The organism is Curtobacterium sp. MCJR17_055, assembly GCF_003224335.1.
Classification (GTDB): domain Bacteria; phylum Actinomycetota; class Actinomycetes; order Actinomycetales; family Microbacteriaceae; genus Curtobacterium.
In genome coordinates this window covers 622,310-723,178 of record NZ_QKLF01000002.1, presented here as the reverse complement: position 1 = coordinate 723,178, position 100,869 = coordinate 622,310, and the positions used below count along the sequence as shown (strand labels likewise).

General features: G+C 72.2%; 101 protein-coding genes (1 of these 101 running past the window's edge). 41 read left to right on the top strand and 60 right to left on the bottom strand.

All coding sequences use genetic code 11. The features are described 5' to 3' along the window. Positions 1-142 precede the first annotated feature (142 nt). The 5 genes from DEJ16_RS07510 (at position 143) to DEJ16_RS15745 (ending at position 5,154) form a co-directional block, all read left to right on the top strand. The gene (locus DEJ16_RS07510; RefSeq protein ID WP_110825537.1) at positions 143-2,617 is read left to right on the top strand and encodes a phosphoketolase; all 2,475 of its coding nucleotides are present in this window, start codon (positions 143-145) and stop codon (positions 2,615-2,617) included. A 66-nt stretch (positions 2,618-2,683) separates the two neighbouring features. Then, the gene (locus tag DEJ16_RS07505; protein ID WP_220032730.1) at positions 2,684-3,151 is read left to right on the top strand and encodes a GtrA family protein; all 468 of its coding nucleotides are present in this window, start codon (positions 2,684-2,686) and stop codon (positions 3,149-3,151) included. Further along, positions 3,148-3,831, top strand: a complete 684-nt coding sequence (locus DEJ16_RS07500) for a fumarylacetoacetate hydrolase family protein (protein ID WP_110825538.1) — start codon at positions 3,148-3,150, stop codon at positions 3,829-3,831. Before DEJ16_RS07505 ends, DEJ16_RS07500 begins: the two co-directional genes overlap by 4 nt. Before the next feature lie 170 nt (positions 3,832-4,001). Beyond that, positions 4,002-4,964 (top strand): sugar phosphate isomerase/epimerase, encoded by a 963-nt coding sequence (locus DEJ16_RS15540; protein ID WP_181419511.1) that lies wholly within the window; start codon positions 4,002-4,004, stop codon positions 4,962-4,964. A gap of 10 nt (positions 4,965-4,974) precedes the next feature. Beyond that, positions 4,975-5,154, top strand: coding sequence for a hypothetical protein (locus DEJ16_RS15745; RefSeq protein ID WP_146234194.1), 180 nt, complete (start codon positions 4,975-4,977; stop codon positions 5,152-5,154). Positions 5,155-5,239: 85 nt separating this feature from the next. Here the strand turns inward: DEJ16_RS15745 and DEJ16_RS07490 are convergent, their stop codons facing one another. From DEJ16_RS07490 to DEJ16_RS07480, 3 genes are all read right to left on the bottom strand, one after another. Beyond that, positions 5,240-5,440: a hypothetical protein gene (locus DEJ16_RS07490; RefSeq protein ID WP_110825540.1), complete on the bottom strand. Its 201-nt coding sequence runs from the start codon at positions 5,438-5,440 to the stop codon at positions 5,240-5,242. Between the two features lie 149 nt (positions 5,441-5,589). After that, positions 5,590-8,127, bottom strand: a complete 2,538-nt coding sequence (locus DEJ16_RS07485) for an ATP-dependent DNA ligase (RefSeq protein WP_110825541.1) — start codon at positions 8,125-8,127, stop codon at positions 5,590-5,592. After that, positions 8,124-9,014 carry an SDR family oxidoreductase gene (locus DEJ16_RS07480; protein WP_110825542.1) on the bottom strand — a complete coding sequence of 297 codons (891 nt, stop codon included), beginning with the start codon at positions 9,012-9,014 and terminating at the stop codon, positions 8,124-8,126. The genes DEJ16_RS07485 and DEJ16_RS07480 overlap by 4 nt, the downstream gene beginning before the upstream one ends. A gap of 166 nt (positions 9,015-9,180) precedes the next feature. Here DEJ16_RS07480 and DEJ16_RS07475 point away from each other — a divergent pair, with 166 nt between their 5' ends. Beyond that, on the top strand, positions 9,181-10,269 hold the full coding sequence (locus DEJ16_RS07475) for a Ku protein (RefSeq protein ID WP_110825543.1): 1,089 nt from the start codon (positions 9,181-9,183) through the stop codon (positions 10,267-10,269). 13 nt (positions 10,270-10,282) lie between these two features. On the opposite strand, the gene DEJ16_RS07470 is transcribed toward DEJ16_RS07475, so the two are convergent. The 3 genes from DEJ16_RS07470 to DEJ16_RS07460 form a co-directional block, all read right to left on the bottom strand. Next, positions 10,283-10,789, bottom strand: coding sequence for a DUF6328 family protein (locus DEJ16_RS07470; protein ID WP_110825544.1), 507 nt, complete (start codon positions 10,787-10,789; stop codon positions 10,283-10,285). Positions 10,790-10,871: 82 nt separating this feature from the next. Next, on the bottom strand, positions 10,872-11,366 hold the full coding sequence (locus DEJ16_RS07465; protein WP_110825545.1) for a hypothetical protein: 495 nt from the start codon (positions 11,364-11,366) through the stop codon (positions 10,872-10,874). Positions 11,367-11,420: 54 nt separating this feature from the next. Beyond that, positions 11,421-11,609: a hypothetical protein gene (locus tag DEJ16_RS07460; protein ID WP_110825546.1), complete on the bottom strand. Its 189-nt coding sequence runs from the start codon at positions 11,607-11,609 to the stop codon at positions 11,421-11,423. A 280-nt stretch (positions 11,610-11,889) separates the two neighbouring features. Between DEJ16_RS07460 and DEJ16_RS07455 the strand changes: the two genes are divergently transcribed. After that, positions 11,890-15,846, top strand: a complete 3,957-nt coding sequence (locus DEJ16_RS07455; RefSeq protein ID WP_146232843.1) for a glycoside hydrolase family 3 N-terminal domain-containing protein — start codon at positions 11,890-11,892, stop codon at positions 15,844-15,846. A gap of 100 nt (positions 15,847-15,946) precedes the next feature. Then, positions 15,947-16,552: an antibiotic biosynthesis monooxygenase gene (locus DEJ16_RS07450; protein ID WP_110825548.1), complete on the top strand. Its 606-nt coding sequence runs from the start codon at positions 15,947-15,949 to the stop codon at positions 16,550-16,552. Between the two features lie 25 nt (positions 16,553-16,577). On the opposite strand, the gene DEJ16_RS07445 is transcribed toward DEJ16_RS07450, so the two are convergent. The 6 genes from DEJ16_RS07445 to DEJ16_RS07420 form a co-directional block, all read right to left on the bottom strand. After that, positions 16,578-17,513, bottom strand: coding sequence for a Ppx/GppA phosphatase family protein (locus tag DEJ16_RS07445; protein ID WP_110825549.1), 936 nt, complete (start codon positions 17,511-17,513; stop codon positions 16,578-16,580). Positions 17,514-17,740: 227 nt separating this feature from the next. Beyond that, entirely contained in the window at positions 17,741-18,223 is a 483-nt protein-coding gene (locus DEJ16_RS07440) for a GNAT family N-acetyltransferase (RefSeq protein WP_258365860.1), read from the bottom strand. A gap of 55 nt (positions 18,224-18,278) precedes the next feature. Then, positions 18,279-18,962, bottom strand: a complete 684-nt coding sequence (locus DEJ16_RS07435) for an HAD family hydrolase (protein WP_110825550.1) — start codon at positions 18,960-18,962, stop codon at positions 18,279-18,281. 137 nt (positions 18,963-19,099) lie between these two features. Beyond that, the gene (locus tag DEJ16_RS07430; RefSeq protein WP_309146397.1) at positions 19,100-19,705 is read right to left on the bottom strand and encodes a DUF3618 domain-containing protein; all 606 of its coding nucleotides are present in this window, start codon (positions 19,703-19,705) and stop codon (positions 19,100-19,102) included. Continuing rightward, positions 19,705-20,154: a phage holin family protein gene (locus DEJ16_RS07425; protein WP_110825551.1), complete on the bottom strand. Its 450-nt coding sequence runs from the start codon at positions 20,152-20,154 to the stop codon at positions 19,705-19,707. The genes DEJ16_RS07430 and DEJ16_RS07425 overlap by 1 nt, the downstream gene beginning before the upstream one ends. Beyond that, the gene (locus DEJ16_RS07420) at positions 20,151-21,056 is read right to left on the bottom strand and encodes a hypothetical protein (RefSeq protein WP_110825552.1); all 906 of its coding nucleotides are present in this window, start codon (positions 21,054-21,056) and stop codon (positions 20,151-20,153) included. The genes DEJ16_RS07425 and DEJ16_RS07420 overlap by 4 nt, the downstream gene beginning before the upstream one ends. A 193-nt stretch (positions 21,057-21,249) precedes the next feature. Here DEJ16_RS07420 and DEJ16_RS07415 point away from each other — a divergent pair, with 193 nt between their 5' ends. Beyond that, positions 21,250-22,011, top strand: coding sequence for a glycosyltransferase family 2 protein (locus DEJ16_RS07415; RefSeq protein WP_110825553.1), 762 nt, complete (start codon positions 21,250-21,252; stop codon positions 22,009-22,011). A gap of 77 nt (positions 22,012-22,088) precedes the next feature. Here the strand turns inward: DEJ16_RS07415 and DEJ16_RS07410 are convergent, their stop codons facing one another. Continuing rightward, entirely contained in the window at positions 22,089-23,018 is a 930-nt protein-coding gene (locus tag DEJ16_RS07410; protein WP_110825554.1) for an NADP-dependent oxidoreductase, read from the bottom strand. Between the two features lie 83 nt (positions 23,019-23,101). On the opposite strand from DEJ16_RS07410, the gene DEJ16_RS07405 reads away from it, so the two are divergent. Next, positions 23,102-23,611, top strand: coding sequence for a MarR family winged helix-turn-helix transcriptional regulator (locus tag DEJ16_RS07405; protein WP_110825555.1), 510 nt, complete (start codon positions 23,102-23,104; stop codon positions 23,609-23,611). A gap of 283 nt (positions 23,612-23,894) precedes the next feature. Here DEJ16_RS07405 and DEJ16_RS07400 read toward each other — a convergent pair whose 3' ends face one another. The 6 genes from DEJ16_RS07400 to DEJ16_RS07375 form a co-directional block, all read right to left on the bottom strand. Further along, a complete protein-coding gene (locus tag DEJ16_RS07400; RefSeq protein ID WP_110825556.1) occupies positions 23,895-25,082 on the bottom strand; it encodes an ROK family transcriptional regulator in 1,188 nt (395 codons plus the stop codon). 134 nt (positions 25,083-25,216) lie between these two features. Further along, positions 25,217-27,472 (bottom strand): alpha-xylosidase, encoded by a 2,256-nt coding sequence (gene yicI / locus DEJ16_RS07395; RefSeq protein ID WP_110825557.1) that lies wholly within the window; start codon positions 27,470-27,472, stop codon positions 25,217-25,219. Next, entirely contained in the window at positions 27,472-28,395 is a 924-nt protein-coding gene (locus DEJ16_RS07390) for a carbohydrate ABC transporter permease (RefSeq protein WP_110825558.1), read from the bottom strand. The genes yicI and DEJ16_RS07390 overlap by 1 nt, the downstream gene beginning before the upstream one ends. Continuing rightward, positions 28,392-29,294: a carbohydrate ABC transporter permease gene (locus DEJ16_RS07385; protein ID WP_110891462.1), complete on the bottom strand. Its 903-nt coding sequence runs from the start codon at positions 29,292-29,294 to the stop codon at positions 28,392-28,394. The genes DEJ16_RS07390 and DEJ16_RS07385 overlap by 4 nt, the downstream gene beginning before the upstream one ends. Positions 29,295-29,504: 210 nt before the next feature. Then, positions 29,505-30,809: an extracellular solute-binding protein gene (locus tag DEJ16_RS07380; RefSeq protein WP_110825560.1), complete on the bottom strand. Its 1,305-nt coding sequence runs from the start codon at positions 30,807-30,809 to the stop codon at positions 29,505-29,507. A gap of 90 nt (positions 30,810-30,899) precedes the next feature. Beyond that, on the bottom strand, positions 30,900-31,907 hold the full coding sequence (locus DEJ16_RS07375) for a LacI family DNA-binding transcriptional regulator (RefSeq protein ID WP_110825561.1): 1,008 nt from the start codon (positions 31,905-31,907) through the stop codon (positions 30,900-30,902). Positions 31,908-31,962: 55 nt separating this feature from the next. Here DEJ16_RS07375 and DEJ16_RS15530 point away from each other — a divergent pair, with 55 nt between their 5' ends. Next, positions 31,963-32,199 (top strand): hypothetical protein, encoded by a 237-nt coding sequence (locus tag DEJ16_RS15530; RefSeq protein WP_146232842.1) that lies wholly within the window; start codon positions 31,963-31,965, stop codon positions 32,197-32,199. Further along, entirely contained in the window at positions 32,196-34,097 is a 1,902-nt protein-coding gene (locus DEJ16_RS07370; protein ID WP_110825562.1) for an ABC transporter ATP-binding protein, read from the top strand. Before DEJ16_RS15530 ends, DEJ16_RS07370 begins: the two co-directional genes overlap by 4 nt. 19 nt (positions 34,098-34,116) lie before the next feature. Here DEJ16_RS07370 and DEJ16_RS07365 read toward each other — a convergent pair whose 3' ends face one another. The 3 genes from DEJ16_RS07365 to DEJ16_RS07355 form a co-directional block, all read right to left on the bottom strand. Further along, positions 34,117-35,199, bottom strand: coding sequence for a Gfo/Idh/MocA family protein (locus tag DEJ16_RS07365; RefSeq protein WP_110825792.1), 1,083 nt, complete (start codon positions 35,197-35,199; stop codon positions 34,117-34,119). Next, a complete protein-coding gene (locus DEJ16_RS07360) occupies positions 35,196-35,843 on the bottom strand; it encodes a ThuA domain-containing protein (RefSeq protein WP_258365866.1) in 648 nt (215 codons plus the stop codon). Before DEJ16_RS07360 ends, DEJ16_RS07365 begins: the two co-directional genes overlap by 4 nt. Before the next feature lie 98 nt (positions 35,844-35,941). Beyond that, positions 35,942-37,135, bottom strand: coding sequence for a Gfo/Idh/MocA family protein (locus tag DEJ16_RS07355; protein WP_110825563.1), 1,194 nt, complete (start codon positions 37,133-37,135; stop codon positions 35,942-35,944). 215 nt (positions 37,136-37,350) lie between these two features. Between DEJ16_RS07355 and DEJ16_RS07350 the strand changes: the two genes are divergently transcribed. After that, positions 37,351-37,779 (top strand): hypothetical protein, encoded by a 429-nt coding sequence (locus DEJ16_RS07350; protein WP_110825564.1) that lies wholly within the window; start codon positions 37,351-37,353, stop codon positions 37,777-37,779. An 80-nt stretch (positions 37,780-37,859) separates the two neighbouring features. Then, on the top strand, positions 37,860-39,212 hold the full coding sequence (locus tag DEJ16_RS07345) for an ABC transporter permease (RefSeq protein WP_181419510.1): 1,353 nt from the start codon (positions 37,860-37,862) through the stop codon (positions 39,210-39,212). A 34-nt stretch (positions 39,213-39,246) separates the two neighbouring features. Here DEJ16_RS07345 and DEJ16_RS07340 read toward each other — a convergent pair whose 3' ends face one another. Beyond that, a complete protein-coding gene (locus DEJ16_RS07340; protein ID WP_110825566.1) occupies positions 39,247-40,095 on the bottom strand; it encodes a bifunctional 2-polyprenyl-6-hydroxyphenol methylase/3-demethylubiquinol 3-O-methyltransferase UbiG in 849 nt (282 codons plus the stop codon). Positions 40,096-40,233: 138 nt separating this feature from the next. On the opposite strand from DEJ16_RS07340, the gene DEJ16_RS15740 reads away from it, so the two are divergent. Next, the gene (locus tag DEJ16_RS15740; RefSeq protein ID WP_181419509.1) at positions 40,234-40,395 is read left to right on the top strand and encodes a hypothetical protein; all 162 of its coding nucleotides are present in this window, start codon (positions 40,234-40,236) and stop codon (positions 40,393-40,395) included. Between the two features lie 67 nt (positions 40,396-40,462). Here the strand turns inward: DEJ16_RS15740 and DEJ16_RS07335 are convergent, their stop codons facing one another. Further along, positions 40,463-41,584 carry a LacI family DNA-binding transcriptional regulator gene (locus DEJ16_RS07335; RefSeq protein WP_110825567.1) on the bottom strand — a complete coding sequence of 374 codons (1,122 nt, stop codon included), beginning with the start codon at positions 41,582-41,584 and terminating at the stop codon, positions 40,463-40,465. A gap of 131 nt (positions 41,585-41,715) precedes the next feature. On the opposite strand from DEJ16_RS07335, the gene DEJ16_RS07330 reads away from it, so the two are divergent. The 3 genes from DEJ16_RS07330 to xylB all read left to right on the top strand — a co-directional run bounded on the left by DEJ16_RS07330 (position 41,716) and on the right by xylB (position 45,210). Continuing rightward, positions 41,716-42,393: a TetR/AcrR family transcriptional regulator gene (locus DEJ16_RS07330; protein WP_110825568.1), complete on the top strand. Its 678-nt coding sequence runs from the start codon at positions 41,716-41,718 to the stop codon at positions 42,391-42,393. A 128-nt stretch (positions 42,394-42,521) separates the two neighbouring features. Then, a complete protein-coding gene (gene xylA, locus DEJ16_RS07325; RefSeq protein WP_110825569.1) occupies positions 42,522-43,715 on the top strand; it encodes a xylose isomerase in 1,194 nt (397 codons plus the stop codon). Continuing rightward, positions 43,708-45,210 carry a xylulokinase gene (gene xylB / locus DEJ16_RS07320; protein WP_110825570.1) on the top strand — a complete coding sequence of 501 codons (1,503 nt, stop codon included), beginning with the start codon at positions 43,708-43,710 and terminating at the stop codon, positions 45,208-45,210. Before xylA ends, xylB begins: the two co-directional genes overlap by 8 nt. An 81-nt stretch (positions 45,211-45,291) precedes the next feature. Here xylB and DEJ16_RS07315 read toward each other — a convergent pair whose 3' ends face one another. Beyond that, positions 45,292-45,903: a helix-turn-helix domain-containing protein gene (locus tag DEJ16_RS07315; RefSeq protein ID WP_110825571.1), complete on the bottom strand. Its 612-nt coding sequence runs from the start codon at positions 45,901-45,903 to the stop codon at positions 45,292-45,294. Positions 45,904-45,970: 67 nt separating this feature from the next. Here DEJ16_RS07315 and DEJ16_RS07310 point away from each other — a divergent pair, with 67 nt between their 5' ends. Next, positions 45,971-46,930 (top strand): NAD(P)/FAD-dependent oxidoreductase, encoded by a 960-nt coding sequence (locus DEJ16_RS07310; protein ID WP_110825572.1) that lies wholly within the window; start codon positions 45,971-45,973, stop codon positions 46,928-46,930. A 42-nt stretch (positions 46,931-46,972) separates the two neighbouring features. Here DEJ16_RS07310 and DEJ16_RS07305 read toward each other — a convergent pair whose 3' ends face one another. The 3 genes from DEJ16_RS07305 to DEJ16_RS07295 form a co-directional block, all read right to left on the bottom strand. Beyond that, entirely contained in the window at positions 46,973-47,410 is a 438-nt protein-coding gene (locus tag DEJ16_RS07305; protein WP_110825573.1) for a DUF6314 family protein, read from the bottom strand. Next, positions 47,407-48,072, bottom strand: coding sequence for a pentapeptide repeat-containing protein (locus tag DEJ16_RS07300; protein WP_181419508.1), 666 nt, complete (start codon positions 48,070-48,072; stop codon positions 47,407-47,409). Before DEJ16_RS07300 ends, DEJ16_RS07305 begins: the two co-directional genes overlap by 4 nt. 94 nt (positions 48,073-48,166) lie before the next feature. Continuing rightward, entirely contained in the window at positions 48,167-48,649 is a 483-nt protein-coding gene (locus DEJ16_RS07295; protein WP_258365856.1) for a MarR family winged helix-turn-helix transcriptional regulator, read from the bottom strand. 115 nt (positions 48,650-48,764) lie between these two features. Here DEJ16_RS07295 and DEJ16_RS07290 point away from each other — a divergent pair, with 115 nt between their 5' ends. Next, on the top strand, positions 48,765-49,367 hold the full coding sequence (locus tag DEJ16_RS07290; protein WP_110825575.1) for a hypothetical protein: 603 nt from the start codon (positions 48,765-48,767) through the stop codon (positions 49,365-49,367). Between the two features lie 42 nt (positions 49,368-49,409). Then, on the top strand, positions 49,410-50,414 hold the full coding sequence (locus DEJ16_RS07285) for a signal peptidase I (RefSeq protein ID WP_110825576.1): 1,005 nt from the start codon (positions 49,410-49,412) through the stop codon (positions 50,412-50,414). A 57-nt stretch (positions 50,415-50,471) separates the two neighbouring features. On the opposite strand, the gene DEJ16_RS07280 is transcribed toward DEJ16_RS07285, so the two are convergent. The 3 genes from DEJ16_RS07280 to DEJ16_RS07270 form a co-directional block, all read right to left on the bottom strand. Continuing rightward, the gene (locus DEJ16_RS07280) at positions 50,472-51,332 is read right to left on the bottom strand and encodes a LamG domain-containing protein (protein ID WP_110825577.1); all 861 of its coding nucleotides are present in this window, start codon (positions 51,330-51,332) and stop codon (positions 50,472-50,474) included. Next, positions 51,329-52,213, bottom strand: coding sequence for a S26 family signal peptidase (locus DEJ16_RS07275; protein ID WP_110825578.1), 885 nt, complete (start codon positions 52,211-52,213; stop codon positions 51,329-51,331). Before DEJ16_RS07275 ends, DEJ16_RS07280 begins: the two co-directional genes overlap by 4 nt. Before the next feature lie 94 nt (positions 52,214-52,307). Then, positions 52,308-52,955 carry a hypothetical protein gene (locus DEJ16_RS07270; RefSeq protein ID WP_110825579.1) on the bottom strand — a complete coding sequence of 216 codons (648 nt, stop codon included), beginning with the start codon at positions 52,953-52,955 and terminating at the stop codon, positions 52,308-52,310. A gap of 212 nt (positions 52,956-53,167) precedes the next feature. Here DEJ16_RS07270 and DEJ16_RS07265 point away from each other — a divergent pair, with 212 nt between their 5' ends. After that, on the top strand, positions 53,168-53,641 hold the full coding sequence (locus DEJ16_RS07265) for a MarR family transcriptional regulator (protein WP_309146407.1): 474 nt from the start codon (positions 53,168-53,170) through the stop codon (positions 53,639-53,641). 103 nt (positions 53,642-53,744) lie between these two features. Here DEJ16_RS07265 and DEJ16_RS07260 read toward each other — a convergent pair whose 3' ends face one another. The 6 genes from DEJ16_RS07260 to DEJ16_RS07235 form a co-directional block, all read right to left on the bottom strand. Further along, positions 53,745-54,473, bottom strand: a complete 729-nt coding sequence (locus DEJ16_RS07260) for a trypsin-like serine protease (protein WP_110825580.1) — start codon at positions 54,471-54,473, stop codon at positions 53,745-53,747. Between the two features lie 102 nt (positions 54,474-54,575). Continuing rightward, positions 54,576-55,601 carry an NAD-dependent epimerase/dehydratase family protein gene (locus DEJ16_RS07255; protein ID WP_110825581.1) on the bottom strand — a complete coding sequence of 342 codons (1,026 nt, stop codon included), beginning with the start codon at positions 55,599-55,601 and terminating at the stop codon, positions 54,576-54,578. Continuing rightward, positions 55,598-56,803 carry a zinc-dependent alcohol dehydrogenase gene (locus DEJ16_RS07250; protein ID WP_110825582.1) on the bottom strand — a complete coding sequence of 402 codons (1,206 nt, stop codon included), beginning with the start codon at positions 56,801-56,803 and terminating at the stop codon, positions 55,598-55,600. Before DEJ16_RS07250 ends, DEJ16_RS07255 begins: the two co-directional genes overlap by 4 nt. Before the next feature lie 120 nt (positions 56,804-56,923). Beyond that, positions 56,924-57,766, bottom strand: coding sequence for a cytochrome c oxidase assembly protein (locus tag DEJ16_RS07245; RefSeq protein ID WP_146232841.1), 843 nt, complete (start codon positions 57,764-57,766; stop codon positions 56,924-56,926). Between the two features lie 91 nt (positions 57,767-57,857). Beyond that, positions 57,858-58,481, bottom strand: coding sequence for a DNA alkylation repair protein (locus DEJ16_RS07240; protein WP_110858043.1), 624 nt, complete (start codon positions 58,479-58,481; stop codon positions 57,858-57,860). 65 nt (positions 58,482-58,546) lie between these two features. Next, entirely contained in the window at positions 58,547-59,704 is a 1,158-nt protein-coding gene (locus tag DEJ16_RS07235) for a peptidoglycan DD-metalloendopeptidase family protein (protein WP_110825585.1), read from the bottom strand. A 194-nt stretch (positions 59,705-59,898) separates the two neighbouring features. Between DEJ16_RS07235 and DEJ16_RS07230 the strand changes: the two genes are divergently transcribed. Continuing rightward, positions 59,899-61,791: a gamma-glutamyltransferase family protein gene (locus DEJ16_RS07230; protein ID WP_110825586.1), complete on the top strand. Its 1,893-nt coding sequence runs from the start codon at positions 59,899-59,901 to the stop codon at positions 61,789-61,791. 79 nt (positions 61,792-61,870) lie between these two features. Here the strand turns inward: DEJ16_RS07230 and DEJ16_RS07225 are convergent, their stop codons facing one another. After that, a complete protein-coding gene (locus tag DEJ16_RS07225; protein ID WP_110825587.1) occupies positions 61,871-62,914 on the bottom strand; it encodes an NAD(P)-dependent alcohol dehydrogenase in 1,044 nt (347 codons plus the stop codon). 172 nt (positions 62,915-63,086) lie between these two features. Between DEJ16_RS07225 and DEJ16_RS07220 the strand changes: the two genes are divergently transcribed. The 3 genes from DEJ16_RS07220 (at position 63,087) to DEJ16_RS07210 (ending at position 65,122) form a co-directional block, all read left to right on the top strand. Next, positions 63,087-63,527 (top strand): OsmC family peroxiredoxin, encoded by a 441-nt coding sequence (locus tag DEJ16_RS07220; RefSeq protein ID WP_110825588.1) that lies wholly within the window; start codon positions 63,087-63,089, stop codon positions 63,525-63,527. A gap of 92 nt (positions 63,528-63,619) precedes the next feature. Further along, complete coding sequence (locus tag DEJ16_RS07215) at positions 63,620-64,594, top strand: threonine/serine exporter ThrE family protein (protein WP_110825589.1); 975 nt, start codon at positions 63,620-63,622, stop codon at positions 64,592-64,594. 18 nt (positions 64,595-64,612) lie between these two features. Further along, positions 64,613-65,122, top strand: a complete 510-nt coding sequence (locus tag DEJ16_RS07210) for a threonine/serine exporter family protein (protein ID WP_181419507.1) — start codon at positions 64,613-64,615, stop codon at positions 65,120-65,122. A 131-nt stretch (positions 65,123-65,253) separates the two neighbouring features. Here DEJ16_RS07210 and DEJ16_RS07205 read toward each other — a convergent pair whose 3' ends face one another. Both DEJ16_RS07205 and DEJ16_RS07200 read right to left on the bottom strand, forming a co-directional pair. After that, positions 65,254-65,448 (bottom strand): DUF2795 domain-containing protein, encoded by a 195-nt coding sequence (locus DEJ16_RS07205; RefSeq protein WP_110825591.1) that lies wholly within the window; start codon positions 65,446-65,448, stop codon positions 65,254-65,256. 116 nt (positions 65,449-65,564) lie between these two features. Continuing rightward, positions 65,565-66,257 (bottom strand): TetR/AcrR family transcriptional regulator, encoded by a 693-nt coding sequence (locus DEJ16_RS07200; RefSeq protein WP_146232840.1) that lies wholly within the window; start codon positions 66,255-66,257, stop codon positions 65,565-65,567. A gap of 208 nt (positions 66,258-66,465) precedes the next feature. Here DEJ16_RS07200 and DEJ16_RS07195 point away from each other — a divergent pair, with 208 nt between their 5' ends. Next, entirely contained in the window at positions 66,466-66,786 is a 321-nt protein-coding gene (locus tag DEJ16_RS07195; protein ID WP_110825593.1) for a hypothetical protein, read from the top strand. An 83-nt stretch (positions 66,787-66,869) separates the two neighbouring features. Here DEJ16_RS07195 and DEJ16_RS07190 read toward each other — a convergent pair whose 3' ends face one another. Together DEJ16_RS07190 and DEJ16_RS07185 are read right to left on the bottom strand one after the other, a co-directional pair. Further along, positions 66,870-67,781, bottom strand: a complete 912-nt coding sequence (locus tag DEJ16_RS07190; RefSeq protein ID WP_110825594.1) for an SDR family oxidoreductase — start codon at positions 67,779-67,781, stop codon at positions 66,870-66,872. A 95-nt stretch (positions 67,782-67,876) separates the two neighbouring features. Further along, the gene (locus DEJ16_RS07185; protein WP_110825595.1) at positions 67,877-68,083 is read right to left on the bottom strand and encodes a hypothetical protein; all 207 of its coding nucleotides are present in this window, start codon (positions 68,081-68,083) and stop codon (positions 67,877-67,879) included. A 144-nt stretch (positions 68,084-68,227) separates the two neighbouring features. On the opposite strand from DEJ16_RS07185, the gene DEJ16_RS07180 reads away from it, so the two are divergent. Further along, positions 68,228-68,956 (top strand): hypothetical protein, encoded by a 729-nt coding sequence (locus tag DEJ16_RS07180; RefSeq protein WP_146232839.1) that lies wholly within the window; start codon positions 68,228-68,230, stop codon positions 68,954-68,956. 22 nt (positions 68,957-68,978) lie between these two features. Here DEJ16_RS07180 and DEJ16_RS07175 read toward each other — a convergent pair whose 3' ends face one another. After that, on the bottom strand, positions 68,979-69,761 hold the full coding sequence (locus DEJ16_RS07175; RefSeq protein ID WP_110825597.1) for an endonuclease/exonuclease/phosphatase family protein: 783 nt from the start codon (positions 69,759-69,761) through the stop codon (positions 68,979-68,981). A gap of 61 nt (positions 69,762-69,822) precedes the next feature. Next, positions 69,823-71,328, bottom strand: coding sequence for an LCP family protein (locus tag DEJ16_RS07170; RefSeq protein ID WP_258365855.1), 1,506 nt, complete (start codon positions 71,326-71,328; stop codon positions 69,823-69,825). A 136-nt stretch (positions 71,329-71,464) separates the two neighbouring features. On the opposite strand from DEJ16_RS07170, the gene DEJ16_RS07165 reads away from it, so the two are divergent. Next, the gene (locus DEJ16_RS07165) at positions 71,465-72,301 is read left to right on the top strand and encodes a YdcF family protein (protein WP_181419505.1); all 837 of its coding nucleotides are present in this window, start codon (positions 71,465-71,467) and stop codon (positions 72,299-72,301) included. Positions 72,302-72,313: 12 nt separating this feature from the next. On the opposite strand, the gene DEJ16_RS07160 is transcribed toward DEJ16_RS07165, so the two are convergent. Further along, positions 72,314-72,964 (bottom strand): GntR family transcriptional regulator, encoded by a 651-nt coding sequence (locus tag DEJ16_RS07160; RefSeq protein WP_110825599.1) that lies wholly within the window; start codon positions 72,962-72,964, stop codon positions 72,314-72,316. Between the two features lie 92 nt (positions 72,965-73,056). On the opposite strand from DEJ16_RS07160, the gene DEJ16_RS07155 reads away from it, so the two are divergent. Both DEJ16_RS07155 and DEJ16_RS07150 read left to right on the top strand, forming a co-directional pair. Then, entirely contained in the window at positions 73,057-73,470 is a 414-nt protein-coding gene (locus DEJ16_RS07155; RefSeq protein ID WP_110825600.1) for a MarR family winged helix-turn-helix transcriptional regulator, read from the top strand. 81 nt (positions 73,471-73,551) lie between these two features. Further along, positions 73,552-74,580, top strand: coding sequence for an LCP family protein (locus tag DEJ16_RS07150; RefSeq protein WP_110825601.1), 1,029 nt, complete (start codon positions 73,552-73,554; stop codon positions 74,578-74,580). Positions 74,581-74,677: 97 nt separating this feature from the next. Here the strand turns inward: DEJ16_RS07150 and DEJ16_RS07145 are convergent, their stop codons facing one another. The 4 genes from DEJ16_RS07145 to DEJ16_RS07130 form a co-directional block, all read right to left on the bottom strand. After that, positions 74,678-75,373 (bottom strand): transglycosylase family protein, encoded by a 696-nt coding sequence (locus tag DEJ16_RS07145; protein ID WP_110825602.1) that lies wholly within the window; start codon positions 75,371-75,373, stop codon positions 74,678-74,680. 338 nt (positions 75,374-75,711) lie between these two features. After that, positions 75,712-76,863, bottom strand: a complete 1,152-nt coding sequence (gene rlmC, locus DEJ16_RS07140) for a 23S rRNA (uracil(747)-C(5))-methyltransferase RlmC (RefSeq protein ID WP_110825603.1) — start codon at positions 76,861-76,863, stop codon at positions 75,712-75,714. Positions 76,864-76,880: 17 nt separating this feature from the next. Beyond that, complete coding sequence (locus DEJ16_RS07135) at positions 76,881-77,786, bottom strand: SMP-30/gluconolactonase/LRE family protein (RefSeq protein WP_258365854.1); 906 nt, start codon at positions 77,784-77,786, stop codon at positions 76,881-76,883. Positions 77,787-77,880: 94 nt separating this feature from the next. Next, positions 77,881-78,501: a DedA family protein gene (locus DEJ16_RS07130; protein WP_181419504.1), complete on the bottom strand. Its 621-nt coding sequence runs from the start codon at positions 78,499-78,501 to the stop codon at positions 77,881-77,883. Between the two features lie 216 nt (positions 78,502-78,717). On the opposite strand from DEJ16_RS07130, the gene DEJ16_RS07125 reads away from it, so the two are divergent. From DEJ16_RS07125 to mnhG, 6 genes are read left to right on the top strand one after another with little or no spacing between them, the layout of a single operon-like run. Continuing rightward, a complete protein-coding gene (locus DEJ16_RS07125; protein WP_110825605.1) occupies positions 78,718-81,591 on the top strand; it encodes a Na+/H+ antiporter subunit A in 2,874 nt (957 codons plus the stop codon). Next, positions 81,588-82,073, top strand: a complete 486-nt coding sequence (locus DEJ16_RS07120; RefSeq protein ID WP_110825606.1) for a Na(+)/H(+) antiporter subunit C — start codon at positions 81,588-81,590, stop codon at positions 82,071-82,073. Before DEJ16_RS07125 ends, DEJ16_RS07120 begins: the two co-directional genes overlap by 4 nt. Further along, entirely contained in the window at positions 82,070-83,803 is a 1,734-nt protein-coding gene (locus tag DEJ16_RS07115; protein ID WP_110825607.1) for a Na+/H+ antiporter subunit D, read from the top strand. Before DEJ16_RS07120 ends, DEJ16_RS07115 begins: the two co-directional genes overlap by 4 nt. Next, entirely contained in the window at positions 83,800-84,381 is a 582-nt protein-coding gene (locus DEJ16_RS07110) for a Na+/H+ antiporter subunit E (protein WP_110825608.1), read from the top strand. The genes DEJ16_RS07115 and DEJ16_RS07110 overlap by 4 nt, the downstream gene beginning before the upstream one ends. Beyond that, positions 84,378-84,791 carry a hypothetical protein gene (locus DEJ16_RS07105; RefSeq protein WP_110825609.1) on the top strand — a complete coding sequence of 138 codons (414 nt, stop codon included), beginning with the start codon at positions 84,378-84,380 and terminating at the stop codon, positions 84,789-84,791. Before DEJ16_RS07110 ends, DEJ16_RS07105 begins: the two co-directional genes overlap by 4 nt. Next, on the top strand, positions 84,788-85,153 hold the full coding sequence (mnhG, locus tag DEJ16_RS07100) for a monovalent cation/H(+) antiporter subunit G (protein ID WP_110825610.1): 366 nt from the start codon (positions 84,788-84,790) through the stop codon (positions 85,151-85,153). Before DEJ16_RS07105 ends, mnhG begins: the two co-directional genes overlap by 4 nt. Before the next feature lie 126 nt (positions 85,154-85,279). On the opposite strand, the gene DEJ16_RS07095 is transcribed toward mnhG, so the two are convergent. Next, on the bottom strand, positions 85,280-86,368 hold the full coding sequence (locus DEJ16_RS07095; protein ID WP_258365853.1) for a glycoside hydrolase family 26 protein: 1,089 nt from the start codon (positions 86,366-86,368) through the stop codon (positions 85,280-85,282). A 189-nt stretch (positions 86,369-86,557) separates the two neighbouring features. Beyond that, on the bottom strand, positions 86,558-86,866 hold the full coding sequence (locus DEJ16_RS07090; RefSeq protein WP_110825612.1) for a hypothetical protein: 309 nt from the start codon (positions 86,864-86,866) through the stop codon (positions 86,558-86,560). Between the two features lie 595 nt (positions 86,867-87,461). On the opposite strand from DEJ16_RS07090, the gene DEJ16_RS07085 reads away from it, so the two are divergent. Beyond that, complete coding sequence (locus DEJ16_RS07085; protein ID WP_146232838.1) at positions 87,462-87,809, top strand: hypothetical protein; 348 nt, start codon at positions 87,462-87,464, stop codon at positions 87,807-87,809. Positions 87,810-87,837: 28 nt separating this feature from the next. Here the strand turns inward: DEJ16_RS07085 and DEJ16_RS07080 are convergent, their stop codons facing one another. The 3 genes from DEJ16_RS07080 to mgrA form a co-directional block, all read right to left on the bottom strand. Next, a complete protein-coding gene (locus DEJ16_RS07080) occupies positions 87,838-89,061 on the bottom strand; it encodes an MFS transporter (protein ID WP_220032667.1) in 1,224 nt (407 codons plus the stop codon). Between the two features lie 182 nt (positions 89,062-89,243). Beyond that, entirely contained in the window at positions 89,244-90,422 is a 1,179-nt protein-coding gene (locus tag DEJ16_RS07075; RefSeq protein WP_110825615.1) for a Fic family protein, read from the bottom strand. A gap of 110 nt (positions 90,423-90,532) precedes the next feature. Next, positions 90,533-91,576 carry an L-glyceraldehyde 3-phosphate reductase gene (gene mgrA, locus DEJ16_RS07070; protein WP_110825616.1) on the bottom strand — a complete coding sequence of 348 codons (1,044 nt, stop codon included), beginning with the start codon at positions 91,574-91,576 and terminating at the stop codon, positions 90,533-90,535. Between the two features lie 54 nt (positions 91,577-91,630). On the opposite strand from mgrA, the gene DEJ16_RS07065 reads away from it, so the two are divergent. Further along, a complete protein-coding gene (locus tag DEJ16_RS07065) occupies positions 91,631-92,089 on the top strand; it encodes an iron chaperone (RefSeq protein WP_110825617.1) in 459 nt (152 codons plus the stop codon). On the opposite strand, the gene DEJ16_RS07060 is transcribed toward DEJ16_RS07065, so the two are convergent. From DEJ16_RS07060 to DEJ16_RS07035, 6 genes are all read right to left on the bottom strand, one after another. Beyond that, positions 92,070-92,795, bottom strand: coding sequence for a phosphatase PAP2 family protein (locus tag DEJ16_RS07060; RefSeq protein ID WP_110825618.1), 726 nt, complete (start codon positions 92,793-92,795; stop codon positions 92,070-92,072). The genes DEJ16_RS07065 and DEJ16_RS07060 overlap by 20 nt on opposite strands. A 104-nt stretch (positions 92,796-92,899) precedes the next feature. After that, positions 92,900-93,817, bottom strand: coding sequence for an ROK family protein (locus DEJ16_RS07055; protein ID WP_110825619.1), 918 nt, complete (start codon positions 93,815-93,817; stop codon positions 92,900-92,902). Then, positions 93,814-95,559 (bottom strand): ABC transporter ATP-binding protein, encoded by a 1,746-nt coding sequence (locus DEJ16_RS07050; RefSeq protein ID WP_110825620.1) that lies wholly within the window; start codon positions 95,557-95,559, stop codon positions 93,814-93,816. Before DEJ16_RS07050 ends, DEJ16_RS07055 begins: the two co-directional genes overlap by 4 nt. Next, positions 95,556-96,452: an ABC transporter permease gene (locus tag DEJ16_RS07045; RefSeq protein WP_110825621.1), complete on the bottom strand. Its 897-nt coding sequence runs from the start codon at positions 96,450-96,452 to the stop codon at positions 95,556-95,558. Before DEJ16_RS07045 ends, DEJ16_RS07050 begins: the two co-directional genes overlap by 4 nt. Then, positions 96,449-97,408 carry an ABC transporter permease gene (locus DEJ16_RS07040; protein ID WP_110825622.1) on the bottom strand — a complete coding sequence of 320 codons (960 nt, stop codon included), beginning with the start codon at positions 97,406-97,408 and terminating at the stop codon, positions 96,449-96,451. The genes DEJ16_RS07045 and DEJ16_RS07040 overlap by 4 nt, the downstream gene beginning before the upstream one ends. Positions 97,409-97,502: 94 nt before the next feature. Further along, positions 97,503-99,299, bottom strand: coding sequence for a peptide ABC transporter substrate-binding protein (locus DEJ16_RS07035; protein ID WP_110825623.1), 1,797 nt, complete (start codon positions 99,297-99,299; stop codon positions 97,503-97,505). Positions 99,300-99,487: 188 nt separating this feature from the next. Between DEJ16_RS07035 and DEJ16_RS07030 the strand changes: the two genes are divergently transcribed. Both DEJ16_RS07030 and DEJ16_RS07025 read left to right on the top strand, forming a co-directional pair. Next, positions 99,488-100,672, top strand: coding sequence for an ROK family transcriptional regulator (locus DEJ16_RS07030; RefSeq protein WP_110825624.1), 1,185 nt, complete (start codon positions 99,488-99,490; stop codon positions 100,670-100,672). Continuing rightward, positions 100,665-100,869, top strand: partial view of a M81 family metallopeptidase gene (locus DEJ16_RS07025; protein WP_110825625.1) — the beginning only. Its footprint extends 1,334 nt past the window's final position; only the first 205 of its 1,539 coding nucleotides appear in the window; the start codon lies at positions 100,665-100,667; its stop codon lies off the right edge, out of view. Before DEJ16_RS07030 ends, DEJ16_RS07025 begins: the two co-directional genes overlap by 8 nt.

Sequence of the window (100,869 nt, the reverse complement as noted above, 5' to 3'; positions counted from 1 at the left end):
AAGGGGTGGAGAACCAGCGATGTGCGGCTGGTGAGCGCTTGCGGGCCGTTCCCGGCTTGTGACAGTGATTCGGCACCCTGCGCCGATCGGATTGGAGGGTTTTCTGGATTTCCCGGATCGGCTCTCTCGTAGCGTGTGGGGCATGCCCACGTCGCACTCGTCCACCGACCGCATCCGCGCGATCGACGCCTGGTGGCGCGCCGCGAACTACCTCACCGTCGGGCAGATCTACCTGCTCGACGACCCGCTGCTGGAGCGGCCGTTGGAGCCCTCGGACATCAAGCCGCGGCTGCTCGGGCACTGGGGGACGTCGCCGGCGCTGAACCTCGTGTACGCGCACCTCAACGCCGTCATCAGCGAGACCGACCGCGACGTGCTCTACATCTGCGGTCCCGGCCACGGCGGCCCCGCGATGAACGCGAACGCGTGGCTCGACGGCACGTGGAACGAGCTCTACCCCGACATCACGCCCGACACGGCCGGGCTCCAGCGGTTCTTCCGCCAGTTCTCGTTCCCCGGCGGCATCCCCTCGCACGCGGCACCGGAGACCCCGGGGTCGATCAACGAGGGCGGTGAGCTCGGCTACTCCCTCGCGCACGCGTACGGCGCCGCGTTCGACAACCCCGACCTGGTCGTCGCCTGCGTCGTGGGCGACGGTGAGGCCGAGACGGGTCCGCTGTCGGCGTCCTGGCAGGCGCACACGTTCCTCGACCCGGTGTCGGACGGCGCGGTCCTGCCGATCCTGAACCTGAACGGGTACAAGATCGCGAACCCGACCGTCCTCGCGCGGATCCCCGACGAGGACCTGCAGGCGTACTTCCGCGGACTCGGCTACGAGCCGATCGTGGTCGACTCCGGCCGGGTGGACCACGACCCGTTCGCCGTGCACGCCCTGTTCGACGGGGCGCTCCGCCGGGCACTCGCGACGATCGACGACATCCAGGCCGCCGCCCGGGCACAGGCCGCCCGAGCCGCCGCCGGCGAGATGGCCGGCGCCGCGGACCTCCGCCCGCGCTGGCCGATGATCGTGCTCCGGACCCCGAAGGGCTGGACCGGCCCGAAGGTCGTCGACGGCGAGCAGGTCGAGGGCACCTTCCGCGCGCACCAGGTCCCGCTGCCGAACGTCCGCGACGACGAGGGTCACCGCCGGCAGCTCGAGGAGTGGTTGCGCTCCTACCGGCCGGAGGAGCTGTTCGACCAGGACGCCCGGCCGATCGGCATCCTCGAGACGATCCGTCCCGCCGGCGAGACCCGGATGAGCGCCACCCCGCACGCCAACGGCGGCCGGATCCGGACCGCCCTCGACCGCCCGGGCCTCGAGGAGTTCGCCGTGCCCGTCGGCGAGGACGCGTCCGCCACGGGCACCCTCGGGCCGTGGCTCGCCGCCCTCACGCAGCGGAACCCGAACTCGTTCCGGCTGTTCGGCCCGGACGAGACGATCTCGAACAAGCTCGACGCGGTCTTCGACGTCACGAGCCGGGTCTGGCGTGCCCGGCGGGAGGCCGGTGACGAGCACATGGCAGCCCGCGGTCGTGTCATCGAGGTGCTGTCCGAACACCTGCTCGAGGGGATGCTCGAGGGGTACGTGCTGAGCGGGCGCCACGGGGTGTTCAACACGTACGAGGCGTTCGCGCACATCGTCGACTCGATGGTCGGTCAGTACGCCAAGTGGCTCGAGTCCTCGACCGACATCGACTGGCGCGCACCGGTGTCGAACCTGACGATCCTGCTGTCGTCGCACGTGTGGCGGCAGGACCACAACGGGTTCTCGCACCAGGACCCCGGGTTCCTCGACGTCGTGGCGTCCAAGCAGCAGGACCTGGTCCGGATCAAGTTGCCCGCCGACGCGAACACGCTGCTCGCCGTCGCCGCGCACGCGTTCGAGACGACGGACCGCATCGAGGTCATCGTCGCCGGCAAGCACCCCGAGCCGGTGTTCCTGTCCCTCGAGGACGCCGTCGCCCACGCGGCGGCCGGCTTCGGTGTCTGGGACTGGGCCGGCACGGAGCAGACCGTGGGCCACGCCGACGTCGTGCTCGTCAGCGCCGGCGACGTCCCGACCGTCGAGACGATCGCCGCCGCCGACATCATCCGGAAGCACGCGCCCGACGTCGGCGTCCGCGTGGTCAACGTCGTCGACCTGCTGTCGATCGGCGACCCGCGCAAGCACGACCACCCGGCGTCGGACGAGCGCTACGACGAGGTCTTCCTGCCCGGCACGCCCGCGGTCTTCGCCTTCCACGGCTACCCCTCGCTCGTGCACAACCTGACCTACCGCCGGCACGGGCACGACGACCTGCACGTGCACGGCTTCCTCGAGCAGGGCACGACCACCTCGCCCTTCGACATGCTCATGCGGAACGACATGGACCGGTACGCCCTCGCGCACGACGCGCTCACCCGCGTCGCCGACGGGTCCGACCGGTTCGACGACCTGCTGACGGCCCTCACCGACGCACGCGCCGCCGCTCGAGAGTTCGCCTACACGAACGGCGAGGACCACGAGGCGGTCGCCGGATGGGAGTTCACCGGCTGGCCGCAGGACGGGGCCTCGGACGGCGGCACGGGTGGCGACCCGGGACAGGGCGAGACCGAGGGGGCCGCTCCCGGTCGTTGACCGGACGGCCGGTCCGGAACGCGTGCCGGTCGGCGGCCGTCCGGCCGGCCGGTCTAGGGTTGGCCGGTGCAGTCGTTCTCTGTCCGGTCGCTCGTGGAGCACCCCGCGCTCCGGTTCCTGGTCGTCGGTGGTCTCGGTTTCGTCATCACGATGGGCATCAACTACGGGCTGAAGTTCTTCGTCATCCCGCAGCACCCGGTGACGGCCCTGGCGATCGGCATCATCGTCGCGACGGTCGTGTCCTACTTCCTCAACAAGAAGTGGTCCTTCGGTGACCGTGGCGAGCTGCACACCGGCCACGAGGTCCTGCTGTTCGTCATCGTCAGCGTGATCGGCGTCGGCCTCAACTCGGCACCGCTCTGGATCTCCCGCTACGTCCTCGGTCTGGAAGTGCCGAACGTGTCGCTCGCGGGGCAGGAACTCGCCGACTTCATCAGCGGCCCCGTGATCGGCACGCTCATCGCGATGGTCTTCCGCTACTGGGCGATGAACCGCTTCGTGTTCCCGGCGCGGCCTGCCACGCTGGACGCGTGACCGACCTCGTCGTCCCGGCGCCGGGCCTCCCGACCGTTCCCACGAGCACCGGTGGCCGGTTCCCGGTCCGTCGCGTGTACTGCGTCGGACGCAACTACGCAGCGCACGCGCGCGAGATGGGCCACGACCCGGACCGCGAGCCGCCGTTCTTCTTCGGCAAGCCGGCAGACGCGCTCGTGACGGACGGCGCCGACTCCCCGTACCCGACCCTGACCGCCCGACTGGAGTACGAGGTCGAACTCGTCGTCGCCCTCGGTGGGGGTGGCCGGGACGTGTCCGTCGCCGACGCGCTCGGACTCGTCTGGGGGTACGCGGTCGGCATCGACCTCACCCGCCGGGACCTGCAGGCCGAGGCGAAGCGACTCGGGCGTCCGTGGGACCTGGCGAAGGGGTTCGACCACTCCGCACCGATCGGCACGATCGTCCCCGCAGCCGGTGTCGACCCGACGTCCGGGGCCGTCACCCTGCACGTCGACGGGGACCTGCGGCAGTCGGGCGACCTGGCGGAGCAGATCTGGAGCGTCGCCGAGACGATCGCCGCGCTGTCCCGTTCCGTCGCGCTCGCGCCCGGCGACCTGCTCTTCACCGGCACCCCCGAGGGCGTCGGGCCGGTGGCGCGCGGGTCGGTGCTGCGCGGCGCGGTGGACGGTGTCGGGGTCGTCGAGACGCACGTCGTCTGACGCGGCCCTCCCCGGCTCGCTCCGGACGCCGGCCGTCCTGGGAGGACTCCGAGGCGCCCGGCGTACACCGGACCCCGAACGCTGCGAGGGGTACGGCAGCGATCCGCAGACAGGACGTGCAGCAGCTGCAACGGGGCAGCCGAGCGTGTCCGGATCATGGAGGTGGTCCTGTGGAGGAACACGACCTGCTCGCCACGTCGTGGACGTGGGCCGGGCGTGAACCGGTGCGGGAGCGTGTCCGCGCGGTGGCCGACGCCGGCTTCGCGGGGCTCGCTCTCGCGCTCGACGACCTGCACGAGGTCCGCGCCACGACCGGCTTCGCGGACCTGCGCCGGATGCTCGACGACGCCGGCGTGGTCTGGGTCCAGCTCGGCACCCTCGGTGACTGGTGGTCGACACCGGGCCGGGACGACCAGGAGGCCGACCGCGGCGTCCTGCTCGAAGCAGCGGCGACCCTGGCCGCCTGGCAGGTCGTCGTGCGGGCGGACCACTCGGTTCCCGGGGCGTCACCGGCGGTGATGGGTGAAGCGTGGAACCACCTCGCGGTGCAGGCCGAGGGCGTCGGCGCCCGTCTGGTGCTCGAGCCGGAGCCGTGGTCGAACCTGGCGACCGTCGAGCGCGCCTCGCGGTTCGTGGTGGCGGGTCACCCGAACGGCGGGCTGGTGCTCGACGCGATGCACGCGCTGCGCGGTGGGTCGACCCTGGCCTCGATCGCGCAGGGCGTGGCGCCGTCCGCCCTCGCCGCGGTCGAGCTCAGCGACGGACTGCTGCACACCCCGAACGGGATGACGCTCGCCGACGAGTCGCGGGACGGCCGCTACCTGCCCGGTTCCGGTGCCTGGGACCTGCCCGGGTTCGTCCGTACGGTCCGCGGCCTGGGGTTCGCCGAGCCGTGGGGCGTGGAGGTCCGGACCCCGGCGCTCCGGGCGAGGCCCCTGCAGGACGCCCTGCGGATCGCTGCGGCGGCGACCCGTGCCGTGCTCGACGCGGCCGATGCCCAGGGTGCGCCGCCCGCACCGGCGATGCCGACCTCGGTCGCGCCGACCTCGGCCGTCGACTTCGACCAGCCACGGCCGCCGGTCGTGCCGGACGGGGTCCTGCGTCGCCGAACCGGTCCAGCGACGTCCGCGTAGCGTGGCGGACATGACTGATCAGGCACACCCCGGGAACGACGAAGCGCTGCGTGCCTCCCAGGAGGCCATCGACGAGGCGAAGGCCGCCGCGGCGGACGCCGGTGAGGCGGACGAGCGTGCCGCAGCGGAGGAAGACCTGCCGCTGGAGTCGGGGAGCGCCGCCGCGGACGGGCCCGCGCCCGCAGCCTGACGCCGATCGGCTCGGCCTGACGCCGGGCAGCTCCGTCTGACGCGGTCGGCTCGACCGGAGCGTGGGCCGGTCTCGCGCGGTCGGCTCAGTCGTCGACCTGGTCGCCGAGGAAGTCGGCGTAGGTCGCTTCCGGGTCGGTGACGCTGCCCGCGTCCACCATCTGCCGGTCGTCGTGTCGTCCGCCGACGGCCGCGCCACCGGCGGCGTCCTGCTTGCCACGCGGGTCCTGCGTCGCGTCACCGCGCTGTCCCTGCGTGAACGGCGGCAGGTACTTGCTCGCGTCCATGTCGCGTCCTTCCGTCTCGAGGACCGTAACAGCCACGCTCGCGGCAGCAGGCGGTCGTGCCGAGATCGTCCCCCGCTGCCGTGGACAACGGGGGACGGAAGTTCGCCCCCGGCGGACCTCATGCTCGTGCATGCGGATTCCGGACCGGCTCAGTCGGGCACGACCTCCTCGGGGACCTCGCGGACGACGTCCTCCGGGGACTTGTCACTGCGCCAGCCCCGCCACGACGGCTGACGCAGCCGTCCGTCGCCCGTCCACTCCGCGAACTCGACCTCCGCCACCCGCTCGGCGGCGACCCAATGCGCATCGCGCGCGTCCGGCCGGGGCACGTCGACGAACGGCGACGCATCCCGCTCCAGCCCGTCGAGCAGCGCGCCGATCTCGTCGAGGTCCCGGTCACGGAACCCGGTGCCGACCTTGCCCACGTACACCAGGCCGTCGTCGCCGGGGATCCCGAGCAGCAGCGAGCCGATGCCCCCCGCTCGCCGTCCGGCCCCGGGCTTCCAGCCACCGACGACCACCTCCTGCGTGGCGTGGTGCTTCAGCTTCAGCCACGACTCGGACCGCCGCCCCTCGACGTACCGCGAGGAGCGCTTCTTGGCGACGACTCCTTCGAGCCCGCGCTCCCGCGACGCGGACATCGCCGCCGGAAGGTCTCCGTCGAACGCCGGCGGCACCTCGATCGCGCCTCCGGGCTCGACCACGGTCGTCAGCGCCTCGCGCCTGGCGGTGTAGCCGAGCCGGGTGAGCTCGTGGCCGTCCGCCTCGAGCACGTCGAACAGGAACAAGCGCACCGGGGTGCTGGCCTGTGCGGCGGCCACCTCGCGCGGCTTCGTCAGTCCCATCCGGTTCTGCAGCAGCTGGAAGGACGGCCGTCCGTGGTCGTCGAGCGCCACGACCTCGCCGTCGAACACGCCGTCGACCCCAGCCCGCTCCCCGAGTTCCTGCAGCTCCGGGTACTGGTCCGTGAGGTCGTTGCCGTTCCGGCTGAGCAGGCGGACGGCGCCGTCGCGGACGGTCGCCAGCGCCCGGACCCCGTCCCACTTCATCTCGAACGCCCACTGGCGCGGGTCGAGTGCCGGCTCGCCCTTCTGCAGCGACGCCTGCATGGTGCGGCGTTCGGCCGGCTCCGTGGACGCGGACGCCGCCCGGTCGATCCGCTCACGGCCCGCGGCGCTCGACCGGGAGGCCCTCCCGGCGTCCGCCCCGTCCGTCACCGCGCCCTGGTCGGGCTGGTCCTTCGTGCGGTGGATGAGCCAGTTCTTCTCGTCACCACCGCGACCGCGCCCCCGGGTGTGCAGGAGCGCGAGCCGTCGGACGCCGTTCGTCCGTCCGTGCAGCGTGACGATGACCTCCTCGCCCTCGCGCCACTTCTCGAGCTCGTACGTCCCGTCGTCCCAGATCGTGACCGTGCCCCCGCCGTACTCTCCGGCGGGGATGACGCCCTCGAAGCCGCCGTACTCCAGCGGGTGGTCCTCGGTCTGCACGGCCAGGTGGTTCGCGCCCGGGTCGGTCGGCTCCCCCTTCGGGAGCGCCCAGCTCACCAGCACGCCGTCGTGCTCCAGGCGGAAGTCGTGGTGGTTCCGGGTCGCGTGGTGCTCCTGGATGACGAACGTCGGCTTCCCGTCGGTCCGCACGGTCGGCGACGCCTGCGGCACCGGTTCCGGGGTCCTGGACGCGTCCCGCTTAGCCCGGTACGTCGACAGGCGGTCCTGCAGCTCCTGCCGTTCCTGCCGCTCGCGCTCGTTCACCGCCTCCGTGCGCGCGCCGTCCCAGCGCCCGGCATCGGCTCGTCCGACCCCGAGGGACGCCGCGGCGACCGGGTGCAGCAGGTCACCGAGCACCGGCACCCGCTCGAGGACCTCGTCCAGCGTCAGGTGTGCCAGGCCAGGCTCGGTCAACTCCTCCCACGTCCGGGGCGCAGCGACCGTCGGCAGCGACCGGCCGCGCAGGGAGTACGGCGCGATCGTCGTCTTGTTGCCGTTGTTCTGCGACCAGTCCACGAACACCTTGCCGGCCCGCTCCGCGCGGCTCATCGACGACAGGACCAGGTCCGGCATGTCCTGCTCCAGCGCCCGCGCCAGTTCGTGCGCCACGTCCGACACCTGCTGGGCCGTCGCCTTCCCGTCGAGTGCCGCGTACAGGTGGATGCCCTTCGACCCGGAGGTCACCGGGTACGGCTCGAGTCCCATCCCCTGCAGCACCGCCCGGGCGGCCAGCGCCACCTCGACGCACTCCGGCAGCCCGACGCCCTCACCCGGGTCCAGGTCGAGGACGAGCCGGTCCGGGTTCTGGTGCCCGCCGCGCGGACCGAACCGCCACTGCGGCACGTGCAGCTCGAGCGCGGCCTGCTGCGCCGTCCACACCAGCGTCGGCATCTCGTCCACCACCGGGTACTCGACGTCGTGGTGCTCGTGCGAGATCGTGTGGTGCCGGATCCAGTCCGGGGCCGAGTCGGGCAGGTTCTTCTCGAAGAAGACCTTGCCGTCGACGCCGTTCGCCCACCGCTTCCGGGTCATCGGGCGGCCGGTGACGTGCGGGATCATCCACGGCGCGATGCGCTCGTAGTACTCGATGACCCGCCCCTTGGTCGTGCCGGTCTCCGGGTAGAGCACCTTGTCGAGGTTCGTCAGCGCCAGACGACGGTCCCCGACCTGCACCGTCGTCTTCTTCGTCACCGGGCTCACAGGGCGACCCCGGTCGCACCGCCGACCGTGAGCGTCGTGCCCGACGTGTACGACGACTCCGGGCCGGCGAGGTACACGTACGCACTGGCGAGCTCGACCGGTTGTGCGGGCCTGCCGAGCGGGGTGTCCTGTCCGTAGGCCGCGATCTCGTCCCCGGGGTAGCTGATCGGCTGCAGCGGGGTCCACACCGGGCCGGGGACGACCGTGTTCGCCCGGATGCCCTTCGACGCCAGCTGGCGGGCGAGCCCGTTCGTGTACGTGATGATGGCGGCCTTCGTCGCCGCGTAGTCGATCATCCGGTCCTGGGGCAGGTACGCCGACACCGAACTCGTCGTGACGATCGCGCTGCCGGGTGCCATGTGCGGCACCGCAGCCCGGGTCAGCCAGAACAGCGAGTAGAGGTTCACCTTCATCGTCCGGTCGAAGTCCTCGGTGGTCTGCTCCGTGATGTCCTCGTGCACCTTCTGGTGCCCGGCGACGAGCACCAGCGCGTCGAGTCCGCCGAGTAGGTCGACCGCAGTCCGCACGAGTTCGTCGCAGAACGGTTCGTCGGTCAGGTCGCCCGGGAGCATCACCGCCGTGCGACCGAGGTCGGCGATGACGTCCCGCACCTCGGTCAGGTCCTCGATCTCCTCGGGCAGGGCGTTCAGGGCGACGTCCGCCCCCTCCTTCGCCATCGCGATCGCCGCGGCCCGGCCGATGCCCGAGTCCGCCCCGGTCACGAGCACGCGGTACCCGCGCATCCGCCCGGTGCCCTGGTAGCTCGTCTCGCCGTGGTCGGCCGGCGGGTCGAGGTCCGCTGCGCGGCCGGACCCCTGTTGCGTCTGCGCGGGGAACGGCGGACGGGCGTACTGCTCCCGGGGGTCCTGCTTGTCGAGCTGGCTCATGGCCCCATCGTGCTCGCGGAACCGGGCCGGCGACACAGGAGCGGCGACCTCCGTGGAGAACGCGAGCCGCGCCTCCCGGCTGTGGAGGGCGAGCGGCCGCCCGCCGCACCTGCCGATCCGCTCGGAACTGAGCGCCGATCCGCATGCATCCGGGCATCATGAGCGCATGAGGTCGATCTGGAAGGGCTCCATCGCGTTCGGGCTCGTCAACGTGCCGATCAAGGTGTACGCGGCGACCGAGACGCACGACGTCTCGCTGCACCAGATCCACGACGAGGACAAGGCCCGCATCCGGTACAAGCGCGTCTGCGAGCTCGGCCACGAGGTCGAGTACGGCGACATCCAGAAGGCGTACGACGACGGCGAGAAGACCGTGGTCCTCACCTCCGACGACTTCAAGCAGCTGCCGCAGGAGCAGTCGCACGAGATCGAGGTCCTCGAGTTCGTGCCCGTCGACCAGGTCGACCCGATGATGTTCGAGAAGACGTACTACCTCGAGCCGGACTCGCGCTCCCCGAAGGCGTACGTGCTCCTCCGCAAGACCCTCGAGCAGACCGACCGCCTGGCGATCGTGCAGTTCACCCTCCGTCAGAAGACCCGGCTCGGGGTGCTCCGCGTGCACGACGACGTGCTGCTGCTCCAGGGGCTCCTGTGGGGCGACGAGGTCCGTGCGGCGGACTTCACGGCCCTCGACACCTCGGTGAAGGTCAGCGCGAACGAGCTGAAGATGTCGTCCTCGCTCGTCGAGAGCATGTCGACCGACTTCGACCCGGACCGGTACACGGACGAGTACCAGGAGGAGCTGCAGCAGCTCATCGACGCGAAGCTGGAGTCCGGTGACGACGTCGACACCGCGGAGACGTTCGGCAAGGACGCGGCTGACGACGACGACACCGGTGGGGACGTCATCGACCTGATGGCGGCGCTGCGCGCGTCCGTGGACAAGAACCGGTCGGGAGGCTCGGGGGCGCGTCCGGCGGGGCGATCGCGGAAGCAGGGCGGTGGCTCCGGCGAGTCGACGTCAGACGACGATGCGGCCGCTGAGGAGGCGCCTGCGAAGCGGACACCGGCGGCGAAGAGGTCGACGCGCAAGACCCCGGCCGCGAAGGCCTCGGCGGGCGGGTCGTCGACGAGCAAGGCGTCAGCGAGCAAGGCGTCGGCGGACGGAGCGCCGGCAGCGAAGGCCCCTGCCGAGAAGACGTCGACGAAGAAGACCCCGGTCAAGGCACCGGCCGCGAAGCAGAAGGCGAGCTAGCCCCGCCGCGCGCTCACTCCTCGACGTCGCGCGAGGTGCGGCGCAGCACCGTCGGCAGCGTCGTCCACAGCGCGGCGGTCCCCACGAAGACGACGACGCCGGCGACCACGCCCCCGCGGTCCCCGAGCACCACGTCGAACACGAACAGCACCGTGCCGGCGAACAGCAGTGCGCTCGCGATGAGGGCCGTGAGCAGGATGACGTTGCCCACCCGGACCAGGTCGTGCTTCTGCCGCTGCCGGAACACCAGGCGGTGCGTCGCGACCGCGGACAGCGCGACCACGGTGACGACGACGGCGAGCACGACGAGCACGAGGTAGACCGTCTCCTGCAGCGCGGTGAGGGACGCGAAGCGCTGCTGGAACGGCAGCGTCAGCAGGAACCCGGCGAGGATCTGCGTTCCGGTCTGGACGATGCGCAGCTCCTGCTGGATGTCGGACCAGTTGCGGTCCCAGCGCTCTGCGGGGGTCTCGTTCCGTCCCCGCTCGGTGCGGTGGACGTCACGGTCGGTGGTGCTCATGGTCTGGATCGAACCACGTCGCGCCCCGGCTCGACCTCCCGCGGCACAGACCGGCTGCTCCGCCGCGGGAGACGGCGGACGATCAGCGACTGATCTTCTTCATCGTGACCGGGCGACCGAAGATGTTCGTCTCCCCGGGCGCGAGCGTCAGACCCCCTGAGGTCCACTCGAACCGCGAGCGACGGTCGCCGGGCGCCATCTGCGCGATGTTCTTCCAGGTCCCGGTGCGCGTCCCCGCTCCGCTGTAGCCGTAGGGCACGTTCGCAGCGGACCGCATGCAGAGCGACGTCGTGGAGCAGCCCGGCGTGACGGGGTTCAGCGCGCGCCCGAGGGGCGTCTCAGCCGACACGGCCGCGACCACCTCGCTCGTGTCCGGGTCGGTCAGCAGAACGGCGCCGCCCGCAGCACGCACGGCGCTGATGTCCGACGCGGTCTGGGTGCGCCCGATCTGCTCGAGCGCACTGACGACGCCGGCAGACGTGGTGGGAGGTGCCGCCTCGGTGGACGGCACGGCTCCGGACGGGAGCGCAGTCGTGATGAGCAGGAGCGGAACGGTCGCGAGCATGGTGAGGGTCATCGCTCCACTCTACTGATGTTCCAGTACTTCAGTGGACCGGTGTGGAGAGGATGATCAGGCGGGCTGACACGCCGCCGCGAGGTCGAGCGCCCCGACGAGCTCGGAGTCGGACCCGAGCGCTGCCGGCCGGACCTGGACCGCCCGGGCGATCGCCGGCTGCGCCGAGCGGCGGACCCCGGCGAGCTCGGCGAGCGCGGCGAGCTCGGCGAGCTCGGCGCGAGTCGAGCCTCCCCCGGCGCGCACCGCGGCGAGGACCTCGTCCCGCGTGCGGTCGCGGAGCGACGCCCGACACCGTTGACCGTCATGGCCCGATGGTGAAGCGACTCGCCGTCGGCCTTCAGTCTGGAGGCGGCCGAAAAACATGACGGCCCCGCACATTTGTGCATTGACAGTCCCCTCCAAAGCCGAATAGCGTCCGGGATTGTTCCGTCAGACCCCTCGCGTCGGTCGGGACGACCTGAGACGCAGGGACGCGGCGCGGGTCGACGCCGACGCGTCCGACGTTGTCAGGGAGGACAACTCGATGCATGTGGAGAACAGGCGGCCCCTCGTGGTCGCCGCGAAGGCCGCCCTCGCGGCCGGGGTCACGGGGGCGCTCGTCGTCGCCGGGACCGGGCTCGCGCAAGCGGCCACCACCAACCCGAACCCCGGGCCCCTCGAGAAGGCGAACGCCGCGCTGAGCAAGGAAGCGGCGACCCAGGGCATGGTCCTGCTCGAGAACAACGACTCGGCGCTGCCGATGGCGAGCAGCGGGACGGTGGCCGTCTACGGCGTCGGCGCCTACGCGACCGTCAAGGGCGGCACCGGCTCGGGCGCGGTGAACAACCGCTCGTCGGTCTCCGTGCGTCAGGGCCTCGAGAACGCGGGCTACCAGATCACCACCGACCGGGCGTACTCGGACGCGGTGAAGACGGCGTTCGACGCGAAGTACGGCAACACCAGCGGCGGCGGGATCTTCGGCCCCACCATCGACTACTCGTCCGTCGAGCAGCGCCTCACCCGCACCACCGTGCAGCCGACAGCACCGACCGACACCGCGCTCTACGTGCTGTCCCGCAACTCCGGTGAGGGTGCGGACCGGTCGTCCGGCGCCGGCGACTACCAGCTGACCGACCTCGAGAAGGACGACCTCCAACTCATCGGACAGACCTACGGCAAGGTCGTGGTGGTCCTCAACGTCGGCGGGGTCGTCGACACGGCGTTCTTCGACCAGATCAACGCGGCGGCCGTCGACCCGGACGGCGGGAAGCCGCTCGACTCGATGCTCCTCATGAGCCAGGCCGGGCAGGAGGGCGGCACGGCACTGACCGAGGTGCTCAACGGCACCGTCACCCCCTCGGGCAAGCTCACCGACACCTGGGCGTCGAAGTACTCGTACTACCCGGCCTCCGGGTCGTTCGCGAACAACGACGGCAACAGCGCCGAGGAGCAGTACACCGAGGGCATCTACGTCGGGTACCGGTACTTCGACTCGATGTACGGGTCGATCAACCGCGCCGACCCGGCGAGCGTCGTCGACTACCCCTTCGGCTTCGGTCTGTCGTACACGCAGTTCCAGGTGGAGCCGCTCGGCGTCACGGCGGACATGTCGTCCGTGACGGTCAAGGCACGCGTGACGAACGTCGGGACGGAGGCGTCGGGCAAGGACGTCGTCCAGACGTACTTCTCGGCCCCGCAGACCGGACTCGACAAGCCGTACCAGCAGCTCGCGGGCTCGGCGAAGACCGACAGCCTCGCCCCCGGCGCCTCGCAGACCGTCACCATCCGGTACAACACCACCGACATGGCGTCGTACGACCAGGAAAAGGCCACGAACGTGATGGAGGCCGGCGACTACGTGATCCGCGTCGGTGACTCGTCGCGCAACACGACCGTCGCCGCGAAGCTCCGCCTCGGCGCGACCACGACCGTCGAGCAGCTGTCGAACCAGCTCGACGACCAGGCCCCGGCCACCGAGCGCACCAGCGACCCGGCCGACTTCTTCACCTACCCGGACGAGGAGCGCCAGCTCGCCGACGCACCGGTCCTGCCCCTCGACACGACGGGCTTCGCCGCGCCGGACCACTCCTCGAAGGAGGAGCAGGACGTCCCCGTCGGCACCGACTCGCCGTACTACGCGCTCGACCGCGACACGATCGCCTCGGTCACCGCGTACGTCGACGCGGCCAGCACGAACTGGGAGGGCACCGGCGCGCCGTACCAGGCGAAGACCGGAGAGGAGACCGAGGGCGTCACCGTCGTCCCGGGCTCGACCCTGTTCGACGTCAAGACCGGCAAGATCTCGATGGAGCAGTTCGTCGCGGGGCTGAGCGCCACGCAGCTCGCGAACATCGTCGAGGGCGCCAGCGCCGCCGGGACGACCGCGACCGCCGTCGGCGCCGCCGGGTACACGACCGCCAAGTACGAGGACCTCGGCCTGCCGGGCATGACCCTCGCCGACGGTCCCGCCGGTCTGCGCATCACGCAGAAGATCGCCTCCAACCCGGCGACCTACCAGTTCGGGACGGCCTGGCCGATCGGCACGCTGCTCGCGCAGACGTGGGACCCCGAGCTCGTCCAGCGCGTGGGTGAGGCCGTCGGCCAGGAGATGTCGGAGTACGGCGTCTCGCTGTGGCTCGCACCGGGCATGAACATCCACCGCGACCCGCTCAACGGCCGCAACTTCGAGTACTACTCGGAGGACCCGCTGCTCACCGGGCTCATCGCCGCGGCGACCACGAAGGGCGTCCAGAGCATCCCGGGCGTCGGCGTCACGATCAAGCACTTCTACGGGAACAACCAGGAGACCGCTCGCACCACGTCGAACGACGTGATCAGCGAGCGTGCGAGCCGCGAGATCTACCTGCGCGGGTTCGAGATCGCCGTGAAGAGCGCGCAGCCGATGTCGGTGATGACGTCGTACAACAAGGTCAACGGCACGTACGCGTCCGGCAGCTACGACCTGAACACGGACGTGCTCCGCGGCGAATGGGGTTTCGCCGGCACGGTCATGACCGACTGGGGGGCCGGTCCGCGCACCGGCGCGACGGGCGTCATGTACGCGGGCAACGACCTCATCGAGCCGGGCGGCAACCCGAACGAGGTGCTGAACGCCCTGAAGAAGGTCGACCCGACGATCGACGTGTCGGGCCTCCCGGCCTACAACCGGACGGTCACGCCGACCCGCACCTCGTACTCCTGGCAGTTCGGCGGCCTCGTGCCGTCGGCCACCGGGACCGAGACGCTGTCGACGACGGTCGACGCGACGACCGACCTGTCGAAGGCGCCGCTCTCCGGCACCACGACGCGGGATGCGATCAACAACGAGACGTACGCCGGCAACGCGCGCTACGCCTCCGTCCAGGCCGCCTACGCCGACGTGACCGCACTGCTCTCGGGCACCGCGCTCACTGCGGCGCAGAAGGCCGGGATCACCGTGTCCGACGTCCGACGTCAGGACCCGGCCGACCCCGCGTCGCCGGTCGTCGCCTACACGGTGACAATCCGCGGCTCCTACCCCGCCACCGGCTACAACCTGCGCCTGGGTGACCTGCAGCGCAGCGCGAGCCGGATCCTCACGACCGCGTCCCAGACCGCCGGCTTCCAGCAGCTCGCCGGCCAGAAGGGCGTGGCGGGCATCACCGTCGAGCCGTACACGGCGCAGTTCTCCGACCTGACCAGCTACCAGACGGTCACGAAGGGTCGTGTCCTGACGAACCAGACGGGCGACGGGCCGTCGGTCGCGATCACTGCCTCACCGTCGGCGAACGCCGCGGGCTGGACGGACGCACCGGTCGAGGTCCGGGTCACGTCGACGGACGACGACGCGCGGCTCTACCTGTCCGTGGACTCCGGCGAACTCCTGCCGGCGACCGACCCCGTGGCGATCTCCGACGAGGGCGAGCACCAGCTCCGAGCCCTCGCGGTGGGCGCGGACGGGTCGATCTCGACGCTCCTCGAGCAGACGGTGCGCATCGACACGACCGACCCGGTCGCCCGGGTCACCAGCTCCACGACGGGCAAGCTGACCCTGACCGCCACCGACGCGCTCTCCGGCGTCGACGCAATCCAGTACTCGCTCGACGGGACCACCTGGAAGACGTACACGGGACCGGTCGCGATCGCCGACACGCCGAAGGCCGTGCGGTACCGGGCGGTCGACGTGGCGGGCAACACCAGCCCGGCCAAGACGAAGACCGTCACGGCACCGAAGGCCGCTCCGGTCGTCACGAAGCAGCCGGTCGCGAAGGTCTCCGTCACCGTGGGCACGAAGGTCACGCTCACGGCGACCGCCTCCGGTTCGCCGACACCGATCGTCCGGTGGCAGCGCAGCAGCGACGGCGGGAAGAGCTGGACCACGGCCTCGGGTGCCACGAAGACGAGTTGGACGTTCACCGCCGCCGCAGCGACGGACGGGAAGCAGTACCGAGCCGTCTTCACGAACGGGTCCGGCAAGGCGATCAGCTCCGTCACGAAGGTGTCGGTGACCACCCGGAAGTGATCCATCACCAGCCCGTGTGAGCAGCGGGGCACCGTCCGTCGAGGGCGGTGCCCCGCTGCCGTGTCACCTGCGCGGAACACGCGTCCGGGACACTGGTCGGATGACTCCACAAGAGCCAGGGAGCCTCTCCCCGTCGTCACCCGAGACCGCCGGCCCGCCCGTCACCGTGTCCATCACCCGCCTCGTCGAACCCGACCGCATCCCGGAGGTCACCCGCTGGGTGCAGTCCGGCGTGAACCTCGCCAACCGCTACCCGGGGTTCCTCGGCTCGGGATGGGTGCGGTCGACGGCGCAGTCCCGCGAGTGGCACATGCTCTACCGGTTCGCCGACCACGACTCGTTGACGACGTGGGAGAACTCGGACGACCGCCTGCGGTGGCTCGACCTCGGCCGTGACCTGGTGGTCGAGTCGCGGGTCGAGAAGCGCACCGGCATCGAGGGGTGGTTCGACGTGCCGCAGGACGCCCCGGCCTCGACCGCTCCCCCGCGCTGGAAGCAGGCGGTGAGCATCTGGCTCGGGTTCTTCCCGGTGAACCTGGTCTTCACGGTCCTGGTCGGGTGGCTGCTGCCGTCCTTCGCGGGCCTGTCGGCGCTGCCCCGCGTGCTCATCACGACGCTCGTGCTCACGCCGATCATGACGTTCTGGGTGCTGCCGTTCGTGACGAAGCTCATCCGCCCCTGGCTGCTGGCTCCGCCCCGCAGGTGACGCTCCCGCAGCTCGTGGGGAGGGGCTAGCCGAGGACGGACAGCTGGTCGAGCCGTTCGAGGATGACGCCCTCGCGGAGTGCCCACGGGCAGATCTCGAGCGACGCGAGGTCGAAGATGTCCAGGCACGCCTCGGCGACGAGCGCACCGGCGACGACCTGGTGCGCTCGACTCGGGGAGACGCCCGGCAGCGCGGCGAGCTCCTCGACCGTCATCGTCAGCAGCGCGGGCAGCCGCTCGCGCAGCACCGCGCCGTCGAGCACCCGCGGGACGAGGGCGCCCGCGGCCGACGGGGCAGCGCCGCAGATCCGGGCGATCGAGCGGAAGGTCTTCGAGGTCGCGACGGCCCGGTCCGGTGCCCCGGCACGGAGCAGCCGACCGGCGTCACGGGCGATCTCGACGCGGATCTCGTGTCGGATGCGCCGCACGTCGTCGTCCGTGGGCGTCCCCGCGGTGGAGAACGAGCGCGCGAGGCGGGCGGCCCCGATCGGCATCGACCACGCCACGTCAGGGGCCTCGTCGGCACCGCCGGCGATCTCGAGCGACCCACCGCCGATGTCGAACACCGCCAGGCGCCCGGCGGACCAGCCGAACCAGCGCCGGACGGCGAGGAACGTCAGCCGGGCCTCGTCGGACCCGGACAGGACCGCCAGCTCGACGCCGGTCTGCTCCTGGACGTGGGCCAGGACGGCTTCGGAGTTGACCGCGTCACGCACCGCCGATGTCGCGAAGCCGAGCATCTCCTCGCACCCGCGGTCCTCGGCCACGCGGACGGACTGCGACACGAAGTCGGTGAGCGCGTCGATCCCGACCTGTGTCACCGCGCCGCGGTCGTCGAGGTGCTCCGCGAGCCGGAGCGCCTGCTTGAACGACGACGCCGGCAGCGGCGCGGCTCCTCCGTGGGCATCGACGACGAGCAGGTGACCGGTGTTCGAACCGATGTCGAGGACTCCGACGCGCATGCGCCCACGCTAGCGGGAGCGACCGGGCCGGGACGCCGGGAGGCCCGGACCGCGTCCGCAGGGGCGCCTCGCGGTGCGGCTACCGGTCCCGGCTGGCCGTCGGGACCGGCGACATCGGCGAGCCGCATCTGCGGGATGAAGAGCGCGAGCACGAACGCCACGGTGATGAACGGCAGCAGGTTCCAGAACACCGGCGACCGAACAGCGGGGACCCGGATGGGGGAGGGTCAGAGCGCCTTCGCGAAGCAGTACGACCACGGCATGGTCTCGGCGTACGGCTCGTACACGTCGATGCGCTGCCACCCGGTCTTCTCGTACAGCGCCACGGCTTCGGGCTGCTTGTCGCCGGTCTGCAGGATCAGACGCTCGGCCCCCTGCTCTCGCCCGACCCGCGCGCACTCGTCGAGCAGCGCGGTCGCCGCTCCCTTGCCCCGCGCGGCAGCCAACACGATGAGGCGCTTCAACTCGATCTCGTCCCCGAGCCGACGCACCGCGATGTGCCCGAGCACGGAGCCGTCCTCGTCGATCGCGAGCAGGGAGGTGACGACCGTCGTCGGGTCCACGGAGAGCACGCGGTTCCGCTCGGCCGTGACCTCGGGGGCCTCACCGGGGTTCGAGTCGCCGTAGCGCTCGTGCATCTCCTCGTCCATGGTCGCGCGGAGTGCGACTCCGCGCGGGTCTTCCCAGGGCACGCGTTCGATGGTGATCACGATCGTCCATCCTGACACGGTGGCCGGTGCGCCGGAGCACGCTCCGGCACGCGCGTCACGCGTGGCGACCGAGCGAGCCGATCGGGCTGTCGTCCAGGTCCGCCAGCAGCGCGGCCGGGTCGTCGTACACGGCGGCCGCCCCGGCTCCCCGGAGCTCGTCGCCACCGATGCCGCCGGTCATCACCCCGACGCACGTGACCCCCACGCGGCCGGAGGACTCGACGTCCCACATGGCGTCGCCGACCATGACGGCGGACCCGGCGTCGACGCCGACCTTCTCGAGTGCCACCCCGATGATGTCCGGGGCCGGCTTCGCCTGCTCGACGTCCTCACCGCCCGTCACCGCCGTGACCCACTCGTCCGCGTCGAGGAGTTCGAGCAGACGGTCGAGTTCGTTCTGCGGCGCGCTCGTCGCGAGGACCACGGCGTGCCCGCGCGCGGCGACGGCCTCGAGCAGTTCGCGGGACCCGGGCAGCAGGCGGAGTTGCGGCATGTGCTCGGAGTAGAACGCGGTGTGGAACTGCTTAGCCGTGTCACGAACCTCGTCGGAGGCGTCGGGCAGGAGTTCCTCGAGCAACTTCGACGAGTCCATCCCGATCGCCCGGTGGATGCGCCACGCGTCCACCGACTCCCCCGCGGCACGGAAGGCCCGCCACCAGGCGTCGATGTGGGCGTAGTTCGAGTCGGCGAGGGTCCCGTCGATGTCGAAGAGGACGGCGGTGGTGGGTGCATCGGGCATGGTCCCACCCTGCTCTCCGATCGGCGACCGCTGCCACAGGTCCGCGGACGGCGGACGTTCCGTCGCGGAACCACCCCGGGACGGACGGGAGGCCCGGTACCAGCTGGTACCGGGCCTCCCGTCTGGAACTATGTCCGTCAGGCGTTGCGGACGTCGTCCGCGGACGACTGCGCGTTGTCCTTGACGTCGGCCGCGGCGCCCTGCGCCTCGTCCTTGACCGTCTGGGCCGCGTCCTGCGCGGTGCCCTTGAGGTCCTGCGCGTGCTCCTTGGCGGCGTCGACGAGCGGGGCGCTGGCTTCCTTGGCCTGCTCCTTCGCCTTGTCGACGAGCGGCGCTGCCTTGTCCTTCAGCTCACCGGCGAGCTCCTCCTCCTTGGTGGAGGACGGCAGGAGCGACGACGCGAGCCAGCCGACACCGAAGGCGATGAGGCCGACGGCGAGCGGGTTGCCCTTCGCCTTCTCGACGCCGCGCGAGGCGGTGTCCTTGACGGTCCCGGCGGCGTTCGAGCCGGAGCCCGAGACGCTGGAGCGAGCCGAGTCGGCAGCGCCCATCACGGAGTCGCGAGCGCTGCCGGCAGCACCCATGACCGACTCACGGACGTCCTGGAACTTGCCCTTGACCTTCTCGGTCTGGCGGTGGGCGATCTGCGACGGGCTCACCTTGTCGGCGAGCGCGTCGACGTCCGAGCCGAGTGCGCCGCGGGTGCGCTCGATGTCTGCGCGGATCTCGTCTGGGGTGCTCATCAGTTCCTCCCGGTGTTGGGCTTGAGTGTCTCGGGGACTTCCTTGACGGTCTCGACCGTCTGCGGGGCGCCGTTGATCTGCTTGATCTCCTTGCGGCCGCGGGATGCCAGGACCGCCGCGACGATCGCGTAGATGACGGCGATGATCACTGCGGACCATGCGTTGCCGATGAGGTAGCCGAGGCCCCACCACGCGGCGATGGTCAGGAACAGCAGGGCGAAGAGCCCGGCGACGCCTGCGCCGCCGAACATGCCCGCCCCCTTGCCGGCCTTCTTCGCGGAGTCGGTCAGCTCGGCCTTGGCGAGCGCGACCTCCTGCCGGAAGAGGGTCGAGAGGTCACGCGACACTTCGGAGAGGAGCTCGCCGAGGGGTGTCGTCGCGGCGCGCTCCTCGGGCGTCGGCTGCCCGGGCACCGTCCCACCGGTCGCGCCGGGGAAGGCTTCGCTCATACGAGCGGCCCCGTCCCGGTCGTCCCGGTCGTGCCAGTGGTACCGAAGCCGGTCGTGCCCGTGGTCCCGAGCCCGGTGGTGTCGTACCCGGTGGTGCTGGTCGGGGTGGCGTCGTAGCCCGCGGTGCCGGAGGTCAGGTCGGCGCTGCGCGCTTCGGCTTCCTTCTCGTGCTTGATCTCCGTCGTGAGCGCCTTGGTGAGGCGACCAGCGAGGATGCCCGCGCCGGCGGCGATCGCGATGAAGGCACCCGGACGGCGTGCGGCGAAGGACTTCACGTCCTCGACGAGCGTGCCGGGTTCGCGACCCTCGAGGTAGCCGGCGAACGAGCTGGCACGGCTGGAGAGGTCGCGGACGACCTTCGCCGCGAGGCCCTGCTCGTCGTCGTTCTCGGCCATCTTGCCGAGCTGGTCACCGATGGTGCGCAGGCCACCGGCGGCACGCTGCTGCTGGCCGGCCGCCTGGTCCTTCAGGGTGCCGGACGCCTGGCCGAAGAGCTGGCGGGCGTGGTCGAACACCTCGGAGGCGACGTTCGCGGCCTGCTCCTTGGCGGTGCCGGCGACGTTCGCGGCCTTCTCCTTGGCGTCACCAGCGACGTCGGAGGCGGCGCCCTTGGCGGCCTGGGCCTTCGCCTTGCCACCGCTCGAGTCCGAGTCGTCGTGACCCGACGAGGCGGACGGCGTGGCGGTCAGGCTGTCCGCGGCGGAGGTGCCGGCGGTGAGCTGGGTGTCGGCGGGGACGGCGTCGAGCGGCTCGAGGTCGTCGAAGCCGGACGGGCGCTCGACGGGCGTGCCGCTGGCGTAGGACGGAACCGTGACGCCGGGGTGGATCTCGTGCCCCTCGGCAGCAGCCGTGGCGTCGTGGATGGGCGTCCCGGAGTCGTTCCCGGGTGGGTTCGTGGTCATGGTCGGCCTTCCGGTCTTCTTCGTCACCGAGGGCGGTGCACCCACGGCGTGTGGATCCGAACCTGCGCGCCGGACACTGGGACGACCTCCAGGAACGCCGATCCACGCGGATCCCGGACGCGATCCTCCCCAGAACGCCAGACCGCGCCTGGATCGCGGGTTCTTCCCAGTGCCCTCCGGGTTGGCTCGGGCCATGCCCTCCGTCTCGGTCGTGATCCCGGTGCGGAACGACGCCGAGCACCTGCGGCGATGCCTCGCCGCACTGGCCGCCCAGTCCCATCCCGCGGACGAGCTCGTCGTGGTGGACAACGGCAGCTCGGACGACAGTGCGGCGGTGGCACGCGCGGCCGGGGCCGTGGTCCGCAGCGAGCCGGTCCCCGGGATCTCCCGCGCGGCATCAGTCGGCTACGACACGGCGAGCGGCGACGTCATCGTCCGTCTCGACGCCGACTCGGTTCCGCCGCCCGGCTGGATCGCGGCCGCGCTCGGCCTGCTCGAGGACCCGGACGTCGTCGCCGTGACCGGTCCCGGCCGTCCCTCCGACGCCGGGCCCGTCGTGCGTGCGCTCTGGCCGGTCCTCTACATGGGGCCGTACTTCGTGCTCATGCACGGCGCACTCGGCCGCCCGCCGATCTTCGGGTCCGCCACCGCGGTCCGTCGCTCGGCGTGGCTCGCCGTCCGCGACCGTGTGCACCGGGAGGACCCGGACGTGCACGACGACATCGACCTGAGCATGCAGCTCGACCCCGCGTGGCGGGTGCTGGCCGACCGCAGGCTCACGGTGCGGGTCTCCGCGCGGCCGTTCTCGAGCCTGGCGTCCGCCGCACTCCGGACCCGCCGTGCCTTCCACACCTTCCGGGTGAACGGCCGCCGTGCCACGCCGACGCGTCGGTGGGCGCGGCGGGCCCGGGTCGCGTTGCGGGACCGCGACCACGCGTGGTGGCGCGGCCGCTGACCTGACCCGGACCCCGGCCCGCGCCGGAGGCGGAGCCGACCCGCTGACGCTGACGACCACCCCGGGGCTCGTGCGGCTCAGGGCAGGACGACCACCTTGCCGGTGATGCGCCCTGTGCTCGCCTCCGCGTGCAGGGCCGGCAGTGCGTCGAGCGGGATGCGGCGGGTGACCTCGACGTGGAGCGAGCCGTCGTCCACCATCGCGGCCAGTCGCGCCAGGCGGTCGCGGTTCGGCAGCACGAACACGACGGCGGAGCGGACCCCGCGGGTGGCGTCGTCGGGAGCGGCCATCCAGGCGGTGGTGCTCACGACCACGCCACCGTCACGGACGAGGGTGACGAGACGGGTGAACTCCTCGGGCTCGATCGGGGCGAGGTTGAGCAGGACGTCGACCGGTCCGGTGACGGCGTCGGCGAGGTCGGTCGTCGTGTGGTCGACGACCTCGTCCGCGCCCGCTGCCCGGACGGCGTCGGCGCTGCGGGGACTCGCGGTCGCGATGACGTGCACACCCCACTGCTTCGCGAGCTGGACCGCGTACTTCCCGACGACGCCACCGGCTCCGACGACGAGCAGGCGCTGCCCGGCTTCGAGTCCACCGTCGTCGACGAGTGCCTGCCACGCGGTGAGTGCCACGGACGGCAGCGCCGCGGCGTCCTCGAGCGGGATGCTCGTCGGTGCGTGCACCAGGGCCTCGGCGGGTGCGATGACGTACTCGGCAGCGCCGCCGTCGCGCTCCATCGGCAGGAACCCGATGACGGCGTCACCGACGGCGAGCCCGTCGACGCCGGAGCCCAGGGCGTCGACCGTGCCGGAGACGTCGTAGCCGGGGACGTGCGGCAGGACGACCGGGATGGGGAGGAACCCCGCTCGCATGCCGTTGTCGGCGGCGTTGAACGCGGAAGCGGCGACGCGCACGCGCACCTCGCCGGCACCGGGAGTGGGCTGCTCGACGTCGACGGTGCGGAGCACCTCGGGGCCGCCGACTTCGGAGAACTGGATGGCCTTCATGGTCGTTTCCTCTCGTTTTTGCTTCGAGTTCGAAGCACTTGCCAAGAACGTACCACTGCTTCGAACTCGAAGCAACAGGTAGGATGGAGATCGTGCCGGAGACCCCACGCCCACTGACCACCGCGGAGCTGTCCGCCTACCTGTCCTTCACCGAGGTCAGCGCGCTGCTCCGCCCCGCGGTCGAGAAGCAGCTCAAGGACGTCGGAGCGCTCAGCTACGTGCAGTTCCAGCTCCTGGCCCGACTCGGTGACGCCCCGAGCGGGAGCCGGAGCATGACCGACCTCGCCGACGGCGTCGTCTACAGCCGGAGCGGGCTGACGTACCAGGCGCAGTTGCTCGACCAGCGCGGACTCGTGTCGCGGGCTGCCTCCCCCGAGGACGAACGCCGGGTCGTCGTGTCGATCACCGACGCCGGCCGCGACGTCCTCGCCGCCGTGTTCCCCGGGCACATCGCACTCGTGCGGGAGCTCCTCTTCGCGTCACTGTCCGAGGCGGACACCGAGTCGCTCGCCCGCATCCTCGGACAGGTCGGGACGCGACTGCGCGAGGCACCTCCACGCTCCGCTGCCCCGCGGCGCCGCCGGTCCGCCTGACCCCGCGCCCGTCGGTGCCGGACGAGCCGCTCGGCGCACCCTGGGCACGGTCCAGCCGGACGGCGTAGCGTTCCCCGAGTCGCCCAGCCGGAAGGCACACGAGGGACCCTGACCTCGCGGAGCGACGACTCGCGCCTGCCACTCCCGGAGGCACGCGCTGGCCGTGGACGCCCGCCCCTGACCCGAACTGCGGCGGGCGTCCGCGGGTCCACCCGACCACGCGCGGATCGCGGGCGCCGCGCTCGCTCGCGCCGGGACTGCGGTCGCGTGCAGGCCGATCGACTCAGCCGGCCGCCGGGTCGGCGAGCAGTGCCGCGAAGGCCAGCTCGGCCGCTCCGCGGAACAGCACACTGCCGACGAGTTCGGCGGGCACGATCCGGAGGTCCTCCCCCATCGCCGTCATCGTCTGCTCCCGCACGGCGTCCTCGAGGCGGGTCCCGACGTGGCGCAGGAGCGTGCCGAGGAACCCGCCGAGCACGACCACGTCGGGGTTGACCGTGTGCACGACGTTGCGGATCGCGACGGCGAGTGCGGTGACCTGCCGTTCGACGACCGCGCCGAGCTCCGGCCCGGGCCCGTCGGCGAGGACCTCCCCGAGCCGGTCGGCCTCGTCGATCCCGAGCCCCGCGGCGTCGAGCAGTGCCGCCTGGGACGCCTCGGTCTCCAGGCACCCGACAGCACCGCAGTGGCAACGGATGCCGTTGGCCGCGACGAAGGTGTGCCCGAGCTCGCCCGCGTACCCGTCGGTGCCGGTCAGCGGACGGCCGCCGGTGATGATCCCGCCACCGATGCCGCTCGCGCCGCCGTTGACGTAGACGACGTCGGTGGCGCCACGGCCGGCCCCGTACAGGAACTCGGCGGTGACACCGAGGTTCGCGTCGTTCGCAGCCCGGACCGGCAGCCCGGTGCGTTCCGTCAGCGGGGCGGCGAAGGCCTCGTCCCGCCAGGCCAGGTGCGGTGCGTACCGGACCACGCCGTCGTCGACGCGCACGATGCCGGGGACGGAGACGGCGACGCCCACCACCCGGCGGCCGGCGTCCCGTTGCCGTCCCGCAGCACCGGCGACGAGGTCGGTGGCGATGGTCAGCGCCTCGTCCGGGGTGGAGACGGTCGAGGTCCGGACGGTACGACGTTCGTGCTCGGTGCCGTCGAGACCGATCACGGCCAGCGTGACGGCGTCGATCTCGGGGACGATCGCGAGGGCGACGACCTCGGCGGACGCCGACACGGTCGCGCTCGGACGGCCGACGCCGGTCGCGGGCGGCGCGTCCCCCTCGACGACGAGGCCGAGCTCGACGAGTTCCCCGACGAGCGCGGCGACGGTCGACCGGTTCAGGCCGGTCTCACGGGTCAGTGCCGAGCGCGGCATCGGCCCGCCCTCGTGCACGAGCCGGAGGACCCGGGCGAGGTTGCGCCGCCGGACGACGTCCGTGGTGCGCACCGGACGGGAGGCAGTGCTCGCCTCCGTCATGTCCGCTCCGATCCGTCGTGGTCCCGTCAGCGTAGTGCGCCCGTCACCCCGGACCCGCGCTCAGCGACGGTCCTCGCGGCGGTCGCCACGAGGACTGTCGCTGAGCGCGGACGAAGGGTCCAGGCCCGCGCGGGTCAGCCGACGGAGCTGACCGTGCCGTCGGCGGCGTAGGCGACGTCGTACGTCACCGCACGGCCGTCCGGCGCCGTCACCACGACCGACCGGGCGCCGGCACCCGCGGAGCCCGGGAACGCCCGGAACTCGAGCGCCTCGTGGTAGTCGTGGTCCGGCCGGTCGGTGCGCGTGGACAGCGGGAGCACGGCACCCTCGCGGACCCACAGCGGCAGGGTGTCGAAGCCGTGCTGCTCACGCCGCCAGACCCCGCCGGTGACGACCTCGCCGGTGAACCAGTTCGTCCACGACCCCGCGGGCAACCAGTACTCGACCTCGCCCGACGCGCTGAACACCGGCGCGACGAGCAGGTCCGCGCCGAGCATGTACTGCCGGTCGCAGTACGCCGCGGTGGGGTCGTCCGGGAACGCCAGGGGCATCGGACGCATGACGGGGATGCCCCGCGCCGACGCCTCGAGCCCGGCCGCGTACAGGTACGGCATCAGCCGGAGCTTCAGCTCGGTGAAGATCCGCGTGACGTCGACGGCCTCCTCGTCGAACGCCCACGGCACCCGGTACGAGCTGCTGCCGTGGAACCGGCTGTGCGACGACAGGAGTCCGAACTGGACCCAGCGCTTGAACACGGCCGGGTCGGGCGTGCCCTCGAAGCCGCCGATGTCGTGCGACCAGAACCCGAAGCCGGACAGTGCGAGCGAGAGCCCACCGCGGAGCGTCTCGGCCATCGACGGGAACGACGAGGTGTTGTCGCCACCCCAGTGCACCGGCATCTGCTGGCCGCCGGCGGTGGCGGACCGGGCGAACAGGACGGCGTCGCCCTTCCCGCGGGTCTCCTCGAGCACCTCGAACACGGCCTGGTTGTACAGCTGCGTGTAGAGGTTGTGCATGCGCTCGGGGTCGCTGCCGTCGGCGTAGACGACGTCCAGGGGGATGCGCTCACCGAAGTCGGTCTTGAAGCAGTCGACGCCCTGTTCGACGAGCGCGCGGAGCTTCGACTGGTACCAGGCGGTGGCCTCGGGGTTCGTGAAGTCGACGAGGCCCATGCCGGCCTGCCAGAGGTCCCACTGCCAGACGGTGCCGTCGGGGTTCATCACGAGGTAGCCGCCATCGACCGCCTCGTCGAACAGCGCCGACGCCTGGCCGATGTACGGGTTGATCCACACGCAGACCCGCAGGTCCTTGTCGTGCAGGCGTCCGAGCATGCCGGTGGGGTCCGGGAACACCCGGGGGTCCCACTCGAAGTCGCACCAGGTGAACTCGCGCATCCAGAAGCAGTCGAAGTGGAACACCGAGACGGGCAGCTGGCGCGCGGCCATCTCGTCGACGAACGAGCTCACGGTCGCCTCGTCGTAGTCGGTCGTGAACGAGGTCGACAGCCACAGGCCGTACGACCACGCCGGCACGTGCGCCGGCCGGCCGGTGAGCGCGGTGTAGCGCTCGAGGACGGCCGCCGGGCTGCCCCCGCCGATGACGTGGAAGACGAGGGACTCCCCCGGCACCGAGAACTGCACGCGCTCGACGGTCTCGGACCCGACCTCGAACGAGACGTGCCCGGGGTGGTCGACGAGCACGCCGTACCCGCGGTTCGTCAGGTAGAACGGCACGTTCTTGTACGCCTGTTCGCTCGACGTGCCGCCGTCGGCGTTCCAGATGTCGACGGTCTGCCCGTTCTTCACGAGGGGCCCGAAGCGCTCCCCGAGGCCGTAGACGAGCTCCCCGACGCCGAGGTCGAGCTGCGCGTGCACGAACGTGTCCGAGGCGGGGGCGTCCGCGCCCTGGACCCGGGCGTTGCCGACGACCCCGCGCGACACCTCGGCGCCGGGCTCGAGCGTGACGTACCCGAGCGACTTGTGCCCGGAGCCGGTCAGCACCCGCCCCTCGGACAGGAACCGGAGGTCCCACGGGGCTCCGGGCGTGACGACGGCCGACAGGTCGCCGGAGGTGAGGGTCCCGACGCCGTCCTCGACCGTGACGGAGCCGTGCCCCGCCTCCTGGCCGACCAGGTCGAACGACAGCTCGGGTCGGCGACCACGGTGGTGCTCGACGCGGACGGTGACCACGCCCTCCATGGGGCTGGACAGCGAGACGGTGAGGGTCGGACGGTTGAGGGTGTCGCCCCGCGACGCGATGACCTTGGTCGGCGCCGTGACGACCAGGCGGTCGCCCTCCGGCGACTGCCGTGCGTCGATGTCGTACGCCTCGGCGGCGTACACGGGGTGGACTCCGGGCCTGAGCTGCCAGAACCCGTCGGTGAACTTCATTACTTGACCGCTCCTGCCGTGATGCCGCGCGCGAGCGTGCGCTGGAAGATGAGGAAGAACACGAGCGTGGGGATGAGCCCGAGCAGGGCCGAGGCGCTCGTGGTCGTGACGTCCATGAGCCGGTCGCCCTGCAGCAGGGAGATCGCGACGGGGACCGTCTGGTTGTCGTTGCTGACCAGGAAGGTCAGCGGGATGAGGAACTCGTTCCACGTCCAGATGAAGAAGAAGATGAGCAGGACCGACAGGGTCGGGCGGCTGATCGGGACGATGACCCGCCAGAGCACCCGCCAGCGACCCGCGCCGTCGAGCGCCGCGGCCTCGAGGATCTCCTTCGGGAAGGTGCCGTAGACGCTCGACAGCAGGTAGGTGCCGAACGCGGACTGGATCACCGTGAAGACGATGATGACGCTCCACACGTTGTCGTACAGCCCGATGCCCTTGAACATCATGTAGAGCGGGTAGAGCAGCACCTCCTGCGGCAGCATGTTCGCGAGCATGAACAGCACCACGATCCAGGTGCGGTAGCGGACCCGGCCGATGCCGATCGCGAACGCGTTGAGGATCGAGATGAGCACCGCGAGCAGCGCCACCATGCCGCTGATGAACACGCTGTTCCAGAGCTTCAGCGGGAAGTCGACCCGGTTCCAGAACGTCGTGATGCCGTCGAAGGACAGCTGGGACGGCCAGGCGAGCGGCCCGCCGGCGGCGTAGTCCGCGGGCGTCTTGAATGAGTTGAGCAGGATGAGCAGGAACGGCGCGGCGATGAGCACCGCGATGACGACCCCGCCGGCGAGCACGACCCAGTCGGCGGGCCGCTTGACCCCGCCTTCGCCCGGCCGCTTGCGCGGCTTCGTCGTCGGCCGGGAGGCCCGTCCTGCGTCCGCGGTCACGGTCGCCCTGGTGTCGGGTGCGGACACGGTCATCGTGCCTCCTCCTTGCGTTCGGCCCGGTTCTGGGCGGCGATGAACCCGATGGCGACGATGACGATGACGACCGTCAGGGCGGTGGCGATGGTCGCGCCGTAGCCGACCTGCTGCGCCTGGAAGAACTGGCTGTACGAGTAGTAGCTCGGCACGATGGTCGCGTTGCCCGGGCCGCCGCCGGTGAGGGCGTAGACGGGACCGAACACCTTGAGCGCCGCGATCGTGCAGGTGAGCACGACGACGAAGATCTCGGGCCGGATGATGTGGACGGTGATGGAGCGGAAGCGCTGGAACCAGTTCGCGCCGTCGAGTTCCGCGGCTTCGTAGAGCTCGGGGTCGACGCGCTGCAGGGCGGCCATGAACACGACGACCGGGTACCCGATCTGCACCCACACGAGCACGACCGCGACCGAGAGCAGTGCGGTGTCCGGGCTGCCGAGCCAGTTGTGCTGCAGACCGTCGAGTCCGACCGCGCCGAGCACCGCGTTGAGGGCGCCGTTCTCCGGGCGGAGGATCCACCCGATGACGATCGCGGCGATGACGGCCGGCAGGATCTGCGGGAGGTAGTAGGTGGCGCGGAGGAAGCTCGCGAGCTTGCCGCCGAACTTCTTGCCGATGACGTCGAACAGCGCGGCTGCGAGGACGAGGCCGAGGCTGGTCGGCACGATCACCATCGCGAGGATCATCACGATGCTGTTCCGGAACGAGATCCAGAACTGGCCGTCCGCCATGAGCCGGCGCCAGTTGTCGAGGCCGGTGAACTGCGGCGGCAGGATCCCGCGGTAGTTCGTGAACGACAGGTACACGTTCCAGCCGAGCGGCACGAGGATGATCGCCGCCAGGAGCACGAAGCCGGGCAGCAGGTAGAACCAGTAGCTGCCGCGGCCGGAGGCGGGCATGATCGCGCCGTCGTCGCGGCGGCGGGGGCGGGGGACGCGGCCGCGGAGCGGCGCGAGAGGAGGACTGGACGCCATCGTCGGGCTTCCCTTCCGGGGAGGTGGGGGTCGTGCGGGATGAGGGGGCCGGGAGGCGCGGTGCGGGTCGGGCCGGCACCGCGCCTCCAGGCAGGTGGTCACGTCAGCGACCGTGGTGGTCCGAAGACCCGCGGGTCAGCCGGTGACGGCCTTCACGCCGTCGGCGTACTGCTGCCCGAGTTCCTCGTTGACCTGCTTGGGCGAGCTGCTGCCGTTCAGGACGCTCTGCAGACCGGCGTTCAACTGGTCGTAGAAGGTCGAGGTGGGCCAGTCGGGGTAGAACGCCAGACCGTCACGCTCGGTGAGCGTGTTGAAGTTGGCGATGAGTTCCTTGCTCTTCTCGTCCGTGATGTCGGACTCGGTCGCCGCGACCGGGACGCCACCGTTGTTGCCGATGATCGCCTGCATCTCCGGACGGAGCGTGATGTCGATGAACTCCTCGGCGAGCGTCTTGTTCTTCGCCTTGGTCGGGACGACCCAGAGGTTGCCCGACGAGCCGGGCGACATCTCTGCGCCGGGGTAGAGGAACGTGCCCCAGTCCTGCTTCATCTCGGTGCCGAAGCGGCCGTACCACCACGAGCCGGAGAAGAACATCGGGTACTTGCCGCTGATGAAGGCGGTGCCCGCGTCCTCCGCCTTCATGCCGGTGGCGTCGGCGGAGATGTAGCCCTTGTCGGTCCAGTCCTTGATCGTCTTCGTGGCGTAGCTGATCTGCTCGTCCGAGAAGTCGACGGGGTTCTTGTACAGCTGGTAGTCGTCGACCCAGTCCCGGTCGGCCTTGGTCAGCGCGAGCTGGTACCAGAGCTGGCCGAGCGGGTACTCCGCCGCGGACTCGGCGAGCGGCGTGACGCCCTTCGACTCGAAGGTCGCCATGGCCTTCTCGAGGTCGGCCTCGGTCTTCGGGACCTCGACGCCGTACTCCTCGAAGAGCTCCTTGTTGTAGTAGAACTCGACGTACTCGCCGTAGTCGGGCACGCCGTACCAGGAGCCCGAGCCCATCACGCCCTTCTCGTCGTACCGGGCCGTGGTCTGCAACGACTTCGCGAGCTTGTCGTCCCAGCCGTACTTCTCCACGGCGTCGTCGAGCGGGCTGAGCAGGCCCTGGCTGGCGAGCAGGCCAGCCGTGGCGTTGCCCTTGTTGTACTCGATCAGGTCCGGGGCCTGGTCGGAGTTGAGCGACTGGCTGGCCGTCTTCCGGATCTGCTCGAAGCTCTTCTCCTGGAACTCGACCTTGGCGCCGGTCTCCTTCTCGAAGACCTTGATCGACTCCTTCCAGGCCTTGCCCATGGCGGAGTCCTCGGACTCGAAGTGCCAGAGCTTCAGGGTCTTGCCGTCCTCGTTGCTGCGGTCGTCGGCGCTCCCGCCGGCGGAACAGCCGGTGAGGACGACGGCGGTCGCGGCGAGCCCGGCGAGTGCGCCGAGCAGGCGTGACTTCTTCATGTCGCTACTTCCTTGTAGGGGGATGAGGCTGGTTCGGTTGTCGAAGCGCTTCGACGACGGACCGTCGAAAGCGCCTTTGAGCGATGCCGGTCAGTGCACCGGTCGGATGGACCCGCGGTCGATGAACCGCGGTCGGAGGAGCGTGACGCCCGGTTCACGGGCACCGTCGACCTGACGGACGGCGCCCTCCACGGCACCGCGACACATCTCCTCGAGCGGGAGGGGGATGGTGGACAGGGGGACCTCGAGCACGTCGGTGTCGTAGCTCGCGCACGCGGCGAGGACGGACACGTCCTCCGGGACGCGGACGCCCCGGGACACGAGGTGGGCGAGGACGGCCTCGACGACGGGCTCGTTGCAGTGGAACACGAGCGCCGTCATGTCCGGCAGACCGGCGAGCAGCTCGTCCGCCGCACGGCGCTGGTCGGCGCGGTCGAGGGACGGGTAGAGCGCCAGCGTGGCGACGCTGGCGGCGCGGCACTCGTCCTCGAAGGCGTCGGCGAAGCGGCGGATGAAGCCGGTGTGCCGTTCGACGTACGTGGCCGGGTGCCCGATGACCCCGATGCTGCGGTGCCCGGCGGCGGCCAGCTGGCGGACGGATGCCCGTCCGGCCTCGGCGAAGTCCAGGTCGATGCACGTCAGCCCGGTGGTGTCGCCCGGGACACCCACGAACGAGGCCGCGGCACCGGATCGGCGGACGACCTCGGCGCGCTCGTCGTCCGTGGACACCCCGAGCACGACCACGCCGTCCACCAACGAGCTGTCCACCACGCGGCGGATGCCGGTGACCTCGTCGTCGCGGGCGAGCAGGAGCACGTCGTCGTCGTGCGCCCGAGCAGCCTCGACGACCGCTGTGACGAAGCGCATGTGCGTCGGCAGGTGCGCGTCCTCCCGGATCGGGGCGGACAGGGCGAGGATGTTCGTGCGGGCCCCGGCGAGCATCCGGGCGCCGGCGTTCGGACGGTAGTCGAGCTCGGCGACGGCCTGGTCGATGCGTGCCCGGGTCGTGGCGGAGATCGCGCGCTTGCCGGAGAGGGCGTAGGAGACGGTCGAGATCGACACGCCCGCGGCCTTCGCCACCTCGTGGATCGTCACCATCTGCGCACCTCCTCGTGCCGGTCGTCGTCGGGCGCGGGCCGCCGTCAAAGGGCTGGTGAAGCGCTTCGACGAGCTCGCGACGGCGACGCTAACAGCGTCGAAGCGCTTCGCGCAAGCATCCGTCGGCCTCGCGGACGAATGGAGCGCGCCACGGGGCCGCGAACTCATGGGCTGCGTGCTCCTGCCGCCCGCGCCGTATCCTGACTGCGTGCTCGCCGCCGCTGGGGAGGCCCCGAGCTCGGGTGACCCCGACCCGTTCGTCGGCCTGCCGCCACGGAAGGAACTGCGATGAGCATGGAGAGCGCGGCCTGGAGCTCGCTGTACAAGATCTCGACCGCCAAGAACGGCGAACACGGCTTCTCGCGTGAGTCGGTGCGGCGGATCCTGACGTTCGCCGTGCCCTACCGGGCCAAGCTCGTCGTCTTCATCGCCCTCTCCGTCGTGGGAGCCGTGCTCGCCGTGGCGACGCCGGTGCTCGCCGGCCGGGTGGTCGACGTCATCGTCGCCCGGGGCGCGGTCGCCACGATCGTCTGGCTCGCCGTCGTCATCGCGCTCGTGGCGGTGGGCGACGCCGTCGTGTCACTCGTGACGCGCTGGTACTCGGCGCGGATCGGCGAAGGCGTGATCCTGGACCTGAGGACTGCCGTCTTCGACCACGTGCAGAAGATGCCGATCGCGTTCTTCACGCGCACCCGCACCGGCGCCCTCGTGAGTCGCCTGAACAACGACGTGATCGGCGCGCAGCAGGCCTTCAGCGGCACGCTCTCCGGCGTGGTCACGAACCTCGTGGCACTGGTCCTCACCCTGTCCGTCATGCTCAGCACGTCCTGGCTCGTGACGGTGCTCGCGGTGGTCATGCTCCCGGTCTTCCTGATCCCCGCGCGCCGCATGGGCAGCCGCCTGGCCGCGTTGCGCCGGGAGGCCGCCGACCACAACTCCGCGATGAGCACGCAGATGACCGAGCGGTTCTCGGCACCCGGGGCCACGCTCGTCAAGCTGTTCGGCCGCCCCGACGAGGAGTCCGAGGAGTTCCGCGTGCGCGCCGCCCGTGTCCGCGACATCGGGGTCCGGACCGCGATGCTGCAGTTCGTCTTCGTCACCGCGCTGACGCTCGTGTCCGCCCTCGCCCTCGCCCTCGTGTACGGGCTCGGCGGCTTCCTGGCGCTCGCCGGCCAGCTCGACACCGGCGCGGTGGTCACCCTGGCGCTCCTCCTCACCCGTCTGTACGTGCCGCTGACCAGCCTCGCGAACGCTCGGGTCGAGATCATGAGCGCGGTGGTGAGCTTCGAGCGGGTCTTCGAGGTCCTCGACCTCGAACCGCTCATCCGCGAGCAGCCCGACGCGGTCGCCGTCCCCGACGGTCCCGTGGCCGTGGAGTTCGACGACGTCCACTTCGCCTACCCGTCCGCCGACAAGGTGTCCCTCGCCTCCCTCGAGGAGGTCTCCACGCTGGACACCCGTGGCGGCGAGGAGGTGCTGCACGGCGTGTCCTTCCGGATCGAGCCCGGACAGACCGTCGCCCTCGTCGGGACCTCCGGTGCCGGCAAGTCCACGATCGCGCAGCTCCTCGCGCGCCTGTACGATGTCGACAGCGGCGCCGTCCGGCTGGGCGGGACCGACGTCCGCGACGTCACGTTCGCCTCGATGCGGCACACCCTGGGCATGGTGACCCAGGACGGCCACCTCTTCCACGAGACCATCGGCGCCAACCTGCGCCTGGCGCGGCCGGAGGCGTCCGACGACGAGGTGTGGGACGCCGTCCGCCGAGCGCGGCTCGAGCCGCTCATCCGGTCCCTGCCGGACCAGCTGGACACGATGGTGGGCGAGCGTGGGTACCGGCTGTCCGGGGGTGAGCGCCAGCGGATGACCATCGCCAGGCTCCTGCTCGCCCGACCGCGCGTCGTGATCCTCGACGAGGCGACGGCCGCGCTGGACTCCACGTCCGAGGCCGCGGTGCAGGCTGCGCTCAGCGAGGCGCTCGACGGCCGGACGGCGATGGTCATCGCCCACCGCCTCTCCACCATCCGCAGCGCCGACATGATCCTCGTCGTCGAGGACGGCTCCGTCGTGGAGCGCGGGACGCACGAGGAACTGCTGGCGGCGCGTGGGCGGTACGAGGAGCTGCACCGGACCCAGTTCGCGGTGCAGGAGGACATCGCGGCGGAACCTCAGGCGGCGAACCCGACCTGATCGCCGTCCGTCCGCCGCGCTACCTGAGTGGGACCGGTGCCGGCCGGGAGGCACGGCTCGCGACGTCGACGACGGCGTGCGTCCGCCCCGCGGTCGCGATGGACTCCATGACGTCGAGCACGTGGAACGCCAGCGCACCGGAGGCCCGGTGCTCCTCCCCCGACGCGATCGCCCGCGCCATGTCCGCCAGGCCCACACCGCGACCGGCGTCCCGGTGGCCCGCGAGTTCCGGCAGCTCCCGGAACGTCCGGTCCTCGGCCGTGGCGATCCTGGTCGGGTCCGAGAACCGGTTCGGGTCGGCGACCGACAGCGAACCGGCGGTGCCGTGCACCTCGAACAGCGGCGCCTCGGTCGCCCAGACCTCGAACGACACCGTCATCGTGGAGACGACCCCGCCCTCGTGCTCCAGGACCGCGACGACGTGGGTGTCGACGTCGACCGGCAGGACCCGGCCGGCGTCCGGGCCGGTGGCGACCGTGCGCTGCCGGGTCGACCGGGTCGTGCTGCCGCTGACGCGCACCACGGAGCCGAAGAACGTGACGAGGCTCGTCAGGTAGTACGGGCCCATGTCGAGCAGCGGGCCGCCGCCCGGCTGGTAGTAGAAGCCGGGTGCGGGGTGCCAGAGCTCGTGGCCGGGTGCGCTCCACGACACCGCCGCCCCGACCGGTGTGCCGATGTGCCCCTCGTCGAGCGCCGCACGGGCGGTCTGGACGCCGGTGCCGAGGACGGTGTCCGGCGCGCTGCCGACCCGGAGACCCGCGACCTCGGCAGCGGCCAGGACGGGAGCGGCCTCGGCGGTGCTCAGCGCCAGGGGCTTCTCCCCGTAGACGTGCTTGCCCGCGGCGAGCGCCCGGAGCGCTACATCGGCGTGCGCGGCGGGGATCGTCAGGTTGAGGACGACGTCGACGTCATCGGACGCGAGCAGCTCGTCGACCCCGAGCGCCTGCACGCCCTGCTGGGCAGCGACAGCAGCCGCTCGTTCGCTGTCGAGGTCGGCGACCGCGGTGAGCCGGAGGTCGGGCAGCGACGGGAACTGCTCGAGGTACTGCTTGCTGATGGTGCCGACGCCGACCATGCCGACGCGCAGGGGGGCGGCGCTCATCGGGCGGCCCACAGCAGACCGCGCTCGATGATCGTGCGGACCGGCTGCGACTCGACGATCTCGATGCGGTGCCCGGGTGCCGAGACGAAGACCCGCCCCTTCCCCCACTGCCGTGTCCAGATGGCCGGCGAGGTCACCGGACGGTTCCAGGCGTCCCAGCTCCGCGCCTCCTGGGTGGTGGTCGCGAGGACGTCGTCGTACTCGTCGCTGAGCACCCAGTACTGCTCGCTGACCAGGTAGAAGTCGTCGATGCCCTGCGTGATCGGGTGCTCGCGACCGAGGTCGGTCATGTGCACCGTGTACGGGATGTAGTTGTCCGACTGCTCACCCACCCGCTCGGACGGGTGCTTGCCCGCGTGGTGGGCGAACTGGCCGCCGATCATGTGGAGGTAGTCGGCGTTGGCCCGGTACGAGTCCGCGATGCCGCCGTGCCACCCCGCCATCCCGGTGCCGGCGAGGACCGCCCGCTGCAGACCGGCGAACTCCTCGTCGGCGATCGTCGACATCGTGTTCACCTGCACGACCAGGTCGGTGGCGTCCATGACCGCCTGGTCGGCGTACACCGCGGTGCCCTCCTCGACGCGGACGTCGAAGCCGTTGTCGCGGAGGAACGGGATGAAGAGCTCGGTGGTCTCGACGGGCATGTGCCCGTCCCAGCCGCCGCGGACGACGAGTGCCTGGCGTTGCACGGGAGGTGCTCCTTGCGGATCGGGGGAAGGGTCGGTCATCGGGTGGGGGCGGGTCATCGGGCCGTGACGGGGGTCCACGCACTGCCGTCGGCGGCGCTCCGCTGCACGGCATCGAGGACGTCCTGCACGTGCAGCCCGACGGCGAAGGACGGCTCGGGCTGCTGCCCGGTGGTGATCGCGGTCACGAAGTCGACGACCTCGTGCACGAAGGTGTGCTCGTACCCGATCGTGTGTCCGGTCGGCCACCAGTTCGCCATGTACGGGTGCTCGGGCTCGGTGACGAGCACCCGCCGGAAGCCCTGCTCCCCGGCGGGGGCGGTCGCGTCGTACACGCGGAGCTCGTTCATCGCCTCGAGGTCGAACACGATCGCGCCCGTGGACCCGCTGATCTCGATCGTCAGGCCGTTCTTCCGCCCCGTCGCGTACCGGGTGGCCTCGAACGAGGCGACGGTCCCGCCCGGCCGCGCCGCGCCTCCCGTCAGTCGGCCGAGGAACCAGGCGGCGTCGTCGACGGTGACCTGTCCGCGCTCCTCGGAGGCGGTGCCGGACAGTCCGACGCCGTCCGCGAGCAGCGGTCGCTCGTGCACGAAGGTCTCGAGCGTCCCACTCACCGCGCCGAGGGTCGCACCGGTGATGTGTTCGACCAGGTCCACGGCGTGCGCGCCGATGTCCCCGAGCGAGCCGGACCCGGCGAGCGCGGCGTCCAACCGCCACGTCATCGGCCCGTCCGCGTCGGTGAGCCAGTCCTGCAGGTACAGCGCCCGCGCCTGACGGACCTCGCCGATCCGGCCGGCCCGCACGAGCCGGCGGGCGAACGCGAGCGCGGGGACCCGGCGGTAGCTGAAGCCGACCATCGAGCGCACCCCGCGTCCCGCGGCGGACTCCGCGGCGGCGACCATGGCCTCCGCCTCGGCGACGGTGTTGGCGAGGGGCTTCTCGCACAGGACGTGCTTGCCGGCCTCGAGGGCCGCGATCGCGACCTCGACGTGCGACGACCCGGGCGAGCAGACGTCGACGACGTCGATGTCCGGGTCCTCGACCACGCGCCGCCAGTCCGTCTCCGCGCGCTGCCAGCCGAAGCGGGCACGGGCGGCCTCGGTGCGTTCCGGGTCGCGCCCGACGACGACCGTCATCTCGGGCTCGCGGTCGAGCGGGAAGAACCGCGGCGCGACCCGCCACGCCTGCGAGTGCGCGGCCCCCATGAAGCCGTGGCCGATCATCGCGACCCGCAACCGGTCGTCCGTCATCGCATGCTCCCTCGCATCGTGCGTCCGCCGTCGACGCTAGGGACCGGCGGGTGCGCGGGACAAGCCGGACGGGAGGATCGGAAAACTTTCGTGGGCGGGTCACGCGGCACGTGGTCGCGCGGATGTCATCCCGGAGGAGCACGCCGGTCCTCCGCTGCGCCGATCCCGGCGGCCCTCCCCGACCGGTTGGATCGGTGCAACGACGAAGGCACACCGTGTCCCGAACCCCCACCAAGCCCCTCACGATCGCCGCGCTCGCCCTCTGCGTGGTCTCCCTGACCGGGTGTTCCGCTCTGAGCGACACGCTCCACGACGAGGTCACCGGTCATGCGGAGACCCGCGCGGACCTGACGAACGCCCCGGAGTGGATGCCGTCGGACGCGACGGACATCACCTCGGTCACCGGGACGGGCGCGGAGGACGCGTCGGAGGCGCCGAAGACGATCGTGTTCACCAGTCCGGCCGGTGTGGCCGCGGACGGCTGCGACACCGTGCCGAGGAAGTCGGCTCCGGTCATGACCGTCCCCGAGGCCCCGGACGTGTACGCCGCGGACACCGTCGTCCGGTGCGGGGACTGGTCCCTGGCGGCGAAGGGGCACCGCTGGGTCGCCTGGACGCCGAACACGGGCGACGGCGCGTCCTGACCATGTCCCGTCATCGCGGCCGACCGGCTCGTCGTCGGCCCCCCAGCTGGATGCGCGTCCGCGTCGAGAGCCGCTCGACGGTGGCGGTCGCCGCCCTGTCCGCCGGACTCGGAGCCCTCGTGGTGACCGGTTCCGAGGCGGCGCAACGGATCGTCGAACTCGGACGGCGCACCGGCGAGAGCGCGACGGTCGCGGCGATCCTGCCGGTCGTGGCATGGGTGTTCATCGCGATCGCGCTGTACGTCAGCGCCGTCGTCGCGTCGAACACCTGCGCGACGGTGATCGCCGGTCAGACCCGCTCCCTGGCCCTGCAGCGTGTCCTCGGCGCCACCGGCGTCAAGCTCCGGCGGCAGGTCACGGGCGTCGGCCTCACCTGCGGCGTCCTCGGCGCCCTCGTCGGGGTCGTCGCGGGCACGGTCGTCGCCAACGGCGTGCTCGCCCTCGCGGCGGCCACGTCGGTGCTCCCGCCGCTCGGGTGGTTCCTGCCGCCGGCGTCTGGACCGATCGCCGCGCTCGTCGCGGCCATCACGACGATCGCGTTCCGCATCGGCTCCCGCGACGTCCTCACGATCCCACCGCTGCGGGCGCTCGACGCCGCCGTCGAACCCCTGCCCGGCGAGGCACCCACCAGGACCCGGAGTGTCGTGGCGGTCGTGTTCTTCCTGGCCGGTGCCGCGGGCATCGGTGTGGCGTTCGTGCTCGGTGCCACGACCGTCGGTGCGCTCCTGCTCGCGGTGACGAGCGGGGCCCTGTCGTTCACCGGGGTCGTCATCGCGTCCCCGGTGCTCCTGCCGGCCGTCCTCCGCCTCGCCGTGTCGGCGACCGCGCACAGCGTCATCGCGTCGATGGCCGCCCGGAACTCGCTCCGAGCCCCGAGACGCACGGCCCGAGCGACGGTCGGCCTCGTCATCGCGGTGACGCTCATGTCGACCTTCTCGGTCGGGTTCGCCACCTACGCCACCATGCTGCAGCGCCAGGCAGCCGGTGATCCGGTCTACTACCGCGACATCCAGACCCAGTTCGACCAGCTCGCGGTCATGTTCGCGGGACTCGTCGGTGCCGCGGGGATCATCGCGGCCGCCGGGGTGGTCGCCGTGACGGCACTGACGATCGCGCAGCGCAGCCGGGAACTCGGGCTCCTCCGGGTGGTCGGTGCGACGGCGCGACAGATCCGGTCGCTCGTCCTCGTCGAGACCGCCATGACGATCGCCATCGCCGTCGTGCTCGGGGTCGCCCTGGGCACGGCGTACGGGTGGGCCGGCGCCTACACGCTGCTCGGGGCGACGAACGGTGCGGTGCTCGTCGGGCCGACGGTGCCCGCGTGGCTCCTCGTCGTCGTGCTCGCCGGCGCGACCGGCACGGGCCTGGCCGCCGCACTCGGGCCGGCCGCCCGGGCCGTGCGGGGCACGCCGGTCACGGCGCTCCGCGGGTGAGGCACCGCGGCCTGCACCGCTCCCCGTCGCCGGGTCAGTCGCGGGTGGCGACGATCGTGTAGGTGGTCGGGATGCGGTCGCGGTCCTGCTCCGGCCACGTCCACGATCCGTCGCCGGTCTCCTCCATGCGGGAGCTGAAACGCCACGGCAGGGTCCGGCCCTCGTCGAGTCGACGGAGCCGGAGTCCTGCGCCGAGCAGGGCGTTCACGATCTCGGACAGCGGGTGCGGCCACTCGTACGTGCGGGGCTGCGACACGGTCCCGTCGCCGGCGTAGGTGGTCGCGTCCTCCCACTGCTGGGCGGTCCCGTCCGGGAAGTACCGGTGGCGGGTGACGAGCTCGTCGGCGTCCTCGTCCAGGGCGTACAGCGCCGGGTGGCCGTCGCGGATGAAGAACACCCCGCCGGGTCGCAGGAGTGCAGCCACCTGGGCGGCCCACCGGTCCAGGTCGGCCAGCCAGCAGATCGTGCCGATGCTCGTGTAGACGACGTCGAAGTCACCGGTCACCGCGGCGCGGGCGTCGAGGACGTCGGACTCGACCCACGTGACGTCGACCCCGGACCGCTCGGCCAGCACCGCCGCCGACACGAGCGCCGGGTGCGAGAAGTCGACGCCGGTCACGCGCGCTCCCTCCCGCGCGAGCGAGACGGTGTCGGTGCCGATGTGGCACTGCAGGTGGCAGACGTCCAGGCCGTCGAGGGACCGGCCGGGGAGCCAGGGCGTGAGCGCCGGCAGGTCCTCGCGGACGACGACCGACCGGTGGGCCGGGTCGGCGAAGGCGTCGCGCGCGTAGGCGCCCTCGTGGATCGGCACCCGGTCGTCCCAGTTCGCGCGGTTCGTGTCGCGGGCGTGCTCCCAGTCGACGTCGACGTGGTCCATGCTCATGCGCCCGACCCTACCGAGCAGGGCGGTCGCTCTCGACGGACCTCCGGACCGGGTCGGACGCCATCCGTGACGGAACGCCCTCCGAACACGTCATGAGGAGAGAGCCGGGCGACGGACCCGGACGACTGGAGGACATCGATGGCCGACCCGATCCCGACCGAGGACCGCTGCCCGAGCGTGTTCGACCGGTGGCGCTGTGGGCTCCCGCAGGGCCACGGCGGACTGCACGCGTGGACGGACGCACGCGGTCGGACGACCTGGAACGACACCGCTCAGGGCCGCCGGCTGCCGGACCTGTGAGCACCGGACGCGGCTCCCGCGGTGCCGCGTCGACCGGTCACCCCACCTGCGCGGCCCGCGCCGGCCGTCAGCGTCGGACGGGAGGCGCGTCCCGGGTCCCGGGACCGGGTGCGGCCGTGGAGTCGCGCACCACGAGCGCCGTCGCGAGTTCGACCCGGACCGGCCCGTCGTCGAGGTCCCCCACCGGCTCGGTCGCGCCCCCCGCGTGCTGGCGGAGCGCCATCCGTGTCGCCCGCTGGGCCATCTCCTGCAGTGGCTGCCGGATCGTCGTCAACGCCGGACGTGCCCACCGTGCCGGTGCCACGTCGTCGAACCCGACGACCGACAGGTCCTCGGGCACCCGCAGGCCGGACGCCCGAGCGGCGTCGAGCACGCCGAGGGCCTGCAGGTCGTTGCCCGTCACGATCGCGGTCGGTCGGGGCGCCGTCGCGAGGAGCACACGGGCTGCGCGCTCGCCGTCCGCGCGGCTGAAGTCGGCGACGACGACGTGCCCGGCCGCCCCGTCGTCGACCGCAGCCGTCCCGGCGGAGGTGGTCCGGGCCTCCCGTCCGGCCGCGGCGAGCGCCGCGCGGTGACCGGCCAACCGGTCCGCGGCGCAGCGCATGTCGAGGGGCCCGGCGATCGCGGCGATCCTGCGGTGCCCGAGGTCGAGCAGGTGCTGCGTCGCGGCCGCTCCCCCGGCGGTGTTCGTCGCGCCGACCACGGGGACGTCGGCGGGCGGGTCGCCGACGGGGTCGACGACCGTGAACGGGATGCCCCGCGCGCGGAGCTGGTCGCGTCGGCCCGCGGTGAGGGCGGAGAACTGCAGGACGACCGCCACCGGGCGGCGGTGCAGCACGCCGGTGATCCAATCCTCGCCGACGGCGTGGTCGGGGCCGAGCGCGGAGAGGGACAGCGCGTAGCCGTGCTCCCGGGCGACCTGCGCGACACCGCGGACGATCTCGATCGACCACTCGCTGGCCAGGTCCTCGACGACGAGCTCGACGAGGGACCCGGGCTCGGGCGGACGGTCCCGCTGGGCGTAGCCGGAGGCGGCGAGCAGGTGTTCGACGCGCTCCCGGGTCGGACCGGAGACACCGGGGCGGCCGTTCAGGACCTTCGACACGGTGGCGAGCGAGACCGAGGCCCGGCGGGCGATCGTCCCGAGGGTCGGCCGCGAGCCGGACCCGCCCGCAGCGTCGACGCCCATGCAGGGAGTATCGCAGCACGCGCAGTCGCTGCCCCGCCTACTGGGGCAGGCACCACCGCGGGGACCTTCGCCAGACTGATGGTGCACAGCCCCGTCCATCCCTGGGGGCCGAACGACGAACCGAGGCTGCGATGACCACCGATGCCCGCTCCGCCGACAGCGCCACCGGCACGGGGACCGCGGAGGACGAGCGCCTCGAGCAGGCACGCCTCCGCATCCGCATCGCCGAGGCCGCCATCGAACTCATCCGCACCGGCGACAGCCTGCACCTGACCGGTGACGCCGTCGCGGCCCAGGCCCGGATCGCCCCGGAACTGGTGCAGCGCGAGTTCCCGACGTGGGAGAGCCTGCTCGCCGTCGCCGTGATGCGGTGGCACGAGGTCCGCCTGCGGCCGCTGCTGGAGCACGCCACGGGGGACGGAGCCGTCGCGTTCCTGGAACGCCTGATCGCGGCGAACCTCGCCGACCCCCGCATGATGCGCCTGCTGGTCAGCAGCTTGACCGCGGGCGCGGACCCGCTGAACCCGGCGGCGCCGTTCTACCGGAACCAGTACGAGGCCTTCCACCGCACGGTCCGGCAGCTGTTGGACAGCGACGTCGCCACCGGACGGGAAGCGGCGTCGGTCGACACCGGGAGCGCCGCCGTGCAGCTGCTCGCCCTGTACGAGGGACTGCAGCTGCAGGGCATGCTCCGGCAGGGCCTCGACGTCCTGGCGGCGTTCCGGACGGCGACGACGGAGCTGCGCCGTGGCTGGGCCCTGCGCGGGCCGGTCGCCGGCGGTGGACTCGACGGCGTCTACGACCTCTGACGCCCGGCCGGGAGGCGCAGGGCGGGGCGTCGGCGCGCCTGCGGACCGTCGAGGGGTTGCGCTCGAGTCGGTACAGCGCATATGTTCTCGCTGACAACAAATCCGCTCGACGACGATCGGCAGACCCCATGGCAGTGCAGCCCACCCGCGACGACAAGTTCTCCTTCGGTCTCTGGACCGTCGGCTACAACGGCTCGGACCCCTTCGGCGGCCCGACGCGCCCCCAGCTCGACGTGGTCGAGGCGGTCGAGAAGCTCGACGAGCTCGGCGCCTACGGCCTCACCTTCCACGACGACGACCTCTTCGCGTTCGGCTCGACCGACGCCGAGCGTCAGACCCAGATCGACCGCCTCAAGGGCGCGCTCGAGTCGACCGGCCTCGTCGTCCCGATGGTGACCACGAACCTCTTCTCCGCGCCGGTCTTCAAGGACGGCGGCTTCACCTCGAACGACCGCGACGTCCGCCGGTTCGCGCTCCGCAAGGTGCTCCGCAACGTCGACCTCGCCGCCGAGCTCGGTGCCGAGACGTTCGTCATGTGGGGTGGCCGCGAGGGCGCCGAGTACGACGCCGCCAAGGACGTCCAGGCCGCGCTCGAGCGCTACCGCGAGGCCGTCAACCTCCTCGCCCAGTACGTCACCGACAAGGGCTACGGCATCAAGTTCGCCATCGAGCCGAAGCCGAACGAGCCCCGCGGCGACATCCTGCTCCCGACGCTCGGCCACGCGATCGCGTTCATCGACACCCTCGAGCGCCCCGAGCTGTTCGGCGTGAACCCCGAGGTCGGCCACGAGCAGATGGCGGGCCTGAACTTCACCGCCGGCATCGCGCAGGCGCTGTACTCGGGCAAGCTCTTCCACATCGACCTGAACGGGCAGCGCGGCATCAAGTACGACCAGGACCTCGTCTTCGGTCACGGCGACCTGCAGAACGCGTTCTCGCTCGTCGACCTCCTCGAGCACGGTGCACCGCAGGGCGGCCGCGCGTACGACGGCCCGCGTCACTTCGACTACAAGCCGTCCCGCACCGAAGACTTCACCGGCGTCTGGGACTCGGCCGCGGCCAACATGCGCATGTACCTGCTCCTCAAGGAGCGTGCCCAGGCGTTCCGCGCCGACCCCGAGGTGCAGGCAGCCCTCGAGGCGTCGAAGGTCACCGAGCTCGCGCAGCCGACGCTGAACGCGGGAGAGTCGTACGACGACTTCCTCGCCGACACCTCCGCCTACGAGGACTTCGACGCCGACGCGTACTTCGGCGGCAAGGGCTTCGGCTTCGTCAAGCTGCAGCAGCTCGCCGTCGAGCACCTCATGGGCGCTCGTGGCTGATCTCGCCTCCAGCGCGACCGACCCCGGTGACGTCCTCGTCGCCGGGGTCGACTCGTCCACGCAGTCCTGCAAGGTCGTCGTCCGGCGGGCCGCCACCGGCGAGGTCGTCCGCTCCGGCCGCGCGTCCCACCCGGACGGCACCGAGGTCGACCCCACCGCCTGGTGGGACGCCTTCGGCACCGCCGTCGCGGACGCCGGTGGCCTCGACGACGTCGCCGCGATCGGCATCGGCGGGCAGCAGCACGGCATGGTCGTGCTCGACGCCGACGGCCGCGTGATCCGCCCGGCCCTGCTCTGGAACGACGTCCGCAGCGCGGCCGCCGCCGCCGCGATGGTCGAGGAACTCGGCCGGGAGGCGTGGGTCGCCCGCACGGGTCTCGTCCCGGTGGCCTCGTTCACCGCCACGAAGCTGCGCTGGCTCCGCGACGCCGAGCCGGAGCACGCGGCCCGCGTCGCGGCCGTCGCGCTCCCGCACGACTGGCTGTCCTGGCGCCTCCGGGGCTACGGCCCGGCGGACGAGAGCCCGCTCGGTCCCGACCTGGACGCCCTGGCGACCGACGGTTCGGACGCCAGCGGCACGGCTTACTGGGACCCGGCCCGCCGCGAGTACGACCCGGAACTGTTCGAGCTCACCCTGGGCCGTCCGCTGCGCGGGGCCGAGACCGGTGACGACGGCGACGCGGTGATCGTGCCGCGCGTGGTCGCGCCGTCCGAGGCGATGGGCACGCTCGAGCAGGACGTCGACCTGCCGGGCGGTGCGCAGGCCTCCCGCGGGCTCGTCGTCACGGCGGGCGCGGGGGACAACGCCGGCGCCGCGCTGGGCCTCGGCCTGGCGGCGGGCGACGTCGCGGTGTCCCTCGGGACGAGCGGCACGGTGTTCGGCGTGACCGACACCGCGATCGAGGACCCGACGGGCACGGTCGCCGGGTTCGCGGACGCCACGGGTGCCCGCCTGCCGATCGTCACGACGCTCAACGCGGCCCGCGTGCTCGAGGTGGTCGGCGGCCTGCTCGGCGTCGACCACGCCGAGCTCGGGCGGTTGGCACTGCAGGCGCCGGCCGGTGCCGACGGGCTCGTCCTCGTGCCGTACTTCGTCGGTGAGCGCACGCCGAACCGACCGGACGCCACCGCGTCGCTGCTCGGCATGACGCCGGCGACGACGGACCGGGCACACCTGGCCCGGGCGGCGGTCGAGGGCATGCTCTGCGCCCTCGCCGACGGCCTCGCCGCGGTCGAGCGCACGGGTGTGACGGTCGAGCGACTCCTGCTCATCGGCGGTGCCGCACAGAACGAGGCCGTCCGGGTCGTCGCCGCGCAGGTGTTCGGCCGCGAGGTCCTCGTGCCGGAACCGGGCGAGTACGTCGCCGCCGGCGCTGCCCGTCAGGCCGCGTGGGTCGTCACCGGGTCACTGCCCGGCTGGTCGATCCCGACCACGGCGATCCCCGCGGACCCGCACCCCGAGGTGCTCGAGCGCTACCGGGCCGCCGTCGGCTGACCGCGGAGCGCACGTCGGCGGCGGGGCGCAACGCGATGACGTTGCGGCTCGCCGCCGCCGTCGTGTCCGGCTTCCGTGCCCTCAGCCAGCCCGCGGGCTGGACCGGACGTGCGCCCGCTCCCCCTGCGGCCCGTACAGGCAGAGCACCTCGGTGACCTGGTCGGTCACGTTGCCGACCCAGTGCGGGGTGTGGGTGTCGAACTCGACGACCTCGCCCGGGCCGAGGTCGAACACCTCGTCGCCGAGCGCCAGTCGGAGCCGACCGGACAGCACGTAGAGCCACTCGTAGCCCTCGTGGGTCTTCAGCGTCGTGTCCGAGCCGTGGTCGTGCGGCTCGATGAGCTGCTTGAACGAGCGCACGCCCCCGGTCCGCTTCGTCAGGGGGATCACGACACGGCGACCGTGCCGCTCGGGCTTGAGGTGCACCCGGGGGTCCCCGGTCGCCGGTGCCCCGACGAGGTCGTCGAGCGGCACCTGGTACGCGCGGGCGAGCGGCAGCAGCAGTTCGAGCGTCGGCTTCCGCTGGCCGGACTCCAGCCGGGACAGGGTGCTCACCGAGATGCCGGTGCGCTCCGCGAGCGCGGCGAGGGTGGTGCCCCGTCGCGTACGGAGCGCCCGGAGCCGTGGGCCGACCGCGTCCACGACGTCGGCCGTCGTCGGCTCCGTGGGGCGGGCCTCCCGTGCGTGTGCCATGCCCCCATGTTGCCATGCCGGCAACGGAGCTTGCCACCGACGATCCGCTCGGCAGAGGATCCCCCCCATGTCCGAACTCCATGACGTCATCGTCGTCGGCGGCGGTGCCGCCGGCCTGTCCGCAGCGCTCATCCTGGGGCGCTCGCGCCGCTCCGTGCTCGTCGTCGACGCGGGCGAGCCGCGCAACGCCCCCGCCGAGGGCGTCCACAACTACCTGGGCCAGGAGGGCACCGCACCCCTCGACCTCGTCCGCGTCGGCCGAGAGGAGGTGGCCCGCTACGGCGTCACCGTCACGGACGGGAGGATCGTGGCCGCGTCCGCCGCGCCCGTCACCGAGGACGACCCGGTCGGGTTCCGGCTCACCCTGGACAGCGGCGAGGTCGTCGCAGCACGCCGCGTGGTCATCGCCGGCGGTGGCGTCGACCTGCTGCCGGACGTCCCCGGACTGGCCGAGCAGTGGGGCCGCGGGGTCGTGCACTGCCCGTTCTGCCACGGGTGGGAGGTCCGCGACCGACGGATCGGCGTCCTGGTGACGACACCGGCCGGAGCGCACCAGGTGCAGATGTTCCGGGCCCTCAGCGAGGACGTGACGGCCTTCGTGGCCGATCCCGGCACCGTCGACGACACCGTCCTCGCCGGTTTCGCCGCACGGGGGATCACGGTCGTCCACTCCCCCGTCGCGCGAGTGCTGTCCGACGGCGACCGGCTCAGCGGCGTGGAGCTGCCGGACGGGTCCGTCGTCGGACTCGACGCCCTGGCGGCCGCGAGTCGTGTCGAGGCCCGGGTCGACTGGGCCGCGGGGCTCGGACTGGCGCCCGTGGACCAGGAGGCCAACGGGACCCGGTTCGGCCGGGTCCTGGCCGTCGACGCGCTCGGGAAGACCGACGTCCCAGGCGTCTACGCGGCCGGCAACGTGGCGAACGCGATGCTGACGGTCATCGGCTCGGCGGCAGCGGGCACGCAGACCGGGGCCGCGGTGCACGGGGACCTGCTGCAGGCAGACGTGGCGGCGGCACTGCGGCGCTGATCGGTCCGGCCGCGTGGCTGCGGCTGCGGCGGTGCACCGGCGTCACCGCGTCGGCGTCAGCACGCTGTCGAGCACCAGGTCCTTGGCCGGACCACGGGCCTCCCACCGGACCCGCCACCGCTCGGGCGTCCCGGTGAGGAGGCCCGTGTAGTCGTCCGGCGCACAGGCGTGCTCGACGCGGTCACCCCACGCCCAGTCGTGGAACGGCCGGCCGTCGGCGAAGTGCACGTACCACCGGTCACCGGTGCCGCGTCGGACGGACAGGGTGCGCCACACCGGCGTCTCGGTGGCGCCGAAGACCATCGTCCCCGCCTCGTGCCAGCGCACGGACCCGTCGTCCTCGGCCGTCAATTCGGTGGAGCCGGTCACCGTGCCCGTCACCCCGGCGAGGCGGTCGTGCACCGTCCGGTGCAGGTCCCACCACCCGAGCAGGTCGGTGGGCAGCAGCAGTGCCGGGGCGGACGCCTCGGTGGCCGTCACTCGACCCGGTACCCGGCCTGTGCGGCGAGCAGCGGCGCGAGCGTGTACAGCTGCTCGCCGCCGATCGTCGCACCCCGCAGCCCGTCGAGCCGCTCCACCCGGTCGAGGTCGGCGCCGCGGAGGTCCACGTCCTCGATGCGGGTGTCCGCCCCGGCGACCTCCCGGATCGTGCTGCCCGGGAAGGCCACGCGCTGCAGCCGGGCGTCCGCGATGTCGACCTCGTCGATGACGCAGTCGCGGAACACCACGTCGGTGAGGACCGACGCGCGGAGGTTCACGAACCCGAGCTTCATGCCGATGAACTCCACCGCGCTGAAAGAACTGTCGTACAGCTCGGCCGACCCGATCCGCCCGCCGGCGATCCGGACCTCGCGCCACGCGCCGCTCTGAGCGCGGAGCACGGGGGCGTCCAGCACCTCGACCACGGTGTCCCGGATGCGGAGCCCGCGCAGGTCGGCGCCGTCGGCCCGGAGGGTCCCGACGACGCACTCCTCGAGCTCCAGGTCGGGCAGCCGCTCCCCCGCCACGTCGAGCAGGTCGATGCGCTTGCCGTCGATCCGGTCACCGGTCAGCACGTCCCCGGCTCCGGGCGACCACGGCTCGAGGTCCGCCGGTTCGGTCAGGGTGATGCGGGGCGCCGCGACGCCGGTCTTCCGTGCCATGCCCCCAGTCTGCCGCGGACGGACGACCGCGGGGTCGGGCACCGGGATCGAGACGTCGGGATCCTCAGACGTCGTGTCCTCGGACGTCGTTTCCTCAGAGGTCGGTGTCGTCCGAACGGGCGGCTGCTCGCAGAGCGTCGGCCATCCGTCCGGTGAAGTCGATGAACAGCTCGAAGGACTCGGGGGCAACGGCACTCTCGAGCACCTGGCGGTACGCGGCCCGCACGGACCCGAGGACCGCGACCGCGTCGAGCGTGAGCTCGATGCGGACGCTGCGCCGGTCATCGGGGTTCCGGACGCGGTCGAGGAGTCCCTGCCGGGTGAGCCGGTCGAGGAGCGCGGTCACGGCCCCGGTCCCCATCTCGAGGTACCCGCCGAGCTCCTTCGGCGTGCGGTCGTCGTCGACCGCACCGAGGAACTGCAGCGCGCGGAGGTCGACCGGGTTCAGGCCGTGCCGGACGGCGAGGTGCTGCATGAGGTGCGCGTGCTCGACCTGTGCGCCGTAGAGGGTCGCCACGGCCTCGTCGAGGAGACGGTCGAAGTCGGCGGTCGAGGGGCGCCGAGGAGGTGCGGTCACAAGGCGACCCTAGTCGACATCCGTTCATCACGGAGATTGACAAACTCGAAAATCGAGGCGTACAGTCGTAGATGCCTCGAAAATCGAGGTGACACGATCAGGATGGAACCCGGAAATGCGTCGCCCTACCCGCACCCTCGCTCGCTTCGGCACCTTCGCCGTGATCCCCGCCGCGCTGCTCGCCGCCGGCGTCGCCGTCTCCACGGCGAGCTACTCGGCCTTCTCGGCGACCTCGTCCGACGGTGCCGACAACTGGTCGATGGGCACGGTCGCGTTGACGAACGACGCCTCGAACGGCGCGCTGTTCTCCGCGTCGAACCTGAAGCCCGGGTCCACCGGCACGAACTGCATCGCGGTGACCTCGAGCGGCAGCCTGCCGAGCGCCGTCCGCATGTACGCGAAGGACGTCACCCAGACCAAGGCCCTGGCCTCGTCCGTGACCCTGCAGGTCAAGCAGGGCACCGGCGGCGGCTACGGCACCTGCGACGGGTTCACGGCGGCGACCGGGACCGACGGCACTCTCTACGACGGCTCGCTCGCGTCCTTCGTGTCGACCCGGAAGGACTACGCGTCCGGCCTCGGGACGTGGAAGACCGCGGGCACGAAGCCCGAGACGCGGACCTTCCAGATCACGTACACCGTCTCCCCCGACGCACCCGCGACCCTCATGGGCGCCACCGCCAGCCTCGGCTTCACCTGGGAAGCCCAGAACCTCTAGTCCCTGCCCACCACCGCACGCCCACCGGACAGGAGGATCGGCATGCGCTCGTCGTCGTGGCTCCGGTTCACGGTCGTGCTCGCCGCTCGTGGCGTCATCGCGGCACTCGTGGGCGTCGCGTTCTGGGGCATCGCTCCGCTCGCACTCGGGTGGCACACCACCACCGTGATGACGGGCTCCATGCAGCCCACCCTGCTGCCCGGTGACGTCGTCGTGAGCAAGCCGGTCCCGGCCCACGACCTCCGCGCGGGTCAGGTGCTGCTCTTCCCGGACCCCGACCACGCCGGCGTGCTGCGCCTGCACCGCCTCCACGACGTGGACGCCCACGGCGAGCTCGTCACGAAGGGCGACGCGAACCCGGAGGCGGACTCGACCGCCGTCGCGCGGTCCTCGGTCGTCGGGGTCGGCTACCTGCGTGTCCCGTTCGTCGGGCTCCCGGTCGTCTGGGCCGCGGAGCACCGGACCGTGCCCCTCGTCGCACTGGCCGCCGGGATCGTCGTGCTCGCCGGCTTCGCCGTGGTGCCCGCCGTGCGCACCCGCACCGACGCCCCGACCGACCGGCTCCCGCGCCACGGCCGTCACCGTGCCGCACGTCCGCGCCGCCCCCGCGCCCGCGCCCGGGCCGTCGTGGTCGCGGCGACGGTGTGTGCCGTCGTCGGGGTCGCACTGCCCGCACCCGCAGCGGCCGCTGCCTTCGCAGCGACCACGACCACCGAGGCCAGTTCGATCACCACCGCGGTCGCCACCCCGGTGACCGGGCTCACCTGCACGAACGTCGGCAACGCCGCGGTCGACGTGGGATGGACCTACTCCGGGGTCGCACCCGAACACTTCACCGTCCTGGTCGACGGGGCCGCGAGCGGGATCAACACCGCTGCGGGCGAGCGGGACGTCACGCTCGGCGCGTCGGACTTCTTCGTCTGGAAGACGTCGACCATCAGCGTGCGCACCGACCTCACCGACACGTGGACGGCCACGTCGCCGTCCACCGTGCGGATCACCACGATCCGGCTGTTCGGACTCGGCCGCACCTCCTGCGCCCGCTGACGAGCCCGGTCGAACGCCGGTCCACGGCCGACCCCGGCGTCAGCGTCAGCGTCAGCGTCAGCGCCCGGCGGCGTAGTGGCTGCTCACCTGTGCCGCGGTGAGCACGGAGTTGTAGACCGCAGCGAACCGCATGGAACCCGTGAAGTACGGGTTCGCCGGCGCTCCGGGCCAGCCGGAGATCGTGTCGTACCCGATCCGCCAGTACCCGGTGTAGTTCTCCGGCGCCGTGTAGTTCGCGTTCGAGGCGACGAGCGCGCCGTCGACGTACAACCGCATGCCGGTCGTGGCGGACATCGTCGAGACGACGTGGTGCCACGCGCCGTCGTTGTAGGACTTCGGCGAGGTCACCACCTGCGTGGCCCCGTTGTAGGCGCCGAAGACGAGCTGCCCGTTCGTGTTGAGGTAGACCTGCCGGTCGTGCTGGCCGGAGACGGTGACCTGGCTGCCACCGAAGCCGATGAGCAGGCCGCCGGCCACCGAGGTGCGGAACCAGACCTCCTCGCTGAAGGTCACGGGGTTCCGCTGCGCCGCGGGGGTGGAGAGGAAGTCGGACGCTCCGTCGAGGAGCCACGCGGTCCCGGGGTCGCGGGGGCAGGCGATCGGGCTCGGGGTGCTCGCGGTCATCCCGCCCTGGTAGGTGCCGTTCGCGCCCTTGCCGGAGAAGTCGGCCGCGGTCGTCGAGCCGGACGGCTCGGTCAGCTTGTACGCGAAGAGGGCATTGCTGGCGGTGGCGTCGAAGCCGACCGCACCGGTGCAGGTGTTCGACGCCGCGGTGCCGGCGGAGTTCGACCCGTTCGTCACCTTCGCGCTGAAGCCCGAACGGGTCGGGGCGAACTGGTTGACGAGGAGGACGACGGCGAGTGCGACGACCAGCAGGAGCGCGACGACCTTGCCGTCGCGGAGACGACCGGGGTTCACGAGGGCCGCACCGTCTGCACGCGTCCGACCACCAGGCAGAGGACGAGCGGGACCAGGCAGGCCGCGACGAGCAGTGCCCAGCCCGCCGGGTCGAGGTCGATGCTCGACACGAGCTGGTAGTGACCGTGCCGGTTGAGCTCGGTGATGGTGACCCGCCCCACCTCGCCGTCGACGAGGTGCACGGCGTTGCCGCCGACCGCGTCGACGCGGACGGGGAAGATCCCGGAGGAGACGACGGTCGCCTCGACCGAGCCGGGGGACGTGCTGTTCGAGATCGTCGTGACGTTGACGAAGGGCTTGAGCAGGAAGGCCGCGTACGAGACCGTGAGCGAGCCGCCGGCGATGCGCAGGCTGCTCCGGGTGACCCGGTCGGTGAAGGCGCTGGTCAGGCCCCAGATGAGGAGCGTCCCGACCAGGAGGACCGGGGCGGCCTTGAAGAGCCAGCCCAGGTGCGGGACGAGCAGGACCGGGGCGCCGACCAGGTCGTCCTGGGTCAGGGTCCACGGGTCGGCGGCGCCGTTCACGTCGCCCCGGGCGCGGATGCCGCCGTCGGGGTCGATCTCGATGATCCGGTGGGTGTACACGACGTCGGGGTTCGCGGCGACGCTGTACGAGACGATGTCGCCGACGCGGAGCGACGAGGCCTGCACGGGCATGTCGAGCACGAGCGTGCCGACCGGGGCGGTCTCACCCATCGACGGCGTCTCGACGACGAACCAGCGGCCGCCGTTGGTGAGGAACAGCATCGCGGCGGTCAGGAGGACCGCGGCGACGACGGCGACGGACCAGGCCAGGACGGACTCGGAGCGGCTGAACGTCCGCCCGCGCAGGAGCGGCCGCGGCAGTGTCCCGCTGAGCGGGATGGCCGAGGTCTGGCTCATGTGCTGCTCCGTCCTGGTCGGTGTCGGTCACGGGTGATGGCGACGCTCGACCGTAGGGGGGTCGGTCGAGCGTCGCCGGTCTGGGCGGGGCGGATCAGGCCGTGAAGGTCCAGGTCATCGGGACCGAGGCGGCGAGGCCCTGGTAGGTGTTGCCGGCCGAGGAGTCGAGCGTGACGGCGAAGTTGAAGGGGACGCTCGCACCGGCGGCGGGAGCGGTGGGCAGCGAGATCGCGGTGGCGCCCTTGAAGCTTGCGAGGGTGCCGGAGAAGACCGTGGTGGAGCCCGAGGTGATGACGAGGTTCATCTTCGCGCAGAGGTCGGTCGCGGTGCCGTTCGACGTGCCGTTCGCCGTCTGCGTGCAGGTCGCGCCCGGGGTCAGCGTGAAGGTGTTCGCGGCGGCGGTGCCCGTGTTCTTGATGGTGATCGGGGTGTTGACCGTGTTGCCCGGGGTCATCGTCGTGCTGCCACCGAACTTGTTGATGGTCGAACAGGTCGCCGAGTTGGTGGAGACCGAGCCGCCGTCGGTGCTGAGACAGGTGACCGACGCGTTGGCGTTCTGCTCCTGCATGATCAGCGTGCCGCTGGCGGCGGTGTTGCTGCTGTTCGTGATGCTCGCGGCGAACCCGGAGAGGGTGCCGGTGAGCGAGAGGGACAGGAGCACGGCGGCGAAGATGCCCGCGAGGAGCGCAACGGGGGCGAAGCGGAGGCGCTTCAGCGGGGAGGTGCGGAGCGGGTTGGACACGGGGTACCTCGATGTTCGGTGAGTCGGTGTGGGGGTGCAATCTTTCGGAGGAGTGATTGCTTGATGATTAAGATAATGACCGGTTGAGCCAGATGGAAGCCCGAGTTCGCCCCCAGAGCGGGGGCCAGGGCAGGACGGGAGGCGCGACGGCGTCCGGCACGGTCGTGTCGGCCCGGTACTCTTCCGCAACGAGCGAGGGGCGGGACCAGGTGGTGACGGGACAGGACGAGGACGGCGCGACCGACCTGATGGCCGCGTTCGACGCGGTCGTCCGCGCGAACGCGAGCCTCGTCGGGCAGTTGAGCGCCCGTGCCGGCGTGCACGAGAGCGGCCTGCGCGCGCTGGTCCTCGTCAGTGACACCGGGTACTCCACCCCGACCGAGGTCGCCGGGTTCCTGGGCCTGACCTCCGGCGCCGTGACGAACCTGATCGACCGTCTGACGTCCGCCGGTCTGCTCGAACGGACCCCGAACCCGAACGACCGTCGTGGGTCGCTGCTGCGCCTCCGTCCTGCGGGCGAGGAGGTCGTCGGCGACTACCGCCGTCGCTACGTCGCGATGCTCCGCGCCGTCGACACCCGGCACCGCGGTGACCTGCACGCGGTCCTCAACGACCTGGCGACCGGCCTGTACGAGCAGGCGGCGACCGCGGCACCCACACCGGGGACGGACGACGCATCCCGCTGACCGCCGGTCCGTCCTGACCGCACGCTCCCCGCACGACGACGGGCGCCACGGTCGGTGGGGACCGTGACGCCCGTGTGTCCGTGCGGGTCGGAATCCGTGCGGTTCAGACGCCGGCCGTGCTCCGGATCCACGAGGACGCCTGCGCGAGCAGGGCGTAGTTCGACCCGGCGCGCGTGTTCGCCCCCGGGTCGGCGCTGTCACCCGTCGAGCACACGCCGACCACCTTGCCGTTGACGATGAGCGGTCCACCGGAGTCTCCGTGGTTGGACGCTCCCGTGACGCCTGTGACGTGCTGCGCGCGACCGCGGAAGGCGTCGGTGCTCGCCCCGGTCAGGGACACGGTCGCCTGGTACAGCCCGTCGGACTGCACGGCGTCCGCACGCAGGCCGTAGCCCTGGATCGTGCCGGTCCCGCTCGACTTCGCGGTCGCGGTGAGGTCGAGCGGCGTGTACGAGGACAGCGCGTACGCGGTCCGGAGGTGCACCAGCGCGATGTCGCCGGCGGGCGCGGCGGTCACCCGGTCCACGGCCACGGGGGTCCCGCGGTTCACCGTCGAGTTCGAGTGGTACACGTTCATCGCGCCGATGCCGTCGATGCAGTGTCGGGCGGTCAGGACCCACGACGCCGTGATCTGTTCGCCCGTGCACGTGCTGACGTACCCGGCGGGGATGTCGCCGCCCGACGCCTCGAGCTGCACGACCGACGAGGTCGCCGGCGCCCGCTCGCCCCCGACGACCTTCGTCGACGCGGGGAGCGCCGACGCCGGGGCTGCGGTGAACAGTCCCGCGGCGATCACGGTGGCCGCTACCGCGGCGGTGACGGACTTGTGCATGTCGACTCCTTCGTCGATGGGGAACGAGGCAGTTGCACACCGCAACTGCCTCGTATCCTCACCCCCGTCGGAGGGGCATACCAGTCCGCTCTTCAGCGGACCTCAGCCGCGCAGCGGCGGCGTCTCCGGCACCCCGTGCCCGTCGGCGAACCCGGCCACCAGGTCACGCATGGCGTCCTCGGCACTGTGCCGGGCCTCCCAGCCGAGCACCTCACGCGCACGGTCTGTCCGCATGATCGGCACGCCGGCCGCGATGTCCACCCAGCCCGCGTCGGTCGGCTGCAGGCGCAGCCGCCAGCTCAGCGTCACGAACGCGCGCACGAGCCGCAGGGGCACGCGGACCGCGCCGAGCATCCCGAGCACCCGGGCCATCCGCGGCGGAGTGAGCACGGGCGCGGCGGCGACGTTGAACGCGCCGCCGGCCGTCCGGTCGATCGCGCGCCAGAAGGCGTCAGCGAGGTCGTCGGCGTGCACGGCCTGGAACACGAAGGGGTACGGCAGGGGCAGCACGGCGAACCGCAGCAACCGGACGGCGCGCATCGGCACGAGGTGGCCGAGGAACAGCCCGCGGATCTCGGCCGCGGCGTCCCGCTGGAAGACGAGCCCCGGGCGCATCCGCGTGACGACCACGTCCGGGTGCTCGCGCTCGAACACGTCCATCGCGCGCTCGTTCTCGGCCTTGTGGACGGAGTACGTGGCGGTCGGGATGCCGTCGGCGGGCCAGCTCTCGTCCACCGGGGTGCGCTTGCCGGCCACGTCCACACCGCGGTACGCGCCGACGGACGAGGCGACGACGACCTGCGGCACGCCGGCCGCGGCGACGGCGGCGAGCACGTTCGCGGTCCCGGTGACGTCGGTGCGGTGCTGCGCCGGGATGTCGTGCGTCGGCTGCAGCGCCCAGGCGAGGTGCACCACGGCGTCCGCGCCGCGGAAGACGGCGACCAGCCGGTCCACGGCGTCGACCGCGCCGACGTCGACCGTGTGCCAGAGCGCGGCGTCGTAGGGCTCGGCCCGCAGGTCGGGCAGTCGCCGGGCGACCCCGACCAGGTCGGCGCCGGCGTCCCGGAACCGTCGGAGCAGTGCGCTCCCGACGTTCCCGGTCGCGCCGACGATGACGACCCTGGTCATGCCGCGGCCGAGGAACCCGCGGGCAGCGCCGGGTCGAGGACGACCTTGATGCAGCCGTCCTCCTTCTTCTGGAAGACCTCGTACATGTGCGGGGCGTCCTCGAGTGAGACCTTGTGCGTCGTCAGGTCGAGCGTGCCGAGCGGGTCGGAGGAGTCCTCGACGAGCGGCATGAGGTCGTCGACCCAGCGGCGGACGTTGCACTGGCCTTCGCGGATGGTGATCTGCTTGTCGAACAGCGTCATCATCGGCATCGGGTCGGCCATGCCGCCGTAGACACCCGAGAGCGAGACGGTGCCGCCGCGGCGGACCAGGTCGATCGCGGTGTGCACGGCGTCGAGGCGGTCGACACCCGCGGTCTCGATGGCCTTCTGTGCGAGCTTGTCGGGCAGCAGGCCGGCGGCGCGCTGGGCGAACCCGGCGGCGGGGTTGCCGTGTGCCTCCATGCCGACGCCGTCGACGACGGCGTCCGGGCCGCGGCCGTCGGTCAGGTCCACGAGCTCGGCGACGAGGTCCTTGGACAGGTCGAACGTCTCGATGCCGTACTTCGCGGCGAGGTCACGGCGCACCTGCTCCGGCTCGACGGCGAGCACGCGGTAGCCCAGGTGCTTGCCGATGCGGGCGGCGAACTGACCGACCGGACCGAGACCGAGCACCGCGAGCGTGCCGCCCTCGGGGACGTCCGCGTACTGCACGGCCTGCCAGGCGGTCGGGATGATGTCGCTCATGAACAGCCACTGCTCGTCCGCGCCGGTGTGCGGCACCTTGATGGGGCCGTAGTCGGCGTGCGGCACGCGGAGGTACTCGGCCTGGCCGCCGGGGACCTGGCCGTACATCTTCGTGTAGCCGAACAGGGACGCACCGCTGCCGTACTCGGTCACCTGGGTGGTCTCGCACTGCGACTGGAGCCCGCGCTCACACATGTAGCAGTGGCCGCAGGAGATGTTGAAGGGGACGACGACGCGGTCGCCGACCTTCAGGTTCGTGACGGCGGAGCCGACCTCCTCGACGATGCCCATCGGCTCGTGGCCCAGGACGTCGCCCTTGTCGATGTACGGGCCGAGGACGCGGTACAGGTGCAGGTCGGAGCCGCAGATCGCCGTGGAGGTGATCCGCACGATCGCGTCGGTCGGCTCCTGGATGGTCGGGTCGGGAACGGTCTCGACGGACACCTTCTCGGTGCCCTGCCAGGTCAGTGCGCGCATGTGAGCGCTCCTCTCGTCGCGGCGGGGCCGGACGGGAGGCCCGGCACGCTCCGTCCATCGGTACGCCTCCGCCGCGTGGCGCCTCCCAGCGTGGGTCGGTCAGCGCACCGGACGGGCGGGTCAGACCTGCTGACCGGAGCGGACCTGGTCCGTCGACGGCACGGGCCCTGCCGGCCGTGTCCTGCGCGCCGTCAGGACGTCCTGCTCCTCACGGGCGGCACGCTCGTCGCGGCGACGCTCGGTGGCCAGGACCGCGCCGAGCACGAGGGCGTACAGCACCGCGCCTCCGGCGAGCGCGGCAGCGGCCGAGGGCACCTGGTCGGCAGCGATGCCGGGGACCCCGTCGACGGCCATCAGGACCGCCTCGGCTCCGAGGACGGCGGTCGACAGGGCGAGCACGGCGACGCGGAGCCAGCGCGGGCTCCGGCGGATGCCCGCGGACACCCCGACCACCGCGGCGGTGAGGAGCAGCCCGACGAGCAGGAACCCGATCATCACGACGGAGTGCAGCCCCGGGTCGCGGGTGGACTCGGCTGCGGTGGGCCCGGTGTACAGCAGCCACGACGCACCGACGGCGAGGACCGCGGCGACGACCGGGAACGCGAGCGCCTTGGTCAGCGGGTTGCCCGCGAGTCGTCCGAGTCGCTGCAGCGGCACCGGTTCGAGCGTCCGGCGGGCGAGCGTCACGGGGGACCCGAGCACGAGCAGCACGGGCGCGACCATGCCGATGACGACGTGGCCGAGGACGTGCGTGGTGAGGTCGTGGTTCCCGGCGTGCCCGAGTGGTCCGACGAGCACCGCGGCCACGGCCACGAGCCCGGCGATCCAGGCGACCGTCCGGGGGATCGGCCACGCCGGCTGGCCGCGACGCCGCTGTCCGGCCGCGCCGACGACGTACACGGCGCCGGCCAGGGTGAGGGCGATGAGGGTGAAGGTCCCGAGCATGCCGCCGTGAGAGTGCACCAGAGGGCTCCTGTCGTCGTCGGTCCATCCTGTCGGAGACCGGTGCACCGTGTTCGGCGCGGTGCGCTCCTGCGACGGGTACCGGGCCGGTTCAGGCGCGGAGTCGGTCCCGGTCGGCAGCGGCGAGGTGCTCGGTCGCGGTCTCGAGCGCCGCGCGGCTCAGGGCGCGCCCGTGCCGGTCGAGGAACGCCACCAGGGCCTCCTCGGACGCCCGTTTGCCGGTCTCGCGGAGCACCCACCCCAGGGCGGACTGCACCACCTCGCCACGCTCCCGGACGAGTCGCCCGGCCAGCCCGAGCGGGACCTCCGCGTCGCCCTGCTTCACGAACGCCAGGGTGGCCACGACCGCTGCCCGCCGGACGAGCGCCACGTCCGACTTCGCGAGCGCGTACAGCGGCCCGGTGGACCCGCCGAGCAACGGGACGCCGACGAGCTCCTCGGCGGCCAGGTCGACGAGCGCCGGGTCGTCGATGCGTTCCGCCCGGAGCGCCGACAGGAACTCGTCGGTCAGGTCCGCGTCGGCGTGCTGCCGTGCGGCCTGGACGAGCATGACGACCGCGACGGTCCGCCCACCCGGGTCGTCGCTCCACAGCAGTGCCGACCGCTCCCCCGGGTCCAGGTCCGCGAAGCGCCGTGCGATCCGGCGCGCGGCGGCGACGTCACCCGGGGTGCGCGCGAACGCGGCGAGGACGTCCTCGGCGGTGGGATGTGGCATCCCCTCCACCCTACGACCGGGACCCGGCGGGACCGACTCGGCAGGATCGGCCCGACGGGACCGGGTCAGCGGAAGTGCAGCACCGTCAGCGGGTCCTTGAGCGTGCCGTTCACCCGGGTCTCGACGTGCACGTGCGGGCCCGTCGACTGCCCGGTGTTGCCCGACTTCGCGATCTCCTTGCCGACCGAGACCACCTGCCCCTGCGTGACCTCGATCTCGCTGAGGTGCGCCGTCAGCACGGTCGTCAGCCCGTAGGTGACGACGATGTAGTTGCCGTAGCTGGCGTGGTTGCGGACCACCGAGGTGACCGTGCCCCGCCCGGACGAGTACACCGGCGTGCCGACCGGCACGACCGCGTCGGTGCCCTGGTGGTAGCGCGGGACGTGGCCGGCACCGCGGTCGTCGCCGTAGCGGCCGGAGATGCGCGTCGTCTTCACCGGCCAGCGCAGACCCGTCACCGGACGCGACGACCAGATGCGGGTGTCCGCGGAGCCGTAGAGGACGACGTTCGAGTCGACCTGCACGAGCAACTGCGCCGGGCCCTTCCCGGAGGTCCGCGTCGACCAGAGTGCACGACGGCCGTCCGCCGAGTAGACGACGAGGTTGCCGTCGGGCTGCAGCGCCGTGTAGGCGCCCGGGTTGCCGAAGGTCTGCGAGGACCAGACCGCCGTGCCGCTGACGTACTGCACGAGGTTGCCGTCGGCCTGCATCGTGAGCGTGCGGGGCGAGGCGGCGCTCGCACGGAGGGTCGTGCCGGCCGCGAGGGTCCCGCCCGAGGTGATGCGGTTCTGGAAGGTCGCGATGCGCCAGAACATCCCGTTGCCGACCTTCCGCATGCGCAGTTCACCGTCCGCCCGGACGCCGAAGTCCTTGGCGGCACCGCCACCCGATCCCCACTGCGCCACGACCCGACCGTTCCGGACCATCGTCAGGTACCCGTCCTTCTGGACGACGACGGTGGCCCCCGGCTGGTTGGCCGTGTTGGAGGCCCAGAGCACCGCGTTGCCGATGCCGTACTCGACGAGGTTGCCGTCACCCTGCAGGACGAGCCGGAACTGCCCGTTCGTGGAGTTGACGGAGTCGCCGGGCTGCAGTGTGGTCCCGGCCTTGACGGCGCTCGTGTAGGTGGCGGCCTGCGCCGGCGCCGCCACCGCGACGAGTCCCGCGGCCGCGATCGCGACGGCGGTGACGGCCGCGGCGAAGCGTGCTCGTGCCCTGATCATGCGTGGTGTCCCTGCTCGTGGTGCGACCACCGCGGGCGCCGAGCGCCGGCGCGGTGCGTGTCCTGATGTGGCACGTCCCTGTACGCGCCGACGGTCAAGGTTCGCAGCCGGAACCGGTTGCGGGTATCCCCAGGACCGGGGGCGTGCGCGACAGCTGTCGGTGTGCTCGCCCGCCCCGGGACAGGATGGGACGCATGCTCCCCCAGCCGAACCCCGCCTTCGTCCGACCGTCGGCCGACCGGACGCGACCCGACCTGCAGGGCACGTTCGGCATGACCGCGTCGACGCACTGGATCGCCACGGCCACCGCCCAGTCCGTCCTGGAGCGCGGCGGGAACGCGTTCGACGCCGCCGTCGCCGGGGCCTTCGTCCTGCACGTGGTCGAACCGCACCTGAACGGCCCGGGCGGTGACCTGACCGCCGTGTTCGCCACGGCGGCCGATCCCGCGCCCGTGGTCCTCGTCGGCCAGGGACCCGCCCCGGCAGCGGCCACCCCCGAGCACTTCCGCGCCGAGGGACTCGACCTCGTGCCGGGCGCCGGCGCGCTCGCCGCGGCCGTCCCCGGCGCGGTGGACGCCTGGCTCCTGCTGCTGCGGGACCACGGCACGTGGGAACTCGCCGACGTGCTGGCCCCGGCGATCGGGTACGCCCGCGACGGCCACCCGATCAGCGCGGGCGTGGTCCGGACGATCGGCGCGGTCGCCGACCTGTTCCGCGACCACTGGCCGACCTCCGCCGAGCGGTGGCTGCCGGGAGGCGCGCCCCCCGTCACCGGGGACGTCGTGTGCAACGAGCCGCTCGCCGCGGTGTTCGACCGCCTCGTCGACGCGGGGGCCGGCGCGGGCGACGAGGCGGTCGGTGGACGGGCCTCCCGGATCGACGCCGCCCGTCGGGAGTGGGCCGAGGGGTTCGTCGCGACCACGATCGACGCGTTCGTCCGGCAGCCGCACCGGCACTCGTCCGGCACCGACCACGCCGGCGTCATCCGAGCCGGTGACCTCGCCGCGTTCCGGGCGACCACCGAGCCGGCGACGACGGCGACGTTCCGCGGCCACACCATCGCGAAGACCGGGCCGTGGGGGCAGGGTCCGGCGCTCCTGCAGACCCTGCGGATGCTCGAGCCCCTCGACGACGAGCGCCTGGACCCGTCCACCGAGCTCGGTGCCCACACGATCGTCGAGGCACTGAAGCTCGCGATGGCCGACCGCGACGCGTACTACGGGGACGGCACGGTCCCGCTCGACGCCCTGCTCGCCGACGCCGCCGTGGCCGAGCGTCGGGCGCTCATCGGGGACACCGCATCGGACGCGTTCCGTCCCGGCTCCGTGCCGGGCGTCGAGCCGGCCCTGCCGCCGCTCCGGACCTCGTACGTCGTGACCGGTGCGGCCGGGGTCGGCGAGCCCACCGTGCCCGGCGCCCGGCGTGGCCCGGTGGACGAGCGTGCCGAGGTACCGGTGGAGGACCGCGGCGAACCGTTCGTCGCGCCCGACGGTGACACCCGCGGGGACACGTGCCACATCGACGTCGTCGACCGCTGGGGCAACATCGTCAGCGCGACGCCCTCCGGCGGCTGGCTGCAGTCGTCGCCGACCATCCCGGAGCTCGGGTTCTGCCTCGGTACGCGGCTGCAGATGACGTGGCTCGAGGAGGGCACCGCGTCGACCCTGCGCCCCGGCGAGCGGCCCCGCACGACGCTCACGCCGACGCTCGTCCTCCGCGACGGTGTCCCCGTCGCCGCCCTCGGCTCGCCCGGTGGCGACCAGCAGGACCAGTGGCAGCTGCTGTTCCTGTTGCGCTGGATCGTCGGTGGGTACACCCCGCAGCAGGCGATCGACGCGCCCGCCCTGCACACGACGTCGTTCCCCGGCTCGTTCTGGCCGCGGACGTGGGACCCTGCCGGCCTGGTGGTCGAGGACCGGCTCGGCGACGACGTGGTCGCCGGTCTGGAGGCGCGCGGGCACGTCGTCACGCGCGCCGGCGACTGGAGCCTGGGTCGGCTGTGCTGCGTCACCCGGGACCCGTCGACCGGGGTCCTCGGTGCTGCGGCGAACCCCCGCGGGGCGCAGGGGTACGCGGCGGGGCGCTGAGTTCGGTGGTGGGCCAGCCCCGCCGCCGGGCCGACGCCGGCGGCTGCGGTCGGGGAGGCCTCGACCGCAGCGGCTGCGGTCAGAGCGTCGGGACGACCACCGCGCGGCCGGACAGCTCGCCGGCCTCGAGCTTGCGGTACGCCTCGAGCGCGTCGGCGAGGGCGTACCGCTCGACGTCCGGCTCGATCTGCCCCGCGCGGTACATCGCGACGACGTCGTGCAGGTCCTCGATGGTGCCCCAGTAGGTGTTCGTGATCGTCGACTCGTACGGCGTCGAGAAGAAGTTCCACTCGGTGGTGCCGCCGGCGATGCCGACCACGGTGCAGCGCCCGCCGACGGCCATCGACGCCTGCGCGGTCTTGATGGTCGGGGGCGCACCGACGAAGTCGAACGCCGCGTCGACGCCCTTGCCGCCGGTGATCTCACGGATCCGCGCGACCTGGTCGTGACCGCCGGGGACGGTGATCGCGCCGCGCTCGGCAGCGCGCGCCATGGCGTCCTCCTTCATGTCCGTCGCGATGACGGTCGCGCCGGTCAGCGCGGTGAGGATCTGCACGGCGATCTGCCCGAGGCCGCCCAGACCCACGACGAGCGCGTACTTCCCGCCGCCGGCCAGGTTCGGCAGGGAGTTCTTGACGGCGTGGTACGGCGTGAGGGCCGCGTCGCTCAGGGGTGCGGCCGCGACGGGGTCGGCGTCCCCGAGCGGTACGAGGTTGCGGGCGGGGACGGTCACGTACTCCGCCATGCCGCCGTCGCGCCCCAGGCCGATGGCCATGTACGGGTTCGTGGCGGCGTTCTCGCAGTAGGTGTCCTGCCCCTTCGAGCAGTACCGGCAGTGCCCGCAGCCGACCGGCCCGTAGACCAGGTACGCGGCGCCCTCCGCGAAGCCGGTGACGCCCTCCCCGACGGACTCGACCCAGCCGGAGTTCTCGTGTCCGAGGACGAACCCGGGCCGCTGTGCGCCGGGCTGCCCCTCCTGGAACTCGCGGTAGACGGCGACGTCGGAGTGGCACGCACCGGCACCGGCGACCTTGAGGAGCACCTCCCCCGGCCCGGGCGTGGGCTTCTCGACCTCGGTGAGGGAGGGGAACGTCTGGTACTGCTCGAACACGACTGCACGCATGCCGCAAAGCTACACCTGTCGTCCATCTCGGCGGAGCGGGTGCGGGGGCCGTGGGACGAGCAGCGGTGGCATCCTGCGTCCCGCCTGTGCATCGGTTGCGAGAACGGTCGTTCTCCGGTTGACTCGGCCACGAGGGTCGCATCCGGCCCGCACCCCGACGAAAGGAGCGGCCATGCCCACGCGCACCGCACGCACTGCTTGGAACGGCGGCCTGAACGACGGCTCCGGCCAGGTCGAACTCTCCAGCTCGAAGGTCGGCACCTACGACGTGTCCTTCCCGAAGCGCGCCGCTGACGAGGCCGGCGGCACCACCAGCCCCGAGGAGCTCATCGCCGCAGCGCACTCGTCCTGCTACGCGATGCAGTTCTCGGCGATCCTCGGCGAGGCCGGCGGCACCGTCGAGTCCCTCGACGTCAAGGCCGACGTCTCGCTCGGCCCGGACTCGGCCGGCGGCTTCAAGCTCACCGGGATCGTCCTCACCGTCTCCGGCGAGGTCTCCGGCATCGACGAGGCGGCCTTCCTGAAGGCGGCCGACGAGGCGAAGGCGACCTGCCCGGTCAGCAAGGCCCTCACCGGCGTCGACATCGAGCTGCACGCGACGTTCGAGCAGTAAGCGCCGAGCACGCGCCTGACGGGAGGCCCGCCCACCGCTCGGTGGGTGGGCCTCCCGTCCGTCTCCCCACCGACGGGAGGCACAATGGTCCGATGGCCGAACCGCTCCTGCCCGGCCCGCGGCCGGGCCGTCCACCCCGACCGCGATCGAAGGCGCGGAGCGTCGCCCAGCACGACATGCGGGACATCCGCGCACGGCTCCGCGGCACCATCTACGAGCACGTCACGCCGGACACCAGGTCGCTGCGGGAGCAGTACTCCGCCCGCCAGATCGTCGACTTCTGTCTCGACCTGGCCGAGGTGATGCTCGCGTCCGGTGCCGACACCCGGAGCGTCGAGACGGCGGTGATCGCGGTCGCGACGAAGTGGAACCTCGCGCCGCTCGACCTCGACTTCTCCGGCAGCGCGGTGACGATCCAGTACTCCCCCGTGGAGGGTCCGCCACTCGTCAAGGTGCGCAGCACCCGGTCCGACGGCGCGGACCTGGCGCGGCTGGCGTGGGCGAACCAGATCGTCGACGACGTCATCCACGACGACCGCGACATGACCAGCGCCGTGAGTGCCCTCGTCGCGGTGCTCCGGATGCCGCCGCGGTGGCCGACGTGGCTCGCCGACGTCGGGCTCTCCGTGCTCGGCACCTCGATCGCGATGCAGGCCGGTGGTGGCTGGCGGGCGGGTGTCGGGGCCTTCGTCCTCATGCTCGGGATCATCGTGTCCGGCCGGTGGCTGACCGGACGGGGCTACCCGCAGTTCTTCGTCTCCGGTGCCCAGGGTGGCGTCGCCTCGGTGATCGGCACGCTCGCGATCTGGGCGGACGTGCTCACCCCGACCGGCGCGGCGACGATGGTGGCCGCCCTCGTGGTGCTCCTGCTCCCGCACGTGCAACTCGTCACGTGGGCGCAGGACGCGATCTCCGGGTTCCGGGCGATGGCGGTTGCCCGGGCCTTCACGATCGGGATGCTCATCGCGGCGATCGTCGTCGGGGTGCCGGCCGGCATCGCGATGACGCACTGGCTGCGGCTCGAGGTCGACCCGTCCGGCATCGTCACGCAGGCCCTGCCGCTGTGAGCGTCCCTGTCCCTGACCGTGGTCTCGGCCGGGGCGAACTGCTTCGTGCAGCAGGCGAGCGCCCGCGTGATCCCGGTCGCGGTGGTGCTCTCCGTGGCGGCGGGGGCGGCGCTCTGGCAGCTCAAGGCGTTCGGGCTCCCGCTGCTCGGGGCGACCTTCCTGGCGTCGGTGCTGCTCGGCGTGCTCTCGACGTACGCCGCGGTGCGGATGCGGACGGCCGTCGCGGCGATCGCGGTGCCGGCCTTCTGCGGCGCGCTCCTGCCCGGTGTCGCGGTGTCGAACGCCCTGCTCAACGTGATGAGCGGGTCGTCGAGCTCGGTGCTCGACTTCGGGTCGGCGGTGACCGTGGCGCTCGCCATCGGCGCGGGGCTCGTGCTCGGCGGGCTCTTCGCGACGCCGGGGGCACGTCGCGCCCTGCGTCGCGGCCGCCGCATCCATGTGCACTCGGTGCACAGCGACACCACCGCGCTGCCGGTCATCCGCGACTCCGGCTACGACCCCGGGAACGGGTCCGTCCCGCGATGGTGACGCGTCCGACGCCCGCGCCCGCGGCCGCACACACTGCCCGCCGTTCGCACTGAGCGACACCGCACGGGGTCGACCCCACGTGCGCTGTCGCTCAGCGCGGACGCTGCCCCTGCGGGCCCGGCGGTGGCGCGCTAGTTCGCGTCCGAGACGGCCTTGGACACGTCCGTGGGGCCGTCGTACTGACCGTCCGGAATCGCACGGAGCGCCTCGAGCACGTCGTCGGGGGCGCTCTCCTTCTCGGCGGTCGACACGACGTCGTCCTTCGAGGCGGGGTAGTCGATGCCGCTCAGGTACTTCTGGATCTGGATGGGGTTCGGTGCTGCCACGATCGGTTCCTTCCGTTGGACCTCCCGGCGTACCCGGAACTCCCTCGGCACCGACCCAGCGGATGCGGGCAGCGGCCAGCCGGCGCCGTGTCAGCGCCGGACGTCGGCGACGAGCGTCAGGCCGACCAGTTCTCGTCGTCCGACCAGGACACGTCGGACCAGGTCGACAGCCGACGCTGTGCCTGCGCCTCGTACCGCTCCATCCAGCCGCGCTCGAGCCGCGCCACCGCGCGGTCGAAGGCCGCGACGAGGTCGAGCTCGCTGCGCAGGAGCGCCTGCAGCTGCAGCCCCTCGTACAGGGCGATGAGCTGCTCAGCACCGCGGCGGGGGTCCATCGTGTGCGGCGCACGGCCGAGGGCGATGTCGTGCTCCAGGCCGCGCTTCACCTGCGCGAAGAACAGCTGGTAACGCGAGCGGAGGTAGCTCGACATCGGGTGCTCCGGGTTGCCCGCCACGCTGAGCAGGGCGACGAGCAACCGCATGAGCGCGGGGTCCTCGGCGTTCGAGGCGACGATGGCGCGCAGGAGTTCGACGGTGCTGCCGTCACCGACCTCGCGCGTCACCTCGTCCATCCGCGCGCCGTTCCACCGGTCGAGGGCGGCCAGGACGAGGCCGTCCCACGACGGGAAGTGCTGGTGCAGCTCGGACGTGCTGATGTCGAGCCGCTCGGCGACGTGCTCGGGTCGCGCCTCGTGGAAGGGGACGTCACGGAGCAGGTCGACGGTCGCACCGACGATCCTGATCCGCAGGTGCAGGGTCGCCGCGGCCGCAGCTGCGGCCATCGTGTCGGCGCTGGTGTCTTCGAGCATCGTGCCCTCCGTGTCCGGGACGAGCACGGTCAGGTCGTGGCCGAGGCGTCCGGGGGTGCGGACGTCCTGTCCGCACCTCGATCCTCCCGTAGATCGCGGGCGACGAGCATCCCCGGTACGGGGGTCGGCAAGATGGGGGACAACGGAGTACGGGGAGCGGCGGTGTCCGGCACGGGCGTGTCCCGCCCGGATGTGTGACGATGCCGCCATGTCCCCGAACGACTCCACCGCCCACGGACTCGCGACGATGGCCTCCGCGGGCTTCGAGTTCGGCAGCACGCCCGAGCAGGTGGCGCACGACGTCCGCACGATGTGGGAGCACCTCGGCCGTCCCGACGGTGCCTTCGAGGCCGCGGCCGCCGCGATCGCCGTCCTGCCGCAACGCCCCGAGGTGCCCGTCGCGCTGCAGGCCCGGCGCCGCGAGTTCGAGGAGGCCGTCGGCATCAACCCCGTCGAGGTCGAGCTCGCGGCGGCCCTCGCCGCCCGGGAACTCCTCGAGACGATGGCGCGGACCTGCGGGACACACTGATCGTCGGGTGCCCGGACGACGGGAGGCCCGCGGCTGCAGAGCCGAGGGCCTCCCGTCGTGTCGGCGGCGCCGCCGCGCGGTGACTACGGCGTCGGCATGCCGCCGTCGACGTGCAGCGTCTCGCCCACCACGTAGGACGACTCGCCGCTGGCGAGGAACACGAACGCCGGCGCGAGCTCGGCGGGCTGACCCCAGCGGCCGAGGTAGGTCTGCTCACCCGCGGACGGCAGCGCGTCGGACGGCTGGCCACCGGCCGGCTGCAGCGGGGTCCAGATCGGGCCCGGTGCGACGGCGTTCACGCGGATGCCCTTCGGCGCGAGCTGCGCGGCGAGGCCCTTCGCGAGGTTGTTGACGGTCGCCTTGGTGGCGGCGTAGTGCACCAGGTGCGGCGACGGCGCGTAGGCCTGGATCGACGTCGTGTTGATGATCGTCGAGCCCGGCTTGAGGTGCGGCACGGCGGCCTTCGTGATGCGGAAGGTGGCGTACGCGTTCGTCTTGAACGTCTCGTCGAACTCCTCGTCGGAGATCTTCGTGATGTCGTCGACGTTCTGCTGCTTGCCGGCGTTGTTCACGAGGATGTCGAGACCGCCGAGCTGCTCGACGGCGGACGCGACGAGCTGCTCGCAGAACGCCAGGTCCGTGATGTCGCCCGGGAGCGCGACGGCCTTGCGTCCGGCTGCCTCGATGAGGGCGACGATGCGGTCGGCGTCCTCCTGCTCCTCGGGGAGGTAGCCGATGGCGACGTCGGCACCCTCACGGGCGTAGGCGATGGCGACGGCGGCACCGATGCCCGAGTCGCCGCCGGTGATGAGCGCCTTGCGGCCCTCGAGTCGACCCGAGCCGCGGTAGGTGTCCTCGCCGTGGTCGGCGGGCACGTTCTCCGCCATCTCGGCGTCGGTGCCGGCACCCTCGAGGTACTGCTCGTCCGGCTTCTTGTCGGCGTAGAGCTTCGTCGGGTCCTGCATGGTGTACTGGTCGATCCGCTGGTCCGTCATGCGCCAGACGGTACGCACCCGCGCACCCGCCCCCGCTCAGGAGGCTGTCCCCCGCCGCGCAGTCCGGATCACGTCCGGGCCGGGCCGGCTGTGGTTCAGAGCGGGCGGTAGACCGTGATCGGCGGAGCGTCGTCGCCCTGGTCCTCCGCGTCGCCCGTGCGCGCCCAGGTCCGGCCGTCGTGGTCGAGCGCGTCGGGCAGGTCACCGTGCACGATCATCCGCACGGGCGGCGCGTCGCCGTCGACGAGGTCGACGCCGTGCGCCGCGTTGTCACCCGTGCTGTCCACCACGTACTCCGCCATGTCGACGACGCTACGCGACGGTCCCCGGCCGCGTCCGGGACCCGGCGGGACCGCAGGCCCGGAATGTCACGGTCCGGTGACGGTGCGGCTCCGTTTCGGTAACACCCGTCGTCCACCAGGGCGCTGGCGGCTACCGTCGAGCGGGTGACTCCCAGGACCGTGACGGCGATCGGCGCCGTGGTGCTCGCCCTCGTGGCGGGTGGCGCCTCCGTGGACCGTCTGCCCGGTCACGACGCGGGCCGAGCGGCGGCGGCGGAGGCCACCCCGACCGCGACGTCCACTCCGGCCCCCAGCTGGCGTCCCGTGTCCGGCGCCGCGCTCCGCACCGTCGACTCGGTCGAACTCGCCGCCGAGTCGATCGTCCTGCGTGCCGACGACCGCACGGTCTCGGTCGTCTCGATGCGTGACGCGAAGCACACGGTCGGCGTCCTGAACCGGCTGCTCGGCACGCCGGCGCGCACGCAGACCGCGGTCGGCGACGCCGGTCGGTGCGTCCCGGCGAGCACGACCTCGACCTGGGGCGGAGCCCTCCGGGTCGCCGCGCTGCGCGAGCCCGCAGCGGCCGGCAACCGCGTCGAGATCCGGGTCCTGCGCGACCACGTCCGCTCCCGGCTCGGCACCTCCGTCGAACTCTCCGGTCCGCACGGCGTGCAGGTCGGCGACGACGTCCGTTCCCGCATCGAGGACGCCGCGGCGGACGAGCGCGAGTCGCTGGGCTCCGAGGACGCCGAGGCCTGGCAGCTGCTGCTCGCTCCGGGGTGGTCGTCGGAGCGCAAGGGCGCCGGCGAGAACGGCGTGTCCGTGCTGACGCAGGAGTCCACCGTGACCGTCATCGGGTCGCCGATGCCGGTCCGCGCGACGCGGGGCTGCTGACCGCCCGACGTCGCCGCCCCGCTCAGATGCGGATCGTCGCCACGACCGGGAAGTGGTCGCTCGCGAACCAGCTCTCGGGGCCGTCGTGGTCGATCACGACGCGGTCGACACCGGCCACCCCGCGGGTGAGCACCCAGTCGATGCGCTCTCCGCTCGGCACCGGCGGCTGCCACTCGTTGTAGGACGCCGTCCGGTCCTCGGGGTCACCGGCGACGGTCCACGCGTCGGTGTACCCGGCCTCGGCGAAGACCCGCGACGCCGGACCGGACCCGGACGGCTCGTTGCAGTCGCCGGCGAACACGACCGGCCCGTCGACGACCGACAGCCGCTGGACGATCAGCGCGGCGCTGCGCCCGCGGACCTCGTCCCCGTGCGGGCCCGGTTCGTGGTCCAGGTGCGTGGTCAGCAGCGTGAAGGCCGGGCCCTCCGCATCGAGGAACTCCACGTGGTTCGCGATGCGCGGGTACTTGCTGCCCCACGTGTTCGAGACCGGCTCGTCCGGGGTGTCGGACAGCCAGAACGACCCCGACCCGGCGGGACGGAAGCGGTCGCGTCGGTAGAACACGGCGGCGTGCTCGCCCGCGGCGCCGCCCTCGCGACCCTGACCGATGTCGGCGTGGTCGGGCAGCCCGGCGCGGAGGTCGTCCATCTGGTGGTCGAACGCCTCCTGCACGCACACCAGGTCCGGGTCGTGCCGACGGATGAGGTCGAGGACGACCGGGCGGCGAGCGGGCCAGTCGTGCGCCGGGTCCGGGTTCTTGATGTTGTAGGTCATGAGGGTGATCGGGCGCGCGGTGCTGGTCACCCGTCGAACCTACCCGGAGGCACCGGGGCGCCGCCGCCCGTCGTGCGTCGGTGGGCCACCCTCAGTTGATGCAGACGCCTTCCTGCCCGTACTCGTGCACCGCCGTCGACGAGGGGCTGGGTTCCGCGGGCTCGGCCGGCTTCGACGCCTCGGCCTCCTCCGACGGCTGGGACGGCTGGGCCTCCTCCGACGGCTGCGCCGCAGCGGGAGCGGAGGGCATCCCGCCGTCCGTGCCGAGGACCAGGGTGACCCCCTGCACCGCGGTGCTCTGGACCGGCACCGCGCCGGGGACCACGGACGCGACGGCCTTGGCCTGGGCCTCCTGGCCGGCCGGGTACTGGACCATCGTCGTGGCCGTCGTCGCCGAGGAGCCGGGCGTCCCGACCTGGAACCCGCGTCCGGTGAGCACGCCGCTCGCGGTGGCCGCGGCGCCGGTGACGCCGCTGCCGTTGGTGACGGTGACGGACACGGACGCCGGGTCAGCGGCCTTCGCGTCGGTGTACGCGGGCGGCTCCCCGACGAGGCCCTGGACGAAGGCGGGCATGCCTGCGGTGTCGACCTCGACCACGGAGAGCGCGTACCCGTTGGGGTAGACCGTCGGGGTGCCGAGGATCGGGATGGTCGCGGACTTGATGTTCGCCGGACGGAGGTTGCTCATCTGTCGCGCGAGCGAGAGCAGGTCGAGGTCCTGGTCGGTGTCGACGGAGTCACCCATGGCGTCGATGATCTTGGTCATCTTCACCGGGTTGAGGAGCGTGCCGGCCGACAGGATCTTCCGCGCTTCCTGCGACAGGAAGTACTGCTGCCGGACCTGGCGGTCGAGGTCGCCGTTCGGCAGCCCGTGCCGCTGGCGGACGAAGGACAGCGCTTGCTTCGCATCGAGCTGTGAGACACCGGCGGGCAGGTCGACGCCCGAGTACGGGTCCTTCGTGGCCTGCTTGAGACAGACGTTGACCGGGCCGAGCTGCTTGACGATCTCGTAGAAGCCGAGCAGCGACACCCGCACGTAGTGGTCGATCGTCAGCCCGCTGAGCCCCTGGATCGTCGCGATGAGTTTCTTCGCACCACCGACGGCACCACCGCCGTCTCGGGTGCCGTACTCGAAGGCGCTGTTGAGCTTGCCCTTGCCGACGTCCGGGATGTCGACGTAGGAGTCACGCGGGAACGAGATCATCGTCGCGCTGCGGCCGTCCGCGGCGATGTGCAGGACGATCATCGTGTCGGTGTTGGTCGCGCCGCCGTCCGTCTCGGTGCTCAGTTCGGCGAGCTGCTCGGGGGTGGCGTTGTCCGGTCGGTGGTCGTCACCGACGAGCAGGATGTTCATCGCCCTGCCGTCGACGTCGTCCTCCGCCGGTGGCGCACTGCCGATCGCGTCGACCTTCGTGACGCTGCTCGCGAGCCGGTTGTACGCGTAGGCCGCGTACCCACCGCTCAGCAGCACGGCCATGGTGAGGACGCCTGCCACCGCAGGGAGGACGGCTCCCCAGTGGCGCTTCCGGCGCCCGTGGCGGGGCGGCACGGCGCGGTCGGCACGGCGGGGCCTGGTCTCCTCGGGTGCGTTCGTCACGGGGAGAACCATAACGGTGGGGCTCGCGGATGACATGGGTTCCGGCTGGACGAGCTGTACGGACCCCTCCGGGAGGCCCCGCTCACGGCCCTGCGGCGGGCGCGGTCCGCACATGGTCGCCCAGTACGGTCGCAGGGTGTTCCTGTCCGTCCTCGCCGTGTGCTGCGCCCTGGTCGCCGTGCTCCTGGTCGGAAACGGCGTCCGCGCACTCCGCCGCGGTGCCCGCAGCCTGACCAGGCTCCTCGCACTCGTCGCCGGGACCGTTCTGCTCGCGCTCGACGCCCTCGTCGTCGTGCTCGCGCGGGTCGACACCCCGACCAGCTCGGCGGTCCTCGTGCTCGTCCTGGCGGTCGCCGGGTACGTCGCCGTCGCCTTCCTCGTGTTCCTCGGCGCCGCGCTCGCGTACGGGCACGTGCGGGTGTCCGAGCAGGCCGAGGCGCTCGTCGTGCTCGGGTGCGGGCTCGTGCACGGGCAGGTGTCGCCGATGCTCCGGTCCCGGCTCGACCGCGCGGTCGAGGTGTTCCGGCGGTCGGACGCCGCCGGCCGCACCCCGGTCGTGGTGGCGTCCGGCGGGCAGGGCGCGGACGAGGACCGGACCGAGGCCGACGCCATGGCCGAGTACCTGGTCGGGCACGGTGTCCCCGCGGACCTCGTCCTCCGCGAGCCGCGCTCCCGGAACACCCGCGAGAACCTCCGGTTCTCCTCCGGGGTCCTCCGGGACGCCGGGGTGGACGGGCGGACGCTCGTCGTCAGGAACGACTACCACGTGATGCGCACCGCGATCACGGCCCGGCGCACCGGTCTCGACGCCCGCGTGCTCGGCGCCCCGACGGCACGGCAGGCGGTCCCGAGCGCGTTCCTGCGGGAGTTCGCCGCCGTGCTCGTCATGCACCGCTGGTGGCACCTCGCGGCGGTCGTGGCGATCGTCGCACTCTGGTCGCTCGGGCTCGCCACGGGGGTCCTGCCCCGCTGAGTGCCGGCCGCTTCAGTTCCTGGTGGGCAGCAGGTGGGCGGCCTCCATGGCGAGCTCCGCGGCGATCGGGTCGTTCGCCGCGACGGCGTCGCGGAGTTCCCGCACGCGGGGCGTGACCGCCTCGGGCGGCACGACCTCGGCGAGCTCGGGGACCCGCAACCGGAAGGCGAGTCCGTCGGTGGTGGCACGGCACAGCTGGGCGAGGGACGCGTTCCCGCAGGCCTCCGCCCACATCGCGTAGAGGTCCGCGCCGTCGTGGGCGACCTCGGCCTGCTGGCCCTCGCCGAGGCGCTCGAGCACGTCGTCGAGCGTCCGGACCACCCGGCGGCGCTCGGCGTCGGTGAAGCGCGGGACCGCGAGCCGGACGACGCCGCCGTAGATCACGCCGAGCGTCTGGTAGGCGTCGAGCAGCTCGGCCGCGCTGGGGGCGGCGACCTTGGTGTAGCGGTTGGGGGCCATCTCGACGAGACCGGCGCGGGCGAGTTCGGCCAGAGCCTCTCGGATGGGAGTGCGGGAGACGCCGAGCCAGGCGATGAGGTCGTCGTCGTTCAGCCGCTCGCCCGGCTCGAGCGTGCCGTCCATGATGGCGTCCCGGATCTTGTCCTGCACGGTGTCCCGGAGGAGCTTGCGCTCGGCAGCGGGCTGGGTCGAGGGCACTGGCATGCGTTCAGCGTGTCACATGTCACGCGGTCGGCGCGAGAGGCGCGACGGCAGCGCGCCGGAGGAAGTGGACCGCCCGACCGTAGACTCGCGGCATGGACGACGAGCCCTCCCGGTGGCCGATCGGGCGACTGCTGGCGGCCGCCGCACGGGCCGTCGAACGGGAGTGGGACGAACGACTCCGGGCGATCGGCCTGCCCCACGCGGCGCTCATCGCGCTCGACATCGCCCTCCGGAACGGCCCGACCGGCGCGGACGTCATCGCGAGGACGGCGCGCGTACAGCCGCAGACCATGTCCCGCACCCTCGAACGGCTCGAACGGGACGGCCTCGTCGTCCGCGGACCCCACCCCGAGGACGGACGTCGCCGGGTGGTGACGGTCACCGAGCGCGGGCGGGAGATGTGGGAGACCGCACGGCACATCGAGCGCGAGGTCCTGCCGGACGACCCGGAGCTGCGCCGTCGTCTCGGCGCGATCCTCTTGGGGAAGCGCCCGAGCCCACCGTGATGCTGGTACTTGTGTTCTACGTCTGAAATGTGACACCCTGGATGGGTCGGCACCAGGGCCGACCTGTCCCCAGGGGGTCTCGTGACCGGACGCCGCGCCGCAGCGCGCTCCATCCGGCACCGCCCGCTGCTCGTCGCACTGCTGGCGACCGTCGGGTCCCTCACGGCGATCGCCACGGTGCTCGCCGTCGTCGCCAGCGTGTTCATCGGCGGCCTGGCCGAGCGGTACGACGCGGGACGCACCGTGCTCGACGACCCCTTCCCGAGCGGAGGACGGCCGCACGACGACGGGGACGCACTGGACGTCCTGCTCATCGGGTCGGACGCACGGGAGCGGCTCGACCCGCAGCACGACGGCGTGGGCGGTGGCCGTTCCGACACCCTGATGCTCGCGCACGTCTCGGCCGACCGCAGACACGTCTCCCTGATGTCGATCCTCCGCGACTCCTGGGTCGAGGTGCCCGGACACGGCAGGGCGAAGATCAACGCCGCCTACTCGTGGGGCGGTGTCCCACTGACCGTGCAGACCGTCGAACAACTCCTCGGGGTCCGGATCGACCACGTCGCCGAGATCGACTTCGCCGGGTTCGTCGGGATGACCGACGCCCTCGGCGGCGTGACGGTGCAGTCCCCCGCGACCTTCGACGCCCGCGGACACCACTTCGTCCGGGGACCGAACGAGCTCGACGGCGCCGCGGCGCTCACGTTCGTGCGGGAGCGCTACGCCTTCCCGGACGCCGACCACACCCGGGTCCGCAACCAGCAGGCGTTCATGCGCGCGCTCCTCGAGCGGGTCCTGTCGGCGGACACCCTGACCGATCCCGGGGCCGTGCAGCGGTTCGTGAGCTCGACGAGCGCGTACCTCTCCGTCGACCCCGGTCTCACCTTCCCCACCCTGGTCGACCTCGGCTGGTCCCTCCGCCGGATCCGGCCGCACGACCTCGAGACGTTCACGCTCCCGACCGCCGGGGGTGGCACCAGCCCGGACGGCCAGAGCTACGTCGAGGTCGACCGTGCCGAACTGACCAGCCTCACCATCGCCCTGCGGTCCGACGACGTCGAGGGGTGGCTCGCGGGGCACGCGGCAGGGCGGACCGCGGCCACCGGCTGAGGCGACACGGCCGTCCGGGGACTCCGGGCCGGGGACGACGAAGCGCCCCACGACCGAGGTCGTGGGGCGCTTCCGATCGGCTGCGTGACGCTGGACGTCAGGCCGGGAGCTGCAGGGTCTGCCCCGCGTAGATGAGGTTGGCGTCGTCGATGGTCGACGTGTTCGCCGCCCACAGCTGCTTCCAACCACCGTCGATGCCGAGCTTCGTCGCGATGGTGTCGAGCGTGTCGCCGGACACCACCTTGACGGTCTTGCCGCTCGTGGGCACCGCGGCCGGCTTGCTCGAGGTCGCCGACGGAACCGGCGTGCTCGGGGCGGCCTTCGGAGCCGGGGCCGGTGCGGGAGCCGCCGGCTGGGCCGGGGCCGCCTGCTGCGCGGGGGCCGCCGGGGCGGCGGGGGCCGGTGCCGGCGCGGCCGGCTGCGGCACCGGTGCCGGAGCGGCGCCGGTGGTGCCGCTCAGGCCCAGCTTTGCGGAGCAGGCCGGCCATGCGCCCCAGCCCTGGGAGGCGAGGACGTTCTCGGCCACCGCGATCTGCGTCTCGCGGCTCGCGGCGGCCGGGCTGCCGGTGCCGCCGTTGGCGGCCCAGGTGCTCTGCGTGAACTGCAGTCCGCCGTAGTAGCCGTTGCCGGTGTTCGCGGCCCAGTTGCCGCTGGCCTCGCATGCTGCCAGGGCGTCCCAGGTCGAGCCGCTGGCCGCACTCGCCGGTGCAGCCGCGAGACCGACGCCCGTCGCGGCGAGGCCGGCGAAGGCGAGTCCGCCGACGAGGGCGCGGGTTCGGGTGTGGTTCTTCATGTCGTTGCTCCACCGGGGCCGCACTCGTCGTTCCCGACGCCGGCTGCCCACCCCGACCGATCGCGGTCAGTCTGATGGCGTCACCGGGGGCAGCCTCCGCGCCGGTGTCACGGTCGGCCACCATAGGAAACTCTGGCTCGTTATCAAACCGAGACAAATGGTTCTGCCCATCAGTGGTATGTACCCCTCGGTAGAACCTGAATCACCCGATCGCCGCGCCTGCGGCGATCGGGACGTACCCGGGTACACGACCTTCCGAGTTCCCTGGCAATCCCGGCCCGGCGTTGTGCGAGGCGGACCGGAGGCCCGGGACGGACCCGCACCGCGCCTCCCGGCCGTCAGGCCCGCGAGAGCAGCGTCACGGCCTCGAGGTGCCCCGTCTGCGGGAACATGTCGAGCACGCGCGCCCGCCGCAACCGGTACGACGGCATCGCCGCGAGGTCACGCGCGAGTGTGACCGGATTGCAGCTCGAGTACACGACGTGCCGGACGTCCGACGCCTCGAACCACCCCGCGAGCTCGGCACCGATGCCGCGCCGGGGCGGGTTCACGACCACGAGTTCCGGGGTGGCGCCGGGACGAGCGCGGAGGGCGTGCGCCGTGGCGTCGTCCGCGGCGAACCGGACGTCGGCCAGACCCGCTTCACGGGCGGACTGCTTGGCGGACACGATCGCCTCCCGGCTCGTCTCGATGCCGGTCACCGCGCGACCCGGCCGGGCCGCGTGCAGGGCGAATCCGCCGACCCCGCAGTACAGGTCCCACATCGACGCCGGGTCGACCTCGTCGATCCACGCGGACGCCTGCGCGTACAGCTGCGTCGCGACGGCCGTGTTCGTCTGGAAGAAGCTCTGCGGGCGCAGGTGCATCGTCACGGGACCGAGGCGCATCGGGAGGGTCTGCTGCTCGGTGAGCACGACCTCCCGGTCCCCCTCCGTGACGGCCTTGTGCTCCGGCAGGAGGTTCGCGGTCACGACGACCGCCTGCGGCAGCACCCGTCGGAGCACGTCGAGGTGGTCGCGGAGGCGCGGGAGCTGTCCCTCCGAGCGGAGGACGAAGCGCACCATGAGCTCGGCGTCGGGCGACTCGGTGACGAGCACGTACTTCAGCTCACCACGGCGCTGGCGGACGTCGTACGGGATGAGCCCCGCGGTCGAGACGAAGTCGGCGAGCACCGGGAGCGCCCGCTGGATGCCCGGCGTGCAGATCCCGCAGTGCCGCAGGTCGACGCCACGCTGGCGGTCGTCGAGGATCCCGACGGTGGGGTGCTGCACGGAGCCGCCGACCACCATCTTCGCCTTGTTGCGGTACCCCGACTCCGGACTCGTGACCGCGGGGAGCCACTCGACCGCTCCCGGGCCGCCGGCGGCCTCGACCGCGTCGTGGAGGAGCTCCCGCGTCCGGAGTTCCTTGTCGAGCACCTGGTCGCCGTATGGCTGACCCATGAGGGTGCACGACCGGCACACCCCGCGGTCGAAGTAGTCGCACTGCATGGCCGGGTCAGGATACGTCAGCGGCGGGCGGCGTCCCGGGTCGTGGTCCGGATGCGGTGCACCGAGGTGGTCGCCGTGATGAAGAGGGTGCGGCCGTCGTCGCCGCCGAAGCAGAGGTTCGACACGACCTCGGGGACCGGGACCGTGCCGATCCGGACCCCGTCGGCGGAGCAGACGACCACCCCGAGGGCGGAGGACGACCAGATCCGTCCGGCCTCGTCGACGCGGAGGCCGTCCGGCACGCCCTCGTCCGGAGCGAAGCGCACGAGGTCGCGGCCGTTCTTCACCCGCACGGCCGGGGCTCCGGCCGCGTCCGGGTCCACCACGACGTCGTACGCGCGGATCACCGGGCGGTCACGGTCCGAGCTCGCGACGTACAGCACGCGCTCGTCGGGCGAGAACGCCAGGCCGTTCGGCTCGTCGACGTCGAGGACGACCGGGCGGAGGTCCTCGCCGGCGGGTCCGCAGCGGAACACCCAGTGGTCGCCGTACTCCCGCACGCCGGGGTGTCCTTCCCGCGGCTGCGTGATGCCATACGCGGGGTCGGTGAACCACACGCTGCCGTCCCGGGTGACGACGACGTCGTTCGGGGAGTTGTAGCGGACCCCTCCCCAGGACGACGTGATCGGGGTCACGGTGCCGTCCCGGTCACGCTCGACCCGGCGCAGCCCGTGCGAGCACTGCACCACCGATCCGTCCCGGTCGAGGGTCCGGCCGTTCGTGTACTCCACGTCGTCGGCGTACACCGACACCGTGCCCTCCGCCGCGGACCACTGCATGATCCGGTCGCCGGGGATGTCCGACCAGCGGAGCGTCCGGGTCGCGGGGATCCAGCACGGACCCTCGGCCCAGGTGCTGCCGGTGTCGAGGGTCTCGAGCGCGGTGGGGTCGGGGACGAGCTCGGCGATGGTCGACTCGGGCACGGGTCCTCCTCCGAACGCGGACGGTCACACCACGGTACGGGCGCGCGTCCGTGCGGCACCCAGACCGTCGCAGCCGGTCGACCGCCGCTCGCGCTCAGCGCGCGGCGACCGCTTCGCTCCGCCGGCGCAGGGCCTTCTCGACCGCGGAGATGCCGAGTCCGAGGAGGATCGACGCCACGACCGCCACCACCGTCACGAGGAACGGCTGGTCGCGGCTCCAGCTCCCGGTCGCCGCCGCGATCGCGACGCAGTACGCGGCCCACACGACGTCGGCGAGCAGGCAGGCGAGCAGGAACCGCCGGGCGTCGAGTCCGCTGTCGGCACCCACGAGGTTCGTGGTGAGCCGGCCCATCGGGATGAACCGGCCGAGGACCGCGATGCGCCCGGGTGCCGACCGGTAGCGCTCGTCGATGGCCTCCCGCGCCTTCCTGACCTTCGGCCGCGTGAACCAGGACTTCGAGCCGAGGTCCGCCGAGCGCGCCAGGTGGTAGAGCCCGAGGTCACCGAGCACCATGCCGGTCGTCGCCGCGACGACGAGGAGGAGCACCGGCAGGAGCCCGCCGTCGCCACCGACCAGGAGCGTGCCGATCGCCACCACCATCGCCTGGCTCGGCAGGAACACCGCGACGCTGCCGACGGCGAGCACGAGACCGACGGCGAGGAACGCCCACGGGGTGCCGACGAGTTGGAGCACCACCTGTTCTGCTGCGTCCACCGGGTCACCCTCCGCGGCGCGCGAGATCGGCACCGTCCGTCCGATCATCCCAGATAGGCAGGCCGGGCTGCACCCGGACGGATGCGCGGAAGGGATCAGTCTGCTCCGGCTCGGCCCACCCTGTCCGCCCGTACAGGCTCTGCTCATCCACCTCTCCGTAGGCTGTGAGGAACCAAGAGAGCCGGACTGCAGCCCGACCCCCGAGGAGGTGTCCGCTTGTCCACCGTCCTCATCGCGTTCGGCGTCATCGCACTCGTCGTCCCCGCACTCACCCCCCTGCTCGGGCGCCGCGTCTTCTTCGTCGCCGCCCTCGCACCCGCGGCCGCCGCCGTCCTGACGGTGACGCAGACCCCTGCCGCACTCGGCGGCGGTGTCACGGAGCGGGTGCGGTGGATCCCGCAACTCGCACTGGACCTCGCGTTCCGGGTGGACGCCCTGTCGTGGGTGCTCGCACTGGTCGTCACCGCGGTCGGCGCACTCGTGCTCGTCTACTGCGCCTCGTACTTCGACGCCGACGAGCCCGGGCTCGGTCGGTTCGCGGGCGTGCTGACCGCGTTCGCCGGGTCGATGTACGGCCTGGTGATCGCCGACGACGTCATCGTGCTGTTCGTCCTGTGGGAGGCCACGACGGTCTTCTCGTACCTGCTCATCGGCCACGACGCCGTGAAGCGGGCCAGTCGCGCAGCGGCCATGCAGGCGCTCGTCGTGACCACCGCGGGCGGGCTCGCGATGCTGGCGGGCCTCGTGGTGATCTCGGTCGCCGCCGGGACGACCTCGCTGTCCGGCATCATCGCCGCTCCCCCGACCGGCACCGCGGTGTCGGTGTCCGTCGTGCTCGTGCTCGTCGGCGCGCTGACGAAGTCCGCGATCGTGCCGTTCCACTTCTGGCTGCCGGCCGCGATGGCCGCGCCGACCCCGGTGAGCGCGTACCTGCACGCGGCGGCGATGGTGAAGGCGGGGATCTACCTCGTCGCGCGCCTCGCCCCGGCGTTCGCGCTGCTCGACGGCTGGCGTGAGACGGTCACCGTCCTCGGTGTGCTCGGGATGCTCGTCGGCGGGTACCGGGCGCTCCGGCAGACCGACCTCAAGCTCCTGCTCGCCTACGGCACCGTGGCCCAGCTCGGCTTCCTGCTGCTCGCCGCCGGGTGGGGAGCGCCGGAGATCGCCCTGGGCGGCATCGTGCTGCTCGTGGCGCACGCCACCTTCAAGTCGACGCTGTTCCTGGTCGTCGGGACGGTCGACCACGTCGCCGGCACCCGCGACCTCGGGAAGCTCAGCGGTCTGGGCCGACGCCTCCCCTGGCTGGCCGCGGTCGCCGTGCTCGCGCTCGCGTCGATGTCCGGGATCCCGCCGCTCGTCGGCTTCGTCGCGAAGGAGGCCGTGCTCACCGGCTTCGTCGAGGAGCTGCACGGCACGGACGCGGTGTGGGCCTGGACCGCGCTCGTGGGCATCACCGTCGGCTCGGCCCTGACCGTGGCGTACTCCTGCCGGTTCTTCTGGGGCACCTTCGCCCGCAAGGCCGGGGTCCCGCAGACCGAGCCGCACGCCCTGCACGGGATGGGGGTCGTCCCGTCGCTGCTCGGCGTCACCGGACTCGTGCTCGGCCTCGCGACCCCGTTCGTCGCGCACGGCTTCGAGTCCGCCGCCGAGACCGCGCGGCACGGCTCCGGCGAGGTCCCGCACCTGGCCCTCTGGCACGGGCTCGAGCCCGCGCTCGGCCTCTCCGCGCTGACGCTCGTCGCCGGGATCGCGCTGTTCCTCGTCCGCGCCCGGGTCGAGGCCGTGCAGCACCGCTTGGCCGGCTCCCCCTCGGCGTCGGGCACCTACCGCCGCCTGATGCGGGCACTCGACCGGTTCGCGACCTGGCTCACCGCGAGCCTGCAGCGCGGCTCGCTGCCGTACTACCTGACGGTGATCCTGTCGGTCTTCGTCGCCGGCGCGCTGCTGAACCTCGTCGTCGGCGGCCCGTGGGAGTTCCACGTCCGCTTCGCCGACACGTGGGGGCAGCTCCCGGTGGCCGTCGTGATGTCGGCCGCCGCGGTGTCCGTGCTCGCCGCGAAGACCCGGTTCGCCGCCGCCGTGTTGGTCGGGGTCACCGGGTACGGGACGTCGATCCTGTTCCTGCTGCACGGCGCCGTCGACCTCGCGTTGACGCAGCTCGTGGTGGAGACCGTCACCCTCATCGCCTTCGTGCTCGTGCTCCGACGCCTGCCCCCGAAGATCGGCACCGCCAACCCGTCGCGCTTCCGGGTCCTCCGGGCGCTGTTCGCCGCCCTCGCCGGCGTCACCCTGGCGACCGTGGTCATCGTCGCCGCCTCGGCCCGTACCGCCCGACCGCTGTGGCCGGACCTGCCCGCGCTGACCAGTTCGTTCGGCCACGGGCTCAACGTCGTCAACGTCGCACTGGTCGACCTCCGCGGATGGGACACGCTCGGCGAGCTCACCGTCGTCGTGGCGGCCGCGACCGGCGTCGCGAGCCTCATCTTCGTGAAGTCCCGCGAGGACACCCTTCCCCGCCTGCGGGACATGCCGGCCGGGGTGGCGAACGGGGACGACCGTGCCGACGGGGAACCGCGCGCCTGGCTGCCGACGAGCGCAGCGATCCCCACCGGCCGCTCCGCCCTGCTCGACATCGTCGTCCGGCTGCTGTTCCACGGGCTCGTCGTGCTGTCGCTCTACCTGCTCTTCGCCGGGCACAACTCGGCCGGTGGCGGGTTCGCGGGCGGACTGGTGGCCGGCATCGCCCTGGCCGCCCGGTACCTCGCCGGCGGACCGGCCGAACTCGGCGCGGCGGCCCCGATCCGGGCCGGACGACTCCTCGGGCTCGGCGTCGCCACGGCGGCGGTCACGGCGATCGTCCCGATGGTCGCCGGCAAGGAGGCGCTGTACTCCGAGTTCTTCGAGGCGACCGTCCCCGTGCTCGGGCACGTCGAGTTCGTCACCGCCACGTTCTTCGACATCGGCGTGTACCTCGTCGTCGTCGGGCTCGTGCTCGACGTCCTCCGCTCGCTCGGCGCCGAGGTCGACCGCCAGCGCATCGAGGACCGCCGCACACCCGCCGCCGACACCATGGAGGGAACCAACGCATGACCGTCACCCTCGTCCTCGTCATCGCGATGGCCGTGCTGTTCTCGTGCGGCGTCTACCTGCTCCTCGAACGCTCCCTGACCCGGATGCTGCTCGGGTTCCTGCTGCTCGGCAACGCGCTGAACCTGCTGCTCCTGACGATGTCGGGTGCCGCGGGCGACCCGCCGATCGGGGAGTCGGCGGACGGCATCGCGGACCCGCTCCCCCAGGCCTTCGCCCTGACCGCGATCGTCATCACCTTCGCGGTGAGCGCGTTCCTGCTCGCGCTCATCCACCGCTCGTGGCGGCTGTCCCGCGCCGACGAGGTCGAGGTGGACGAGGCCGACGTCGCGATCCGGCAGGACCGCCAGGACCCCGCCGACGACGACCCGGAGCTCGCCGAGGAGGACGACGCCGCACCGCGCGACCCGAAGGCCCCCGAGGACGAGGACGACCCGCACGTCAGCGCTCCCCACGACACCGACCGAGAGCAGGCCCACCCGTGACCGCCCTCGTCCCGCTCCTCGTCCTCGTCCCGCTCCTCGGGGCCGCCGTCGCCCTCGGGCTGCTCCGGCACCAGCAGTTGCAGCGCGCCATCACGGTCGCGGTGCTCGTCATCGCCGTCGCGGTCGCCGTCACGCTCATGGTGCTCGTCGACCGCCACGGCACGATCGTCGTGCAGGTCGGCGGGTGGCAGGCGCCGTACGGGATCTCGCTCGTGGTCGACCGCCTGAGCGCCCTGCTCCTGACCGTGTCGGCGTCGGTGCTGCTCGTCGTCCTGCTCTTCTCGATCGGCCAGGGTCTGGCGGACGACGACGAGGACGCACCGGTCACGATCTTCTACCCGACGTACCTCGTGCTCGCGGCGGGCGTCCTCGACTCGTTCATCGCCGGTGACCTGTTCAACCTGTACGTGGCGTTCGAGATGCTCCTGGTCGCGAGCTACGTGCTCATCACCGTCGGCGGCAGCGTGCAGCGGGTCCGCGCCGGCACGACCTACATCATCACGAGCCTCATCTCGTCGTCGATCTTCCTCGCCGCCATCGGCCTGGTCTACGGCGCGACCGGCACGGTGAACATCGCCCAGATCAGCGAGCGCGTGGCCGACCTGCCCGACCACGTCCAGCTCCTGCTGCACACCATGCTGCTCATCGGGTTCGGCATCAAGGCAGCGGTCTTCCCGCTCGCGTTCTGGCTGCCGGACTCGTACCCGACCGCCCCGGCCCCGGTGACGGCGGTGTTCGCGGGCCTGCTGACGAAGGTCGGCATCTACGCGATCATCCGGCTGGAGACGATCATCTTCCCCCGGCCCCAGCTGAACACGGTCCTGCTCGTGGTCGCCACGCTGACGATGATCGTCGGCGTGCTCGGCGCGGTGTCGCAGACGGACGTGAAACGGTTGCTGTCGTTCACCCTGATCAGCCACATCGGCTTCATGGTGATGGGCATCGGGCTCGGGTCGGTGGTCGGTACGGCGGCGGCGGTCTTCTACACGGTGCACCACATCGTCGTGCAGACGACACTGTTCCTCGTCTCCGGGCTCATGGAGCGGGTCGGCGGCACGACGTCGACGCGGTCACTCGGCGGTCTCCTCACGGCGGCCCCGCTGCTCGCGGCGCTCTACCTCGTCCCCGCGTTCAACCTGGGCGGGATCCCGCCGTTCTCCGGCTTCATCGGCAAGCTCGGCCTGTTCCGCGCGGCAGCCGAGGACGGCTCGCCACTCGCCTACGTGACCATCGGCGCCGGGGTCGTGACGAGCCTCCTGACCCTGTACGCGCTGATGCGCGTCTGGGACGCCGCCTTCTGGCGGCCGAAGCCCGCCGCCGAGGCGGCCGCACCGCACGCCAGCGTCGCCGAGCCGCACGAGCACCTCCGGGCACCCGAGCCCGCCCCGGTCACCGTGCCCGAGGACGCGACGGACGACCGGACGGGAGGCACGGCCCCCGCCGGCGTGCCCGGCGCGGTCGTCCGCGCCCCGGCCGGGGACGGTTCGATCGGCACCCTCGACGACCCGACGCGGTCCGACGCCCACAGCACGGGCGACGCCCCGTCCTCCGAGCACGCCCGGTCCTCGCTCCCGCGGATGATGGTCGCGGTGACGACGGTCGCCGTCCTCGGCTCGGTCGCCCTGACGGTCGTCGCCGGTCCGCTCTACGGGTACGCGACCCGCGCCGCCGAGTCCCTCGAGTCGCCCGACCGCTACGTGCAGGCCGTGCTCGGAGGTGACGAGCAATGAGCGACGCCCGCCGCTACACGAACGCGCGCCGGATGGCCCTGGCCTGGCGGTACGACGTGCCCCTGGTCGCCGGCCTGACCGTGCTGTGGGCGCTGCTCTGGGGCAACTGGACGCCGCTGACCCTGCTCTGCGGGATCGTCGTCGCGCTGCTCGTCACGCAGCTGCTGCCGCTGCCACCGGTCCCGCTGTCCGCACGGTTCTCCGTCCTGCACGTGCTCCGGTTCCTCGTCGTGTGGGCCGGGTACGTCGTCGCGGCGTCGTTCCGGGTCGCCTGGGTCGCCGTCCGGCCGCGAGGGGTGCGGAAGAGCTCGATCGTCCTCGTGCAGCTGCACACCACCTCGGAGATGACGTTCACGCTGTCGACGATCGCGATCTCGCTCGTCCCCGGTTCCTACGTCATCGACGAGGACCTGCGGCGCCGACGCCTGCTGCTGCACGTGCTCGACACCGAGCGCATCGGACAGGTGGACCACGCCCGTCGAGAAGCGATGACCATCGAGGCGCTCGTCATCAGGGCGATCGGGTCGCAGCAGGACGTGTCCGAGCTGTCCGAGCCGCTGCCGGAGGTGACCCGGTGAGCGCCGCCGTCGTCGTCATGGCCGTCGGGGTCGCCCTCGTGCTCCTGCTGCTCGGCGCGACCCTCGCGCTCGCGGTCGGCCGGATCGTGCGCGGACCGACGATCCTCGACCGGATGATCGGGTCGGACATGGTGCTCACCACCGTGCTGCTCGTCATCGCCGCGGCGATCGTCGTCCGGCAGGACCCCAGCGCGGTCCCCGTGCTCGTCGTCATCGCCGCGACCAGTGTCTTCGCGACCGTCGCCGTCGCGCGGGCCGTCACGCCCTCCACCGACCCCGAGGACGAGGGCATGGACGCCACCACACCTGAGCATGCCGTCCAGGCAGCGGACGAAGCGGCGGTCGCCGGCCAGGCCGACGACGCCGCGGCCGAGGGCGACCACGGCCACACCGCAGGAGGCCAGCGATGACCGAGATGACGGACATGCTCCAGGCGTTCCTCGACGACGCCGGGATCCGCGCCTGGATCGCCCTCGCGCTGCTGCTCGTCGGGGCATCGCTGTCCCTGGCCGCGGCGATCGGCATCGTGCGCTTCCCGGACCCGCTGGTCCGGCTGCACGCGATGTCGAAGCCGCAGGTGCTCGGCCTCGCCTGCTGTCTGGCGGCGGTCGTCGTCGCCGTGTGGACGTGGACGGCACTCTGGGTGGTCCTGCCGGCGATGGTGTTCCAGCTCGCACTCGTGCCGGTGTCGACGCACATGATCGCCCGGGCCGGGCTGCGTTCGGGCGACTACCGGCACGAGGAGCTGCTGGTCGACGACACCGAGGGCTGATCGCCGGCGAACGGGGTGTTCGGACCAGGTGAGGCTCCTGGATCCGTGTGCCCTGCCCGGAAGTCCGGTGACTGCTCGGTCCTCCATCCGCCGCGCTTGTTCCAGGAGGAGTTCGCCTGAGGTGGCTCAGTCGTGCGCGTCTGGCGTCGCGGGTGCTGGGCACCCCTCCGTGCCCGTTCCGAACCGGAGCCAGTCGGGCAGGGCTGCGGTGAAGGCGTCTCGGGTGTCGGAGTCATGCAGCACGGTCCAGTCGACTCGTTGCCCGACTTCGACTTCGTCCTTGTCCCACTCGAACCAGTTGATCATCCGGAGATCAGGGAAGCGGGCCGCGGTGTCGGCGGAGAACACCTGCGACCACCACGCTTGCTTGATCGCTCCCTCGCCTGCCGCATCACCGCGGGGAACCACGAGCGCCGCGGTCTCAGGGACGGCCACGGGCTTCCCGTGCTCGGTGCCGTAGATGCCGTAGAAGTCGGGCACGGCGCTCTGGTCCCCGTCGAGACCGTCGTACTCGCCACTGAGCTTGGCAGCGAACTTCCCCTCCTCCGGCATCTCGTTCTCACCCCAGGGCGGTACTGAGCCCCAGTGGTAGAGGGAGACGCCGACCCAGTCGACCACGTCGTCGCCCGGGTAGTACGGCGCGTAGGGGTCGTCGTGCATCGTCAGGACGCCGTCCCCGTCGGTGTCCAGGAGACCGAAGTCCGCCGTTCCGGCCACGGCTTGGGAGGGGCCGCCGGAGAACGGGTATCCGCCACCCTCGTTCGGTGCCCACATCATCCGGCTGCCCGGCGCCCCGCTGCCCAGCGCGTGAGCGACCCGGCGGAACGTCGCGACGTACTCCTCCGGTTGCTGGCCCCAGGCGTACCAGGAGCCGTTCATCTCGTGGGCGAAGCGGACGATCACGGGCACGCCGGTGCTCTGGATCCGCTCGACGAGCGCGGCGACGTCATCGGCCACGTCGACCGTGACGGCAGGGAGGCCCTGCTGCGGCTCGAGCGTCAACAGGAGCGTTCCGCCCTGGGCCCGCACCTGCTCACCAGCGGCCAGCACGTTCTGACGGTCCTCCTCGCGGAACGGCACGTCCGCGAACGACACAGCGACCGCGGGGTGGTGGCCCAGCAGGCCCGCGTACTCGGCGAGGGTCTGATCGCCCCAATCCGGGTTCACTCCGAACAAGACCCCGACGTCGGGAGCGACGTCTGCATCGGCGTCCACGCGACAGGTCGTCGAAGCGGTGGGCGTGGGTGTCTCCGCGGTGCATCCAGCGAGCAACGCTGCGCCGAAGACGGTCAGGGACATGAGTGCGGCCGAGGGAACCAGGCGACGACGGGAAGAGCGGACCACGATCATCATTCTCCCGGACCACCGACGGCGCCTGCCGTCAGGCCTCGATCACGAGTCGAGTCACCCGACCCCCTCCGACGCGATCCGCCAACCGTGCCGGGTGTGCCGCTCGCAGAACCCCCAGGTGGTCTCCCCCGCCTCCATCCCGACGAGCCCGGACTCCCGGAGGGAGTACTCGAAGCACCGATCGGCGTCGGCAGGAGCCGAGACGTCCCGGAGTCCTCCCCAGGAGTGCATGGTCGGGTCGCCCTCGCCGGTCCACCGGGCCCACAGGCTCGCAGGGCACCAGCTCGTGTCGTCGGGGCTCGACAGCGCCCGCATCCCGTCGCAGTCGCGGCCGACGGCGGCGTCCAGGAAGGCCCGGCCCACGTGCTCGCCGACGCGCCGGCCGGTGGGAGCGGCGCGGACGGCCCCGACCTCCCGGGGACGGACACGACGACGATCGCGGCGACCAGGACAGCGAGGACGGACCCGAGACCCACGACCGTGATGCGACGCACGGCTCATCATCGCGACGGCCACGCCGTGAGGGGAAGGCTACCGGCTGAGAACCGGTGCAGGCGCCCCATCCCGCCGCGGTCAGCGCACGCTGTCCCGGCGCGACAGCACCAAGTCCATCGTCCCCGGCGGGACGGTGACGACGGCAGCCAGCACTGGGGCATCCTCCCGACGGGCGCGACGGTACGGTGGCCGTCATGGGCGGGCGCCGATCAGCGGCTGAGCGACTGCGAGCGTGGTGGCGCGCCGTGAACGCCGTCCCGGTCCCGAGTGTGGCGGCACCGGGACGTGCTGCAGTCCCGTACCCGCGATTCGAGCGCCGGGCACAGCGCGTCTTCGCGAAGGGTAGGAGTACCTGCTCCGCGAGATCGTCGAGTCCGCCGCCGCGCAGCACCGAGTGGCGGCGCCGGGCGACCTGTCGTTCGACGTCCCCTGGATCGTCCAACCGCAGCGAGCCCGGTCCGCGATGTCCGACGACACGAAGGGCCACGGGGTGACGGCCGCGCAGATGCAGGAGGTCGTGGACTGGCTGGTCCACGAGGGGGCGCTCCGACCGCTCACCGATGCGCACCGGGACGAGCTCGTGCAGTCCGGCATCGCGGCTCGGCTCCGGTGTACCGCTCAGGGCTGGCCGCCGACTTCCGGGCCCCCCGGGTACGCGGAAGCCGTCGAGCAGTCGTACCGTGAGTCCGACCGGGACACCTGGGTCGTCGTGCCTGCGGTGATGCTGGCGGTCTACCCGCACCTCGCGGATGCGACTCCAGCCTGGCGACGCGTCGCCGAACGACCGGACCGGCCAGGGGCATCGGCCTGAGCCGCCCGGGCCGCGGCGTCGCCGGTGCTCAGCGCACGCTGACCCGACGGGACAGCACCAGGTTCGCCACCGCGGCCAGCACGACCACGGCCGCCGAGATCGCCGGGAACGCCATCGCAGCGGGCGTACCGGCACGCTCCGCGACCTCACCGACCACGGCCGAGGCGATCGACTGCCCGACGATGACCGCCGAGCCGAGGATCGTCATGGTCGTCGCCGAGCGGCCCACCGGCGAGCGGTCGGACCCGAGGCTGTACTGCGTGACGAGGGTCGGACCGATGCCGATGCCCATCACCGCGAGGACGATCCCGACCGCGAGCACGGAGTCCGCGGTCGCGAAGACGATCGCCGAGCCCAGGAGCACCGCGCCGAACACCAGCCACCGCCAGCCGAGCCGGAAGGCCCGCGGGAACGCCGCCGACCCGAGCGCGAGCCCGGCCGAGCCGATGCCCATCAGCCCGTAGAGCAGGCCGGCGCGCGACGACCCGCCGTGGTCGGCCATGAACGCGGTCAGCGAGGTCAGGGTCGACCCGAAGAAGAACCCGATGCCGAGGATGCCGACGACCACGACCACCAGACGGGGCCGGAGGAGCTCCCGGGCCGGCGCGGGACGGGGGTCGGACGCGTGCGCGATCGTGAGCCGACCGGTGGGGTGCAGCGCGAACGCCGTCACGAAGACGAAGGTCAGCACGGAGGCCCCGGCCACGGCGACCCACGGCGCGATCGCGCTCGCGAGGACACCGACCAGGAACGGCCCGACGATGAAGACGGTCTCGTCGGCCGCGGACTCGTAGGCCATCGTGCCGCTGAGGACCCGCTCGTGCCGCTTCGGGTCCATGCGGTTGCGGATGATCGCGACCAGCCGGGTACGCGACATCGGCGCGACCTGCGGTGCGCTCGCACCGATGAGGAAGGACATCGCGAGGACGGCGAGGTCCGGCGCGGCGCTCTGCACGACGAACGGGAGCGCCCCGAGCAGCACCGCGTTGGCGAGCCCGACGGGCACGAGCACCGCCCGCTGCCCGTACTTGTCCGCAGCGGCGCCGACGAGCGGACCGAACAGCGCCGAGCCGATGCCGACGGACGCGGAGTTGACGCCACCGAGGGCGACCGAGTCGCGAGCGGCGACCACGAGGGTCAGGACGCCGACGACCATCATCGCGAACGGGAGCCGCGCGATGAAGGCGATGGGGAAGTAGGACCGCCCGGCGAGGGTGATCAGGGACGCGCTGGTGGAACGCGGTTGGAGCATGGTGGGGGTGTGCCTTCTCGGCCCGCCCCTGTCGGGCGGACCCATCGGGTGCCGCCGCTGTCCGCCGGGGTGCCGGCGTCCGGTAGATACACGGTTGTTGCTGGATTGCGTGTCCAGGGTACCCGCCGGACGGGAGGCGCGTTCCGGCTGGTGCCCAGCCTCCCGTCCGGCGGTCCCTGCGGTCAGCCGCGCCGGCCGGCGCGTGCCGCGAAGGCGTCGAGCGCCTGGAGGACGTCGTCACTGCGGTAGACGCGCGACCGCAGTGAGTACTCCGACTTCGCCTGCAGCACCCCGGCCGACGTGAGCGTGTCGAGGGCACGGTAGACGTTCACGGAAGGTCCGAGTTCCACCCCCAGCGTGGCCGCGGTGACGACAGGTTGGCGCGCGACCACCTCGAGGACGCGCCAGACGGCGGAGTCCGACCGGGACCGGACGGTGTCCCGCCAACGCTCCCGAACCGCGTGCACATCCGCGACCAGGACGGTCGCGTTGTCCACCGCTCGGAAGCAGGCCTCCGCGGTGGCCGTGACGATCGCGGCGACGTCCCCCGCGCGGTAGGCGTCGAGTGCCGCGTGGTAGCCGGCCGTGTCGGTCAGCAGGCCGGCGGAGACCGGGATGGTGACGTTCCTGGTCAGCCCGGTCCCCCGGAACATCGCCTGCATCAACGCGCGGCCGGTGCGGCCGTTGCCGTCCGTGAACGGGTGGATCGTCTCGAACTGTGCGTGCGTCACGGCGACCTGGACGAGCCGGGGCAGGTCGGACCGGCGGGCGAACCGCATGACGTCGTCGACGAGGCCGGGCACGCGGTCAGCGCGTGGAGCCACGAAGTCGGCACCCCGCGGGCTGTCCGCCGCACGACCGATCCACACCGGTTCGTCCCGCCAGGTGCCCGCGTCGTGGTGTGGGTCGCCCTCGAGGAGCGCAGCGTGCATCGCCAGGACCGTCTCCGGCGTGAGGTCGGCCGCCAGCTCGAGTGCCGCCTGCATCGCTCGCGTGTTCGCGACGATCTGCGCGGCGTTCTGACGGGACGAGTCCCCCAGTTCCGCGGTGAAGATCGCTCGCGCGCTCGCCGTGAGGTGTTCGATCTGCGAGGACGCCGCTGCCTCGGACCGCAGCAGCAGTGGTGCGAACGCCGCGATCTCGCCACCGAGGCCCGCATCGAAGCGGACGAGTGCCTCGGTCGCGTCGTCGACGATCGCTGCGGTCGCGGACGGGACCACCGGATCCAGGTCGGCGATCAGCGGCGGGACGGCTGCTCGGTAGGGGTGACCAGTGGTGGACCGTCGGCTGGCGGCGATGCCGAACGACGCGTAGCGGGACTCGAACCAGAGTTCCTCGGAACCGATCGCGGGCCATCCCATGCCGACCTCCTGTCACCCTGACGCCTTGTCGTTGACACTTAGACTACCAAGTGTCGAACTCGGGGCGCGCTGGTGACACTTCGGCACCGGGCGGGACGGCCCGCGTCGGATCAGGAGACCTCGCCGGCGCGGGCGCCCGCCCACAGGTCGACGTCGGCGATGCCGACGGTGTGCTCGTCGATGGTGCGGAGCTCCTCGTCGGAGAACGTCGTGTTCGCGAGCGCCGCGACGTTGTCCTCGAGCTGCTCGACGCGCGACGCCCCGATGACGAGCGAGGTCACGCGCTCGTCACGGAGGGCCCAGGCGAGCGCGAGCTGCGCCATGCTCTGCCCACGCGCCTCCGCGACGGCGTTCAACGCGTTCAGGTGCTCGACGACCTCCGGGGTGATCGTCGACGGGTCGAGCGACTTCCCCGCTGCGGCCCGGCTGCCGTCGGGCACGCCGTTCAGGTACTTGCCGGTGAGGAGCCCCTGCGCGAGGGCGGTGAACCCGATCACGCCGAAGCCGAGTTCCCCGGCGGCGTCGAGCAGTCCCTCGGTCTCGATCCAGCGGTTGAGCATCGAGTACGAGGGCTGGTGGATGAGCAGCGGCGTGCCGAGGTCCCGGAGGATCGCGGCGGCCTGGCGGGTGCGGTCGGCGTCGTACGAGGAGATGCCGACGTAGAGCGCCTTGCCCTGCTGGACGGCGGTGTGCAGGGCGCCCATCGTCTCCTCGAGCGGCGTGGACGCGTCGAGCCGGTGCGAGTAGAAGACGTCGACGTAGTCGAGGCCGGTCCGGCGCAGCGACTGGTCGAGCGAGGCGAGCACGTACTTGCGGGAACCGCCACCCTGGCCGTACGGACCGGGCCACATGTCCCAGCCGGCCTTCGTCGAGATCACCATCTCGTCGCGGTAGGGGGCGAAGTCCTCGCGCATGAGCCGGCCGAAGTTGACCTCCGCGGCACCGTAGGGCGGGCCGTAGTTGTTCGCGAGGTCGTGGTGGGTGATGCCGAGGTCGAACGCCCGGCGGCTGACGGCGCGCTGCGTCTCGAAGGGCACGTCGTCGCCGAAGTTGTGCCAGTAGCCGAGGCTCAGCAGCGGCAGGTCGAGGCCGGAGTGGCCGGTGCGGCGGTACGTCATCGAGTCGTAGCGGTCGTCGGCAGCGATGTAGGTCATGAACCCGAGCCTGCCACGGCGCTACCGTGATGCCCACCGACGAAGGGACCCGCCATGGCAGCACGCGACGAGACCTCGGACAGCACCTTCACCGAGGAGGAGCGCGCCGCGATGCGCGAGCACGCGGCCGAGGTGAAGGCCAGTCGCAAGCGCGGGACCTCCAAGGCCGAGAAGGCCGCCCTCGACGCGCAGGCCGTGCTCGACAAGATCGCCGCGATGCCCGAGCCGGACCGCGGCCTGGCGGAGCGGATCCACCGGATCGCGCTCGAGGTCGCTCCGGACCTCGCGCCGAAGCTCTGGTACGGGATGCCGGCCTACGCGAAGGACGGCTCGGTGGTCTTCTTCTTCCAGGACGCTGCGAAATTCAAGGCGCGGTACTCCACCCTCGGGTTCCAGGACGCGGCGGCGCTCGACGACGGGTCGTTCTGGCCGACGTCGTTCGCGGTGACGCCGGAGTTCTCGCTCGACGACGAGCGGACCGTCGCCGAGCTCATCAGGCGCGCGGTCGGCTGAGCCCGTACTCGGCCCGGCGGAGCACCGGGATCCGCGGCATCGCCCAGTCCGCCCAGACGAGCCGTGCCGCCGGTGCCACGGCGAGCGCCCACAGCACCGAGGCGACCGTGTCCGTCGGGAAGTGCACCGCGTCGATCGTGAGCGCGAGCACGACCACGATGACGACGACCGAGCCGAGCACCACCGCGAGTCGGTGCCACCGCGTGTCCCGGAGCACCCACGCCAGGGCGATCACGAACGCGACGACGAAGACGGTGTGCCCGCTCGGGTACGAGGGGTCCGGCTGCGTCGCGAAGGGGTGCGGGAGCGCGGACGTGTCAGGACGGGGCCGCTGCACGAACTCCTTCACGAGGTCGGACGGCACCCAGGTGATCGCCACCGTCCCCGCGAACGCCGCCGCCGGCCGCACGTCCCGACGGACGAGCCAGACGACGCCCGTGACCACGATCGTGATGCCGATCGCCGGCACCGGGCTGATGACGTGGTAGACCGCGGTCGTGAACGCCCCGAGCGCGCCGACGTGCAGCGCGTTGAGCGCCCGCGCGAGCCCGAGGTCGACGTCCCCGAGCACGAAGCCGACGATCGTGATGAGGACCACCGCGCCGACCGCGATCGCGATGGTGCTGAGCGGATGGGGCGTCGGGACGAGGATGCCGCGCTGCGCGGGCTTCCGGCGGGCAGGCGTCACGAGCGGCGCATCGGTCATCCGGCCATGCTCCCAGTCGACCGACCGGGCCGAGCCGGGAGACCAGCGGGCGGAGATCAGAGAGCGCTCAGCCCGCACCGTCCGGGCGTGACACAGCGCTGGGATCAGGCCCCGAGCACGACCCGCCGCACCTGCGCGGCCGCCCCGAGCGCCACGGCGTCCGCCCCGAGCACCGACTGCTCCACGCGGATCGCCGCCCCGCTGACCGGGGGCTCGGCCGCGAGCGCCGCCGTGACGGCCGGTTCGAGCAGGTCCCACGACCGGGCGACCCCGCCGCCGATGACGACGGTCGTCACGTCGAGGATGCCGGCGGTGAGCAGCACGGCCCGGGCGATGCCCCACCCCGCGGTCGCGAACACGTCCTGCGCGTCCCGGTCGCCCGTGCGGGCCGCCGTGGCGACCTCGTGCGTCCCGATCCGGCGACCGGTGCGCTCGGCGTACCGGTCGGCGATGCCCCGGGCACCGGCGACGGTCTCGAGGTGCCCGCGCGCCCCGCAGGTGCAGACGGTGTCACCGAAGCCGGGGACGTGGCCGATCTCCCCCGCGGCACCGTGCGGCCCGCCGAACAGCGTCCCGCCCAGGACGAGCGCACCGCCCACCCCGGTGCCGAGCGTCATGCCGAGGACGTCGGGCTCCCCGGCGACCGCCCCCGCGGCGACCTCGCCGAGCAGGAACGCGTTCACGTCGTTGTCGAGGGTCGCCGGGACCCCGAGCCGTGCGGCGACTGCGTCGGTGACGCCGTAGCCGGCCCATCCCGTGAACGAGTTCGCGGTCACGAGCACGGTGCCCGTGGTCGGGTCGACGACACCGGCGGCGCCCACCCCGACCCCCGCCAAGGAGGCCCGGTGCCGGTCGAGCAGGGACCGCACCGCCGCCTCGGCCGCGTCGAGGATCGCGTCCCCACCGTCGTGCGCGGGGGTCGGCAGGTCGATGCGGTCGAGGACCCCGAGGTCGGGGGTGGCGAGGAGCACCTTCGTGTTCGTCCCGCCGACGTCGATGCCGGCGAGGACCGCGCCCGTCACGGGGCCACCGCAGCGAGGGAGGCCAGGCGCTCGGCCCGGCGCTGCCGTTGCACCACCGGGTCGGGGACGGGCACCGCGGCGAGCAACCGTCGCGTGTAGTCGGTGGTCGGGTGCAGGAGCGTCGACGTGGTGGGCCCCTGTTCCTCCACGGCGCCGGCCCGCATCACGACGACGCGCTCGGCGAACTGCTGCACGACGGCGAGGTCGTGCGAGACGAACAGGCACGCGAAGCCGAGGTCGCCCTGCAGCTCGGTGAGGACCTCGAGCACGGCCTCCTGCACGCTGACGTCGAGCGCACTGGTCGGTTCGTCGGCGACGAGCAGCCGTGGGTCGAGCACGAGCGCCCGGGCGAGGCTGACCCGCTGACGCTGCCCGCCGGAGAGCTCCCGCGGGGCCCGTGTCGCGAGGGAGCGCGGCAGCCGGACGGCGTCGAGCGCCTCATCCACCCGGCGGCGGCGGTCGGCCGAGGACGTCCCGCGGCGGTGGACGGCGAGCGGTTCGGCGACGCAGTCGGCGACGGACATGCGCGGGTCGAGCGAGGCGACCGGGTCCTGCAGGACGACCCCGATGCCGGACCGGAGCGCGCGGCGGTCGCGGCCCCGGGTACGGCGGAGGTCGGACCCGAACAGCCGGACGCTGCCGGCGGTGGGCCGGACGAGGCCGAGAGCGACGCGGGCCGCGGTGGACTTGCCGGAGCCGGACTCGCCGACCAGACCGACGGTCTCCCCCGCGTGGACCTCGACGTCGATGCCGCGGAGGGCGTGCACGGCGCGGGCGCCGCGGCCGAAGGTGACCGACACGTCGCGCAGGTCGACCACCGGGGTGCGGTCGGGCCTCCCGTCCGTTGGCGGGGCAGCGTCGGGCACGCGAGACGCCTCGGTGACCTCGGCACGCCGCGGTTCTCGGCGGCGTGCGGACGACCCGGCGGCGTCCTGCGCCGACGCCGCCGTCTCGAGCCGCGGCACCGCGGCGAGCAGCCGCTCGGTGTACTCGTGCTGCGGGCGGAGGAGCACGTCCTCGACGCCGCCGGTCTCGACGATCCGCCCGCGCAGCATCACCGCGACCCGGTCGGCGAAGTCGGCGACGACGCCCATGTTGTGGGTGACGAGGAGCACGCCGGTGCCGGTGTCGGCGGCGAGCGCCCGGAGGAGTTCCAGGATCTCGGCCTGCACCGTGACGTCGAGCGCGGTGGTCGGCTCGTCCGCGATGAGGAGCGCCGGCTCGTTCGCGATCGCCATCGCGATGACGACGCGCTGCCGCTGCCCGCCGGAGAGCTGGAACGGGAAGGCCTTCGCGCGCTCCTCCGGCGACGGGATGCCGACGCGGCGGAGCAGGTCGGCGGCCTGGCGGGCGGCGTCCCCCGCGGAGACCTGCCGGTGGTTCCGGATGACCTCGGCGATCTGCGTGCCGACGCGGGTGAGCGGGTCGAGTGCGGTCGCGGGCTCCTGGAACACCATCGAGGCGGTCTTCCCCCGCACCCCGCGGAGCGCCGTCTCGGACGCACCGACGACCTGGTGCCCGTCGACGACGGCGCTGCCGGTGACGGTGGCGTTGCCGGAGAGCAACCCCATCGCGGCGAGCGCCACGGTGGACTTGCCGGAGCCGGACTCACCGACGAGCGCGAGGGTCTCGCCGGGTGCCACGGTCAGGGACACGCCCTGCACGGCGTGCACGTCACCGGACTCGGTGCGGAAGTGCACGCCGAGGTCCTCGACGGCCAGGATCGGTTCGGTGGCGGTCATCCGCGGCCCTTCACGTCGAATGCGTCCCGGAGTCCGTCGCCGACCGCGTTCAGCGCGCAGACGACGAGGATCACGGCGAGTCCCGGCGGCACGATGAGCCACCAGCGACCGGAGTAGGCGGCGGTGAGGCCCGCCGAGAGCATGCCGCCCCAGTCCGTGGCCGGCGGCTGCACGCCGAGCCCCAGGTAGGAGACGTAGGCGACCAGGAGGATCGCGTCCGCCACCTGGAAGGTCGCGGCCACGACGATCGTCGAGACCGAGTTCGGCAGCAGGTGCCGACCGATCGCGCGGGCGTGCGAGCCGCCGATCGCGCGAAGGGTGAGCACGAAGTCGCGGTTCTTCAGCGTCAGCGTCTCGGCACGGATGAGCCGGGAGGGCACGAGCCAGGACACGAACCCGAGGATCACGACGAGCCCCCACACGCCGGGGGTCGTGATCGCCGAGATGACGAGGAGGATGAACAGGGCCGGGATCGCGATGCCGGCGTCGACCACGCGCATCATCGTCGCATCGACCCAGCCGCCGACGTACCCGGCGACCGAGCCCCAGAGCGTGCCGACGACCGTCGCCAGGAGACCCGCGGCGATGCCGACGAGCAGCGACACCTTGCCCCCGTACATCAGCCGGCCGAGCACGTCGTGCCCGACGGCGTCGGTGCCGAGCAGGTGGCCGCCGCCCGGGCGCTGGTTCGCCTGTTCGAGCATCGTGTGGGTCTGGTCGGTCGGGTACAGGAACGGCCCGACGAAGCAGAACAGCACGATGAGGACGAGCACGACCAGGCCGATCACGGCGAGGGTGTTGTGGCGGAACCGGCGCGCGGCGAGCCGGAAGCCGGTGGCGGCGGCCGTGACGGGGGCGCCGGGGGTCTCGGGCGCGAGCTGGACGGTGGTCATGCGCGGCCTGCCTTCACACGGGGGTCGATGAGGGACTGGGCGACGTCCGCGAGCAGCGTGCCGATGACGGTCGCGACGGAGATCACGAGGACGCAGCCGAGCAGGGTCGGGTAGTCCGAGGTCTGGGCGGCGTTCCAGAACAGCAGCCCCATGCCGGGGTAGTTGAACAGCTGTTCGGTGACGAGCGCGCCGCCGAACAGCACCGGCAGGTAGTAGCCGAGCATCGCGACCACGGGGGTCAGCGAGTTCCGGAACACGTGCCGCCGCAGGATCGTCGCCGTCGACGAGCCTCCGGCGCGCGCGGTGCGGACGTAGTCCTCCTGCAGGTTCTCCAGCGTCGCGGCTCGCATGTACCGGCTGAAGACGGCGATCATCGCGAGGGCGCCGGTGAGCACGGGCAGGACGAGTCCGGCCGGCTGCTGGAACACCTCGGCGAGGGTCGTGCCGCTCGGCGCCTGGGACGGCAGCCACGGCAGCTGCTGGCTGAACACGACGATGAGCACGAGCCCGAGGAAGAACGCGGGCGTCGAGTAGAACACGAAGGCGAGTGCGGTGGCGGCGTAGTCGATCGCACCGTTGCGTCGGGCTGCCTGCCACATGCCGACCGGGATGGCGACGACGAGCCCGAGCACCGCCGACAGGCCGGTCAGTACGAGGGTCTTCGGGATGCGCTCCTGGATGAGCTGCGACACCGGTTCGTTGAGCGTGTACGAGGTGCCGAGGTCGCCGGTGAGCAGCCGCCCGAGGAAGCGGAGGTACTGCACGGGGAGCGCCTGGTCGAGTCCCTGCGCCTGGTTGAACGCGGCGATCTGCGCGGGGGTGGCCGCGACGCCGAGCACGCCGCGGGCGGGTCCGCCGGGCAGCGCGTGCAGCAGGCAGAACACGACGATCGTGACGATGAGCACCACCGCGAGCGCCTGGAGGACGCGGCGGGTGAGGTAGAGGGCAGTGGTCATGCTGCTTCCGTCGTCGGGGTGGATGGTGAGGACCCGGGAGGCTCGGTGCGCGACGGGCGTGCACCGAGCCTCCCGGAGTGGCCGCGTCAGCGGCTCACTTGCTCCACTTCCACTGGGCGGGGTGGAAGTTCGCGAGCGAGTCCTGGTCGAACCCGGTCAGGCCGCTCTTCTTGACGGAGATCTGGTAGTCCGGGCTCGGCAGCCAGATCACCGGCAGGTCCTTCGCGACCGCGGCGCTGTAGTCCTGCACGGCGCTCGTGTCGGTCGAGGTGGTGGTCGCGTCGATGAGCGCGTCGACCTCCTCGTTCGAGTAGCTGCCGAAGTTCGCCGAACCACCGGTCGAGAAGAGCGACTCACCGGTCGGGTACGCCGGGAAGTACCAGCTGCCCGCGGTGCCGAAGAACGACAGGTCCCAGTCGCAGCTGTCCTCGTCCGACGTGCAGGTCGGGGTCTGCGAGAGGACGCTCGACACCGGCGCGGTCTTGATCGTGAAGCCGATGCCGGTCTTCGCGAGCGACGACTGGACGGCGCTCATCATGTTGTCGGTGACGGTGGAGCCGGACTGCGACAGCACCTGCATCGTGAACTCCGTGCCCTCGGCCACGCCCTCGCCGCACTGGTCCGCGCCGCTGCCGGCGTCGGTGCACACCATGGTGCCGCCCTTCGCGGTCCACCCGTGGCTGGTGAGCAAGGCCTTGGCCTTCTTCGTGCTGAACGGGTACGGGTTGTCCTCCTGCACGTCGGAGACGTAGTCCGACTCCTGTGCCTGCGGGATCGGACCGTAGGTCGAGGTGGCGGTGCCGTTGAAGACGACCTTCGAGAGGGACTTCTGGTCGATCGACATCTGCACGGCCTGGCGGGCGTACAGCTGCTTGAAGACGGCGCCCATGTCCGGGTTGTTGAAGTTGTACGGCATGTACGTGATCGCCCAGCCGGTCCACGGGTCGACCTCGTAGCCCTTCGCCGTGAAGGAGTCCTCCTGATCGAGGTCCGTCGCGTTGATGTAGCCGTAGTCGACCGCTCCCGACCGGAGCGCATTCGTCTCGGCGTCCGCGGTGGTGAACGGCAACAGGTTGACGGTCTTGATCGACGCCTTCTCGCCACCGTCGTACTTCCCGTTCGCGGTGAGCTGGACCTTGCCCGCGGTCGTGAACGACGACAGACCGTACGGGCCGGAGATCGTCTTCCACAGCGGGTCGGAGTCGTAGTCCGCGATCTTGCCGGCGGCGGTGTTGAGGTACTTCCACACCTGCTTGGCGCCGGCCGGGGTGCGGTCGGCGTCGGTCACCTCGGCCGAGGCGCTCGTCTTGTCCCAGGCGTGCTGCGGCAGCGGGATGATGTAGCTCAGCTGGTTTGCGAGCATCCAGTCCTGGTTGTACGCCTGGTCGAACGCGATGGTGAAGTGCGTGTCGTCGACCGTCGTGAACGAGCTCCAGTTGTCCGGGGCCTTGCCCTCGGAGTAGGAGCCCCAGTCCTGCGCGTTCGCCTTGATGAGGTTGAACCAGAACTCGACGTCGCGGCTCGTGATCGCCTCGCCGTCGGACCAGTGCCGGTCCCCCAGCGTGATCGTGACGCTCTTGCCGTCGTCGGCGAAGTCGGCATCGGTCGCGACGGACCCGGCCTTGTTCCACGCGATCTTGCCCGTGGACCCGTCGTAGGCGATCAAGCGCTCGTACAGCGACTGCGCGATCGAGCCGTTGTTCGTGTTGAGGTGCGCCGCGGTGCCGATCGGCAGGATCCAGTTCGGCGTGAAGTTCGCCGGCAACGCGTAGTTGATCTCGTCGGACTTCGTGCCGGTGGTGGCGGAACCGCCTCCGGAACACCCGGCGAGCAGTGCGCTCACCGCGAGCGCGGCTCCGGTGAAGAGGGCCCAGCGACGGGGCTTGGTCATGTGGACTCCTTGAGCGAGGGTCGGCGTGGTCCGCACAGTCAATGGCCGAAGTCGTTGGAAAAACAAACGTTCCCGTGTAAATAGTGTGTTTCTGCGGATCGACGGAAAGCGTCGATCGACCCGTCCGCCCCGTAGGCTCGGGCGGGTCGGGCGGTCAGCGCGTCCGTCGCCGCGGATTGGAGAAAGTCGTGCCGGACCTCAGCTCCCGCGTCCTCGAACTCATCGCCAGCGGGCAGGCGTCGAGTCGCACCGAGATCGCGCAACTGCTCGGCGCCGCCCCGTCGACCGTGTCCCACGTGGTCGGTCAACTCCTCGGGCACGGCATCCTCGCCGAGGAGGGCACCGACGTCTCCACGGGCGGCCGCCCGCGCAAGGTCCTCCGGATCGGCGGGACGGACGAGTACGCGGTCGCCGCGGACGTCGGTGGCGGGCACGTCCGGATCGGCATCGTCCTGCCGGGAGGCGCGCTCGAGTCCGTCTCGACCGTCCCGTTCGCCCTCGCCGACGGCCCGTCCGCCGGCCTGACCGCGCTGGCAGAGCTCCTCGACGCGCTCGTGACCGAACGCGGACGCGACGGCCTGCGCGGGGTCGGGTTGAGCCTCCCGGGTCCCGTCGACGTCGAGGCGGGCGTCGTCGACCTGCCGAGCCGGATGCCGGGGTGGAACGGGTTCCCCGTGACCGCGTGGCTCACCGAGCACTTCGGGGTGCCGGCCGCGATCGACAACGACGCGAACTGCATGGCCGCCGGCGAGCAGACCGTGCAGCCGGCCACCCGTCGCCAGGCGATCACGGTCAAGGCCGGGTCGGCGATCGGCGCCGGGATCATCATCGACGGGCACCTGTACCGCGGCTCGACCGGTGCCGCCGGGGACATCACCCACGTGCGGATCGACGCCGCCGGTGACACCCCGTGCTCGTGCGGCAACACCGGGTGCCTCGAGACGGTCGCATCCGGGGCCGCGCTCGTGCGGATCCTCCGCGAGGCCGGGGTCGACGTCGCGACCACCCAGGACGTCGTCCGCCTGGCGTCCGAGGCACACCCGGAGACGACCCGTGCCGTCCGGCTCGCGGGCCGGTACCTCGGCGAGGTCCTCGCCGCGAACGTGAACTTCTTCAACCCGGACGCCGTCTCCCTCGGCGGCATCCTCTCCACCCTCGACCCCTTCGTCGCCGCCGTGCGGAGCCAGCTGTACGAGAGCTGCCACCCGCTCGTCACACAGCACCTCGTCATCGAGCGCGCCTCGCTCGGGGCCGACGCCGGGCTCGTCGGCGCCGGCCAGTTCGCCCTGCAGCGCGGCCTGGCGGCGTCGCTCGAGGAGCTGTCCACCCCCGTCCCGCTGCGCACCACCAGGAACAGGAGCACCCGTGTCTGACACCGGAACCACCCCCGGCGCCCGTCGTCCGGTCATCGCCATCGCCGGCCTGGCCATCGAGACGTCGACCTTCACCCCGACCCGCACCCCGGCGGCCGCCTTCCACCCGGACCGCGGCGACGAGGTGGTCGCGCGCTACGACTTCCTCGCGCCACTGTCCGAGCGGGCCGACTTCCGTGGTGCGCTGATCGGGCACG

Bases quoted from the DNA above. Each gene is read 5' to 3' on its own strand.
- DEJ16_RS07200 (WP_146232840.1), bottom strand. From the start codon at position 66,257: ATGCTCGAAGACACCAGCGCCGACACGATGGCCGCAGCTGCGGCCGCG.
- DEJ16_RS07160 (WP_110825599.1), bottom strand. From the start codon at position 72,964: ATGCCAGTGCCCTCGACCCAGCCCGCTGCCGAGCGCAAGCTCCTCCGG.
- DEJ16_RS07285 (WP_110825576.1), top strand. From the start codon at position 49,410: ATGCGCTCGTCGTCGTGGCTCCGGTTCACGGTCGTGCTCGCCGCTCGT.
- DEJ16_RS07040 (WP_110825622.1), bottom strand. From the start codon at position 97,408: ATGACCACTGCCCTCTACCTCACCCGCCGCGTCCTCCAGGCGCTCGCG.
- DEJ16_RS07435 (WP_110825550.1), bottom strand. From the start codon at position 18,962: ATGCCCGATGCACCCACCACCGCCGTCCTCTTCGACATCGACGGGACC.
- DEJ16_RS07080 (WP_220032667.1), bottom strand. From the start codon at position 89,061: ATGCTCCAACCGCGTTCCACCAGCGCGTCCCTGATCACCCTCGCCGGG.
- DEJ16_RS07360 (WP_258365866.1), bottom strand. From the start codon at position 35,843: ATGCCCGTCGAGACCACCGAGCTCTTCATCCCGTTCCTCCGCGACAAC.
- yicI (WP_110825557.1), bottom strand. From the start codon at position 27,472: ATGAAGTTCACCGACGGGTTCTGGCAGCTCAGGCCCGGAGTCCACCCC.
- DEJ16_RS07290 (WP_110825575.1), top strand. From the start codon at position 48,765: ATGCGTCGCCCTACCCGCACCCTCGCTCGCTTCGGCACCTTCGCCGTG.
- DEJ16_RS07510 (WP_110825537.1), top strand. From the start codon at position 143: ATGCCCACGTCGCACTCGTCCACCGACCGCATCCGCGCGATCGACGCC.
- DEJ16_RS07455 (WP_146232843.1), top strand. From the start codon at position 11,890: ATGCATGTGGAGAACAGGCGGCCCCTCGTGGTCGCCGCGAAGGCCGCC.
- DEJ16_RS07315 (WP_110825571.1), bottom strand. From the start codon at position 45,903: ATGGCACACGCACGGGAGGCCCGCCCCACGGAGCCGACGACGGCCGAC.
- DEJ16_RS07085 (WP_146232838.1), top strand. From the start codon at position 87,462: ATGTCCGACGACACGAAGGGCCACGGGGTGACGGCCGCGCAGATGCAG.
- DEJ16_RS07120 (WP_110825606.1), top strand. From the start codon at position 81,588: ATGACCGTCACCCTCGTCCTCGTCATCGCGATGGCCGTGCTGTTCTCG.
- DEJ16_RS07380 (WP_110825560.1), bottom strand. From the start codon at position 30,809: ATGAAGAAGTCACGCCTGCTCGGCGCACTCGCCGGGCTCGCCGCGACC.
- DEJ16_RS07035 (WP_110825623.1), bottom strand. From the start codon at position 99,299: ATGACCAAGCCCCGTCGCTGGGCCCTCTTCACCGGAGCCGCGCTCGCG.
- DEJ16_RS07400 (WP_110825556.1), bottom strand. From the start codon at position 25,082: ATGACGGAGGCGAGCACTGCCTCCCGTCCGGTGCGCACCACGGACGTC.
- DEJ16_RS07255 (WP_110825581.1), bottom strand. From the start codon at position 55,601: ATGACCAGGGTCGTCATCGTCGGCGCGACCGGGAACGTCGGGAGCGCA.
- DEJ16_RS07215 (WP_110825589.1), top strand. From the start codon at position 63,620: ATGGCCGAACCGCTCCTGCCCGGCCCGCGGCCGGGCCGTCCACCCCGA.
- DEJ16_RS07490 (WP_110825540.1), bottom strand. From the start codon at position 5,440: ATGGACGCGAGCAAGTACCTGCCGCCGTTCACGCAGGGACAGCGCGGT.
- DEJ16_RS07310 (WP_110825572.1), top strand. From the start codon at position 45,971: ATGTCCGAACTCCATGACGTCATCGTCGTCGGCGGCGGTGCCGCCGGC.
- DEJ16_RS07365 (WP_110825792.1), bottom strand. From the start codon at position 35,199: ATGAGCGCCGCCCCCCTGCGCGTCGGCATGGTCGGCGTCGGCACCATC.
- DEJ16_RS07480 (WP_110825542.1), bottom strand. From the start codon at position 9,014: ATGAGCCAGCTCGACAAGCAGGACCCCCGGGAGCAGTACGCCCGTCCG.
- DEJ16_RS07330 (WP_110825568.1), top strand. From the start codon at position 41,716: ATGACCACCGATGCCCGCTCCGCCGACAGCGCCACCGGCACGGGGACC.
- DEJ16_RS07050 (WP_110825620.1), bottom strand. From the start codon at position 95,559: ATGACCGCCACCGAACCGATCCTGGCCGTCGAGGACCTCGGCGTGCAC.
- mnhG (WP_110825610.1), top strand. From the start codon at position 84,788: ATGACCGAGATGACGGACATGCTCCAGGCGTTCCTCGACGACGCCGGG.
- DEJ16_RS07415 (WP_110825553.1), top strand. From the start codon at position 21,250: ATGCCCTCCGTCTCGGTCGTGATCCCGGTGCGGAACGACGCCGAGCAC.
- DEJ16_RS07465 (WP_110825545.1), bottom strand. From the start codon at position 11,366: ATGACCCTCACCATGCTCGCGACCGTTCCGCTCCTGCTCATCACGACT.
- DEJ16_RS07060 (WP_110825618.1), bottom strand. From the start codon at position 92,795: ATGACCGATGCGCCGCTCGTGACGCCTGCCCGCCGGAAGCCCGCGCAG.
- DEJ16_RS07225 (WP_110825587.1), bottom strand. From the start codon at position 62,914: ATGCGTGCAGTCGTGTTCGAGCAGTACCAGACGTTCCCCTCCCTCACC.
- DEJ16_RS07260 (WP_110825580.1), bottom strand. From the start codon at position 54,473: ATGCACAAGTCCGTCACCGCCGCGGTAGCGGCCACCGTGATCGCCGCG.
- DEJ16_RS07450 (WP_110825548.1), top strand. From the start codon at position 15,947: ATGACTCCACAAGAGCCAGGGAGCCTCTCCCCGTCGTCACCCGAGACC.
- DEJ16_RS07045 (WP_110825621.1), bottom strand. From the start codon at position 96,452: ATGACCACCGTCCAGCTCGCGCCCGAGACCCCCGGCGCCCCCGTCACG.
- DEJ16_RS07385 (WP_110891462.1), bottom strand. From the start codon at position 29,294: ATGCCCGCCTCCGGCCGCGGCAGCTACTGGTTCTACCTGCTGCCCGGC.
- DEJ16_RS07220 (WP_110825588.1), top strand. From the start codon at position 63,087: ATGCCCACGCGCACCGCACGCACTGCTTGGAACGGCGGCCTGAACGAC.
- DEJ16_RS07275 (WP_110825578.1), bottom strand. From the start codon at position 52,213: ATGAGCCAGACCTCGGCCATCCCGCTCAGCGGGACACTGCCGCGGCCG.
- DEJ16_RS07155 (WP_110825600.1), top strand. From the start codon at position 73,057: ATGGACGACGAGCCCTCCCGGTGGCCGATCGGGCGACTGCTGGCGGCC.
- rlmC (WP_110825603.1), bottom strand. From the start codon at position 76,863: ATGCAGTGCGACTACTTCGACCGCGGGGTGTGCCGGTCGTGCACCCTC.
- DEJ16_RS15740 (WP_181419509.1), top strand. From the start codon at position 40,234: ATGGCCGACCCGATCCCGACCGAGGACCGCTGCCCGAGCGTGTTCGAC.
- mgrA (WP_110825616.1), bottom strand. From the start codon at position 91,576: ATGACCTACATCGCTGCCGACGACCGCTACGACTCGATGACGTACCGC.
- DEJ16_RS07470 (WP_110825544.1), bottom strand. From the start codon at position 10,789: ATGAGCACCACCGACCGTGACGTCCACCGCACCGAGCGGGGACGGAAC.
- DEJ16_RS07195 (WP_110825593.1), top strand. From the start codon at position 66,466: ATGTCCCCGAACGACTCCACCGCCCACGGACTCGCGACGATGGCCTCC.
- DEJ16_RS07230 (WP_110825586.1), top strand. From the start codon at position 59,899: ATGCTCCCCCAGCCGAACCCCGCCTTCGTCCGACCGTCGGCCGACCGG.
- DEJ16_RS07445 (WP_110825549.1), bottom strand. From the start codon at position 17,513: ATGCGCGTCGGAGTCCTCGACATCGGTTCGAACACCGGTCACCTGCTC.
- DEJ16_RS07425 (WP_110825551.1), bottom strand. From the start codon at position 20,154: ATGAGCGAAGCCTTCCCCGGCGCGACCGGTGGGACGGTGCCCGGGCAG.
- DEJ16_RS07145 (WP_110825602.1), bottom strand. From the start codon at position 75,373: ATGAAGAACCACACCCGAACCCGCGCCCTCGTCGGCGGACTCGCCTTC.
- DEJ16_RS07375 (WP_110825561.1), bottom strand. From the start codon at position 31,907: ATGGTGACGATCCACGAGGTGGCGAAGGCCGCGGGCGTGTCGATCTCG.
- DEJ16_RS07420 (WP_110825552.1), bottom strand. From the start codon at position 21,056: ATGACCACGAACCCACCCGGGAACGACTCCGGGACGCCCATCCACGAC.
- DEJ16_RS07335 (WP_110825567.1), bottom strand. From the start codon at position 41,584: ATGGGCGTCGACGCTGCGGGCGGGTCCGGCTCGCGGCCGACCCTCGGG.
- xylA (WP_110825569.1), top strand. From the start codon at position 42,522: ATGGCAGTGCAGCCCACCCGCGACGACAAGTTCTCCTTCGGTCTCTGG.
- DEJ16_RS07250 (WP_110825582.1), bottom strand. From the start codon at position 56,803: ATGCGCGCACTGACCTGGCAGGGCACCGAGAAGGTGTCCGTCGAGACC.
- DEJ16_RS07075 (WP_110825615.1), bottom strand. From the start codon at position 90,422: ATGGGATGGCCCGCGATCGGTTCCGAGGAACTCTGGTTCGAGTCCCGC.
- DEJ16_RS07240 (WP_110858043.1), bottom strand. From the start codon at position 58,481: ATGCCACATCCCACCGCCGAGGACGTCCTCGCCGCGTTCGCGCGCACC.
- DEJ16_RS07300 (WP_181419508.1), bottom strand. From the start codon at position 48,072: ATGGCACGGAAGACCGGCGTCGCGGCGCCCCGCATCACCCTGACCGAA.
- DEJ16_RS07065 (WP_110825617.1), top strand. From the start codon at position 91,631: ATGGCAGCACGCGACGAGACCTCGGACAGCACCTTCACCGAGGAGGAG.
- DEJ16_RS07340 (WP_110825566.1), bottom strand. From the start codon at position 40,095: ATGAGCATGGACCACGTCGACGTCGACTGGGAGCACGCCCGCGACACG.
- DEJ16_RS07355 (WP_110825563.1), bottom strand. From the start codon at position 37,135: ATGACGGACGACCGGTTGCGGGTCGCGATGATCGGCCACGGCTTCATG.
- DEJ16_RS07410 (WP_110825554.1), bottom strand. From the start codon at position 23,018: ATGAAGGCCATCCAGTTCTCCGAAGTCGGCGGCCCCGAGGTGCTCCGC.
- DEJ16_RS07110 (WP_110825608.1), top strand. From the start codon at position 83,800: ATGAGCGACGCCCGCCGCTACACGAACGCGCGCCGGATGGCCCTGGCC.
- DEJ16_RS15745 (WP_146234194.1), top strand. From the start codon at position 4,975: ATGACTGATCAGGCACACCCCGGGAACGACGAAGCGCTGCGTGCCTCC.
- DEJ16_RS07370 (WP_110825562.1), top strand. From the start codon at position 32,196: ATGAGCATGGAGAGCGCGGCCTGGAGCTCGCTGTACAAGATCTCGACC.
- DEJ16_RS07430 (WP_309146397.1), bottom strand. From the start codon at position 19,705: ATGAGCACCCCAGACGAGATCCGCGCAGACATCGAGCGCACCCGCGGC.
- DEJ16_RS07185 (WP_110825595.1), bottom strand. From the start codon at position 68,083: ATGGCGGAGTACGTGGTGGACAGCACGGGTGACAACGCGGCGCACGGC.
- DEJ16_RS07390 (WP_110825558.1), bottom strand. From the start codon at position 28,395: ATGACCGTGTCCGCACCCGACACCAGGGCGACCGTGACCGCGGACGCA.
- DEJ16_RS07475 (WP_110825543.1), top strand. From the start codon at position 9,181: ATGAGGTCGATCTGGAAGGGCTCCATCGCGTTCGGGCTCGTCAACGTG.
- DEJ16_RS07190 (WP_110825594.1), bottom strand. From the start codon at position 67,781: ATGACGGACCAGCGGATCGACCAGTACACCATGCAGGACCCGACGAAG.
- DEJ16_RS07235 (WP_110825585.1), bottom strand. From the start codon at position 59,704: ATGATCAGGGCACGAGCACGCTTCGCCGCGGCCGTCACCGCCGTCGCG.
- DEJ16_RS07405 (WP_110825555.1), top strand. From the start codon at position 23,102: ATGGAGATCGTGCCGGAGACCCCACGCCCACTGACCACCGCGGAGCTG.